This is a genomic window from Variovorax sp. GW822-FHT04E09 (assembly GCF_058800845.1).
This window is the reverse complement of sequence record NZ_JBXAMR010000006.1, coordinates 275,199-385,757: the sequence shown is the minus strand read 5'-3', so window position 1 is coordinate 385,757 and position 110,559 is coordinate 275,199. Positions and strand designations below refer to the sequence as shown.

The following is a 110,559-nucleotide window of genomic DNA, read 5'->3' as shown; positions in this document are numbered from 1 at the left end:
GCTTAGATTTATGTTTTGTTGAACAATTAATCGAATGATGCCCCACCATATTCGTCATGAAATTGGTGCAAACCCGCGAGATGAAGGACGCGCCCACCAACGCTGCACAGCGGCGCCTTGGTGATTCGTGGGGTGCGCGCGAGGGCAAACGAGCACCGCAGGCAGAGCGACGCGCCGCCCCGGACTGCTGAAATAATGGTCACCCCGCCACACCCACCGCCGGATGCGCCATGACCCTGTCCGCCTACCTGCTGTTCCTGCCCGCCTGCTTCGCCATCAACATGGCGTTCGGCCCCAACAACCTGCTGTCGGTCACCAACGGCGCCAAGCACGGCGTGTCGCCGGCGGTCATCGCGGCGAGCGGCCGGCTCGTGGCCTTCGCGGTCATGATCGCCATCGCGGGCCTGGGCATGGGCGCGGTGCTGGTCGCGTCGGAGCTGGCCTTCGATGTCATCAAGTACATCGGCGCCGCGTACCTCGTGTGGATCGGCGTCCGGCTGCTGCGCGCGCCGGCACCGACCGCGCAAGTGCAGGCGCACGAGGCCGCCCCGCCGTCGATGCCCGCGCTGGTGCGCCAGGAGTTCACGGTGGCGGCCGGCAACCCGAAGGCGATCCTGGTGTTCACCGCCTTCTTTCCGCAGTTCGTGGTGCCCGGTGCGTACGCCTCCAGCTACGTGCTGCTGGGCGTGACCTTCCTGGTGTTCGAGCTGGTGGCGATCGCGCTGTATGCACTGCTCGGCGCGCGCATGCGCCGGCTGGCCAACGGCAGCCGCGCGATGCGCTGGTTCAACCGCGTGAGCGGCAGCATGATGGTCGGCTTCGGGCTGATCCTCGCGTTCACGCGCCGGCCTGCAGGCTGAGAAGGTGTGACCGGCCGCGCGGCGGTCAGCACTCGACGATGTTCACGGCGAGGCCGCCGCGCGAGGTTTCCTTGTACTTGGTCTTCATGTCCGCGCCGGTCTGCATCATGGTGCGGATGACCTTGTCCAGCGACACGAAGTGCGAGCCGTCGCCGCGCAGAGCCATGCGCGCCGCATTGATGGCTTTCACCGCGCCCATCGCATTGCGCTCGATGCACGGGATCTGAACCAGCCCGCTGACCGGGTCGCAGGTCATGCCCAGGTTGTGCTCCATGCCGATCTCGGCGGCGTTCTCGACCTGGCCCGGCGTGCCGCCCATCACCGCGGCGAGCGCGCCCGCCGCCATCGAGCAGGCCACGCCGACCTCGCCCTGGCAGCCGACCTCGGCGCCTGAGAGCGAGCCGTTCTTCTTGTAGAGGATGCCGATGGCCGCCGCGGTGAGCAAAAACTCGACCACGGCTTCGTCGCCCGCGCCGGGAAAGAAGCGCTGGTGGTAGTGCAGCACCGCCGGGATCACGCCCGCCGCGCCGTTGGTGGGCGCGGTGACCACGCGCCCGCCGGCCGCGTTCTCTTCGTTCACGGCCATGGCGTACAGGTTGACCCAGTCCATCGCCGCGAGCGGGTCGGGCGCGGCCTGCGCGGTGCCGTCGCCCTGCAGCTGCCCGAACAGGTCGGCCGCGCGCCGCCGCACCTGCATGCGCCCGGGCAGGGTGCCGGTGCTCGCGCAGCCGCGCCGCACGGCGCCGGCCATGGCGTCCCACACCTGCAGCAATTCCGATCGCACCTCGGCCTGTGGCCGCCATTGCGTTTCGTTGGCCATCATCAGCGCGGCGATCGACAGGCCCTGCGCGCGGCATTGCGCCAGCAGTTCCGCGCCGGTGTCGAAGGCGAAGGGCAAGGCGGCCGGTGCCGGGCGCTGCACGCCGGCTTCGTTGCGCACGCTCTCGCCCTGCGCATCGACGACGAAGCCGCCGCCGACCGAAAAGTAATCCGCCTCGGCGAGGGCCTGGCCCTGCGCATCCAATGCGATGAAGCGCAGGCCGTTCGGGTGCCGGGGCAGGCTCTTGCGCAGGAAGAGCAGGTGCTCCTTCTCGTCGAATGCCACGGCGTGCGTGCCGAGCAGGTGCAGGCGCCGCTCGCGTCGGATGGCCGCGATGGCGGGCTCGATGGTGTCGGGATCGATGCGGTCCGGCCGGTGGCCTGCGAGCCCGAGCAGCACGGCGCGGTCGGTGCCGTGGCCGCGGCCGGTGGCGCTCAGCGAGCCGTACAGCTGCGTCACCAGCGCGGCCACCTGCGGCAGCAGGCCCCGCGCTTGCAGCAGGCAGGCGAACTGCCGCGCCGCGATCATCGGCCCGACCGTGTGCGAGCTCGAAGGGCCGATGCCGATCTTGAACAGATCGAAGGCGCTGACCGGCGTCGAAGGCGCTTTCGCCGTACTCGTCACCGCGCCTTCACCGCCAGATTCCACAGCGCCACGAGCTGCTCGTACTCCGCCGAGGCCGCTTCCTGGTCGAGCGGGAAGACCTTGATGGCGCTCAGGTCGGGCAGCGAGGTGAGCTTGGACACCGCGATGTCGCTGCGCACCGGACGGCGGAAGTTCTTCACCAGCAGCTCCTGCTGCGTCTCCTTGCTCAGCAGGCCGTTGTAGAGCGCGACGGCGGCGTCCATGTTCTTCGCGCCCTTCACGATGAACATGCCTTCGGGCGCCAGGTAACTGCCCTCGGTCGGGTAGACCAGCTTGATCTCCTTCTGACCGCCCGCCACGTACTCCTGCGCCGCGTACTCGATGGTCAGGCCCACCGGGTACTCGCCGGCGGCCACGCCCTTGTAGGTGCTGCCCGACGAGGCGGTGACGACCGCGTTGGCCGCCAGCTTGCCCAGGCCGTCGCGGCCGAACTGCTTGAGCAGGCCATACACCAGCATGTAGGCGGTGGCGCTCTTGCTCGGGTCGGTGATGGCGAACTTGCCCTTCCACTCGGGGCGCATCAGGTCCGACCAGGTCTTGGGCGCGGGCATGCCCTTGAGCTGGCGCTCGTTGACCATCATCACCATCACGTGCACGTTGGTGCCGACCCACAGGTCGTTCGGGCCGCGAAAGGCCGCGGGCACGGCCGCGAGGTCGGGCGACTTGTAGGGCGCCATCTGGTCCTTGTAGGCGCCCAGCGTGCCAAAGCCGCCGCTCCACAGCACGTCGCCGCGCGGGTTCTTGGCCTCGGCCTGGATGCGCTTCATCAGCGTGCCGGTGCCGCCCGTGACCTGCTGCACCGTGAGCCCGGGCGTCTTCTTCTTGACCACGGCCAGCGCGGTCTCGACGGTCTCGGTGTTGTTGGACGAATAGAGCACCACCGTCTGCGCACCCGCGACACCCGCCGTGAAGGCCAGGGTCGCGAACGCGCATTTCGCCAGGGACTTGAAGGACATGAAAACCTCGCAGGTTGAAGTGAATGGGTGGGTCATTTGCTGGAGAAGAGGTTGATGCGGAACACCTTGATCGCCACCACGATGGGCAGCAGGATCACGCTGACCAGCGCCGCGCCGTAGGCCGAGGCCAGGCCCAGGCGGCCGCCGTCGACCTGGCGGAAGATGGCGATCGGCATGGTCTCCAGGCCGCCCGTGTAGACCACGATGGAGGCCGACAGCTCCGAGATCGTGGTCACCCACATCAGGATGGCGGCCGAGATGATCGAGGCCTTCATGGCCGGCAGCAGCACCTTGAAGAAGGTCTTCAGCGGCGACACGCCCAGGCTGATCGAGGCCTCCTCGATGGAGTCCGAGATGTTGAACAGCGTCGACGACGCATTGCGCACCGCAAACGGCAGGCGGCGCACCGTGTAGCACAGCACCATGATCCCCGAGGTGCCCGCCAGCACCAGCCAGCCGGTGTTGAAGGTCTGCACCAGCGCAATGCCCAGCACCGTGCCCGAGATGGTCAGCGGCAGCACCACGATGTAGTCGAGCAGCTGCGTGAAGGGGTTGCGCTTCTTGATCGTCAGGTAGCTCACGAGCACCGCGAAGGCCACGCCCACCACGGTGGCCATCGAGGCGAACTTCAGCGAGTTGATGATCGGCTCGGGCGCGCCGCGCAGCGCGCGCTCCAGGCTGGACAGCGACCACTGGCCCCAGCGCATCACGGGCCCGCTGGTCTCGGTGAAGGCGCCCACGAAGACGATGAGCAGCGGCAGCATCGACAGCACGATGATCACGCCCACGCTGAGCGTGTAGAACACCGCCGCGCCCGAGCGCACGCGCACCACGGCGGGCGCGCGGCCCTGCGTCATCGTGTAGATCTTGCGTTCGACCACGCGCTTCTGGAAGAACAGCACGATGGCCACGATACCGATGGACACCACCGACATCGCGCTTTGCAGCGTGGGGCTGCCGCCCATCTCGCCGACGAAGGCGTTGTACGTCATGACCGACAGCAGCGGCACGCTGCTGCCCAGCACCACCGACAGCGCGAAGTTGCCCACCACCAGCGTGAACACCACCAGCGCATTGACCAGCACCGCGGGCAGGATCACCGGCACCAGCACGCGCAGCTTGGTCACCAGCGGCGAAGTGCCCAGGCTCAGGCCGGCTTCTTCGAGCTGGCCGTCGAAGCCGCGCAGCGCGGCCAGCACGCCCAGGTAGATGTAGGTGTAGTAGACCAGGGTCATGGAGAACACCATGCCGGTCCAGCCGTAGAAGGTCGGCAGCGTGATGCCCGCGCCCGCGAGCAGGTTGGTCACCAGCCCGTTGTTGCCCAGCAGCAGCAGCCACGACTGGCCGACGATGATCTCGGGGATCACGATGGTCATGATCGGCAGCACCGCCACCAGGTTCTTCAGCGGGAAGTCGTAGCGCGCCACCATGTAGGCGAAGGGCACGCCCACGGCCACGGTGCAGGCCGTGACCGACACGCCGAGCACCAGCGTGTTGCGGAACGCGAGCAGGTATTCGCTGTCCTGCAGCAGGGTGATGAAGCCGGACAGCGAGAACGCGCCCGACTCGTCGCGCACGCTGTTCACGAACAGCGTGCCCAGCGGGTAGAACACGAAGAACAGCAGCAGCACGAGGCTGAGCAGGGTCAGGAAACCCCAGGGCCACCAGTTGATTTTCATGGCGTGCGTGTCCGTTCAGGCAGCGACGACGCGGCTGTCGGCCGGCACCAGCACCTGCACCGCATCGCCGGCCTGGAAGTCGGCCACCATGTTGCCGGCGTGCAGCTCGACGCGGATCTCCGACTGGTCGTGCAGCCGGATGCGGTAGGCAGTCTTGAAGCCCAGGTACTGGCGGCGCAGCACCTCGCCCGCGATGGCGTTGGGCACGTGGGGCGCGGGCGCCATCAGCGACAGCGCCTCGGGGCGCGCGATGAGGATGCCCTGCGCGCCCAGCGCGGCGCCGCCCTGCTTGCCGTCGAGTTGCTGGCCGCACAGCTGGTAGCGCACGTGCGACGCGGCCCCGCCGGCGGACTCGGCCGGCACCGGGATCACGTTGGCCGAGCCGATGAAGTCCGCCACGTAGGCGTTCACCGGCGTGCCGTACAGCTCTTCGGGCGTGCCCAGCTGCGCGATGCTGCCGCGGTCCATGATGGCGATGCGGTCGGACATGGCCAGCGCCTCTTCCTGGTCGTGCGTGACGAACACGGTGGTGATGCCGGCCTCGCGCACGAGGTCCAGGATCACGTCGCGCATCTGCAGGCGCATCTTGGCGTCGAGGTTGGACAGCGGCTCGTCCATCAGCAGCACGCGCGGGCGGATCACCAGCGCACGCGCCAGCGCCACGCGCTGGCGCTGGCCGCCGCTCATCTGCGCCGGGTAGCGGTCGGCCAGTGCCAGCAGGCTCACCTTGTCCAGCGCCTCGTTGACGCGCCGGGCGATCTCGGCCTTGGGCACCTTGCGCGCGCGCAGGCCGTAGGCCACGTTATCGAAGGCCGTCTTGTCGGGGAACAGCGCGTAGTCCTGGAACACCATGCCGATGTCGCGGTGGTGGGTGGACACGCGCGTCACGTCGTCCTTGTCGAAAAGAATGCGGCCGCCGTCGGGCTCGTTGAAGCCCGCGATGCAGCGCAGCAGGGTCGTCTTGCCGCAGCCGCTGGGGCCCAGCAGGGTGTAGAAGGCGCCATCGGGCACATGCAGCGACAGGTTCTGCAGCACCGTCTGGTTGGCGAACTGCTTCACGACGTTGTCGATGGTGATGGAAGCCATGTCTCTTGTTCAGGGTGGAAGGAAGCGCGATGCTAGGTGCGCCCCCTGCACGCCACCAGCCGTATTTTTTAAGGCGGCCGGTTAGTTTTTCTGCAGGCTTCCCGGTCTACGATGCGCGCCGGCCTCCAACCCCGGGCGGCACGCAACCGAACACGAAAAGAACATGAGGAAGACAAGCCCGCTCGCCAAGGTACGCATGTGGTGACCCGACGCCTCCCCCCTTTGAAGGCGCTGCGCGCCTTCGAAGCGGCGGCGCGCCATGCCAACTTCACCGCGGCCGCCGACGAACTCAGCATCACGCACAGCGCCGTCAGCCAGCAGATCCGCCTGCTGGAGGACTACCTGGGCCAGCCGCTGTTCGCGCGCGAGGCCCGCGGCGCGACGCTGCTGCCCCATGCGCGCGACTACTTCGCCGAGGTGCAGGCCAGCCTGGACCGCATCGCCAGCGCCACGGCCGCGCTGAAGTCGCCCCACCAGCGCGCCAGCCTGCGCGTGTGCACCACGCCCTCGCTGGCGATGAAGTGGCTCATTCCGCGGCTGGCTGGCTTCCAGGCCCTGGCGCCGCAGACCGACGTGCAGCTGTCGACCCTGGGCCGGCAGTTCTTCGACCAGGCCGAGGCCGGCAGCGACGTGCTGATCCGCCGCATTCCCATGCAGCGCCCCGACCACACCTGCGTGCGCTGCCTGGACGACCACCTCGTGGCCGTGGCGTCGCCGCGCTTCATCGAGCGCCACCGCATCGCCAGCATGGCCGACTGCCTGGGCCACCCGCTGCTGCAGGCCGCCGGCGAAGTGGAGAACTGGCCGCGCTGGTTCGAGCTGGCCGGCGTGCGCGTGCCGCCCCAGCTGCCCGGCCCCGTGTTCGACCACCAGTTCCTGTGCATGCAGGCCGCCATGAACGACCTGGGGCTCGCGCTGGCGCCCTGGTGCCTGCTCGAGGAAGACATCCGCGCCGACCGGTTGCGCCTGGTGTTTCCCGAACCGCGCCTGCCGGCTTCGGGCGTCTACGCGCTGTACCGCACCGAAGGGCCGGTGGCCGCGCTGGCACGGCAGTTCGTCGACTGGCTCGGCACGCAGCACTGGAACGCGGGAAGCCCCACCCCATGACCACCACGCTCACTCTTCCTCCCCTGCGGCTGTCGGACTTCAGGCTGATCGCCTTCGACATGGACTCGACGCTGATCGACATCGAGACGGTCGACGAGATCGCCGACATCGCGGGCTGCGGCCCCGAGGTCGCGGCCATCACCGAGGCCACGATGCGCGGCGAGATCACCGACTACAAGGACAGCCTGCGCCGGCGCGTGGCCCTGCTGCGCGGCGTGCCGCTGTCGGCGCTGCAGGCCGTGTACGACCAGCGCCTGCACCTGAACCCCGGCGCCGAGACGTTGATCGACGCGTGCAAGCAAGCCGGCCTGCGCGTCGTGCTGCTGAGCGGCGGCTTCACCTTCTTCACCGACCGGCTGCGCGATCGATTGAAGCTGGACGACACGCGCTCCAACGTGCTGGAGATCGAAGACGGCCGGCTGACCGGTCGCATGCTGCCCCAGCCCTGGGGCGACATCTGCGACGGCGAGGCCAAGAAGGACAAGCTGCTCGAATGCTGCCGCGCGATGGGCATCCCGCCGGCCCGTGCCATTGCCGTGGGCGACGGCGCGAACGACCTGCCGATGATGCGCGTGGCCGGGCTGTCGGTGGCCTACCACGCCAAGCCGATGGTGCGCGGGGCGGCCATGCTGGCGATCGACGAGGGCGGGCTCGACCGGCTACTCGACCTGCTCAAGCCTTGAGGTATTCGGCCTTCGTGCCGAGCCAGCGGTCGATGTGCCGCTGCGCCAGCTCGGGGTGCTTCTGCAGCATCACCGGCGCAAGCTCACGCGCCCAGTCGAGCAGCAGCGTGTCGGTCGCGAGGTCGGCAAAACGCAGCAGCGGCGCGCCCGACTGGCGCGCGCCGAGGAACTCGCCGGGGCCGCGGATCTCCAGGTCGCGCCGCGCGATCTCGAAGCCGTCGCCGGTCTCGGCCATGGCCTTGAGCCGCGCGCGCGCCGCCTCGCCCACGCGGCCGCTGTCGCCCGGCGCATAGAGCAGCACGCAGGCCGAGGCCGCCGCGCCGCGCCCCACGCGCCCGCGCAGCTGGTGCAGCTGCGACAGGCCGAAGCGCTCGGCATGCTCGATCACCATCAGCGAGGCGTTGGGCACGTCCACGCCCACCTCGATCACCGTGGTGCTCACCAGCACCTGGATTTCGTTCGCGGTGAAAGCGGCCATCACCGCCTGCTTCTCGGCCGTGGGCATGCGCGAATGCAGCAGGCCGACCTGGATGTGGTCGCCCAGCGTGCCCGCGAGTTCGTCGCGCGTCTCGGTGGCGTTGCGCAGGTCGACCGCCTCGCTCTCCTCGATCAGCGGGCAGACCCAGTAGACCTGCCGGCCTTGCGAAATCTGCGCCTGGATGCGGTCGATGACCTCGTCGCGCCGGTGGTCGGCCACCAGCTTGGTGACGATGGGCGTGCGCCCGGGCGGCAGCTCGTCGAGCGTGGAGACGTCGAGGTCGGCGTAGTAGCTCATCGCGAGCGTGCGGGGGATGGGCGTGGCGCTCATCATCAAGAGATGGGGCTCGAGGTCGCTGCCCGCCTTGCCGCGCAGGGCCAGGCGCTGCGCGACGCCGAAGCGATGTTGCTCGTCGATGATGGCCAGCGCCAGGTTCTTGAAACGCACCTTCTCCGAGATGACCGCGTGCGTGCCGATGACCAGCGCGGCCTCGCCACTTTCGACAGCGGCCGACATCTCGTCGCGCTCCTTCTTCTTCTGGCTGCCCGTGAGCCAGGCCACGCGCAGGCCGCGCTCGGCCAGCAGCGGATCGAGCCAGCCGACCAGCTTGCCGAAGTGCTGGGCCGCGAGGATTTCGGTGGGCGCCATCAGCGCGCACTGGAAGCCCGCGTCGATGCAGCGCGCCGCGGCCAGCGCCGCGACCACGGTCTTGCCCGAGCCCACGTCGCCCTGCAGCAGGCGGTGCATCGGAATCTGGCGGTGCAGGTCGGCCGTGATCTCCTCGCCCACGCGCTGCTGCGCGCCGGTGAGGCCGAAGGGCAGCACGGCGAGCAACTGCGCATGCAGCGAACTCGCCGCCGCGTCGGTGGACGCAGGCAGCACGGGCGCGCGCTGCGCCGCGCGCTCCAGCCGCGCCTGCAGCTGCGAGAGCTGCTGCGCCAGCAGCTCCTCGGCCTTGATGCGCTGCCACGCCGGGTGGCTGTGGTCTTCGAGCGCAGCAATCGACACGTCGGGCGTCGGGTAGTGCAGAAAGCTCAGCGCGCTGCGCAGATCCCACGCGCCGCGCAGGCCGATCTGCACCGGGATCGTCTCGTCGAGCAGCGCGCGCGCCAGGCCCGAGCGCACCTCGCGCCGCAGCACCGGCTGCGCGAGCCCGGCCACGGTCGAGTACACCGGCGTGAGCGCATTGGGCAGCGCCGTGCCGGCCGCCTTGACGGTCGGGTGCATGATCTGCCGCCCCACGAAACCGCCGCGCATCTCGCCGCGCACGCGCACCTTGGCGCCCACCGCGAGCTGCTTCTGCTGCGAGGGATAGAAGTTGAAGAAGCGCAGCTGGCAGGTGTCGCTGCCGTCGTCGATGGTGGCGATGAGCTGGCGGCGCGGTCGGAACACCACCTCGCACTCGGTGACCACGCCCTCGACCTGCGCCATGTCGCCGTCGCGCGTGTCGACCAGGCGCACGATGCGGGTCTCGTCCTCGTAGCGCATCGGCAGGTAGAGCGCGAAGTCGATGTCGCGCACGAGGCCGAGCTTGCGCAGCGCGCGCTGCACGAGGCTCAGGCCGGTGCCGGGCGGTGACGCCGGCGCGGCGGGGGGAGTCGGTTCTTTCTTGGCGGGCACGGACAAGGCTTCTAGCGTGGACGGCAAAGGTCCGCCAAGGCGCTGCGGGCATCGGGGAACATGAACTGGAAGCCGCTGCGCAGCAGCTGCGCCGGCACCACGCGCTGGCCTTCGAGCAGCAGGTCGGCCTGCTCGCCGAGCAGCAGCTTCACGGGCGCGGCGGGCGTGGGCATCCAGCAGGGGCGGTGCAGCACACCGGCGGCGACGCGGGTGAAGGCCTCCTGGCTCACGGCACCGGGCGCGGTGACGTTGAAGGCCTGCGCGGTGGCCGGACCTGTGGCCGGCTCCGTCACGGTCCACACATGCGCGATGGCGCGGATCAGGTCATGCACATGCACCCACGACAGCCACTGCCGCCCGCTGCCCAGGCGCCCGCCCATGCCCAGCTGCACCGGCATCAGCAGCTGCGGCAGCGAGCCCTGGTGGCCCAGCACGAAGCCGAAGCGCAGGCAGGCCACGCGAACGCCGTCCGCCACGGCCGCGTGCGCGGCGCGCTCCCAGCGCTGGCACAGCGTCGACATGAAGATGTCCTGCGGCGGCGCGTCTTCGGTGAGTTCGGTGGCGTCGCCCTGCGGCTGCACGCCGTAGTAGCCGATGGCCGAGCCCGAGAGCAGCAGCCACGGCTTGCGCGGGCGCGTGGCGATCCAGGCGACGAGCTGCTGCGTCAGGCCTTCGCGGCTTTGCAGCAGCTGCCGCTGGCGCCGCGCGCTCCAGCGCTGGCCGAGGATGCGCGCGCCTGCGAGGTTGACGACCACGTCGATGGTGTCCGCGGCGGGAATCTGGTCGAGCGATTGCACGCAGCGCACCGCGCCGCCAAAGCCCCAGGCGGCGCCGCGCGCGTCGCGCGTCCACACCGTCACCGCATGGCCGTCGGCCAGCAGGTGGCGCACGAGGATCTGGCCGATGAAGCCGGTGCCGCCCGTCACCAGCACCTGCTGCGGCTTCGTGCCGAAGCGCACTGGGGCCTCGACGGCGCGTACCTGCGCCTGCTTCTGCTGCTTGAACAGCGCGCGCGCTGCGAAACCATCGCGCAGCCCCGAGAGGCCCACGCCCACGCCGCACAACGCCAGGAAGGCGCTGAGCCAGCCATGCGGCTGCCACACCATCGCCGTCGGTTGCGCTGCCCAGCCGACCGCGCTCATCGCCAGCAGCGCGATGAACGCGCCGGCGTTGATGGCCAGCACCGTGTGCGTCACGCGCTCGGTGGGCGGCAGCAGGCGGCTGCCGTCTTCGACCACGAAGTCCCACAGCGTGAGCACGATCTCGACGCCGAACACCGCGAGCAGCACCCACGCCCACGCACCGTGCCAGGCCCACGCCGACAGGCCGAGGAACAGCGCGCAGTAGATCGACGAACGCGTGGCGTGGATCGCCAGCTCGCGCCCCGCCGTGCCGCGGCGCGGCAGCGCCTCGGTGCCTTCGTGGTGGTAGAGCGTGTCGAAGGCGCCCAGCGCACCTTGCGCCGCCATGAGCTGCAGGGCCAGCAGGTGCGTGTCGATCATGCGGACACCGCCTGCGGCTCCGGCACTTCCTCGAACACGCCGACCTGCGTGAAGGTGGTGCCCATGAGGCAGTGGCGGATTTCGATGCGGATGTTGAAGCGCTCGGGCGTCTCGTTGTGGTGCCAGAGGAAGGTCTTGCCCGGCGTGACCAGGCCCGGCAGCGGAATGCGCCAGCCGAACACCTCCCAGAAATAGCCGTCGCTCTGGAAATGCAGGCTGCCGTTGGGCTCCACGCTCAGCACCAGCTTCATGCCCAGCCCCATGCCGACGTACTCGAGCACCTCGCCGCGCTCGCTCTCGCGCATGAAGCTGGTGAACTGGATCGGTGGGCGCCCATGCAGGCGGTAGATGCGCTGCTTGTAGATGGCCGGGTCGTCGGGCCGGGCGTAGACCTGGATCTCGACCGGGAAGTGGCTGTCGCTGTAGGGGATCAGCGCGCCCTGGATCATCGGCTGCGTGAGGTGCCCCAGCAGCTTGCCGAAGCGCGAGCAGCGCAGCTCGCTGAGCGCGCCCAGGTAGTGCAGCGCCTTGCCCGGGAGGGGGTTCTTGTCGAAGCGCCGGCGGATGTCGGGGTGCAGCCCCATCCAGGCGCCGCCCAGGATCTTCTTGAAGAGCTCGCCTTCGGAAGGAGGGGCAGGGGACGGCGTGACACGCGCGACGGAAGAATCGACCATGCGTCGATTCTGCCTCGGCAACCCCCGGCGGCGCCCGTGATTCCGGGCCATGGGACAATCGCCGCTCTCCGCCTTTTTCTCTTCCCATGCCTCCTTGGCACGGGCCCGTCCGGCCCTCAAGCACCATGCGCGCCTTCACGCTTTCCGATTTCGATTTCCATCTGCCGCCCGAGCTGGTGGCACAACACCCCGCCACCGAACGCACCGCCTCCCGTCTGCTCGACGGCACAGGCCCCGCCCCGGCCGACCGCATCTTCAAAGCGTTGCCCTCGCTGCTGCGCGCGGGCGACCTGCTGGTCTTCAACGACACGCGCGTGGTCAAGGCGCGCCTGTTCGGCGAGAAGCCGACCGGCGGCAAGCTCGAGCTGCTGGTCGAGCGCGTGCTGCAGGGCCACGAGGTGGTCGCGCACATGAAGGTCAGCAAGAAGCCGCCCGTGGGCACCACGCTGCAGATGGTGGGCGGCTTTCGCGCCACGCTGCTGGGCCGCTGGCCCGAGGAAGACGGCGCGCTGTTCCGCTTCGGCTTCGAAAGCGACGCCGGCGAAGACCCGTATGCGCTGATGCAGCGCTGCGGCCACGTGCCGCTGCCGCCCTACATCACGCACACCGACTCGGCCGACGACGAAAGCCGCTACCAGACCGTGTTCGCGCGCGTGCCCGGCGCCGTGGCCGCGCCCACGGCCGCATTGCACTTCGACGAAGGCCTGCTGGCCGAACTCGAAGCGCGCGGCGTGCAGCGCGCCAACGTCACGCTGCACGTGGGCGCCGGCACCTTCCAGCCGGTGAAGACCGAGAACATCGCCGAGCACACGATGCATGCCGAGCGCTACGAAGTGCCCGAGGCCACGCAGCGCGCCATTGCCGAATGCAAGGCACGCGGCGGGCGCGTGGTTGCCGTGGGCACGACCACCGTGCGCACGCTCGAGTCGTGGGCGAAAAGCGGCGAGGCCACGGGCGACACGCGCATCTTCATCACGCCGGGCTTCGCCTTCGCGCACGTCGACGTGCTGGTGACCAACTTCCATTTGCCCAAGAGCACGCTGATGATGCTGGTCTCGGCCTTCGCGGGCTACGAGCGCGTGATGGCGCTGTACGCCCACGCCATCGCCAACGGCTACCGCTTCTTCAGCTACGGCGATGCCATGCTGCTTGCACGCACCCAGGACTGAACGACATCATGCTGAACTTCGAACTCCTCAAGACCGACCCCGACAGCCACGCGCGCCGCGCCACGCTCACGCTCAACCACGGCAAGGTCCAGACGCCGATCTTCATGCCCGTGGGCACCTACGGCACCGTCAAGGGCGTGATGCCGCGCAGCCTCGAAGAGATGGGCGCGCAGATCATCCTGGGCAACACCTTCCACCTGTGGATGCGCCCGGGTCTGGACGTGATGGCGAGCTTCGGCGGGCTGCACCAGTTCGAGAAATGGGACAAGCCCATCCTCACCGACTCGGGCGGTTTCCAGGTGTGGTCGCTGGGCGCGATGCGCAAGATCAGCGAAGAGGGCGTGAAGTTCGCGTCGCCCGTCAACGGCGACAAGCTGTTCCTCACGCCCGAGGTCTCGATGCAGATCCAGACCATCCTGAACAGCGACATCGTGATGCAGTTCGACGAGTGCACGCCCTACGACACCAAGGGCCACATCACGACCGAGGCCGAGGCGCGCGTCTCGATGGAGCTGAGCCTGCGCTGGGCCAAGCGCTGCCAGGCCGAGTTCACGCGCCTTTCGAACCCGAACGCGCTGTTCGGCATCGTGCAGGGCGGCATGTTCGAGAACCTGCGCGAAGAGTCGCTGGCGGCGCTGGTCGACATGGACTTCCCCGGCTACGCCATCGGCGGCGTGAGCGTGGGCGAGCCCAAGGAAGAGATGCTGCACATCATGGGCCACACGCCGCACCGGCTGCCGGCGAACAAGCCGCGCTACCTGATGGGCGTGGGCACGCCCGAGGACCTGGTGCAGGGCGTGGCCGACGGCGTGGACATGTTCGACTGCGTGATGCCCACGCGCAATGCGCGCAACGGCACGATGTTCACGCGCTTCGGCGACCTGAAGATGCGCAACGCGCGCCACAAGAGCGACCCGCAACCGGTCGACCCGAGCTGCACCTGCCACGCCTGCGCCGGCACCTCGGGCGTGTCGTGGAACGACGGCGGGCGCGAAGGCTTCAGCCGCGCCTACCTGCACCACCTGGACCGCTGCGGCGAAATGCTCGGGCCGATGCTGTGCACCATCCACAACCTGCACTACTACCTGAACCTGATGACGGAGATCCGCGCGGCGCTCGACGCGGGCACGTTCACGGAATTCCGCGCGCAGTTCAAGGCCGACCGCGCACGCGGCGTCTAGGACTTCGCGGCGCCCGGGGGCTGGATGGCCAGCGGCGTCGCGTAGGGTTCGATGCGCAGCAGCTCGTTCCTGAAGATCACGACCTGCCTGAGCGGCGCCTGCACCAGCGCCCCGCTCGCGTCCTTGTGCGAGGCGTACTGCCAGAGCGTGAGCTGGCCCTTCTCGGCCAGCATGGCTGCAAGCCGCTGCACGGGCGGCGCCGTGCCGGCGCCCAGTTGGGCCGCCTCGATGCCCACCACGATGTCGTCTCGCGGCGAGACCACCTTGAAGAGCAGCACGGGCGCCGGTGCCTGCGCCTGTGCGCGGACGTGCCTCGCCGCGAAGGCGGCCGGAAGCAGCGCGAGGCCGAAGACGAAGCGGCGGTTGAAGGAGCTCATGGGCCGAAGCGTATGCCTGCAATGGCGCCCTGCCCACAGGCCGGAAGCCATACGCCGGGTGGAGGCCCGGCCGGCACCAGGGACGCCGTCATCCGGTACGCTTGCCCTGTCTTCACTGCGGTTGTCCTCACCCTCATGACCAACGCCTCCCCACCCACGGCCTATACCGCCCGCTACCCCTCGCTGGCCGGCCGCACCGTGTTCATCTCGGGCGGCGCCAGTGGCATCGGCGAATCGCTGGTGCGGGCCTTTCATGCCCAAGGCGCGAAGGTCGGCTTCTGCGACCTCGACACGGCCGCCGGCAGCGCGCTCGCCGCGCAGCTGCAAGGCGCGCACCCCGCGCTGTTCGTGCCCTGCGACGTGACCGACACCGCCGCCCTCGCCGCCGCCATCGACGCGGTGCGCCAGCGCTTCGGGCCGGTGTCGGTGCTGCTGAACAACGCGGCCAACGACCGGCGCCACGAGATGGCCGACGTGACCAGCGACGACTTCGACCGCCTCGTGGCCGTCAACCTCAAGCACCAGTTCTTTGCTGCGCAGGCGGTGGCCGACGACATGCGCGCGCTGGGCGGCGGCTCGATCGTCAACTTCGGCTCGATCAGCTGGCTCATGAAGGGCCGCGGCTACCCGGTCTACCAGGCCTGCAAGGCGGGCGTGAACGGCCTCACGCGCTCGCTGGCGCGCGACCTGGGCAAGCAGAACATCCGGGTCAACACGATCATGCCGGGCTGGGTGATGACCGAGCGGCAGATCAAGCTGTGGGTGAAGCCCGAGTCGGGCGCGGAGATCGATGCGGCCCAGTGCCTGCCGGGCCGCGTGATGGCGGAAGACATCGCCGCGATGGCGCTGTTCCTCGCGGCCGACGACTCGCGCATGTGCACCGCGCAGGACTACGTGGTGGACGCAGGCTGGACCTGAAGCGCTTCAACGGTCGCCCCAAGGAAAAAGCCCGGCATGCCGGGCTTTTTGCTGCGTGGGTGGCGGGACGATCAGTCGCGCAGTTCGGCTGGCAGCGTGCCGCCATTGGCGGCGATGCGGCTCATCACCTGCTTGTGCAGGCCGATGTTCCATTCGGCCGAACCCGGTTCGCCGTTGCTGTAGAGGATTTCGCTGGCCAGTTCCTTGCGCGCGGCGAGGCTGCTGTCCAGGCCCAGCAACTTGAGCAGGTCGACGATCGAGGTGCGCCAGTTCAGGCCGGCGGCACCGGGCATGGCGTCCAGGACGGCGGGCACGTCGCCCAGCGGGATCGCGGGCGGCGGTGCGGCAACGGCCGGCGCGCCGGGTGCAGCCGCCGGCGGTGCGGCGACGACTTCAGCGGCGTTGGCCGACGGGAAAATCTTGGAAAAAATCTTGCCGAAAATGCTCATGGGTGTGCTCCGTCAATGTGAATGGGAAAACCCGCGGCACGGCGTTGCGTGACGCAGCCCGGGGTTGTAGCACGACCGTGCGGCGCTTTCGCTACGTGGCCGGCTGAACCGGTGCGCCCGGCGTGACCGATTGCGCAGTGGCGGTCACAGGTGTATGCGGCGCCTGCGCAGCGGCCGAGGTACCGCAGGCATGGCAGAACTTGGAGAACGCGCTCTTGCGCGTGCTGCAGTGGCCGCAGTGGTCGAACAGGCCAATGCCGCAGTGCGGGCAGAAGTCGATCTCGTTGTTCTTCAGGTCGACCGGCCGCTCGCAGCCGGGGCACACGCTCTTGGCCAGGCGGGCCAGCGCGACGTCGTAGCTCAGCTCTTCGCGGCGCACCTGGTCGGGCTGCTGCTCGGCGAGCTTCTGGCGCGCCAGGTAGCGGTTGAGCGCCACGATGGCGTAGCGCCCCACCAGCACGGTGAGCACGATGCCCACCACGTAGCGCACGTAGCCGCCGTAGCTCGGCAGGTAGGGCACCAGCTCGACGAAGAAGGCAAACAGCGCAAAGAAGATGAAGCCCCACACGAAGGGCCAGTAGGTGCTCTTGCGCTTCTTCACGAACAGCCAGCCCGCCACCAGCAGCAGCGGCAGGGTCAGCGCGAGCCGGTAGCCGAACACGCGCAGTTCGACGCGGCGGTACTCGGCGTCCAGGCGCTGCTGCGCGTCGTGCTCCAGCACGCCCAATGCCGCGCGCGCACGCTGCTCGGCCTGGCGCGCGTCGAGCGCGATCTGGCGCTGCGCGTCGGCCTTGCGCTGCGCCGCGTCTTCCTTCTGCTTGAAGGCGTCGAGCGCCTTGGTGCGCGCGATGAGCTCGGTGTCCTGGTCGGGCTGCGCGGTGGCGCGGCGCGTGGCGATCCAGTTGCCGAAGGTCTCGCGCGCGTTGGCGCTGGCCTGCTGCGCGGTGTTGAGCTGCAGCTGCGCCTGGTCGAGGTCGCGCGCGGCCTGCAGCTCGGCGGCCTCCGAGGCCTTGATGGTGGCGCGCAGCGGCTCGGCCGCGGGCTTGTCGATGAAGTCGTCGAGCACGCGCACGCGCTCGACCTGCGGCAGGTCGCCCACGATCGTGCTGCCCAGCCCGATCAGGAAGCTCGCGAACACGAACGCCACCAGCCACAGGCCGCGGCGGAACCACTTCTCGGACAGGCGCAGGGATTTGCTCATGGTCTTTCCTTCGTTCTTTCTTTTCTTCGTTGCTTCTCTTCGCTCAGAGCTTGAGTGTGACCGGCGCCGCGCCTAAGCCCGCACGCGGCAGCCAGGCGAACACCGAGTCGACGGTCACGGTCTCGATGCGGTCCGAAAACCGCTTCTCGTTCGGATGATCGTCGAAAGCGATGTTGGCCGAGCCCACGCGCCCGCCCAGGCGGGTCAGCGGGCCGAGGTTCAGCGTGGTGGGCTCGTAGCCTTTGAACTGCAGCCAGGCCTGCGCCTGCGCGCGGGTGCCGATGGTGGCGGGCTCCATCGCCGCGGCCAGGGTCTCGATGGCCCACTGGTTCGACTGCTGGTACTTCTGGCCCCAGGCGTAGCTCACGATGCTGTAGGGCGCCACGTTCAGGCGCACGAGGCGCGCGTCGGGCTCGCGCAGCGCGGCCATCAGCTGCGCCTGCACCGCGGGCGTCGGCACGGACCAGGCGGCCTCGTAGCGCCACAGGTCGTCGAGGAAGAACTCGCCCAGCCCCTGCCGGTAGACCGCGGCCACCGCGGTGCCGCAGTGGTTGAGCTTGTGCACCACGCGCCACGGGCCCTCGTCGGTCTTGTAGGCGATGCCCAGGTGCGAATAGCGCAGGCCGTACTTGCTCAGGTCCTGTCCGGCGCGCGCCAGGATGACCACGCGCGCGCCACTCGCATCGAGCTGCTGCGAGGTGCGCTCGGCCAGCTGCATGCCCTTGACGATCAGCGCCGGCGTCGGCCTGACCTGTTCGCACGAGCGGCCGGCATTCGCCTGCAGCGGCAGCACCGCAGCGATGGCGAACGCCAGCAGCAGCGCGGGGCGCACGGCGGGTTTCACGACAGTCTTTCGTTGTGGAGCAGTGCGCGGCCGACCGCGTTGGGCACGAAGGCCAGCACCTCGCCCGCGGCCGAGAGCACGACGCCCGTGCCGATCACGCTGACGACCACGGCCGTGCCGGCGGCCGCCGACACGCCACGGGTGGCGCGCCCCATCACCTTGACGCTGGCGCGGGCGCCGTCCGAGGCGCGTTCGAGCAGGTAGACGGTGCCGTCGACCGAGGCCTCGACCGCGATCACCGTGAGCACCGAACCGCCCACCGACAGCGCCGCGGGCACAGCGACCACCGCGGTGGCCGACGCACCGACGACCGAAGCGGCGCCGACCACCGAGGCCACGGGCAGCAGCGACAGCGCGGCCGAGGCCTCGCTCTGGGCCCGTGCGGGCAGCGGCGTCGCGACACCCGCGAACGCGGCGCAGGCGGCGAAGGCCAGGGCGGCCATCGACCGCGCCAGGGCGGTCCTGCGCGAAGCCGGCAGGTCGCGCTGGGTGATCGAAACGGTGGAGGATGAGAGGGGTTGCATGAAGGCCTCGCGGCGCAGTGAAGGTGAGCGAATGATGGTTCGCCTTCACGCCGCGGGGCTCGAATACTTCAACCAGTTGCGATCCTGACATCCCGCAGTATCCCGAAGAGATACTTTGGGGCGAACGCCTCAGGAGGCCAGCAGGCCGGCCACGCGCTGGCGCAGCGTCTCGGGCTGCACTTCCTGCGGCGCCACGGGGTGGCCGACGCGCAGGCCCACGCGACTGAAGAAGCCGCGACGGAAAGGCTTGGCCATGGCGACCTGCTGGCCGCCGCGCAGCTCGATGCGGCTGAAGTACGAGCCCCAGAGGTTGGTCAGCGCCATCGGGACCACGGGCGGCTCGATGCCTTCGGCGCGTGCGCCCTCGAGGATCTTCATCACACCGCCCTTGAAGGGCTGCAGCTCGCCGTCGCGCGTGATCGCGCCTTCGGGGAAGATGCCCAGCAGGTCGCCCTCGCGCAGCACGCCGACGGCCTTGGCAAAGGCCGCCTCGTACGCGGCCGGGTCTTCCTTCTGCGGCGCGATCGGGATGGCCTTGGCCAGCTTGAACAGCCAGCCGAGCACCGGCACCTTGAAGATGCGGTGGTCCATGATGAAGCGGATCGGGCGCGGGCTCGCGGCCATCAGCAGCACCGCGTCGATGAAGCTCACGTGGTTGCACACCAGCACGGCGGCGCCCTCGGTGGGAATGTGCTGGTCGTCCTTGATGTCGAAGCGGTACACGAAGCGCGACAGCACCCAGGCCACGAAGCGCAGCAGGTACTCGGGCACCAGCATGAAGATGTAGAACGCCACCACCGCGTTGGCGATGCCGGTGAACAAAAAGATCTGCGGGATGGTGAAGCCCGCGCCCAGCAGCGCGCCGGCCAGCACCGAGCTGCCGATCATGAAGAGCGCGTTGAGGATGTTGTTCGCCGCGATGATCCGCGCGCGGTGCGTGGGCTGGCTGCGCAACTGGATCAGCGCGTACATCGGCACGCTGTACAGACCCGCGAAGAGCGACAGCAGCCCCAGGTCGGCCATCACGCGCCAGTGCGCCGGCTGCTGCATGAAGGCGCCCAGGCCCATGCCGGCCGAAGGCGGCAAGGCGCGCGAGGCAAAGTACAGGTCAATGGCGAACACACTCATGCCGATGGCGCCCAGCGGCACGAGGCCGATTTCCACCTGCCGGCGGCTCAGCGTCTCACACAGCAGCGAGCCCACGCCGATGCCCACCGAGAACACCACCAAGAGCAGCGACGCCACCTGCTCGTCGCCGTGCAGCACTTCCTTCGCGAAGCTGGGGAACTGGCTCAGGAACACCGCGCCGAAGAACCACATCCACGAGATGCCCAGCAGCGAGCGGAACACCACGATGTTCTCGCGCGCCAGCATCAGGTTGCGCCAGGTTTCGCTGAAGGGGTTCCAGTTGATGACCAGGCTGGGGTCGGTGGCCGGCGCGGGCGGAATGGCCTGCGCCACGCCGCGCCCCACCAGCGCCAGCAGCAGGCAGGCCACGGCCACCGTGGTGTGGCCGATCTGCGGCATCGCCACCAGCAGCCCGCCCGCCACCTGGCCCAGCAGGATGGCGACGAAGGTGCCCATCTCGACCATGCCGTTGCCGCCCGTGAGCTCGCGCGAGTCGAGCACCTGCGGCAGGTAGGCGAACTTGACCGGCCCGAACAAGGTGGAGTGCAGCCCCATGAGGAACACGCAGCCCAGCAGTACCACCGCGTCGGCGCGCACGAAACCCCAGGCGGCGATCACCATGATGGCGATCTCGAGGTTCTTGACGAAGCGGATCATCTTCGTCTTGTCGAACTTGTCGGTCAGCTGCCCGGCCGTGGCCGAGAACAGCAGGAAGGGCAGGATGAACAGCGCACCGATCACCAGCCCCGCCATCGCCGGCGGCATCCAGCTCAGTTGCAGCTGGTAGGTCACCATGACGGTGAAGGCGAACTTGAAGAGGTTGTCGTTCGCGGCCCCCGCGAACTGGGTCCAGAAGAAGGGCGCGAAGCGCCGCTGGCCGAGCAGGGCGAACTGGTTCGCGTGGGCGTTGGGCTCATGCACCACGGGCGCAGTCGCGGCGGCGGCGGGGGTTGTCATGCGATGCAATCTCCTCTTTGTCTTCTACCGCTGCGCCACGGGCGTTCCGTGGTCAGGCCGCGTCATGCCGCGATCGCGGCAGGGTCGGGATTGTGCCGCAGCAGGGTGGCGCGCCAGCCCTTTTCGAGGCGGTACAGCGCCATCAGCACGGGCAGGCCGGCCAGCGACGCCACCAGGTGCTTGAGCGTGTGGCCCGACACGAGGTGGCCGGTGGCTTCGTAGATGGCGTGGTCGCCCAGTTCGCAAATCTTGGCCAGCACGTAGAACGCGATCACCCAGCCCAGCTTGAGCCCGACGGCGCCGCGCATCGGCGTGGCCAGCGCCAGCGTGAGCACCACCGCCATGCCGCCGAACTGCACCAGCGCCCAGGGCAGCACGTTGCCGGTTTCCTGGCAGACCTCGGCCGCCAGCAGGCCGGCCGTGAGCACGAACCAGGCGGCCGGCCAGCCGGCGCGCTGGCTGACGCGTTCGCAGACGGCGATGCCGATCAGGCCCGCGAAGGCCACGGCCATGCCGGCGCGGTCGGCGGCGAGGCGGGGCGCGTCGGGCATCAGGTGATAGAAGGCCGAGCCGGCGGCGGTGGCGATCAGGCCGGCGAAGAACAGCCAGGCGCAGTCCAGCGTGTTGTCCGGCGGGTCGTTGGCGGGCGGCGCCAGCGGGAACCCGGCCAGTGCCTCCTGGTGCGAGCGGTCGATGCGGTTGAGCCGGTACAGCCCCAGGCAGCCGATCGCCAGGAACGGCAGGTTGCTCAGCACGTCCATCGCGTTGGGCAGGTGGAACAGCGGCCGGTTGTCGGCGAACACGGAGGCGATCGCCACGTCGGCGGCCGGCAGCGCCGGGCCGAAGAAGGCGATCAGCAAGAGCAGCGCGAAGGTGAACAACAGTCCGCGTTCGCGGCGTGTCAGGGTGGGCAGAAGCATGGCGTTCCTCGGTGGGGTGGTGGCTGGCGGGTGGAATCTAGTTGCCAGCCCTCCCCCAGGCATCGAGAATCGATACGAGGCACTATTTCACTCCCTTCGGTATCCTTTTTCTATACCTTCAACCCGTACCCTCCCTTCATGAGCACCACCGTCGACCTGGTCCAGGCCCTCAAGAACGAACTCAAAAGCGCCCGCATGACGTATGCCGACCTGGCCCGGTCGCTGGACATGGCGGAGTCCAGCGTCAAGCGCATGCTGGCCAAGAGCGACATGCCGCTGTCGCGCGTCGATGCGATCTGCCGCGCCCTGAAGATCGATTTCGCCGAGCTGGCGCGGCGCGTGGCCGACGCGCAGCCACTGCTGAAGGAGCTGACCCACGAGCAGGAAAAGGCCGTGGTCAAGGACAAGAAGCTGCTGCTGGTGGCGATCAGCGTGCTGAGCCAGTGGACGCTGGAGCAGATCGTGTCGTCGTACCGGATCACCGAGGCCGAGTGCATCGGCTGCCTGGCGCAGCTGGACCGCATCGGCATCATCGAGCTGCGCCCGCTCAACCGGTACCGCCTGAAGCTCGCCAAGACCTTCCGCTGGCGCCCGCACGGCCCGGTGATGGAGTTCTTCCGCGAGAACGTGGTGCTCGACTACTACAAGGGCGGTTTCGACGGCCCGGCCGAAGGGCTGCTGCTGGTGCACGGCTCGATCAGCCGGTCGCTGGCGCCCGCCTTCATGGAGCGGCTGCAGCGCGTGGCGCAAGACTTTGCGCAGCAGCACCAGACCGACCAGAAGCTGTCGGCCAAGGACCGCGAGGGCTACACCCTGCTGCTGGGCATGCGCAACTGGGAGTTCGAGCTCTTCACCCGCCTCCGCAGAAACTGAAGGCCCGTCAGGGCTTCGCTGCTTCCAATGCGTCGCGCGTGGTGCGCGCGGCGTTCTTCGCGGCGTCGGCGAAGTCTTCGCCCGACGAGGCGTAGATGATCGCCCGCGACGAGTTCACGATGATCGGCGCGTCGGCGCGCCAGCCGGCGCGCACGGTGGCGACCGCGTCGCCGCCCTGGGCACCGACGCCCGGGATCAGCAGCGGCACCGTCGGCGCGAGTTCGCGCACGCGCTCGATCTCGGCCGGGTAGGTCGCGCCCACCACGAGACCGAGCTGGCCGTTGAGGTTCCACGGGCCCTGCGCCAGGCGGGCGACGTGCTCGTACAGGAAGGGCTGGCCCTCGACGCTGGCCAGGCGCTGGCCCTGCAGGTCGGAACCGCCGGGGTTGCTGGTGCGGCACAGCAGAAAGGCGCCCTTGCCTTCGTACTGGAGATACGGCGCGACCGAGTCGAAGCCCATGAAGGGCGACAGGGTCACGGCGTCGGCGCCGTAGCGCTCGAAGGCTTCGAGCGCGTACTGCTCGGCGGTGGAGCCGATGTCGCCGCGCTTGGCGTCCAGGATGGTGGGCACGTGGGGCGCATTGCGGCGCATGTGCTCCATCAGGCGCTCGAGCTGGTCTTCGGCGCGGTGGGCCGCGAAGTAGGCGATCTGGGGCTTGAAGGCGATGACCAGGTCGGCCGTCGCGTCGACGATGCGCGCGCAGAAGTCATAGATGCGGCTGGCGTCGCCCTTGTACGCCCCCGGGAATTTGGCTGGCTCCGGGTCGAGGCCCACGCAGAGCAACGAACCGTTGGTTTGCTGTGCAGCGGCCAGCTTGTCGAGGAAAGTCATGGGGCCCGATTTTACGGACCCCGCCCGCCGGCCTCAGGCTGTGGGGGAGGCCTGCTCTGCGGCCAGGCACAGGTCGGCCCAGGCGCGGGCCTTGTCGGCCGGGTTGCGCAGCAGGTAGGCGGGGTGGTACGTCGCCACGACGGGCACGCCGTTCGCCGACGCCAGCGGGACCGCGCGACCGCGCAGCTTGCCCAGCGGATCGCGGCTTTGCATCAGGCTCTGCGCGGCCAGCGGGCCCATCGCCAGCACGACGCTCGGCGCCAGCGCCGCAGCGTGGGCGTCGAAGGCGGCGTCGATCGGCTGCGGGCTGCCGGGCTGGCCGGCGGCCACGCCGCGGTGCGTGCGCATCAGGTGCACGGGCGTGCGGCCGTCGTGCAGTTTCAGCGCGCGCAGCATGTTGTCGAGCAGGCGGCCGGCGTCGCCCGCGAAGGGCTCGCCGTGGCGACCGTCGGCCTCGGGCGGCATATCGGCCACGACCAGCCAACCGCCCTGCACCGGCGCCGTGGCATCGGCCTTGTCGGCGTACAGGCGGCAGGGTGCTTCGACCAGCACGGCGGCGCCTTGCGCGACAGGCGGCGCTGCGACAGGACGCGGTGCCGGGGCTGCCACGGGGCGGGCGACGGGTGCGGGTGCCGGGCGCGGCGGGGGCGGCGGGGGCGGCGGGGGCGGCGCGTCGTAAGACTGGTCGCGATCGTCGAGCTCCAGCGGCGGGCCTTCGGGCATGTCGGGCATGCCGGAATCAGCGGCCACGGGAGCCTCCGGCTCGGCTTCGACTTCGATCTCGGGCTCCGGCGGCACGGGCCACCAGACCTTCACGCCCATTTCGTCGAGCATGGCGCGCTGGCGCGCGTCCAGGCGCAGGGTGTGGACCGCGGTGTCCGTCATCGCAAAGCTCCCCAGGCGGAGCCTGTTTCGTTGAGGCGCATGCTCATGACGACCGCGTCTTCGCGCTTGCCGTCGAACGCCGGGTAGTAGCCCTTGCGCACGCCGACGCTGCGAAAGCCTTGCCGCAGGTAGATGTCGAGCGCACGCCGGTTGCTTTCGCGTACCTCGAGCCACAGCCACAGCGCGCCCTCGCCGCGCGACCAGCCGGCCAGCGCCTCGAGCATGAGCGGCGCCCAGCCCTGGCGCTGGAAGGCCGGCGCCACGGTGATGTTGAGCAGGTGCACCTCGTCCACGCCCTTCATGGCGACGAAGTAGCCGATCAGCGTTTCGCCCAGGCTGGTGCAGGGCGACTCGACACCCGGCGCCACGCCGGGCGCCAGCAGGCACTGGCAGTGGTAGCCCACGGCCATCGAATCGGTGAAGTTGGCGCGCGTCCAGGGGTGCGTGTAGGCCGTCTGCTCGACCGCGCACACGGCATCGATCCGCTCGACGGTGAGCGGTTCAAGACGGGCTTCGACGGACTGGAGGACGGCGCTCATGCGGGGTTCGGTGGAACGGCGGCCGCCGCCTTGATGGCGGCGCGTTCCTCGGTGGTTTGCGCCACTTTATCGCGAACATAGAGCGGCCAGGCCTGTGCGGCGGGCACGGTACGTCCGGCCGCGAGCAGCGCGGGCGCCAGCCGCAGCATGGCGGCGGCCGTGGGCAGCACCTCGTGGCGCGCCGTGGCGCTCGCCAGGCGCGGGCCGTAGGCGGTGAAGGCATTGCCGGCAAGCGCCCAGCCGGCCGGCACCTCGAGCGCATCGGGGGCCAGCAGCAGCGGCTCGGGGTCGCCGCCGAACGGGCCGGCGGAGGCGAAGTCGTAGTGCGCGGCGTAGAGCTGGTCCATGCGCGCGTCGAGCACGGCCACCACGCGCTGCGCGCCGAAGGCATGGCGCGCCTCGTCGGCCACGGCCAGCAGGGTGTCGACCGGCAGCAGCGGCACCTTGGCGCCGAAGGCCAGGCCCTGCGCCACCGAGCAGGCGGTGCGCAGGCCGGTGAAGGAGCCCGGGCCGCGCCCGAAGACGATGGCGTCGAGTTCGGCCAGCGCGAGCCCCGCGTCGGCGAGCAGCTCGCGAATCAATGGCAGCAGCGTGCTCGACGCCTGCGCGCCGCCCACGCCGCTGTGCGCCAGCACGCGGTCGCCGTGGCGCACCGCGACCGACAGGTGCTCGGTGCTCGTGTCGAAGGCCAGCAACTTGTCAGACATTGGGACGCCCCATTCCCGCCGGGCACGGCGTCGGGCAGACCGGCGCCGGCGCGGCGGCGCGCACGGCCGCTTTGCGCACGCCGAACAGGATGCCGGCCGTCACCAGCGCGAGGCCGGCGACCAGGCTCCAGTGCATCGGTTCGTCCAGCCACAGCACCGCGCCGAAGGCCGACAGGCCCGGCACCAGCGCCGTGATCATGGTGGTGCGCACGGGGCCGAAGTGCTGGATCATCTTCGTGAAGGTGATGCCCGAGATCACCACCGAGCCGACGCCCTGGAAGGCCATCTGGAACGCGACCTCGCCCCACGGCGCGCTGCCGATGTGGCTCACGACCGCGCCCGACGCCACCAGCAGCGTGTAGACCGGCACGTAGGTCATGAGCGCGAACACGGTGATGGCGATGGTCGCGCGCACGGCGTCCAGGCCGTGGCGGCGCGCCACCACGCTGTAGCAGGCCCAGCAGAAGGCGGCGCCCATGAACATCAGGTCGCCCTTCCAGACCTCGCCGCCCTCGAAGGCGTGCAGCAGGCTGCGCCCACCGACCACGAGGTCGCCCGCGACGATCATCGCCAGGCCGATCGCGCGCGTGGGCGTGATGCGGTCGCGCAGCACCAGCGCGGCCAGCAGCGTGGTCCACAGCGGCAGGCTGCCGGGCATCAGCACGGCGGCATGGCCGGCCGGTGCGAAGAAGAAGCCGCTGTAGGCGATGAGCGCGTAGGCCACGCCGCCGAAGATGCCGGCGGTGGCGGTCACGCGTAGCGACAGCGGCGACAGGCCGAAGAACGAGGACACGGCGCCGCGGTGCTTCGTCGCCAGCCACGCGCCCCAGGGCACCAGCACCAGGCTGGCGCCGCAGACGCGCGCAAAGGCCAGGTCGAAGGGCGTGAGCGAGCGCGCGGCCGAGGCGCGCGCGATGAGGATGAAGGCGGTCCAGACCACGACGGTGACCACGGCCGCGCCGATGCCGAGCATGCGGGGAGACAGGAGGGGCGGGGAGGTCTGCGGGGGCGCGGCGGGCATCCCGCCATTATCGAGGGCGGGCCCCGGCCGCGCAGGGGCGGGGCGAATCAGCCGGCCTCGTCGGCGCGCAGGATCGCCAGCCCCGCCGCGCGCAGCGGCGCCAGCGCCTGCTCGGGCGCCTGCGGCGCCACCAGCAGCTGCGTCGCGTCCGCCAGCGGACTGACCACCCAGGCCGACGCGGCCCCGAGCTTTTCGGACGAAGCCAGCACGACGGTCTCGGCCGCCGCGGCCATCAGCGCGCGCTTGATCTCGGCCTCTTCCGCGTCGCCCGTGGTCAGGCCCGCCTCGGCGTGCACCCCGGTGGCGCCCATGAAGTAGGTGTCGGCATGGATGCGCGAAATGGCCGCCATGGCCGCTGCGCCGACCGCCACCATCGAATGCCGGAAGAGGCGACCGCCGATCAGCACCACCTCGATGCCGGCGTGCGCCGCCAGCTCGACCGCCACCGACGGGCTGTGCGTGACCACCGTGGCCTGCAGCGCGAGCGGCAGGTGGCGCGCCAGCTGCACGGCCGTGGTGCCGCCGTCGATGAACACCACCTGCCCCGGCTTCACGAGGCGCGCGGCGGCGCGGCCGATGGCCACCTTTTCGTCGGGCGCGAGCTGCTGGCGCCCGCTGAAGTCGGCCTCGGCCGCCGCCACCGGCAGCGCGCCGCCGTGCACGCGCTGCAGCAGCCCTTCGGCCGCGAGCTCGCGCAGGTCGCGGCGGATGGTGTCTTCGGACAGGGCCAGTTCCTCGCTGAGCGCCTTGGCGACGACCTGGCCGTCGCGCCGCAGGACCGAGAGGATGTGTTGCTTGCGCGGTCGGGTGAGCATGGGCCGATGGTAACGGGTTTGCACGTTATTGCACGAATCTTCTTGATATTGCACGAATTCGGTTCTATGCTCGCCGGCATGACCATTCACGACCGCGTCCGGGTGCACGAAGTCACCCTCCTGTCCGACAACTGGTACACGCTGCGCACCACCGCCTTCGACTGGCGACGCAATGACGGCGAGTGGCAGCGCATGCACCGCGAGACCTACGACCGCGGCAACGGCGCCACGCTGCTGCCCTATCACCTGGGCCAGCGCACGGTGCTGCTCACGCGGCAGTTCCGCTACCCGGCCTTCGTCAACGGCCACGACGACCTGCTGATCGAGGCGGCTGCGGGCCTGCTGGACAACGCTGCGCCCGAGGAGCGCATCCGCGCCGAGGTGGAAGAAGAACTGGGCTACCGGCTCGGCACCGTGCAGAAGGTGTTCGAGAGCTTCATGAGCCCAGGCTCGGTGACCGAGAAGCTGCACTTCTTCGTCGCGCCCTACGAGGCCTCGATGCGCGTGGGCGCAGGCGGCGGGCTGGCGGAGGAGGGCGAGGACATCGAGGTGCTCGAGTTGGGCATCGACGAGGCGCTGGCCATGGTGGCCGACGGCCGCATCGCCGACGCCAAGACGATCATGCTGCTGTACCACGCGAAGCTGCACGTGTTCCCGCCGGGATAATCCGCGGATGCCTTTTGCCTCCCGCCGTGCGCAGACCTTCGCACTGACCCTCGCCCTGCTGGCCCCGGCCGGCGCCCTCGCCCAGCAAGCCCTTCCGCCCCAGGTCGATGCCGCCCTCGCGCGCGCCAAGGTGTCGCGCGAGGCCGTGACCCTGCTCGTGGCCGATGCCGACGCGGGCCGCGCGCCGCGCCTGGCCTGGCGCTCGCAGGTGCCGGTGAACCCGGCCTCGATCATGAAGCTGGTGACCACCTACGCGGCGCTCGACCTGCTCGGCCCGGCCTACAGCTGGAACACGCCGGTCTACGTCGAGGGCACGGTGGCCAACGGCGTGCTCAACGGCAACCTCTACATCAAGGGCCAGGGCGATCCCAAGCTGGTGCTGGAGCGCGTGTGGCTGCTGCTGCGCCACGTGCAGGGCCTGGGCATCACCACCGTGAGCGGCGACATCGTGATCGACCGCAGCGCCTTCGAGACCACGGTCGAGAACGACCCGGCCGCCTTCGACGGCGAGCCGCTGCGCCCCTACAACGCCTCACCCGATGCGCTGCTGGTGAACTTCAAGTCGGTGAACATGACCTTCGCGCCCGACCGCGCGGGCCAGTTCGCGCGCGTGAGCTACGAGCCCCCGCTGGCCAGCGTGGCGATGCCGCCCACCGTGCCGCTGGCGCCCGGCGAATGCGGCGACTGGCGCGGCGCGCTCAAGCCCGACTTCAGCGACGTGAACCGCATCCGCTTCAACGGCGGCTTTCCCACCGGCTGCGGCGAGAAGAGCTGGGCCGTGGCCTACGCCGACCCGCGCACCTACAGCCTGCGCGCCATCGGCGGCATGTGGGCCGAGATGGGCGGGCGCGTGGGCGGCCAGATGCGCGAGGGCCGCGTGCCCGCGGGCCTGAAGCCGGCCTTCGACTTCGAATCGCCGCCGCTGGCCGAGGTGGTGCGCGACATCAACAAGTACAGCAACAACGTGATGGCGCAGCAGGTGTTCCTCACGCTGGGCCTCACGCAGAAGCAGCGCGGCACCTTCGAGGCCTCGCGCAGCGCGCTGGGCCAGTGGTGGCGCGAGCGCATCGGCACCGGCGAGGCCTCGCCGGTGTTCGAGAACGGCTCGGGCCTGTCGCGCGACGAGCGCATCAGCGCCGCCGCGCTCGGCAAGATGCTGCAGGTGGCGTGGCGCTCGCCCGTGATGCCCGAGCTGATGGCCTCGCTGCCCGCGATGGGCGTGGACGGCACGCTGAAGCGGCGCACGCTGCGCTCGGGCGGCGCGGCCCACCTGAAGACCGGCACGCTGCGCGACGCCTCGGGCGTGGCCGGCTACGTGCACGGCGCGAGCGGCCGGCGCTACGTGCTGGTGGCCATCGCCAACGGCGAGAACGCCGGCGCCGCGCGCGCCGCCTTCGATGCGCTGATCGACTGGACCGCGCAGGACCAGTGACTCGGACGGGGCCGAGCCGCCCCGCTACTGAATAGGTTCTGCTCGCAAACGCTGCTTGCGCGCGGCCATGGCGCTGCCCAGAATCGGACGCTCGTTCGTTTTCGATACCTATCCAGGAGACGCGTCTTGACCTTGCAGCACCCACGGCATTCACAGCCCTCGTCCTTCCCGGTCCGCCGGGTCACCGCCACGGCGACGCTCGCCGGCGCCACGTTGCTGCTCGCCGCCTGCGGCGGGGGCGGCGGTGGGGGCGGCGTCGGCATCGGCTTTCCGCCGCCGGGCGGCGGCAGCGACACCGGGCGCGGCTCGGTCGTCACCAGCCCGCCCGAGCAGGGCACCAAGCTCACGGCCGACCAGTTCAGGGCCAGCCTGCAGGCCTCCGACCAGGGCAAGGCGCTGCTGCAGGTCACCGGCGCGCCCAAGTGCGGCGTCGACATGCGCTACCTCGAATACCGCACCGTCGGCGGCAAGAACGAAGCCACCAACGCCACCGCCGCGATCATGGTGCCCTCGGGTTCCGACGTCGCCTGCAGCGGCGCGCGCCCGGTGGTGCTGTACGCGCACGGCACCACGCCGGCGCGCAACTACAACCTCGCCAAGTGGACCGACACCACCCAGCCGGCCGCCGGCGAGGGCCTGATGGTGGCCGCCATGTTCGCGGCGCAGGGCTACATCGTGGTGGCGCCCAACTACGCGGGCTACGACAAGTCGACGCTGCCCTACCACCCCTACCTCAACGGCGAGCAGCAGGGCAAGGACATGGTCGATGCGCTCACCGCGGCGCGCAAGACCTTCTCGGACATCGGCGCGAACGACGCCGGTTCACTGTTCATCACCGGCTACTCGCAGGGCGGCTACGTGGCGATGGCCGCGCACCGCGAGATGCAGGCCACCGGCAAGACCGTGACGGCCTCGGCCCCGCTGGCCGCGCCCTCGGCCATCAGCCTCCTGACCGACTACACCTACCTGGGCTGGCCGGCACTGGGCGCCACGCTGTTCGTGCCGCTGCTGTCGACCAGCTGGCAGCAGCAGTTCGGCAACGTCTACAACAGCACCAGCGACGTCTACGAGGCGCAGTACGCCACCGGCATCGACACCCTGCTGCCCACCCTCACGCCGGGCACGCTGTTCTCCAGCGGCAAGCTGCCGCAGCTGGCGCTGTTCCCGGCCGACGGCAAGCCGGGCCCGGTGAGCCCCGAGCTGGCGATCTTCTATGGGGCCAACAACCTCATCAAGCAGAGCTTCCTCACGCAGGCGGCCACCGACATCCAGTCGAACCCCTGCCCCGGCAACGCGCTGCCGGCCACGGCCGCGTCGCTCGGCTCGGCCTCGCCGCTGGACTGCAAGCCGTCCACGGGCTTCCGCAAGGCGGCCATCGCCAACGACCTGCGCAACTGGGTGCCGACCAAGCCGATGCTGCTGTGCAGCGGCGCGAACGACCCGACCGTGAACTTCCTGAGCACGCGCGCCACGGCCGGCTACTTCCGTGCCAAGGGCATGCCGGCCGCCGCGCTCGCGGTGGTCGACCTGGAAGACCGCGGCACCACCGACAGCTACTCGGCGGCACGCGCCGGCTTCGCGCAGGCCAAGGACCTGCTGACGCAGAGCACGCCGGGCAGCGCCGCCGACAAGGCGCGCGCCGTGACCGCGGCCTACCACGGCACGCTGGCGCCGCCGTTCTGCCTGGCGGCAGCACGCGGGTTCTTCCAGGGTGTGTTGGCGGCGGGAGGCTAAACCCCCGCGGCCTGAGAGGCGTTGATCAGGCCGCTGCAGCGCGCTGCAAGCGGTCCTTGACGCCTTCCCACTCGGGCGTGTCGGGCGGCGTCTCGACCCAGATCAGCTTCACGCCCTGCGCGTCGAACTCGCGCAGCACCGCGAACAGCTGCTGCGCGGTGGCCGCCGCGTCATCGGGCATGCGCCGCAGCAGCACGCGCTGCGAGCGGCTGCGCACGTTGCTGCGCGTCCACACGGCGATGTGCGCGGCGTTGGCACCGAGCACATCGAGGCCGGTCTGGATGGCCTTGGGGTCCATCAGCCGCACCTTGGCGTCGGGCGCGTAGTGCGCCTCCAGCGTGCCCGAGGCGCGCGGGTCGGGCGTGTCGAGCACCTCGCGGTCGCGCAGCGGCTCGCCGACGGCGGCCTCGATCTGGTCGCGCGTGATGAGGCCCGGGCGCAGCAGCACGGGCGCGCCGCGGCTGCAGTCGACGATGGTCGATTCGATGCCCACTTCGCAGGCGCCGCCGTCGACGACGAGCAGCGCGTCGCCGAACTCGTCGTGCACGTGCTGCGCCGTGGTCGGGCTCACGCGGCCGAAGCGGTTGGCGCTGGGCCCCGCCAGGCCGGGCACGCCTTGCTCGGCGCAGGCTTCGAGCAGCGCCTGCGCCACCGGGTGCGCGGGGCAGCGCAGGCCGATGGTGTCCTGCCCGCCGGCCGCCGCCGTGCCCACGCCGGGCTGGCGCGTGACGATCAGCGTCAGCGGGCCGGGCCAGAAGGCCTGCACGAGTTTCTGCGCAAAAGGCGGCAGCGGCTGGGCGAAGCGCGACAGCGCCTGCGCGCCCTTGGCGCCCGCCGCCACGTGGACGATCAACGGATGGTCGGCCGGCCGGCCCTTGGCCGCGAAGATGCCGGCGACGGCGGTGTCGCTGCTGGCATCGGCGCCCAGGCCGTAGACGGTCTCGGTCGGGAAGGCGACCAGCCCGCCCGCGCGCAGCACGCGCGCGGCTTCGGCGATGGCGTCGGGAGCGCGGCCGTCGAGGATCATGCGAGCGCCGGCAGGCCCAGCAGCAGCGCGGCCTGCGAGGCATTGGCGCGCACGCTCTCGAGCGTGGCGCCGGTGAGGGTCAGGTGACCCATCTTGCGGCCGCGGCGCGGTGCCAGCTTGCCGTACAGGTGCAGATGGGTGCCGGGCAGGGCCAGCACCTCGCTCCAGCGCGGCGCGACCGGCTTGGCGCCGTCGCCTTCGCCGCCCGGGAACCACAGGTCGCCCAGCAGGTTGAGCATGACGGCGGGGCTGTGCTGGCGCGGTGCGGTCAGCGGCAGGCCGGCGAGGGTGCGCACCTGCAGCTCGAACTGCGACACGTCGCAAGCCTCCATGGTGTAGTGGCCGCTGTTGTGCGGGCGTGGCGCCATTTCGTTCACCACCAGCGAGCCGTCGGCCAGCGCGAAGAACTCGACGCACAGCACGCCCACGTAATCGAGGCCGCTGGCGATGCTCTTGGCGGAATTGACCGCGCCCTGCGCCACGGTCTTGGGCATGTTCTGCGGGTGCACTTCGGTCACGGCGAGGATGCCGTCGCGGTGCAGGTTGCGCTGCGGCGGGAAGTGCACGATCTGGCCGTCGCGGCCGCGCGCCAGGATCACCGAGCACTCGAACTCGAGCGGCAGCATCTTCTCGAGCACGCAGGGCACGCAGCCGGCGGCCTGCCAGGCCTCGACCAGCTCGGCGCGCGTCTTCACGCGCTGCTGGCCCTTGCCGTCGTAGCCCAGGCGGGCGGTCTTGAGGATGCCGGGCAGCAGCTGGTCATCAACAGCGGCCAGTTGCTCCGCGGTCTCGATGACGGCGTAGGGCGCGCAGGGCACGCCGCAGCGCGTGAAGTGCGCCTTCTCCGCGATGCGGTCCTGCGCGATGGCGATGGCCGAGGCGGCGGGCGACACCGGCCGCGCCACCGCCAGGTGCTCCAGCGAGGGCGCGGGCACGTTCTCGAACTCGGTCGTCACCGCGTCGGCCAGGCCGGCCAGGCGGGCCAGGCCGTCGACGTCGGCGTAGTCGGTGTGGATGTGGTGGTGGCTCACGCGGCCGGCGGGGCTGTCGGCGTCGGGGTCGAGCACCGCGGTGAAGTAGCCCATGCGCTGGGCCGCGTGCGCGAACATGCGCCCGAGCTGGCCGCCGCCGAGCACGCCGAGCGTGGCGCCCGGGAGGATGGGCAGGTCGCCCGAATGGCCGGTGCTCACAGTGCCCCCCCGCCTTGCGGCGAGAAGGGCGACACCGCCGCACCCGCTTCGGGCGGCGGCAGCGCCATGGCCTCCGCTGCGGCGGTCTGGGCCGTGCGGAAGGCGTCGAGCTTGGCGCGCAGCGCCGGGTTGTTCACCGCCAGCATGGCCACGGCGAACAGCGCCGCGTTGGCCGCGCCAGCCGTGCCGATGGCAAAGGTGGCCACGGGCACGCCCTTGGGCATCTGCACGATGCTGTAGAGGGAATCGACGCCCTGCAGGTGGCGGCTGGCCACCGGCACGCCGAGCACCGGCACCGTGGTTTTCGACGCCAGCATGCCCGGCAGGTGGGCCGCGCCGCCCGCCCCGGCGATGATCGCCGTGAGCCCGCGCCCGGCGGCGCTTTCGGCGTACGCGAACAGCGCATCGGGCATCCGGTGGGCCGAGACCACCTTCGCTTCGTGGCTGATTCCGAATTGCTGGAGAATCTCGACCGCGTGGCGCATCGTCTCCCAATCGGAGTTCGAGCCCATCACTACACCGACCTGAATGGTTTCGTTCATGGTTTCAATTTTACGTTTCACCCCCAGCTGTTCCCGATGATCGACATCACTCTCGAAAATTTCCAGGCCGAGCTGATCGAAGGCTCGGTCGCCACGCCGGTGCTGCTGGACATCTGGGCCGAATGGTGCGGCCCCTGCAAACAGCTCGGCCCGGTGCTCGAAAAGCTCGAAACCGAGTACGCCGGCCGCTTCACGCTGGCCAAGCTGGACGCCGACAAGGTGCCGCAGATTTCCTCGCAGCTGTCCGAGATGTTCGGCGTGCGCAGCATCCCGTTCTGCGTGATGTTCAAGGACGGCCAGCCGGTGGACGGCTTCGTGGGCGCCATTCCGGCCGAGAAGATCCGTGAGTTCCTCGACAAGCACGTGCCGGGCGCGGAGGAAGCCGAGGCGGCTTCGGAAGGCGCCGCCGCGCAGGAAGCGCTGGCCGAGGGCGACACCCTGGGCGCGCTCGAGAAGCTGCAGCACGCGGTGGCCACCGACCCGGCCAACGACGATGCGCGCTTCGACTACATCAAGCTGCTGCTGCAGGAAGGCCGCACCGACGACGCCAAGGTCGCCTTTGCGCCGGTGATCGCCAAGACCACGCTGGTGCGCCGCTTCGATTCGCTGCAGCGCTGGATGGACGCCATCGATTTCGCCGCACCCGTCACCGGCTCGGCGCCGACGCTGGGCGACTTCGACGACAAGATCGCGGCCAACAAGCGCGACTTCGACGCCCGCTTCGGCCGCGCCCGCCTGCTGATGGCCGCCCAGCGCTGGACCGACGCGATGGACGAGCTGCTCGACATCCTCATGCGCGACAAGAGTTGGAGCGAAGACCTCGCGCGCAAGACCTACATCGCGATCCTCGACGTGATCGAGCCCCCAAAGGTGAAGGTCGCCGACGGGCAGATTCCGCCGGACGATCCGGTCGTTGCCACGTACCGTCGCCGCCTGAGCAGCGTGGTGTTGAGCTGAACGGCTGAACGACGCATTGCGCCTTTCGGTGCGCAATTGAACAAGAAAGCGACCTGTGGGTCGCTTTTTTATTGCCGCCACCGCCCCATATAGATAACATTGCTACTCAATTTCCGATAAAAGCGCATTGCAATGATCCAACTGACCGAAGAACTCGAAAAAGCCCGCAAGGCCGGCGGCCTGAGCCAGGAGGCGCTGGCCACGCGCGCCGGGCTGTCGCGCATGACGGTGCAGCGCATCGAAAGCGGGCAGATCGATCCGCGACTGTCGACGCTGCTCGAAATGGCGCGCGTGCTGGGGCTCGAGCTGATGCCCGTGCCCGCCAGCCTGCGCCCGCAGCTCGAAGACTTCGTGCGCTCGGGCGGCCGTCTGCTCGGCCAGCCGGCGGGCGTGGGCGCGCCGCCGTCCATCGCGCAAAGCCTGGCCGAAGAGAACCGGTGAGGCGGTGAGCACGCGCGCCGTCTTCAACACGGGCATCCGCTACCTGCGGATGCACCTGCACCTGCCCGGTGGCGGGCGGCGCGCCATCGGTTACCTCTCGCAGTACGGCGACATCCTGCGCGTGTCCTTCGACGAGGCCTACATCGCCGATGCGGGCCGGCCCACGCTGTCCCTCGCGTACCGCGGTGCCGACGAGGCCGCGACCCGCGCCATCCTGGCCTCGGCGCGCGACGCCCGCGTGTCGCGCAGCGACGGCCGCTGGCCCAGCTACTTCCAGAACCTGCTGCCCGAGGGCCACAACCGCGAGCGCCTCGCGCAGCAGCGTGGCTGCGCAGCCGACGACGAGTTCGAGTTGCTGGCCGCCGCCGGCCACGACCTCATGGGCGCGCTCGAGGTCGAGCCCGTGCCCACGTCCGAGGGCATTCCCGACACCGTGCGCCACTGGCACACGGCGCTGGGGCTCGACGTGCTCGAACCCGGCTTCGTCGAGATGCCGGTGGAAGACGCCGCCGCCATCCCCGGCGTGGTGACCAAGTTCTCGGCGGTGCAGGACGGACGCCGCTACGTGGTCAAGCGCCACGGCGCGGCGGGCTCGTTCATCCTCAAGCTGCCGAGCACGCGCCACCCCGACCTGGTCGCCAACGAATACACCGGCTACCGCCTGTGCGGCGCGCTCGGCCTCGACTGCGCGCAGGCCCACGTGATCGACCGCGCCGACGCCGACCTGCCCGAGCAGGTGCCCTTCGCGCAGATCCTGGCGGTGCGCCGCTTCGACCGCACGCCAGAGGGCGGGCGCATCCACATGGAAGAGTTCGCGCAGGTGCTGCAGTACGAGCCGCGCCAGAAGTACGGCCGTGGCCTGGCCACCGACTGGCCCGCCATGCTGCGCGTGCTCGACCGCCTGTCGCCGAACCCGGTGGCCGACGTGCGCGAGTGCGTGCGCCGCCTGGTCGCCTTCATCCTGCTGGGCAACAGCGACGCGCACCTGAAGAACTGGGCGCTGCGCTACCCCGACGGCGTGGCGCCGGTGCTCGCGCCGCTGTACGACCCGGTCTGCGTGGCCGCCTTCTTCGAGGACGTGCCGGCGCGCGACTACGGCGTCAACCGCGCCATCGACGCCACGCTGCGCGCCTTCGACGGGCCGGCGCTGGAGGCGCTGCTGCGCGCGGCCGGGCTGCTGCGGCCGGCGCGTCTGATGGCCATCGCGCGCGACACCGTGCGCCAGGCCCAGGCCGAGTGGCCTGCGCTGCTGGCGCAGGACGGCACGCCCGCCAGCGTGCGCCGCTGCGTCGAGGCGCGCCTCGCGGGCGGCGTGGCCCTGGCGGTCTGAAGAAGCCCGGATGCGCCATCGGGCCTGTCTTCGCACCGGCCACGGCGTCGCATACGATGGCGCCGGTTTTAACTTGTTGCAGATTGAAAAGGAAAATTGGCCATGCGTTCCTTCGCCCGCCGTACCGCGCTCCCCGCCATTGCCTCGGCCGCGCTGCTGCTGACCGCCCTGACCGGTTGCGGCAGCGGCATCAGCCTCGACGAGCCGATCGAAGGGCCGGTGTGGCGCCTGGTGCAGCTGGGCGACGAGCCCATCGCGCCGGGCGGCGATGCGCAGCTGCAGTTCGACCGCAACAGCGGACGGGTGAGCGGGTCGGGCGGCTGCAACCGCGTCACGGGATCGTTCACGCGCGCGGGCGTGTCGCTCAAGCTCGGCCAGATGGCCGCGACCCGCATGGCCTGCGCCGACCCGGTGCGCGGCGCCAACGAGGCGCAGTTCCTGTCGGCGCTGCAGAACACGGCCAGCTACCGGCTGGCGCCGGGGCGGCTCGCGCTGCTCGATGCGAGCGGCCGCACCGTGGCGCTGCTCAGCAACGGCACGACACGCTAAAAACGAAAAGCCGGATCAGCCGTGGGTGAGGCGGTCCAGCGCCTCGCGGTACTTGGCGGCCGTCTTCTCGATGACTTCGGCCGGCAGGCGCGGCGCCGGGGGCGTCTTGTCCCAGGGCTTGCCGTTGATCTTGGTGGCCTCGAGCCAGTCGCGCACGAACTGCTTGTCGTAGCTCGGCGGGTTGGTGCCGGCGGCCAGCGCGGCCTCGTAGCCCTCGACCGGCCAGTAGCGCGAGCTGTCGGGCGTGAGCACTTCGTCCATCAGCACCAGCGTGTCGTTCTCGTCCAGGCCGAACTCGAACTTGGTGTCGGCAATGATCATCCCCTTGGCGAGCGCGATCTGGGCCGCCGCCTCGTAGATGGCGATGCTGACCTCACGGATCTGCTGCGCCAGCTTGGGGCCGACGACCTCGACCACGCGCTCGTAGCTGATGTTCTCGTCGTGCTCGCCGGCCGCGGCCTTGGCGGCGGGCGTGAAGATCGGGCGCGGCAGCTTGCTCGCGTTGGTCAGGCCCTCGGGCAGCGGCACGCCGCAGACCGCGCGGTTGTCCTGGTATTCCTTCCAGCCGCTGCCGGCCAGGTAGCCGCGCACCACGGCCTCGACGGGAATCGGACGCAGGCGCTTGACCAGCATCGAGCGGCCCGTGACCTGCGCCACCTCGTCGGGTTGCACCACGCTCTCGGGCGCCTCGCCCGTCAGGTGGTTGGGGCACAGCGCGCCCAGGCGGTCGAACCACCACAGCGCCATCTTGGTGAGGATCTCGCCCTTGCCCGGGATGGGCTCGCCCATGATCACGTCGAAGGCGCTGAGCCGGTCGCTCGCGACCATCAGGATGCGGTCTTCGCCGACGGCGTAGTTGTCGCGCACCTTGCCGCGCGCAAGCAGGGGCAGGCTCTGGATGGAAGAGGTGTGAACGGTGGTCATGGACGGATGCTCGGCTGGGAAACGGTGACGGGAAAAGCGGATTGTGCGCGCAGAAAAAAGCCACCGCGAGCGGTGGCCTGCGGCGCGCAGTCTGTCTTCGTTAGATGACTTGCTGCGCCAGGTCGCCCTTGGCGTACTTGGCGGCAACGACCTGCAGCGTGTCGCCCTTGATCTTGGCGCCCTGGCCTTCGCAGCCGAACTCGATGTAGCGCTGCTTGCAGATCTGCTTGGCGGCTTCGCGCGCGGGCTTGAGCCACTCGCGGGCGTCGAACTTCTCGGGGTTCTCGGCCAGGAACTTGCGCACGGCGCCGGTCATCGCCAGGCGGATGTCGGTGTCGATGTTGATCTTGCGCACGCCGTACTTGATGGCTTCCTGGATTTCCTCGACGGGCACGCCGTAGGTTTCCTTCATGTTGCCGCCGTATTTACGGATGATTTCCAGCAGGTCTTGGGGCACCGACGACGAGCCGTGCATCACCAGGTGGGTGTTGGGCAGGCGGGCGTGGATTTCCTTCACGCGCTGGATCGACAGGATGTCGCCCGTGGGCTTGCGCGTGAACTTGTAGGCGCCGTGGCTGGTGCCGATGGCGATGGCCAGCGCGTCCAGCTGCGTGGCCTTCACGAACTGGGCGGCTTCCTCGGGGTCGGTGAGCAGCGACGCGTGGTCGAGCACGCCTTCGGCGCCGATGCCGTCTTCTTCACCGGCCATGCCGGTTTCGAGCGAGCCCAGGCAGCCCAGTTCGCCTTCGACCGTGACGCCGACCTTGTGGGCCAGTTCGACCACCTTGCGGGTCACGTCGACGTTGTAGTCGAACGAAGCGGGCGTCTTGCCGTCTTCGTGCAGCGAGCCGTCCATCATCACGGACGAGAAGCCCAGGTCGATCGCGCCCTGGCAGATGGCCGGGCTCTGGCCGTGGTCCTGGTGCATCACCAGCGGGATGTTCGGGTACTGCTCGATGGCGGCCTGGATCAGGTGCTTGATGAAGGCTTCACCCGCGTATTTGCGGGCGCCGGCGCTGGCCTGCAGGATGACGGGCGCGCCGGTTTCCTTGGCGGCCTCCATGACGGCCTGGACCTGTTCGAGGTTGTTGACGTTGAAGGCCGGAATGCCGTAGCCGTTGGCGGCGGCGTGGTCCAGCAGTTCGCGCATCGAGACGAGTGCCATGGGAAATACCTCGTGGGAATAGAAAAAGACGGGAAAAAGAGAAGGCGGAAAGTCGGGAGAAAACTACCCCGATTCTACCGAGCCCCCTTGTGGGACAGGGCCGACGCCACCCCGGGCGCCACGGGTACTGGCGCGCAGCTCTTTTTCAACTTTTTCAGATCGGCAACTGCGTGGTCGACAGCACCTGCTTGAGCACCACGAAGGTCCGGATCTGCCGCACGCCCGGCAGGTACAGCAGCTGCTCGGCATGCAGGCGGTTGAAACTGTCGTTGTCGCGGGTGCGCACGAGCATGAAGTAGTCGAATTCGCCCGTGACGACGTGGCATTCGAGGCAGCCCGACACCTTCTGCGCCGCTTTCTCGAAATCGGCGAAGGAGTCGGGCGTGGAGCGGTCGAGCACCACGCCGATCATCACGAGCATGCCAACCTCGAGCGCGTCGGGGTCCAGCAGGGCGACCACGCCCTTGATGAAGCCCGCGGCCCGGAGCCGCTCGACCCGCCGCAGGCAGGCCGGCGCGCTGAGGTTCACCTTGGCAGCCAGCGCCACGTTCGACACCGAGGCGTCGCGCTGCAGGGCGCGCAGGATGGCGCGGTCGGTGCGGTCGAGCTCCGTCGGGGCACGCAACTTTGTTGTGCTCATGGCTTCCTTTCCGGATGAAAATCCTTCTGTATGGCGATCCTGCCTTCTTTTGAGCGACGAAGCCAGCCAACTTCGCAAGCACATTGCAAAGCCTTCTTCCTACGATCGACAGCTTCAACCCTCACCGCTTTTGGAGCTGCGTCGATGAACCTGAAGAAATTCCCCCGCCACGCCCTGACCTTCGGCCCCACGCCGATCCAGCCGCTGAAGCGCCTGAGCGCCCACCTGGGCGGCAAGGTCGAGCTCTACGCCAAGCGCGAGGACTGCAACAGCGGGCTGGCCTTCGGCGGCAACAAGACGCGCAAGCTGGAGTACCTGATCCCCGAGGCGCTTGAAGGCGGCTACGACACGCTGGTGTCGATCGGCGGCATCCAGTCGAACCAGACGCGCCAGGTGGCCGCGGTGGCCGCGCACCTGGGCCTGAAGTGCGTGCTGGTGCAGGAGAACTGGGTCAACTACTCCGACGCGGTGTACGACCGGGTCGGCAACATCGAGATGTCGCGCATCCTCGGCGCCGACGTGCGGCTGGACGCGGCGGGCTTCGACATCGGCATCCGCCAGAGCTGGGAACAGGCGATGGCCGACGTGCGTGCGGCCGGCGGCAAGCCCTTCCCGATCCCCGCGGGCTGCTCGGAGCACCCGCGCGGCGGCCTGGGCTTCGTGGGCTTTGCCGAGGAAGTGCGCCAGCAGGAGGCCGAGCTCGGATTCAAGTTCGACTACATCGTGGTCTGCTCGGTCACGGGCAGCACGCAGGCCGGCATGGTGGTGGGCTTCGCGGCCGACGGGCGCGCCGACCGCGTGATCGGCATCGACGCCTCGGCCAAGCCCCAGCAGACCTACGAGCAGATCCTGCGCATCGCGAAGAACACGGCCGAACTGGTCGAGTTGGGCCGCGACATCACGGAGAAGGACGTGGTGCTCGACCGCCGCTTCGGCGGGCCCGAGTACGGGCTGCCGAACGAGGGCACGCTGGAGGCGATCCGTTTGAGCGCGCGCTTCGAGGGCATGCTGACCGACCCGGTGTACGAGGGCAAGTCGATGCACGGGATGATCGAGAAGGTGCGCCTGGGCGAATTCCCGGCGGGCTCGAAGGTGCTGTATGCGCACCTGGGCGGGGTGCCCGCGCTCAACGCCTACAGCTTCCTGTTCCGCAACGGCTGAACCAGACGGCGCCATGAAAAAGGCCGGCATGTGCCGGCCTTTGCTTTGCTGCGAACGATCTCAGCTCGCTCTGCAGATCTTCAGCATGTTGGTGCCGCCGGGCGCGCCCATCGGCTCGCCGCAGGTGATGGCGTACACGTCGCCGCTTTGCACGATGCCGCGCTTCTTCAGATGGCTCTCGGCCTGGCGCAGCGCGGTGTCGCGGTCGCTTTCCGAATCCATGAGCAGCGGGCGCACGTTGCGGTACAGCGCCAGCTTGCGCTGCGTGGCCAGGCGCGAGGTCAGGGCGTACATGGGGATGTGCGCGCGGTGGCGGCTCATCCACAGGATGGTCGAGCCCGATTCGGTCAGCGCCACGATGGCCTTGGCGCCCAGGTGGTGCGCCGTGAACAGCGCGCCCATGGCGATCGACTGGTCGATGCGGCTGTAGGTCTTGCCGCTGAAGTCGGCGTCGAGCGTCTTGTCTTCGGCGGCCTCGGCGGCTTCGCAGATGCGGCTCATTTCCTGGACGGTCTCGAGCGGGTAGCGGCCCGAGGCGGTTTCGGCGGAGAGCATCACGGCGTCGGTGCCGTCGAGCACGGCGTTGGCCACGTCGCTGACCTCGGCGCGGGTAGGCACGGGGTTGGTGATCATCGACTCCATCATCTGGGTCGCGGTGATGACCACCTTGTCCATGTCGCGCGCCATGCGGATCATCTTTTTCTGCAGCGCCGGCACGGCGGCGTTGCCCACTTCCACGGCCAGGTCGCCACGGGCGACCATGATGCCGTCGCTGGCGCGCAGGATTTCTTCCAGCTTCGGAATGGCCTCGGCGCGCTCGATCTTGGCGATCATGCCGGGCTTGTGGCCGTACTCGGCGGCCGCCACGTTGCACAGCTGGCGCGCCATTTCCATGTCGGTGGCGTTCTTGGGGAAGCTCACGGCCACGTAGTCGGCCTGGAAGCTCATCGCGGTCTTGATGTCTTCCATGTCCTTGGCCGTCAGCGCGGGCGCCGTGAGGCCGCCGCCCTGCTTGTTGATGCCCTTGTTGTTCGACAGCTCGCCGCCCAGCTTGACGGTGGTGTGCACCGCTTCGCCCTTGACGCCGTCGACCGTGAGCACGATCAGGCCGTCGTTCAGCAGCAGCTTGTCGCCGGGCTTCACGTCGCGCGGCAGGTCCTTGTAGTCCAGGCCGACGGCATCGACGTCGCCCAGCTCGGTGCGCGAGGCGTCGAGCACGAACTTGGCGCCCGGCTCCAGCCAGATCTTGCCCTGCGCGAACTTGCCGACGCGGATCTTCGGGCCCTGCAGGTCGGCCATGATGGCCACTTCGCGGCCGGCCTTGCGGGCCGCCTCGCGCACCATGGTGGCGCGGTCGATGTGGTCCTGCGCCGTGCCGTGGCTGAAGTTCAGCCGCACCACGCTGACCTTGGCCAGGATCATCTGTTCCAGCAATTCCGGCGTGCTGGAGGCGGGGCCGAGGGTGGCGACGATCTTGGTGGCGTGGCGGGGGATGCGGTCCGAGCTCATGAAGGGGGTCTCCGTTTTGTATTCGCTACTGTATACACTTTGTGTGTCGAACGGAAGTCAGTCGCCACGGGGGATTTCCCTCCCGTGGCCGGACCGCCGCCGGAATCAGCCCGCCGCGCGCTTGGCCAGGATCTCGAAGGCCGGCAGGGTCTTGCCCTCCAGCACCTCGAGGAAGGCACCGCCGCCGGTCGAGATGTAACCGACCTGCTTTTCGATGCCGTACTTGGCGATGGCCGCCAGGGTGTCGCCGCCGCCGGCGATCGAGAAGGCGCTGCTTTCGGCAATGGCTTGCGCGATGGCCTTCGTGCCGCCCGCGAAGGCGTCGAACTCGAACACGCCCACGGGGCCGTTCCAGACGATGGTGCCGGCTTCGCGCAGCTGCGCGGCCAGGATGGCCGAGGTCTTCGGGCCGATGTCCAGGATCAGGTCGTCCTCGGCCACGTCGGTGGCGGCCTTGACGGTGGCGGGCGCGTCGGCCGCGAAGGTCTTGGCCGTGACCACGTCGACCGGGATCGGCACGTCGGCGCCGCGCGCGCGCATGGCGTCGATCACGGCCTTGGCCTGGTCGAGCAGGTCGGGCTCGGCCAGCGACTTGCCGATCTTCAGGCCCGCGGCCAGCATGAAGGTGTTGGCGATGCCGCCGCCGACGATCAGCTGGTCGACGTTGGCCGACAGGCTCTTGAGGATGGTGAGCTTGGTGCTGACCTTCGAGCCCGCCACGATGGCGACCAGCGGGCGCTTGGGCTGGGCCAGCGCCTTGGTGATGGCGTCGATCTCGGCCGCCAGCAGCGGGCCGGCCGCGGCCACCTTGGCGAACTGGGCGATGCCGTAGGTGGTGGCTTCGGCGCGGTGGGCGGTGCCGAAGGCGTCGTTCACGTAGATGTCGGTGAGCGCGGCGAGCTTGCGGGCCAGCGCTTCGTCGTTCTTCTTCTCGCCCTTGTTGACGCGGCAGTTCTCCAGCAGCACGACCTGGCCGGGCTTGACGTCGACGCCGTCGACCCAGTTGGCCACCAGCGGCACTTCACGGCCGAGCAGCTCGCCCAGGCGCTGGGCCACGGGCGCCAGCGAGTCTTCGGGCTTGAACTCGCCTTCGGTCGGGCGGCCCAGGTGCGAGGTGACCATCACGGCCGCGCCGGCGTCGAGCGCCAGCTGGATGCAGGGCACCGAAGCGCGGATGCGCGTGTCTTCGGTGATGCGGCCGGCGTCGTCTTGCGGCACGTTGAGGTCGGCACGGATGAAGACGCGCTGGCCGGCGGCCTTGCCTTGCGCACAGAGGTCGGTGAATCGAATGACGTTCATGGGTCTGAGGATGGTGAAAGACGGGACTGCCCGCATTGTAGTTTTCGCCCTCCGGCACCCCTGCGCGTCTCTTGCGGGGCGGTGATGCTTTTTCAGGCCTTCGACTGCGCGGCCGCGAACTGCTCCAGGATGCCGACGAAGCTCGCCGCCGCGGGCGACAGCGAACGCCGCGCCGCGCTGTACACGCAGACCTCGCGGTGGAAGTCGGGCGACTCGAGCCGCACCATCTGCAGCCCGTGCGCGCGCACCAGCGACGCCGAATAGGTCGGGCACACGGTCAGCCCCAGCCCCGAGGCCACCATGCCCAGCGCGGTGGTCATGTACGACACCTCCTGCGTGCCCGGCCGCATCAGGAAGGCGCGCTCCTCGGGGCCCAGCTCGGGCAGCACGCGCTGGCGGAAGTCGCGCGTGGGCGCGATGAAGGTGTAGGGCCCCAGCTCGTGCCAGCGCACCTTGCGGCGCTTGGCAAAGGCGTGGCCGGGCGGGCAGATCAGCCAGTGGCGGTCGCGGAACAGCGTGCGGCGCTCGATGGCGGCGGCGTCCACCGCCACGTCCTGGCCCACGGCCAGCTCGACGTCGCCGGCCGCCACGCCCAGCAGCAGGTGCTCGGGCAGCGTGTCGGCCAGGCGCACGTCCACGTCGGGGTACGCCTCGCGGTAGGCGGAGATCACGCGCGGCATCAGCGTGCAGGCCATGAGTTGCGGCGCTGCGAGCCGCAACAGCCCTTTCTTCTTGTCACGCAAATCGGTCACGCCCGCGACCGCGCTCGTGAGGTCGCCGAGCAGCCGGTGCACCGACGGCAGGAACTCGCGCCCCGCCTCCGACAGCTGCACGCGCCGCGTGTTGCGGTCGAGCAGCTGCACGCCCATCTCGCGCTCGAGTTCGCGCACCAGCACGCTGAGCGCCGACTGCGTGAGGTGCAGCTGCCCGGCGGCGGTGGTGAAGCTGCCGGTTTCGGCCACGGCGGCGAAGGCGCGCAGCTGGCGCAGGGTGAGGTTCATATATATGGTTATTTCATCAATCGATGAATTAATTTCGATTGCATCATAAGACGCGGCATTGCCCAATCGCGGCCTCAACGGAGACACGACATGCCGACGACCGCCACCCCCACGGCGCCCCCACCCATTCGCGGGCTGCACCACTTCGCCTGGCGCTGCCGCGACAGCGAGGAAACCCGCCACTTCTACGAAGACCTGCTGGGCCTGCCGCTGGCCCACGTCATCAAGAACGACCACGTGCCGAGCACGGGCGAGTACTGCCCCTATGTGCACATCTTTTTCCAGATGCGCGACGGCGCGTACATCGCCTTCTTCGACCTGGGCGACGACACCGCCGCGCTGCCCTCGCCCAACACGCCTTCGTGGGTGAACCACATCGCGCTGCGCGTCGACTCGGGGGCCGACCTGCTCGCCGCCAAGGCGCGGCTCGAAGGCGCGGGCATCGAGGTGCTGGGCGTGACCGACCACCACATCATCGAGTCGATCTACTTCTTCGACCCCAACGGCATCCGCGTGGAACTCACCACGCCGACCGTGCCGCAAACCGAGATGGACGCGCACGCGCGCCATGCCCATGCCGACCTCGACGCGTGGACCGCGCGCAAGGCGGCGCTTCGCGCAGCGAAAGGCGCGTCGCATGTCTGAGCTGCAACTCGCCGTCATCGACGTGAAGCCCGGCGCGGCCATGGACAGCCAGTCGGGCCTGCAGCTGCTGCGCCCGCGCATCTACGGCGCCTTCCGCGCGCCGCCGGGGCCGAAGAAGATCGCGGCCATCGTGATGCACCCGACCAGCAACTTCATGGGCCACTACCTCATCGGCCCGCTGGCCGAGCGCGGCATCTGCTGCATGGGCCTGAACTCGCGCTTCGTCGGCAACGACACGGTGCTGCTGATGGAGCGCGCAATTCAAGACCTGGGCGCCGGCGTGCAGTACCTGCGCGCGGCCGGCTACGAGAAGGTGTTCCTGGTCGGCAACTCGGGCGGCGCGGCGCTCTCGGCCTTCTACCAGGCGCAGGCCGAGCAGCTCACGGCCACGCACCTGCCCGACGGCGACCCGACGCACCTGCACCCCAGCGACCTGCCACCCGTGGACGGCCTCGCGCTGTGCGCCGCGCACCTGGGCCGCACGCGGCTCATGCGCGACTGGATCGACCCTTCGGTGACCGACGAGCACGACCCGCTCTCGGTCGACCCCGAGCTCGACATGTACGACCCGCGCCACCGCGTGCCCTACGAGGCCGACTTTCTCGCGCGCTTCAGCGCGGCGCAGAAGGCGCGGATGGACCGCATCGAGCAGTGGTGCCTCGAGCGCCTCGCGCTGCTGCGCGGCACGCCCGGCGCGCCGCGCGACCAGACCTTCGTCGTCTACCGCACGCATGCCGATCCGCGCTGCGTCGACCTGTCGCTCGATGCCAATGCCCGCCTGCCCGGCAGCGTCTGGGGCGATGCGCGGCAGGTGAACTATTCGGCCAACGCGATGGGCCGCACCACCTCGCTCACCGCGTTCCTCTCGCAGTGGTCGTCGCGCTCGCAGGCCGACGGGCCCACCAACCTCGCGCGCACCACGGTGCCCCAACTGCTGCTGACCTACACCGGCGACCAGTCGACCTTCCCGAGCACGCGCGACGCCTGGATGGCCGCGGGCGGCGCGCGCATCCGCAACGTCGACATCGTCGGCGGCAACCACTACCTGGCGGGCCAGCCCGAGCTGATCCCGCAGGCGGCCGATGCCATCGCCGAGTTCGCGCACGCGCTGTAGAAGAGCCATGGAAAACTTTGCATTCGCACCGGCCTACGAGTTGCCGGTCTGGCCCTTTACGCCACCGCCCGAACTCGGCAGTGCGCAGGTGGTGCGCCACCCGGTCGTGATCGTCGGCGCCGGCCCCTCGGGCCTCACGCTGGCCTGCGACCTCGCGCAACGCGGCGTGCGCGCCGTGCTGCTCGACGAGGACGACACCGTGGGCGTGCGCGGCGCTTCGTCGCGCGGCATCTGCTATGCGCAAAAGAGCCTGGAGATCTTCGAGCGCCTGGGCATCTACGAACGCATCGCGGCCAAGGGCGTCACCTGGTCGTTCGGGCGCACCTTCTCGGGCAACGAGGAGGTCTACAACTTCAACCTGCAGGCCACGAGCGTCTCGACGCAGCCGCCTTTCGTGAACCTGCAGCAGTTCTACATCGAGTGGTTCCTGGTCGATCGCATTCTCGAACTCGGCGTGACCGACCTGCGCTGGAAGAGCCGCGTGACGCACGTCGAGCCGCTGGCCGACGGCGTGCGCATCGACGTCGAGACGCCCGCCGGCAGCTACACGATCGAGGCCGACCACCTGATCGACGCGACGGGCGCGAACAGCCCGATCCGCACGCAGCTCGGCGTGGCATCGCATGCCTCGCGCAGCACCGACCGCTGGTGCATCAGCGACGTGCGCTTCGAGAAGCCGTTGCCCACCGAGCGCTGGACCTGGGTCGACGCGCCCTTCAACGAAGGCCGCGGCGTGTGGCAGCACCTGATGGCCGACGGCGTGTGGCGCATCGACTACCAGATGCCCGAAGACTGCGACCCGGCCGAGATCAGCCGCCCCGAGGTGGCCGGTGCGCGGCTGCGCGAACAGCTCGGGCCCGACGTGGCGTTCGAGTTCGTGTGGATCGGCCCGTACGGCTACCGCGACCACCTGCTCGAGCGCTTCCGCCACGGCCGCGTGTGCTTCATCGGCGATGCCGCGCACGTGGTGAGCCCCTTCGGCGCGCGCGGTGGCAACACCGGCATCCAGGACGCGGCCAACCTCGGCTGGAAGCTCGCGCTGGTCGCGCAGGGCCAAGCCGGCGACGCGCTGCTCGACAGCTACGACGCCGAGCGCCGACCGGCCGCGCAGCAGAACCTGACGGTCACGAGCCGCTCCGCGCGCTTTCTCGCGCCGCGCTCGCCGGCCGAGCACACGCTGCGCCGCGCCGTGGTGGCGCTGGCCAAGCGCCACACCTTCGCGCGCGCGCTCGTCAACACGGGCCGCATGTCGGTCGCCAACGACTACCCCGCCGCGCCGCTGCTGCCCGAGGGCGCGCGCACGGTGCAGAACCTGCCGCTGCGCTGGGCCGACGGGCGCCAGACCACGCTGATGCAGCTGCTGGCCGAGGGCACGCAGTGCCTGGGCCTGTGGTTCGCGCCGACGCGCGCACAGGCGCAGGCCGCGAGCGATGCCACGGCCGCACTGCCGCTGCGCCTGCTGGCCGTGGGTGGCGACAGCGGCCTGCCGACCTTGCAGGCTGACGAAACGCTGGCGCGCCACCTCGGCATCGACCCCAGTGCAGCGGGCGGCTTCGTGCTCGTGCGCCCCGATGCCTACCGCGCCGCGCTCCTTGCGCAAGCCACCCCCGACACGGTCACCGCCGCCGTCCGCACGGCGCTCGCACTCCCCGCTTCGTCCTCATGATCACCGAGCCCCGCATCCCCGACCCCGACGGCTTCTACGCCGCGCTGCTGGCCGCGCACGAAGGCCGCACCGAGGCGCAGAGCGCCGACCTCAACGCCCGCCTCGTGCTGCTGCTGGCCAACCAGTGCGCCGACCAGGCCGTGCTGCTCGCCTGCATCCGCGCGGCAGCCGAGGCCGACGACGACATCCCCACGACCACGACAACACCTCCATGACCGCCACTGTCTCTTTCGCTTCCGCCTCCGACACCCGCGAGCAGAAGCCCCGGCTGCAGGAACTCGCCCCTGGCGCCTACGGCTACATCAGCGACTTCGATCCCAACTGCGGCTTCGTCGTCGGCGACGAGCAGGTGGTGCTGATCGACACCCGCCCCACGCCGCGCATGGCGCGCGACTTTCTCGCGGCGATCCGCAGCGTGACCGACAAGCCGATCCGCACCATCGTGCTCACGCACTACCACGCGGTGCGCGTGATGGGCGCCAGCGCCTTCGACGAGGTGCAGGAGATCGTCGCCAGCAACGGCACGCTCGACTGGATCCGCACGCGCGGCCAGGCCGACTTCGAATCGGAAGTGGGCCGCTTCCCGCGCCTGTTCGCGGGCGTGGAAGAGATTCCGGGCCTGACCTTCCCGACCACGGTCTTCGAGCGCGAGATGACGCTGCCACTGGGCGGTGGCAGCGAACTGCGGCTCATGGCGTTGGGGCGCGGCCATTCGAGCGGCGACACCGTGGCCTGGCTGCCCGACAGCGGCGTGCTGTTTGCGGGCGACGTGGTCGAGAACCACTGCGGCGTGTACGCGGGCGACGCCTACATCGGCGACTGGGCCGGCACGCTCGACGCCGTGCGCGCACTCAAGCCACGCGTGCTGGTGCCCGGACGCGGCGCGGTGCTGCAAGGCGAAGCCGCCTGCGCCGAGGCGATCGGGCTCACGAAGGACTTTCTCTCGACGCTGCTCGACAGCGTGCGCGCGGGCATTGCCGCGGGCGAGACGCTCAAGGGCTGCTTCGCGCGCGCCGAGGCGGCCATGACGCCGCGCTTCGGCAGCTGGCCGGTGTTCCAGCACGTGCTGCCCTTCGACGTCTCGCGCGCGTACGACGAGCTGCGCGGCATCGAGCATCCGGTCGTGTGGACCGCCGAGCGCGACCGCGAGCTCTGGCAGGTCCTGCGCGGCACCTGAGCCGCCCCTCACCAATTTTCAACAAAGCAACGGAGACAAAAACGATGAAACGCCTTCTTCCCCTGCTGGCCGCGACCCTCGCGCTCGCCACCGCGCCCTTCGCGTCGGCGCAGCCTGCGGCCTACCCCAGCCAGCCCGTGAAATGGATCGTGCCCTACGTGGCCGGCGGCGGCACCGACAACCTCGCGCGTTCGCTGGCCGAGGCCATGCAGCCGTCGCTCGGCCAGCCGCTGATCATCGACAACCGCCCCGGCGCGTCGACCAACATCGGCGTGTCGGTGATGATGCAGGCCAAGCCCGACGGCTACACGATCATGCAGGCCGAGAACGCGGCGCTGCTGTTCAACGAGCACATGTTCGCCAAGCTGCCCTACAAGCCGGCGACCGACTTCACCTACATCGGCACCATCGGGCGCTTCCCGGTGGCGCTGGTGGTGCACCCCGACTTCCCCGCGAAGAACGTGGCCGAGTTCGTGCGCTACGTGAAGGCCAACCCCGACAAGGTGAGCTACGCCTCGCCCGGCAACGGCTCGCCGCACCACATGGCGATGGAGCTGTTCAAGCAGAAGGCGGGCCTCACGATCACCCATGTGCCGTACAAGGGCGCCGCGCCCGCCATGACCGACGTGATGGGCGGCCAGGTGCCGACGATGATGCTCGACCTGGCCTCGGGCCTGCCGATCATCAAGTCGGGCAAGGTGCGCGTGCTGGCCATCGCGCTGCCGCAGCGCGCCAGTGCGTTGCCCGAGGTTCCGACCTTCGTCGAGGCCGGCTTCAGCGACGTCAACGCCTACGCCTTCCACGGCCTGATCGGCCCGGCCGGCATGCCGCCCGAGGCCGTGGCGCGCATCAACACCGAGCTGCACAAGGCGATGAAGGCACCGAAGGTGGTGAAGCTGTTTGCGGAGTTCGGTTTCGAGGCGCTGCCTGGCACGCCGCAGGACTTCTACAAGCTCTCGCGCGCGGAGAGCGAGCGCTGGGGCAACATCATCAAGACCGCCGGCGTGAAGCTCGACTAGTCTGAGCCGATCACCAGCCCAGGCCGAGGTGCAGGGGCAGGTAGACGGCCATGCCGGCCAGCATCGTGCCGAGCACGCCGCGCCGCCAGAAGTAGTAGGCGCCGCCGACGACCGCCGCGTAGAGGCGGGCGTCGTGCAGCGTGGTGATCAGGTGGCCCTGCGTCATCACGATCTCGGGCGCGATCACGCCGGCCAGCGCGGCGGCCGGCGCGTAGTGCAGCGCGCGGTGCGCCCACTCGGGCAGGCCCCAGGGCCGGTCGAGGATGAAGAAGAAGCAGCGCGTGAGCACGGTAACGCCGGCGAGGCCGGCGATCACGGCCAGGGACCACCAGTCGGTGCCGCCGCCGCTCACTTGTCGTCCTCCGCGTCGGGGTCGAGCCCGAACTGCTTTTCGAGCCAGAAGCACAGCAGCACCGCCACGCCGATCGCGACCACGATGTTGAGCTTGAGCGGCAGCGCGTAGGCCGCGACCGCCGTGGCGCCCGCGATGAGCGCGGCCAGCACGCGCAGCCGCGTCGTCGCCATCGAGCAGACGATGGCCACCAGGCTCAGCACGCCGGCAAAGCCCAGGCCCCAGGTCTGTGGAATGAAATTGGCCAGCGCGATGCCCAGCAGGCTCATGCCCATCCACGCGCACCAGGTCACGAAGTAGTTGCCGGTGAGGTAGGCCTCTTGCGCCAGCCGCTCGGCGGCCGTGGTCGGCGGGGCCGTGTACTGCTTCGTGAAGAGCGCATAGCTCAGGTCGGCCGTCAGGTAGCCGTGCAGCAGGCGGCGCCAGCGCGGCATGTGCATGAGGTAGGGCCGCAGGTGCAGGCTGAACACCACGAAGCGCAGGTTCACGCAGAAGCCCGTCGCCAGGATCACCCAGGCCGGCGCGCCCGCGGCCAGCAGCGGGATGGCGGCCAGCTGCGAACTGCCGGCGTAGACGAACAGGGTCATCGCCACGGCCTCGAGCACGCTCATGTCCGACTTGACCATGGCCACGCCGGTCATCAGGCCCCAGGCGCCGATGCCGAGCGCGGCCGAGGCCATGTCGCGCATGCCGGCGCGGAACTCGGGCTGGCGGCGCAGCGTGGGCGAGAGGAACATCAGCCGAAGACCTGGCCGGCCTTCAGGTCGAAGCCGCGCAGGAAATCGGCCGCGGGCAGGCGCTTGCCGCCCGGGCGTTGCAGTTCGGTGAGCACCACGGTGGCGTCCGACGCCGCCACGGCGACGCCGGTGGCGTCGGCCGAGACGATGGTGCCGGGCGCGGCGCCTGCAGGGCCGGGCGCCACGTGCGCGGCCCAGAGCTTGACGGTTTCGCCGCCGAGCGGGCTGTTGGCGCCGGGGAACGGATCGAAGGCCAGCACGCGGCTCACGATGGCCGCGGCCGGCTGCGTCCAGTCGATCAGCGCTTCGTGCTTCTCGACCTTGTGGGCGTAGGTGATGCCTTCGGTGGGCTGCGGCGTGCGAACCAGCTGGCCGATCTGCGCCAGTGCCTCGACCACCATGCGCCCGCCGAGCGCGGCCAGCCGGTCGTGCAGGCGGGCGGTGTTCTCGCCGGGCGCGATGTCGAGCGCCTCGCGCAGCAGCATGTCGCCGGTGTCCAGGCCGGCGTCCATCTGCATGATGGTGATGCCGGTCTGTGCGTCGCCGGCCTCGATGGCGCGGTGGATCGGCGCCGCGCCGCGCCAGCGCGGCAGCAGGCTGGCGTGGATGTTGAGGCAGCCGTGCACCGGCAGGTCGAGCACCCACTGCGGCAGGATCAGCCCGTAGGCCGCGACCACCATCACGTCGGGCTGCCACGCGAGCAGCGTGTCGCGCGCGGCGGTGGCCTCGTCGGGGTACTTGCCGTCCAGCCGCAGGCTGCGCGGCTGCGCCACGGGCCAGTTGTGGGCCACGGCGCACTGCTTGACGGGCGACGCCTGCAGCTTCATGCCGCGGCCGGCGGGCCGGTCGGGCTGGCTCATCACGCCGACGATGTCATGGCCGGCGGCGGCGATGGCCTCGAGGGCGACGCGCGCGAACTCGGGCGTGCCCGCAAAAACGACTTTCAACGCGCTCAATCCCGGATCCGTTCGAATTCGAGGTCATCCCCCGTGTGGTACCGGCGCACCACGCCGGTGGGGTCGATGTAGATATAGAGCATGCGGCGCTCGTTGATGGCCTTGTAGCGCCAGGTCCAGACGGTGCCGTCGAAGGAGCTGACGCGGCTGATTTCGTAGGGCTTGCCGTAGAAGGCCAGCACCTCGTTCTGGCGCCAGCGGTCGACCTGGATGTCGTGGTCGAAGCGCGCCTCGGTGAGCACCTGGGTCACCGAGACGACCTTGCCGGACGCGTCGAGGTCGATGTCGACCACCTCGAAGCCGGCCGGCATGCGCGAATATTGCAGGCGCTCGCCGCCGCCGTTGAGCGGGTAGCGGCCGGTGGGCGCGCCCAGGCGCTGCAGAGTCTCGGCGGCCGAGGTGCCGGGCTGGATGCGCGTGGGTTCGCTGACGCAACCCGCCAGGAACAGCAGTCCGGCGGCGGCCAGCGAGGACCACGCAGCCCGGTGGCTCATGCCCGTGCTTCTTTCATGTCCTCGCGCTGCTGCTTGAGGAGCTTGCTCTTGATGCGGTTGCGCTTCAGGGGCGACAGGTATTCGACGAACACCTTGCCCATGAGATGGTCGAGCTCGTGCTGGATGCACACGGCCAGCAGGCCGTCGGCCTCGATGGTGTGGGTGTTGCCGTCGGCGTCGAGCGCCTGGACCTTCACCGAGGTGGAACGCATCACGCCGTCGTAGATGCCGGGCACCGAGAGGCAGCCCTCTTCATTCAGCACCTTTTCGTCGCTGGCCCAGGTGATTTCCGGGTTGATGAGCACGATCGGCTCGTTGCGCTCTTCGGAGACGTCGATCACGACCACGCGCTCGTGCACGTCGATCTGGGTCGCGGCCAGGCCGATGCCGCTCGCGTCGTACATGGTTTCCAACATGTCGGCGACCAGCGTCTTGATGCGCGCGTCCACGCCCTGCACCGGCTTGGCCACCGTGTGCAGGCGCTTGTCGGGGTAACTCAGAATGATTCGTTTGGCCATGAAATCGGGGGGAAGTTGTGGCTATTTTCGCCAATTCCGCGACGCGTCGCGGCGCATTGACGCGAAAACGTTGCCCTTGCAAGGGCTTCGGGCGCAGAATTCGTAGCAAATTGTGAGATTCGTATGCGCCACGATACTTCGTGCGCTCACCCATCCAGACATGACACAGCCCAGCTCCACCGAACACCAGCGCCCGACCCTTTTTGCCTTCTGGACGGCCGCCTTGGCAGTGGCCGGCAGTTGCGGCGCCACGGCGGCCTGGGCGCAGACGACCTACCCGGTCACGCCCCAGCAGCGCGCCACCGCCCAGCAGACCGCCCAGGCCGGCGTGCCGTTGAGCGAGCTGTCGCCGAAGGCGCCCGACGAGTACACCGTCAAGCCCGGTGACACGCTCTGGGCCATCTCGCGCCTGTACCTGCTGCGCCCCTGGCGCTGGCCGGAGCTGTGGGGCATGAACATCAACGAGATCCAGGACCCGCACCGCATCTACCCGGGGCAGGTGCTGTACCTGGACAAGAGCGGCGGCCGCGCGCGCCTGACCACGCGCCGCGGCGTCTCTGGCGGCGACGGCGGCACCATCAAGCTGTCGCCGCGCACGCGCTTCGACTCGCTCGCCGGCATGGCCCTGCCCACGCTCAACCCGAGCCTGATCGAGCCCTTCCTCAGTGAACCCATCGTGGTCGACGCCAACACGCTCGACGCCGCGCCGCGCATCGTGGCCGGCAACGACAGCCGCGTGCTGCTGTCGCGCGGCGACCGCGCCTATGCGCGCGGCAACGCCGAGTCGCCGCTGGTCGAAAAGCCGGGCCCGGTGCAGCACTACCGCATCTTCCGCAGCGCCACGCCGCTGAAAGACCCCGGCACCGGCGAAATCCTCGGCTACGAGGCGCAGTACCTGGGCAAGGCCCAGCTGCAGCGCGGCGAATCGACCACCATCGAGACGACCGGCGACAAGGACGTCATCACCGTCGTGCCGGCCAGCATCGACATCATTGCGTCGCGCGAGGAAATGCGCGCCGGCGACCGCCTGCTGCCCGAGCCGCCGCGCCAGCTGCTGAGCTACGCACCGCGCGCGCCCTCCACCCAGGTGGACGGCCGCATCGTGTCGGTCTACGGCAATGCCGTGCAGTACGCGGCGCAGAACCAGGTCGTGGCCATCAACAAGGGCACGCGCGACGGCGTCGACAACGGCCACGTGCTGGCCATCTTGAAGAACGGCGAGACCATCCTCGACCGCACCGGCGCCCGCAAGGAAACGATCAAGCTGCCGAACGAACGCATCGGCCTGCTGATGGTGTTCCGCACCTTCGAGAAAGTCTCGTACGCACTGGTGCTCGAAATCAACGACACTCCCCGCGCCGGCGACTTCCTCGTCAATCCCTGACACGCGCCTGAGGCTTCTTTCTCGCACACTCGTTTGGAACGCGCAGAACTCGCAGGCTGGCTGCGACTTTCACTGACACCAGGCGTCGGCGACGGCGCCGCACGCCGCCTGCTCGCGGCCTTCGGGCTGCCTGACGCGATCTTCGCGCAGCCCGAGGCAACGCTGTGCGAAGTCGTCAGCACCGCCCAGGCCGCCGCGCTCAAGCAGCCGCCCTCCGGCCTGCAGGCGCAGGTCGACCAGACCTGGCAATGGCTGCACCCCGCGGACGACCCCACTGGCGGCGCCATCACGCGCCGCGTCGTGACGCTCGGCGACGCCGGCTACCCGGGCTCGCTGCTCGAGATGGTCGACCCGCCGCTGATGCTTTACGTGCTCGGCGCCGCCGCCTTCGACCTCACGCAACTCGGCCGCAGCCTTGCCGTGGTCGGCAGCCGCAACCCGACACCACAGGGCGCCAGCCATGCGCGCGCCTTTGCGCGGGCGCTGGGCGAAGCGGGCCTGCCCGTGGTCTCGGGACTGGCGCTCGGTATCGACGGTGCGGCGCACCTCGGCGCGCTCGACGCGGCCGGCGACGCCCCGGTGCTCGCCACGGTGGCCGTGGTCGGCACCGGCCTGGACCGCGTGTACCCCGCGCGGCACCGCGACCTCGCGCACCGCATCACGCTGCAGGGGCTGATCGTGAGCGAGCTGCCGTTGGGCACGCCGCCGCTCACGCAGAACTTTCCCAAGCGCAACCGCCTCATCGCGGGCCTGGCGCGCGGCACGCTGGTGGTCGAGGCGGCGCTGGCATCGGGCTCGCTCATCACCGCGCGCCTCACGTCGGAGCAGGGCAAGGAAGTGTTCGCGATCCCGGGCTCGATCCACTCGCCGCAATCGCGCGGCTGCCATGCGCTGATCCGGCAGGGCGCGAAGCTGGTCGAGTCGGTGAACGACATCCTCGAAGAACTGCCGCCGCTCGCACCGGCCGCTCACACGGTTGCCAGCGACACGCCCTCGTCGGCCCCGGAACATCCGCTACTCGATGCCCTCGGCTTCGATCCCGTGAGCCTCGATGCGCTGAGCGCACGCACCGGCTGGAGCGCGGCTCAACTGCAGGCGAAGATGCTCGAGCTTGAACTCGACGGGCATGTCTCGCGGCTGCCCGGCGGCCTGTTTCAAAGAGCAGCCGTCGGCTGACGCACGAAGTGCACGAAAGCCTGGGGACACACGACAGATTCCTCGGCTATATTGGGCCCATGTTCGAAGTGCTCGTGTTTGTGTATGAAAACTACTGGCGCGGCGATGCCTGCCCCGAACCCGAACAGCTGGGCCGCAAGCTCAGTGCGCACGGTTTCGAGGCGGACGAAATACGCGACGCCCTGCAGTGGCTCGATGGCCTGAGTCTTGCCACGCAAGGCCTGCAGTTTGAACACCAAGCCAGCGAAGGCGATGACGACAACGCCATCACCACTGCCCGCGTCACGCTGGGCGGTGCGCCCGATGCGGCGCTGCCCCAGTCGAGCCAGTCGATGCGCGTGTACTCGCCGTCGGAGCAGGAACACCTCGGCGCCGAGTGCCTCGGCTTCATCCGTTTTCTCGAACTGTCGAACGTGCTGCCCTGCGGCCTGCGCGAGATCGTCGTCGAACGCGCGATGGCCGCGCCGGGCGACCCGGTGGCATTGGACGAACTCAAGATCATCGTGCTGATGGTGCACTGGAGCACCGGCATCGAGCCCGATGCCCTCGTGCTCGACGAACTCTGCGAGAGCCGCGAAGGCCGCACGGCGCACTGAACTCGCCCCCAGGCAGTTCAAGCGCTCCCCGGCACAGACGAAACAGCCGCGCGGCTGACTAGTTCAGCAGCCGCTCGGGATTCGCATCGAGCTTCGCCAGCGCCTCTCGCGTGGCGCGCGCGGTGAGCGTCTCTTCCTCGGCCGGCACCAGCAGGCCGGCCTGCAGGTACATCGCCAGCCGTCCGGCCTGGATGAGGAAGCTGCGGCCGTCGGCCGAGGCGAACAGGTGCAGCTGCTTGCGGTCGCTGCGCCAGACGAACTGGACCTGGGTCACGCGGTCGTTGTGGTCCAGCATGAACCAGTTGCCCACCTGCAGCTCGTGCGTCCACGCGAGCATGTCCTCGGCCACCCTGACGCCGGCGGTGTCGGAAATGACCTCGATCGCGGTCGCGTCCACGCCGAGCAGCAACTCGATGCTCTGGGCGTCCAGCGGCAGGCTGGAAGCGCTGCCGTCGTCGGTCACGAAGTCTTCCAGGTGCGCCAGCCGCTCGGCCATGGCCTCGATCTTGGCCTGGGGAATGGCCTCGGTCTTCGACATGAAGGCGTCGGTGAGCGTGGCGCCGATGGTCTTGATGTGGCCCTCTTGCGGCTCACCGACGATGCCCAGCAGGTCCATGCCCTGGCGCAGGCGCTGCAACAGCTGCGGCAGGTCCTGGATCACGCGGGCGCGGTCGGCGCGGTTGGGCTTGGCGCTGGCGGCCCAGACCAGCTCGGAGGCCACCCGCTTGAGCATCACGGTGTGCTCGCCCTGCGCGCCGTAGCGCAGCGCGGCGATGGCCAGCACCTCGGCCCAGACCTTGAACAGGAACTCGCGGATCTCGTCGCGCACCGGCATGTCGTTGAGCATCTTGCGCAACTCGATGGTGTACTGGATCGCCATCGTCTCCTTCTGCTCGACCTGCTGCGCCACGCTCATGACGCGCTGCGTGGCGTCGCTCTGCGTGAGATAGCGGCTGAGAAAAGCGACGAACTCGTCGAACACCAGCTTGAACACGCGCTGGCCGGTTTCGGGGTACTGCTCGATCACCTGCACCACGCGCTTGATCTCGTTCTCGAGCGCGCTGCCGGTGATGGCGGCGGCGTCGAAGCCCATCACGCAGGAACCCATGCGGTCGATCAGCATGCGCGCGGGGTGCTGCAGGGTGCCGAAGAATTCGGGCTCGGCGATGGCCACGCGCAGCACGGGCATCTGCAACCGCGCGAACCAGACGCGCGCGGAGAACGGAATGCGCTCTTCCGCGAGGATGGCCTGGAACATCAGCGCCACGATCTCGACCGTGGCCTTGTCGGCCGTGGTGGGCGCGCGCTTCTTGAGCTCGGCGGTGCGCCGGCGCAGGTCGACGGCGGTCTGCTGGATCAGCGTGGCCTGCTCGCCGCCGCCGTCGATGTACTGCGTGGCCGCCATGCGGTAGGCGACCTCGGCATCGGCGATGGCGCCGGCAAAGGTGCGTGAAAACACGCGGGGCGCGGCCACACCGCCACTGGTGCCGGTCGTGCCACCGCCCGGTTGCGAGGCGCCGGCCTCGCCGCCGATGCGCGCGGCGACAAAACGCTTGAGGCTCAGCAGCGCAGTCTGTGCGCGCTGCCGCGCGAACGCGAGCGGCGAGCTGCCCATCATCGAACTGGAGGCCGGCCCCGACGACGGCACGGACGCCGCATGCGAGGCCTGGAAAGCGAAGCCTGGACGCTGCGGCTGCGATGGCTGTTGCTGGCCGTGCGGCACGGCTGCACCTGTCGGCGAGCCCTGCCCCATCGGCATGCTCGACGACACCGGCATGCCCATGGACGACGGGCCGCCGCCCGAATCGCCCGTGCGGCGCACGAAGCTCTTGAGGTCGATTTCGGGCATCACGCCCTGTGCGATCAGGAAGGCGTTGGCGCTTTCGTAGGCCTTCACGACCACATCCGCCAGCGCCTGCTGCGCCGTGCCCTGCACGCGGCCCCAGGCCTCGCGGCTCAGGCCGGCGGCCAGCCACTGCTCCACCAGCAGCTTGGCCAGGGTCTCGGGTTTCAGCACGTCCCGGGCGTCGAACTCGTGCGTGCCTTCGAGGTGCTGGATGCGCAGGCGCAGGTCGCTGAGCTCGAAGCTGGCCTTGTCGTGGATGGTCTGTGCGAGGCGCGAGGCGAGGATGTTGCTCTCGACCACCTCATCGCCGATGAGCTCCAGCCGCAGCGCCGCGGGGGCCGACGAAGTGGCACCCGCCGGGCCCGTGCCCAGCGCCTTGCGCCAGCCGGTCTGCGCCAGCGACACCCACTGCGAGGCATGGCCCTGGAACGCCACGAGGTCGTCGCGGCTTTCCTGCATGGTGCGCGCGCTGCCGACATCGGAGGCCACCGCGGTCAGCCGGTCGCGAATGGCCTGGGCCAGCGGAGCGATCGCACCTTCCGTGGCCGCCACGAAACGCTCACGCGCCTCGCGTGCGAGCTGCAGGGAAGAAGCGGACCGCGCAGTGCTCATTGATGGATCGGAAAGGCCGGAGAGAACGGTTCATCGGCGACAGCCCCGAGCTTGCATCGGGATGCGCCACCGCACAAGTGCGGGTGACGCGAAGCTGGCGCCGAAGTATCCCTCAGACGACGGCGCCGGCGTTCGGGTCGTCGCCGCCGGAGTCGCCGTCGCGCTTGACCGGCGGGCCCTTGATCAGGTCCTCGCGCTTCACGCCCAGCCACATCGCGATCGCGGCGGCCACGAAGCACGACGAGTAGATGCCGAAGCAGATGCCGATGGTCAGCGCCAGCGCAAAGTAGTGCAGCGTGGGGCCGCCGAAGAAGAACATCGACAGCACCACGAGCTGCGTGGAGCCGTGGGTGATGATCGTACGGCTGATGGTCGAGGTGATCGCGTTGTCGATGACTTCGGTGGTCGTCATCTTGCGGTAACGCCGGAAGTTCTCGCGCACGCGGTCGAAGATCACGACCGACTCGTTCACCGAGTAGCCCAGCACCGCCAGCACCGCCGCCAGCACCGCCAGCGAGAACTCCCACTGGAAGAAGGCGAAGAAGCCCAGGATGATCACCACGTCGTGCAGGTTGGCCAGCACGGTGGACAGCGCGAACTTCCATTCGAAGCGGAACGCCAGGTAGATCATGATGCCGATCACCACCATGGCCAGCGCCTTGATGCCGTTGGAGGTCAGCTCGTCGCCGACCTGCGGCCCGACGACCTCGATGCCGCGCTGCGTGGCCGACGGGTCGACCGACTTCAGCGCCTGCATGACCTGCGCGCTCTGCTGGTCGGAGCTCATGCCCTTCTGGGTGGGCAGGCGGATCTGCACGTCGCGCGAGGTGCCGTAGTTCTGCACCTGCACTTCGGGATAGCCGAGCTTGGTGACGGCCTCGCGCACCTTGCCGATGTCGGCCGATTGCTCGTAGGCCACTTCCATCACCGTGCCGCCGGTGAACTCCACCGACAGATGCAGCCCGCGGTGGAACAGGAAGAACAGCGCCAGCGCAAAGGTTGCGAAGGAAATGATGTTCAGCACCAGGGCATGGCGCATGAACGGGATGGTCTTGTGGATGCGGAAGAATTCCATGGCGATGGTCCTCGGCCGTTACTTGGTGTCGACCACGGCCGTGCCGTCGGTCTTGGGCCGCCAGACGGTGCCGATCGACACAGACTTGAGCTTCTTCTTCTGGCCATACCAGAAGTTCACGAGGCCACGCGAGAAGAACACGGCGGAGAACATCGAGGTGACGATGCCGATGCAGTGCACCACCGCGAAGCCGCGCACCGGGCCCGAGCCGAAGGCCAGGAGCGCAATGCCCGCGATCAGCGTGGTCACGTTGGAGTCGAGAATCGTGCCCCAGGCGCGGTCGTAGCCCGCGTGGATGGCGGCCTGCGGCGAGGCGCCGTTGCGCAGCTCTTCGCGCACGCGCTCGTTGATCAGCACGTTGGAGTCGATGGCCACGCCGATGGCCAGCGCCATGGCCGCGATGCCGGGCAGCGTGAGCGTGGCCTGCAGCATCGAGAGAATGGCGACCAGCAGCATCAGGTTCACGGCCAGCGCGATCGACGAGAACAGGCCGAACAGCGCGTAGTAGGCACACATGAAGACCATGATGGCCAGGAAGCCGTACATCACGCTCTTGAAGCCTTTTTCGATGTTGTCGGCGCCGAGCGTCGGGCCGATGGTGCGCTCCTGGATGATCTCCATGGGCGCGGCCAGCGAGCCGGCGCGCAGCAGCAGGGCCAGGTCGCTGGCTTCGGCCACCGTCATCGAGCCCGAGACCTGGAAGCGGTTGCCCAGCTCGCCGTTGATCGACGGGGCCGTGAGCACTTCGCCCTTGCCCTTCTCGAAGATCAGCATGGCCATGCGCTTCTTGTAGTTCTCGCGGCTGACGTCCCGCATGATGCGGCCGCCCTTGGCGTCCATGGTCAGGTCGACCTTGGGCTGGTTGCTCTGCTGGTCGAAGCCGGGCTGGGCGTCGGTGAGGTTCTCGCCGGTGACGAGCACCTGCTTCTTCACGATCACCGGGCGACCACCGCGGTCGAGGAATTTCTCGGAGCCGAAGGGCACCGGCGCGCCGCTCAGCTCGGCCGCGCGGCCTTCGGCGCTTTCGTCGACCATGCGCATTTCGAGCGTGGCGGTGCGGCCCAGGATTTCCTTGGCCTTGGCCGTGTCCTGCACGCCGGGCAGCTGCACGACGATGCGGTCCAGGCCCTGCTGCTGGATCACCGGCTCGGCCACGCCGAGTTCGTTGATCCGGTTGTGCAGGGTCGTGATGTTCTGCTTGAGCGCGGCGTCCTGCAGGCGGCGGGCCGCCTCGGGCTTGATGGTGGCGGTCAGGCGCCAGTTGGTGCCGTCCTGCGTGTCGGTGGTGCTGAGGTCGGGGAACTGGTCCACGATCAGGCGCTTGGCGGTCTCCAGCGAGGCCGCGTCGCGGAAGGTCACCTCGACGGTCTGGCCGTTGCGGCTGACCTGGGTGCCGCGGATGCTCTTGTCGCGGAAGGTGGTGCGCAGGTCGCTCGCGAACGATTCGGCCTTCTTGTCGATGGCGCCCTTCATGTCGACCTGCAGCAGGAAGTCGACGCCGCCGCGCAGGTCCAGGCCCAGGTACATCGGGAACGCATGCAGCGACGTGAGCCACTTGGGCGAACGCGACAGCAGGTTCAGCGCCACCGTGTAGGGCGGGTCGCTGGCGTCGGGCACCAGGGCGCGCTGCACGACGTCGCGCGCCTTGAGCTGGTCGTCGGTGGTGGTGAAGCGGGCGCGCAGCGAGCCGGCGTCCAGCGTCACCAGGTCGGGCGTCAGGCCGGCCGCCTTCAGCGCCTCCTCGACCCGGGTCTGGGTGGCGGCATCGACCTTGACGGTCGTCTTGGCCGCGGACACCTGCACCGCGGGTGCCTCGCCGAAGAAATTGGGCAGGGCGTAGATGAGCCCCACGAGCAGCACGATCACGATGATCGTGTACTTCCAGACCGGGTAACGGTTCATGAGAAGGCGCTTTTCACAAGCGTTTCAGAAATGGAACACGGCGTGACTTGGGGCCCTGCGCCCTGAAGCGCAAGGTTCAGCTCACGCTTTTATTGCTTGACGGCGCCCTTGGGCAGCACCTGGACCACCGCGCTGCGCTGGATCTTGATCTCGACGCCGTTGGCGATTTCCAGGCCGAGGTACTGGTCGTTCAGCGAGGTGATCTTGCCGAGCACGCCGCCGGCCGTGGCGACTTCGTCACCCTTGGCCAGGGCTTCGATCATGGCGCGGGCCTCTTTCTGGCGCTTCATTTGCGGGCGGATCATGACGAAATACAGCACCACGAACATCAGCACCAGCGGCAGCATGCTGCCCAGCGAAGACAACATGTCGCCACCACCGGCGGCTGCGGGCGCGGTTTGAGCGAAAGCAGAGGAAATGAACAAGAGAGTCTCCAGCAGAGGGAAGAGAGAAGAAAAAGACTTCAGATGCGCGGGCCGGGCCCGCGGTTCCGCGCCCACGAGGGATGCGGGCCGCAAGTCAAAGGCTCGGCGGGGGAGGCCGCGCGCAGTCGGGCATTGTATTCGGCGCGGATGGCCGTTTCGCGCCCTTATCCGGCGCACCCCCGAGGGCTTTCAGCTATCGTTTAAATAGCAAAGAGCGCCGCAGGGGCGCTCTTTGTCAGGGGAAACGGGCCTGGCGGATCAGGCCGCTGCGCGCTGCGCCTGGGGGTTGCGCCACTTGCCCATCAGCTCGGTCCAGCGGGTGCGGGCCGCCGCCAGGTTGCGCTCCTTGACGTGGCCGTAGCCGCGGATCTGCTCGGGCAGGCTCGCGATCTCCAGCGCCAGCGCGTGGTTGTCGGCGCGCAGGCCCTTGAGCACTTCCTCGATGCTGGCGCGGTACTCGCCGATGAGGGCGCGCTCGGTCTTGCGTTCCTCGGTGCGGCCGAAGACGTCGAGCGCCGTGCCGCGCAGGCCCTTGAGCTTCGCCAGGAAGCGGAAGCCCGTGAGCATCCAGGGGCCGAACTTCTGCTTCTGCAGCTGGCCCTTGGTGTTCTTCTTGGCCATGAGCGGCGGCGCCAGGTGGTAGTTGAGCTTGTAGTCGCCTTCGAACATGCCCTCGACGCGGTCGAGGAAGGTGCGGTCGGTGTGCAGGCGGGCGACTTCGTACTCGTCCTTGTAGGCCATGAGCTTGAACAGGTAGCGCGCCACCGTTTCGGCCAGGCCCGTGCTCTTGCCGACGGCCGACTCGACCTGCTGCACGCGGCCGACGAAGGCCTTGTATTCCTCGGCGTAGGCGGCGTTCTGGTAGCCGGTCAGGAACTCGGCGCGGCGAGCGACGAGCGCCTCGACCGTCTCGCGCTTCTTGAACTCGATGACCTGGCCCGGGCGCACGCGCTTTTGCAGCTCGTCCGGGCGCACGGCGGCCTGGCGGCCCCACTCGAAGGCGGTCTTGTTGTTCTCGACGGCCACGGCGTTCAGCTCGATGGCGCGCATCAGCGACTCGTGCGCCAGCGGCACCCAGCCCTTTTGCCAGGCGTAGCCCAGGATCATCGGGTTGACGTAGATGGTGTCGCCCATCAGCGCGGTGGCGGCGGCATCGGCGTCGAAAGCGCCCAAGCCCTCGATGCCCACGGCGCGCGCAATTTCAGCGGCGCAGGCGTCTTCGGGGTTCTGCCAGTTGGCGTTGCGCACGAAGGCGGCCGTGGGCGCGCTGTGGCTGTTGAGCGCCACGTGCGTGCGCCCTTCGCGCATGCGCGCCATGGTCTCGGCGTTGATCGTGACGAGCGGGTCGCAGGCCAGGATCAGGTCGGCCGCCGCGGTGCCCACGCGGGTGGTGCGGATGTCGTCCTGCGTGTCGCCGATGAGCACGTGGCTCCAGGTGGCGCCGCCCTTTTGCGCCAGGCCCGCCGCGTCCTGCGTGACGATGCCCTTGGCCTCGATGTGCGCGGCCATGCCCAGCAGCTGGCCGATGGTGATCACGCCGGTGCCGCCGACGCCGGCCACCACCACGCCCCAGACCTTGCCGCCCGCGAGCGACGGAATGGCGGGCTCGGCCAGCAGGCCGAACTCGGCCGGCGTGGCCGCCTTGTTCTTGCCCTTCTTCTTGAGCTGGCCGCCTTCGACCGTCACGAAGCTCGGGCAGAAGCCCTTCAGGCAGCTCATGTCCTTGTTGCAGCTGCTCTGGTTGATGGTGCGCTTGCGGCCGAATTCGGTTTCCAGCGGTTCCACCGAGAGGCAGTTGCTCTGCACGCTGCAGTCGCCGCAGCCTTCGCAGACCAGCTCGTTGATGACCACGCGCTTGGCCGGATCGACGGCCGTGCCGCGCTTGCGGCGGCGGCGCTTCTCGGTGGCGCAGGTCTGGTCGTAGATGATGGCCGTGGTGCCGGCGATGACGCGGAACTCGCGCTGGATGTCGTCGAGCAGGTCGCGGTGCTTCACCTGCACGTGGTCGCCGGGGATGTTCACGCCCTCGTACTTCTCGGGCTCGTCGGTGACGATGACGACCTTCTTCGTGCCCTCGGCGTGCAGGCTCTCGGCGATCTGCAGCACCGAGTGGCCCTCGGGGCGTTCGCCCACGGTCTGGCCGCCGGTCATGGCGACCGCGTCGTTGTAGAGGATCTTGTAGGTGATGTTCACACCCGCCGCGATGCTCTGGCGAATCGCGAGCAGGCCGCTGTGGAAGTACGTGCCGTCGCCCAGGTTGGCGAAGATGTGCTGGTCGGTCGTGAAGGGCTGCTGGCCGACCCATGGCACGCCCTCGCCGCCCATCTGCGTGAAGCCGATGGTGGAGCGGTCCATCCAGGTCGCCATGAAGTGGCAGCCGATGCCGCCCATCGCGCGCGAGCCTTCGGGCACGACGGTGCTGGTGTTGTGCGGGCAGCCCGAGCAGAACCAGGGCTGGCGCGTGGCGTCGGCCACGCTGGTGGAGGCCTGCTGCACCACCATCGCGCGCTCCTTGGCCTCGAGGATGGCGAGTTGCGCGTCGATGCGGGCGGCCATGTCGGCGCCGGCGGCGGCCAGCAGGCCGGTCTTCTTGAGGCGCGCGGCGATGGCCTTGGCGATGAGCGCCGGGTTCAGGTCGGCGTTGGCGCGCAGCAGCGTGTGCGAGGTCGGGTTGGGCATCGACCATTCACCGCCGGAGTAACCGTCGTCCGTGGAGCTGGCGCCTTCGTCGAACTTGCCGACCACGTTGGGGCGCACGTCGGAGCGCCAGTTGTAGAGCTCTTCCTTGAGCTGGTATTCGATGACCTGGCGCTTCTCCTCGACCACCAGGATTTCCTGCAGGCCGGTGGCGAATTCGCGCGTGAGCTGCGCCTCCAGCGGCCACACCACGCCCACCTTGTGCAGGCGGATGCCCAGCTGGCGGCAGGCCGCGTCGTCCAGGCCCAGGTCGATGAGCGCCTGGCGCGTGTCGTTGTAGGCCTTGCCGCTGGCCATGATGCCGAAGCGGTCGTTCGGGCCTTCGATCACGTTGTGGTTCAGGCGGTTGGCGCGGATGTAGGCCAGCGCGGCGTACCACTTGTAGTGCATGAGCCGGGCTTCCTGCTCCAGCGCATGGTCGGGCCAGCGGATGTGCAGGCCGCCGGGCGGCATCTCGAAGTCGGTGGGAATGACGATGTCGACGCGCTCGGGGTCGATCATGGCCGTGGCGCTGGACTCGACGATCTCCTGGATCGTCTTCATGCCCGACCACACGCCCGAGAAGCGGCTCAGCGCGAAGGCGTGGATGCCCAGGTCCAGGATTTCCTGCACGTTGGCCGGGAAGAACACCGGCGTGCCGCAGGCCTTGAAGATGTGGTCGCTCTGGTGCGCGGCCGTGCTGCTCTTGGAGATGTGGTCGTCGCCGGCCACAGCGATCACACCGCCCCAGGCGGTGGTGCCGGCCATGTTGGCGTGCTTGAAGACGTCGGAGCAGCGGTCCACGCCCGGGCCCTTGCCGTACCAGATGCCGAAGACGCCGTCGAACTTGTTGGTGCCCTGCGGCGAGAAGCCCAGCTGCTGCGTGCCCCACAGCGCCGTGGCCGCGAGCTCTTCGTTCACGCCGGGCTGGAAGACGATGTTCTGTTCCTTGAGGAACTTGCTGGCCTTCCACAGCGCCTGGTCGTAGCCACCGAGCGGGGAGCCGCGGTAGCCGCTGATGAAGCCGGCGGTGTTCTTGCCGACCTGCTTGTCACGCAGGCGCTGCAGCATCGGCAGCTTGACCAGGGCCTGCACGCCACTCATGAAGGCGCGGCCGTAATCGAGGCTGTATTTGTCGTCGAGCGTGACGGTTTCTAGCGCGCGGCGAATGTGCTCGGGCAGCGGGGCGTTCATGTTCTCTGTCTCCGTATTGGCAGGGCTTTGTGGGCCTGGCTGAGGGGTGTGGGTCTGTGCCCGGTAGGGCGCAAGCCCATGGTGACGCAAAGTGTATGCCGGGGTCTGCGACAGGTGTTTGCGTTTTTTGCCTCGAAAAAACGACTTTCAGAAAGAATCTTGCTTAACATCCACCCCTATGGAAAGCATTGACAAGTTCGACCTCGCTATCCTGCAAGAACTGCAGACCGATGGCCGCCTCACGAACGCCGAGTTGGCGCAGCGCGTGGGCCTGTCGGCGGCGCCCTGCTGGCGCCGCGTGCGGGCGCTGGAAGACGCCGGCTTCATCAAGGGCTACCGCGCCGAGATCGACCGCCACAAGATCGGGCTGGGCGTGCTCGCTTTCGTGCGCGTGGACACCGAGCGCGTCACCCACGAGGCCACGCGCAAGCTGGAGGACGCGATCCGCAAGATGCCCGAGGTGGTGGCCTGCCACTACATCAGCGGCACCGGCACCTTCGAGCTGCAGGTGGTGGCGCAGGACCTGAACGGCTTCTCGGCCTTCGCGCGGCAGAACCTCATGAACCTGCCGAACGTGAAAGACCTGCACACCAGCTTCTCGCTGGGCGAGGTGAAGGCCAACAGCGCGCTGCCGCTGGGGCACCTGGCGAAGTAGCCGCCCCTCCAGAAAAGAAAAAGGGCCGCCTCCCGCGAGGGAGCCGGCCCGACGGCGATGCGCCTTGGCGGATCAATTAGAAGGTGATGTCCTTCTCGACGTCCTGCAGCTTGCGGCGGGCCAGCGCCAGGTTCGACTTCGCCTTGTCGAGCACGAAGTAGATGAACACGCCTTCCTTCTGCGCCATCGGGCGCAACAGGTGGTACTGCTTGCCCAGCGTGATCAGGATGTCTTCGATGGTGTCGCTCAGGCCCAGCGCGCGCATCGTCTTGAGCTTGGCACGCATCACTTCGGTGTTGCCGGCAGCGGCCACTTCGAGGTCCACGCCGGAGCCGGCGGCGCCCAGCATCATGCCGCTGGCGGAATCGACCACGGCAGCGCACAGGGCGCCGTCGGCGGTCAGGAGGGTGTCGAGGCTGGTCTGGATCGAGGCCATGTCAGTAAGTCCTGTGAGTGAAATTCATGCGAATGAAAAAAGAGGGTGGAGACGTCGCATGCCAATCCGTCCCCGCCCGTGAATTCGTAGCCAGAACCTAGAGCTGCGGCGCCTCGAGCGCCCGCACGCAGGCCGCCGTGCGGTACATCGCCTGTGCGAGCACCGCATCGGCGTCGGCGATCACGTTCACGACCAGCGAGGTCTCGCCGCTGTGCACCGGGCTGACGAGCGCAAAGCCGTTATCGGTCGCGACCGTGATGCAGGTGCAGCGGCCCAGGCGCGCCTCCTGCGACACCACGGCGCCGATGGCGGCGATCGAGCTGGCCATGGCGGCGATGCGTGCGGGCTCGACGTCGCGCCGCGCGACGCTGGCGATCTCGAAGCCATCGGGCGTGGCGATCACCACCGAGGCGATGCCCGTGACCTCGTCGAGCACGCGGCGGGCCTCGACTGCGGCGCGCAGCTTCAGGGCGTGGGGGATCTTCATGGCGCGGCCTCCTCGTCGAGCACTTCGATCTGCATCAGCAGCGTCTCGATCAGCGCGACCACGTCGTCCTTGCGGCGCGGGTCGACCGCCAGCAACGGCAGCACCAGCCCGCGCGCCGCCAGCGCCTGCGCGTAGTCGTCCAGCGTGGGGGTGGGGTGCGACGGCAGGCGGCTCACGCCCACGGCGCAGGGCATGCGCTCGAGCGCGCCGGCGAAACCGTCCAGGTACTGGGCCAGGTCGGCCAGCGGGTCGGGCCGGCTGTTGTCCAGCAGGATCGCCAGGCCCAGCGCGTCGCGCACCAGGATCTTCCACATGAAGTCGAAGCGGCTCTGGCCCGGCGTGCCGTACAGGCGCAGCCGGTCGCCGTTGTCCAGCGTCACCTGGCCGAAGTCGAGCCCCACCGTGGTGGTGGCCTTGGCGACCGAGGTGTCGGCGTTGGCGACCTCGGTGGCGATCGGCGCGGTCTCGCTGATGGCCGCGATGGCCGTGGTCTTGCCCACGCCCATCGGGCCCGTGAAGACGAGCTTGAAGTCCCTCATGCCGGCGCCCTGCTCAGGCCAGCCCGAGGCGTCGGCGGATGCGCGACAGCAGGCCCCGCTTGTGCTGCGCGGCCTCGCCGCCGGCGCTGGCGCCCGACGGGCGCGGCGCGCGGGCTTCCTCCGACCAGGTCAGCGCGCCTTCTTCCTCCAGCAGGCCGAGGAAGGTGCTGCACTCCTGCACGTCGATGCGCCCCAGCACGCTCAGGCTTTCGGCCGATTGAGCGCTCTTCGACAAGGCCGCCGCCAGCCGCACGTAGATCGGATGGCGCTGCAGGGTCACCTGCGAGGGCCAGCGGATCAGCGAAGCGCGTGCACGGATCGAGCGCACCATGGCGCGCGCCGCGTCGCCCGAGGCCCCGCTGGGCGCGACCTGGTTGAGCAGCGCGACCAGCTCTTCCGCGTAGATGGGGCGCGCCAGCGTGCGGCGCGCGGGCGCGGCGGCCACGGCCTCGCCGCGCGCCACCATCGGCACCACGAAGCGCGCGGCCGGCGTCTGCCGCTCGGCGGCCGGCGCATCGCCGTCCACCAGCAACAGGTCGCAGGGCTGCGACTCGCTGACCGTCCACAACGACCGGAGATTGGAGCTGAGGCGAACGATGATCCGCAGGAGCTCGACCTCGACCTGAGGGAGCCCCATGACGCCCAAAACCAATGGCATACCTTCTTCCCTGAGCAATTGCTTTTAATAGTTCCTTATTGTTATATGTGTTAACTAATTGATGCGTTGTGTATCGAGTCGATGCCCAAATTTGGACGCGCACCGAGAAGTAACGCACACGCTGGGAGCGCCGGGCCGGCGGCGCGGCCCTTCGCGAGACCTCTGGGACACTGGGGCCCATGAATTCCGAAGAAGCTGGCCCACGGGCCCTGTCGCACCTGCACACCCTGGGCCTGCTGACCGACGCCGAACACGCGCAGGCGCTCGCGCACCCCGACCTGCCCAACACGCCGCTGCGCACCCCGAGCGAAGCGCTGGGCTGGGCGGCCGCCAAGGGCATCGTCGCGGCGCAGGCCCTGCCCGGCCTGCGCAGCCGCGCCACCCCCGACGCGCAAGACGAGGCGCACCGCACCGTGGCGAACGCCGTGGCCATGGTCAGCGGCCAGGCGCCGGCCTGGGTGCTGCTCGAGATCAGCCTCATGGCGAACCGCCTGGAAGACGGCGTGACCGATGACGCGCTCGATCGGCTCCAAGCGCTGCAGCTGATCGACCCCGCGCAGCACGCACAGGCCCTCAGCCTGCTGCCCGCACAGGAACCCGAATGGGCAGCGCCCGCCTCGCCGGCCGCCACGCTGGCCTGGGCCGTGCGCACCGGCGTGCTGACGCCTGTGCAGCTGCAGATGCTCGCCACGCCGATGTTCGCGGTCTCGCCGGAAGGCCGGCAGGTCGTGGCCGATGCGCTCGTCCGCACGGAACGCAGCAGCGGCGGGCGCACGAAGACCGTGCGCACCCACAGCGTGACGTGGAGTTCCACTGGCGCCTCCGGCTCGCCCCGCGCGGGCAAGGTGATCGCTGTCGTGGCCGTGGTGGCCGTCGCGCTCTACCTCCTGTTCGCCCGGTAGGCGGCAAGGGGGCCCGATAGCGACCGCCTAAAATGCTCGCCCACCGCTTCCCGCCGGGCGGCAAAGACACAAGGACCCCGAATGAACTCTCTACGCCGTGCCCTGGCCCTCGGCCTCGCTGCCGCCACGCTCGCCTTCGGTGCCCAGGCCCAGAACCGCGAACTCACCGTGGCCTCCAGCGCCACCTACGCGCCGTTTGCCTTCGAGAACAAGGACAAGCAGATCGTCGGCTTCGACATCGACATCATCAACGCCATCGCCAAGCAGCAGGGCCTGAAGATCAAGATCGTCAACACGCCCTTCACCGGCATCTTCGGCGCGCTGAACAACGGCGACGTCGACCTCGTGATCTCGGGCGTCACCATCAACGAGAAGCGCAAGCAGAGCTACGACTTCACGCCGCCGTACTTCGCGGCCCGCCAGCTCATCGCGCTGCCGAAGAACAGCACCGTGGCCTCGCTGAAGGACCTCACGGGCAAGAAGATCGCCGTGGTCAGCGCCTCCACCGCCGACGACATCGCCTCGCGCGAGTTCGGCAAGACCAGCCCCAACATCCGCCGCTTCGAGAGCACGCCGCTCATCATTTCCGAGCTGGCCGGCGGCGGCGTCGATGCCGCCATGGGTGACAACGGCGTGATCGCCTACCGCGTGGCGCAGCACCCCGAGCTGAAGACGCTGGACGACAAGTCCTTCCCCGAAGAGGGCTTCGGCATCGTCGTGAAGAAGGGCGACAAGGCGCTGCTGGACAAGCTCAGCGCCGGCCTGGCGGCCATCCGCGCCGACGGCAGCTACGTGACGATCTACAAGAAGTGGTTCAACAAGGACCCCAACGTGCGCTGAGCCGCACGGCAATTTCCTGAACACGGCCGCCCTCACGCGGCCGTTTCGTTTTTCCGCTGACCGACAGATAGACAGAGAGTTGAGGACGCAAGCATGGAACAACCAGTGCTGCTTTTCGGATGGTTCCGCTGGGACATCCTCGTGGAATACAAGGACCTGTTCTGGCAGGGCGCCTGGATGACGCTGCGCATGACCGTGGTCTGCGTGCTGCTGGGCGCGAGCTGGGGCCTGTGCCTGGCGCTGGCGCGGCTGGCGCAGGCGCGCCATGCGCCGTGGACCTGGGTCACGCGCGTGTTCCTGCGCTGGCCCGCCACGGTGTACGTGAGCTTCTTCCGGGGCACGCCGCTGTTCGTGCAGATCCTGCTCATCCACTTCGCGGTGATGCCGGTGTTCATCCACCCGAGCACGGGCATCCTGATCGACGGCGAGCTGGCGCGCACGCTCAAGCAGGAGCACGGCGCCCTCATCTCCGGCGTGGTCGCGCTCACGCTGAACTCGGCGGCCTACATCTCCGAAGTGTTCCGCGCCGGCATCCAGTCGATCTCGCGCGGGCAGTTCGACGCCGGCCGCTCGCTGGGCCTGAGCCCCGCGCAGGTGATGCGCTACGTGGTGCTGCCGCAGGCCTTTCGCCGCATGCTGCCGCCGCTGGGCAACAACGCGATCGCGCTGCTCAAGGACACCTCGCTGGTGTCGGCCATCGGCCTGGCCGAACTGGCCTACGCCGCGCGCACCGTGGCCGGCGCCTATGCGCGCTACTGGGAGCCGTACCTGGCGATCTCGGTGGTGTACTGGGTGATGACGCTGGTGCTGACCACGCTGCTGCGCCGGCTGGAACACCGTCTCGCGCGCAGCGACCGGGGCTAGGCGCGCCGCCTCGCGCCACAATAGCGCGACATGCCGCCCATATCCCCCGAAGAGACACCCCTCCCGCCGGCCCGGCCGCAGCCCTCGAACTTCGCGGCGCTCGAGCCCCTGAAGCTCCCCGTGTTCCGCATGCTGTGGAGCACCTGGCTCATCGCCAACATCTGCATGTGGATGAACGATGTGGCGGCGGCGTGGATGATGACCTCGCTGACCACCTCGCCGATCTGGGTCGCGCTGGTGCAGTCGGCCTCCACCCTGCCGGTGTTCCTGCTCGGTCTTCCGAGCGGCGCGCTGGCCGACATCCTCGATCGCCGGCGCTGGCTGGTGGCCACGCAGTTCTGGCTGGCCGGCACCGCCGTGGTGCTGTGCGCCGCCATCGCGCTCGACGTGATGACCGCGCCGCTGCTGCTGGCGCTCACCTTCGCCAACGGCATCGGGCTGGCGCTGCGCTGGCCGGTGTTCTCGGCCATCGTGCCCGAGCTGGTGCCGCGCCAACAGCTGCCGGCGGCGCTGGGCCTGAACGGCATCGCCATGAACGCCTCGCGCATCGTCGGCCCGCTCACGGCCGGCATGCTGATCGCGAGCGCGGGCAGCGTCTGGGTGTTCGCGCTCAACGCGGTGCTGTCGGTGGCCTCGGGCTTCGTGGTGCTGCGCTGGCGCCGCGAGCACACGCCCAACCCGCTGGGCCGCGAGAAGCTCATCAGCGCGATGCGCGTGGGCGTGCAGTTCGTGCGCCAGTCGCAGCGCATGCGGGCGGTGCTCACGCGCGTGTCGCTGTTCTTCTTCCACTCGACGGCGCTGCTGGCGCTGCTGCCGCTCCTGGCGCGCAACCTCCAGGGCGGCGGCGCCGGCACCTTCACGCTGCTGCTGGCCGCCATGGGCACGGGCGCGATCATCGCGGTGCTCTTCCTGCCGCGGCTGCGCCAGGCGCTCGGGCGCGACCAGCTGGTGCTGCGCGGCGCCATGCTGCAGTCGGCCGCCACCGCCGTGATGGCCGTGGCGCCCAACGCCTGGGTCGCGGTGCCGGCGATGTTCTTCGGCGGCATGGCGTGGATCACGGTGGCCAACTCGCTGTCGGTGTCGGCCCAGCTGGCGCTGCCCGACTGGGTGCGCGCGCGCGGCATGTCGACCTACCAGATGGCGATCATGGGCGCGAGCGCAATCGGCGCGGCGCTGTGGGGCCAGGTGGCCACCGTCACGTCGCTGAAGCTGAGCCTGGCCATCGCCGCCGTGAGCGGCACGCTGCTGATGCTCGCGGCCATGCGCTGGGTGACCGACGTGAGCGGCGAAGACGACGTGCGCCCCGCCCAGGCCGGTTGGGCCACGGGCCCGCCGGCCGAGGCGCCGCAGGAAGACGGCCGCGTGGTGATCACGGTCGAGTACCTGATCGACCCGTCGCGCGCCGCGGCCTTCCACCTCGTGATGCAGCAGACCCGGCGCGCGCGCCTGGGCCAGGGCGCGATCGGCTGGGAGCTGCTGCACGACATCGCGCAGCCCGAACGCTACGTGGAGCAGATCGTGGACGAGTCGTGGACCGACCACCTGCGCCGCTTCAACCGCGCCACCGCCGCCGACATGGCGCTGCGCGAACGCCGGCTGGCGTTTCACCTGGGCGAGTCGCCGCCGGTGATCACGCGCTTCGTGGTGCGGCGCTGAGCAGGCCCGTCAGCGGAAGAACGCCAGCCGCGCGAGGAAGGTGTGGTCGGCCTCCGCCGCCATCAGCCCGACCAGCACCAAAAGGCACAGCGGCGGCAGCAGGATCGCGTAGACCAGCGCCATCCGCTCCCAGGCCATGTGCATGAAGACCGCGACGATGAGCCCGGCCTTCAGCAGCATGAAGACGATGATCAGGCCCCAGCGCAGGTAGCCCTGCACATGGAAGTAGTCGACCATGTACGACATCGCGCTGAGCACGAACAGGATCCCCCAGATCTTCAGGTACAGGCCGATCGGGTGCTGCTGGCCGGTGGTGGCGTGGGTGGTGTTCATGATGATGGTCCTCACCAGAGATAGAACAGCGCGAAGATGAAGACCCAGACCAGGTCCACGAAGTGCCAGTACAGGCCCACGATCTCGACCACCTGGTAGTTGCCGGCCTTGTCGTAGTCGCCGCGGATGAGCTTGAAGGCCACCGCGAACAGCAGCACCACGCCGGCCGACACGTGCAGCCCGTGGAAGCCCGTGATCATGAAGAAGGCCGCGCCGAACTGCGCCGCGCCCATCGGGTTGCCCCAGGGCCGCACGCCCTCCTCGAGGATCAGCTTGGACCACTCGAAGGCCTGCATGCCCACGAAGAGCTCGCCGAAGGTGGCGGTCACGAGCATCAGCGTGGCGGCGTTCACGCGGTCGCCGCGGTAGGCGAAGTTGACCGCCATCGCCATCGTGCCGCTGCTGCTGATGAGCACGAAGGTCATGATCGCGATCAGCAAAAGCGGCACGTCGGCCCCACCCACGTGCAGCGCGAACACCTCGCTCGGATTCGGCCAGGCCACGGTGGTCGAGACGCGCACCGTCATGTAGCCCGTGAGGAAGCAGCTGAAGATGAAGATGTCGCTCAGCAGGAAGATCCACATCATGGCCTTGCCCCACGAGACGTGGAAGGCCTGGCGGTCGGACGACCAGTCGGCCACCAGCCCGCGCCAGCCGCTCGCGGCGACGGCAGTGGAGCCGGTGAGGGTTGCGGTGGTGGAGTTCATGCGAAGCCTCCTCACGCCGTGCCGCAGAGGACGCGCGCCACCTCCGGCGTCACCCACCCCAGCAGCGCGAACAGCGCCAGCCACACGGCCAGCATGAAGTGCCAGTAGCGCGCGCACAGCGCGATGCGCCATCCGGCCCGGGCGGGGTCGGCCCACGCGACGCGCGCCGCCATCGCCCACCCGACCAGGCCGCCCGCCAGGTGCAGCCCGTGCATGGCGGTCAGCAGGTAGAAGAAGCTGCCCGACGGGTTGCCGGCCGGCAGCACCTGCGCCTGCGCCATCGCGCCCCAGGCCCACAGCTGCACGCCGAGGAAACCCACCGCGCACAGGCCGCCGGCCAGCAGCAGGCGGCGCATGCGCGCCGGGTCCACGCGGCGCGAGGCGGCTTCCAGCGCCACGCTGCCCGCCACCAGCAGCGCCGAGCTGAGCCACAGCTGCCACGGCAGCGCGAGCGCGACCGCGTCGCCGCTGCTCATGCGCATCACGTAGGCCACGGTGAACAGGGAGAACAGCGCGGTGATCACGCCCATGAAGACCCACAGGCCGATGCCCGCGGCGCTCGCGTGCGCGTCGCGCAGCCGCACGTCGCGGGGCAGGCCGCGCAGGCGCAGGGCGGCATCCGCGTTCATGCCGGGGCTCCGCGCGCGCCGCTCACCGGCACGTCGTCCTTGTCGTCGCTCGCCTGCGGCGGTGCGTTCTGCGCGATGAAGTCTTCCGCCGCGCCCGGCACGCCGTAGGCGTAGGCCCAGCGGTAGGCCACGGGCAGCCGCGGCCCCCAGTTGCCGTGGCCGGGCGGCGTCTCGGGTGTCTGCCATTCGAGCGAAGCGGCGCGCCACGGGTTGGCGCCGGCCGGCCGGCCGCGCCACGCGCTCCAGGCCAGGTTGACGATGAAGAGCAGCTGCGCCGCGCCGACCACCAGCGCCACCACGGTGATGAACTCGTTCAGGCTGAAAGCCGACGGCGGAATGAACTTGTAGCCGTCGAAGTTGTAGTAACGCCTGGGCATGCCCAGCACGCCCAGGTAGTGCATCGGGAAATAGATCGCGTAGGTGCCCAGGAAGGTGATCCAGAAATGCAGCCGGCCGAGCCGGTCGTCCAGCATGCGCCCGGTGATCTTGGGGAACCAGTGGTAGATGCCGCCGAACACCACCAGCAGCGGCGCCACGCCCATCACCATGTGGAAGTGCGCCACCACGAAGTAGGTGCCCGACAGCGGAATGTCCACGCTCACGTTGCCCAGGAAGAGGCCCGTGAGCCCGCCGATGACGAAGGTGCACACGAAGGCCAGCGCGAACAGCATCGGCACCGACAGGTGGATGTCGCCGCGCCACAGCGTGAGCAGCCAGTTGTAGACCTTGATCGCGGTGGGCACCGCGATGACCAGCGTGGTGGTGGCAAAGAAGAAGCCGAAGTACGGGTTCATGCCGCTCACGAACATGTGGTGCGCCCACACCACCACGCTGAGCCCGCCGATGGCCACGATGGCCCACACCATCGTGCGGTAGCCGAAGATGCGCTTGCGCGCGTGCACGCTGATGAGGTCCGACACGATGCCGAAGGCCGGCAGCGCCACGATGTAGACCTCGGGGTGGCCGAAGAACCAGAACAGGTGCTGGAACAGCAGCGGGCTGCCGCCCTTGTGGCCCGACAGCTGCCCCATCGACACCAGCGCCGGCATGAAGAAGCTGGTGCCCACCGTGCGGTCCAGCAGCAGCATCACGCCGCTGACGAACAGCGCCGGAAAACCCAGCAGCGCCAGCACCGTGGCCACGAAGATGCCCCACACCGTGAGCGGCATGCGCAGCAGCGTCATGCCCCGGCAGCGCGCCTGCAGCACGGTGGTCGCGTAGTTCAGGCCGCCCATGGTGGTGGCCACGATGAAGATCAGCAGCGACACCAGCATCAGCACGATGCCGCCGCCATGGCCCGGCGTGCCGGGCAGGATCGACTGCGGCGGGTACAGCGTCCAGCCCGCGCCCGTGGGGCCGCCCGCGACGAAGAAGCTGGCCATCAGCACCACCACCGACAGCAGGTAGACCCAGAAGCTCAGCATGTTGAGGTAGGGGAACACCATGTCGCGCGCCCCCACCATGAGCGGGATCAGGTAGTTGCCGAAGCCGCCCAGGAACAGCGCCGTGAGCAGGTAGATCACCATGATCATCCCGTGCATGGTCACGAACTGGTAGTAGCGCTCGGCGTTGATGAACTCGAACTGGCCCGGAAACCCCAGCTGCAGCCGCATGAGGTTGGACAGCACCAGCCCGACCACGCCCACCGCGATGGCGGTGCAGGCGTACTGCACGGCGATCACCTTGTGGTCCTGGCTCCAGACGTAGCGGCGCAGGAAGCCCTGCGGCGCCGCGTGGCCGGCGTCGTCGTCATGGTCATCGGCATGGGTGAGCACAGCAGCGTCGGTCATCGCGCGGCCTTCTGTTCGGTGGCAGCCTGCGCCGGCGGGCTGCCCAGACTCTGGATGTAGGCCACCAGCGCGGCCAGTTCCTCGTCGCTCAGGTCGATCTTCGGCATCACCGGCGGGAAGCCCTTCACGTGGCGGGCCTGCGGGTCGCGGATGAAGCTGCGCAGATAAGCCTCGTCGACCAGCGCGGTGCTGCCGTCGGCCATCGACTCGTTCTTGCCGTACAGGCCCTTCCAGGTCGGCCCCACGCGTGTGCTGCCGTCGATGGTGTGGCAGGCCACGCAGCCCTTGGCGTCGGCCAGCGCGCGGCCCTGGTCGACGCGGCCGCCACCGCCGACCGGTGCCTGGGCAGCCTGTGCCGCCTTGGCCGCCTGTGCCAGCTGCATCGCGCCGAAGGTCGGCAGCGCCGTGCGCCAAGCGTCGTAGGCCGCCGCGTCCTCCACCACCACGAAGCCTCGCATGTTCGGATGCCCCACGCCGCACAGCTGCGCGCACAGCGCCTCGTAGCGGCCCGCGACGGTGGGCGTGAACCAGAAGCGGCTCACCTGCCCCGGCACGATGTTCATGCGGGCGCGGATGGGCGGCACGAAGAAGTCGTGCAGCACGTCGTGCGAGCGCATCAGCACCAGCACCGGCTGGCCGATCGGCAGGTGCACCTCGTCGCCGGGAACCAGCAGGTCGTCCCGCCCCGCCGCGTCGGCCGGGTCGAGCCCGAAGGGGTTGGCGGCGCTGACGAAGCGCGCGTCGGTCGCGCCCAACTTGCCGTCCGCGCCCGGCAGGCGAAAGCGCCACTGCCACTGCTGGCCCAGCACCTCGAGCACGAGCGCGTCATGCGGCGTGCGCACGTAGTTCGCGTACACCACGAGGCCGGGCGCCAACAGCGCCATGATGCCGACGGTGGTGCCGCCGATGAGCCAGCGCTCCAGCGTGCGGCTCTCGGGCGCATGCGGCGCCACGCGGCGCCCCTCGCGGTGGCGAAAGCGCACCACGGTGTAGGCGAGGAACAGGTTGATGACGACGAAGAACAGGCCCGTGATGAGCAGCGTGATGGTCAGCGTGTCGTCCATGCGCTGCCAGTTGGAGGCCAGCGGCGTCGTCCACCACGGGTTGACGGCGTGGAACGCCACCGAGGCCACCACGATGAGCAACAGGACGACGGCGATGGTCATGTGCTGCGCTCCCTGGGGTGGCCATCGTGGGTTCCGGGAGTCGCATGCGCGGCGGCTTCAGCGGATCGCCGGGATCCGCGGCTCTTCGCCCTCGAAGCGGGCCTCGGGGTGCGTGGCCTCCAGCATCGCCTCGACCTCGCGCACGCGCGCGGGCGGCAGGTCGACCATCAACAGGACCTGGCCCTGCGCGATGGCGCTCTCGAAGCGCGCCAGCCGCGGGCTCGGGATCGACACGCCGACCATGGTGGCCGACCATGCGCCCACCACGCCGCCCAGCAGCGCCAGGCCCACGGCCACGGCCCATTCGGGCTCGTCGCCGAACACGGGGAACAGCAGCGCGGCCAGCAGCCCGACGACCACGCCGCAGGCGGTGCCGAGCACCCAGCCGGTCTTGGCGGCGTGAACGAGGTCGGAGGTCTGCCAGACGTTGGCCGCATGGAGCCCGGCCATGTCCTGGCCTTCGCGTGCGGCGAAATGCAGGTGCGCGATGTCGACACGCGCCTGCAGCAGATCGTGCATCGCCTGCCTGGCACTCGCCAGGTCCGGCAACAGCCAATAGATGCGTCTTTTCACGGCGCCTCCTTTCCGTCTTGCGACGAGCAAGAGACCATGCTTGAGTTATAGGCTCAACAAGGGCCGCATTCAAGTCGGCGCGCCATCGGGACCGACCCGGTGAGTACGGAAGTTCGTCGGTTTCCAGAAGGGCAATTGCACTGAATAATCCGCCGCTCCAGGCCCCCACGGCCTCATGAAAAACAAGAAGGAGCAAACGACATGCGCATGGAGCGAGGCCCCCGGTTTTCCCACCTTTCTCGGTTTTCTTTTCCCCGCCGTCATCCGGCATCCCCCCTTCCCTGGCTCGCGGCCGCCCTTGCAGGGCTCGCAGGCGGCGCCGCGCACGCGGCCTGCGGCCCCACCGCCACGCCGGTCACCGGCGACACGGTGGTCTGCGACGGCACCACGACCGTATCGCCCAGCGTGATCGCCACGCCGGGCAGCACCGGCGTCACCATCACCGTGAACAGCGGCGCCACGCTGACCACCAACGCCACGCAGGCGCTGCTGGTGCGCGATGCGAGCACCATCACCAACAACGGCACCATCACGGTGTCGGGCGGCTCGGGCTCGGCGCGCGCGGCGATGGTCGCCACGGGCAACGACAACACGCTGACCAACAACGGCAGCCTGCGCACCACGAGCAGCGGCACCTCCGGCATCCTGGTGACGTCGAACAGCAGCACGCGCACCCTCATCACCAACAACGGCAGCATCGTCACCACGGGCGGCAGCTCGCACGGTATCTCTTTGCTGGGCCCGGGCAACACGGTGATCAACAACGGCAGCATCTCGGCCATCGGCAGCTCGGCCAAGGGCGTGTACCTGCAGGGCGGCAACCTCGTGGCCAACCTGCTGGTGAACACCGGCAGCATCGCCACCACGGGCGCCAACTCGCCGGCGGGCGGCGCCGACGCGGTGCATGCGAACACGCTCGGCGGCACCTTCTTCTCGCGCGTGGAGAACCGGGCCGGCGCCTCGTTCTCGAGCGCCAACGGCTACGGCTACCGCGGCCAGAACGGCAACGACGTGCTGGTCAACGCCGGCACCATCGAAGGCCACGGCGGCACCGCCAGCACCGACGCGATCTACATGGGCGCGCTCGGCAACGGCACGCTGATATTGCAGACCGGCTCGGTCATCAAGGGTGGCGCCGACGGCGGCGTCGGCAAGACGGCCAGCACCTTTCTCGAAGGCAGCGGCACGGTCGACAACGCCTTCCGCAACTTCCAGCACCTGACGATGCGCGGCACCGCGTGGTCGTGGCAGACCGACGCGAGCTTCTCGGATTCGATCCGCGTCGAGTCCGGCCGCTTCACCCTGCCCGCCACGCTGACCAGCCCGGTCATCGCGGTGTTGCCCGGCACCACCGTGGCTGGCACCGGCACCTTCGCGGGCAACGTCACCAACCAAGGCACGCTGCTGCCCGGCCCGAACGACGGCGTCGGTTTCGGCGCCTTCACGGTGCGCGGCAACTACGTGGGCGGCAGCGGCGCGCTGCTGCAGGTCAACACCGTGCTGGCGGGCGACAACGCACCCTCGGACAAGCTGGTGATCGACGGCGGCGCGGCCACGGGGTCCACCGGCCTGCGCGTGGTGAACCGCGGCGGCCTGGGCGCGCCCACGCTGGCCGACGGCATCCTGGTGGTGCAGTCCGTCAACGGCGGCACCACGGCCGACCACGCGTTCTCGCTGACCCATGCGGTGGAGGCCGGCGCCTACAACTACCGGCTGTTCCGCGGCGGCGCGACGGGCAATAACCGCGACAACTGGTACCTGCGCAACAACGGCTACCTCGTGGGCGGCACCGTGGTGGGCTCGCTGGAAGAAGCCGCCGAGGTGATCGCCGAGTCGGGCTCGCCGGCGACGGTGGAGCAGGTCAAGCTCTACCGGCCCGAGGTGCCGCTGTACAGCGCCCTGCCGATCGCCGTGCGCCGCCTCGGGCTGGCGCAGCTGGGCACCTTCCACGACCGGCAGGGCGACCCGCAGTTGCTTGCGGACGGTGAAGGCCGGCAGGCCTCGTGGGGCCGTGTGTTCGGCGAAAGCACGCGGCAGCGCCTGCGCGGCGATGCCAATCCGCAATTCGACGGCAGCGTGAGCGGCCTGCAGCTGGGCCACGACTTCCTGGCGGCCACCGACGGCGCGGGCGGGCGCCACCGCGTCGGCGTGCTGGGCGGCTACACGCGGGCCAGCGGCCACGCGAGCGGCGTCGCCGGCGGCGCCACCAACGAGGCGGCCGGCCGGCTCACCGTCGAGGGCTACAGCCTGGGCGCCTACTGGACCCGCATCGCGAGCAGCGGCTGGTACAGCGACGCCGTGCTGCTGGCCACGCGCTACAAGGCCGACGCACGCTCCACCCTGGGGCGCGGCGGCCGCCCGCATGGCACCAATGTGACCGCATCGCTCGAGGCCGGCTACCCGCTGGCGCTGAGCGACACCGTCACGCTGCAGCCGCAGGTGCAGCTGATCTGGCAGCGCAACTCGCTCGACGACTTCGACGACGGCCTCTCGACCGTGCGCTTCCAGCGCGACAACGCCATCACCGGCCGGCTGGGCGCACGGCTCGAAGGCCGCTTCGAGGCGGGTGGCGGTGTCTGGAAGCCCTACCTGAAGCTCAACCTGTGGCACACCTTCAGCGGCAGCAACGCCCTCTACTTCGGGCCGAGCGACCGGGTCGCCAACCGCCGCAACGCGAGCGCACTCGAAGTGGGCGGCGGCATCGTCGGGCAGGTGAACAAGACGCTGTCGGTCTACGGCGGCCTGGCCTACACCAGCGCCATCGGCATCACCGAGCAGACCGGCGTACAGGGCCAGCTGGGGCTGCGCATGCGCTGGTGACCCCGGGGCGCCGGGCGCCCGGACGGCTCGACTTTTGACCGTCCGTGCAAATTTGATGGCATGCGGTTTGCTTGATAAAGATCAACGGGTATCCACGGATAGCCAGTCTTTTTTGACCGTATGGATAATTTAGCCCATCATCCCGTCCGCCCGCCACGAGGTACACCCCGATGAATCACCCCCCCTTGCGCAGCCGCTTCTGGTCCGACCTGACCAGTGAAGAGTTCTCCCGCCTCGACCGCGAACGGCTGATCGCCGTGCTGCCGGTGGGGGCGACCGAACAGCACGGCCCCCATTTGCCGATGTCGACCGACACCGCCACCATCGACGGCATGGTGCGCGCCAGCCTGCCCTACCTGCCCGACGACCTGCCGGTGCTGTTCCTGCCCACCGTGCCCTACGGCAAGAGCAACGAGCACTCGCGCTACCCGGGCACGCTCACGGTGTCGGCCAACACCCTGATCTCGCTGTGGAAGGACGTCGGCGCCTGCGTGGCCAAGGCCGGCGTGCGCAAGCTGGTGCTCTACAACAGCCACGGCGGCCAGATGAGCGTCATGGACATCGTGGCGCGCGACCTGCGCGAAGAGCACGACATGATGGTCGTGGCCGCCAACTGGTACACCCTGGGCCTGCCCGAGGGCCTGTTCACCGCGCACGAAGGCAAGCACGGCATCCACGCCGGCGACCTCGAGAGCTCGGTGATGCTGCACCTCACGCCCGATTACGTGCGCAAGGATCAGTTCCAGAACTTCGGCTCCATGACCGAACAGCTGGCCGCCGAGAACAAGTTCCTGTCGATCACGCCCAGCGGCAAGCTCGGCTGGCAGATGCACGACATCAACCCGGCCGGCGCCGCCGGCGACGCCACCCGCGCCAGCGCCGAGAAGGGCGCCGCGGTGCTCGACCACGTGGGCCAACGCTTCGTCGAGCTGCTGCACGAGATCGACCGCTTCCCGCTCTCGCGCCTGGCCAACGTTCCGGCCTGGCGCTGACGCCAAGGAGTCCCATGGAAAGCACCACGCCATCCACGCCGCCCCTGGTCCGCCTGCGCAACGTCGGCAAGCGTTTTGCCAACGGCACGCTCGCCCTGCAGGGCATGACGCTCGACATCGGCGAGCACGACTTCGTCAGCTTCCTGGGCCCCTCGGGCTGCGGCAAGAGCACCGCGCTGCGGCTGATCGCCGGGCTCACGCGCATCAGCTCGGGCGACATGCAATGGTCGGGCGCCAACACCGGCAGCGCCAAGGACAGCAAGAGCGACCGCGACCTGGGCTTCGTGTTCCAGGAGCCCACGCTCATGCCCTGGACCAAGGTGTTCGACAACGTCTGGCTGCCACTCAAGCTCGCGGGCATGAGCCGCGACGAAGCCGCGCCGGTGGTGCAGCACGTGCTGGAACTGGTCGGCCTCTCGCGCTTTGCCGACGTGTACCCGCGCGAGCTCTCGGGCGGCATGAAGATGCGCGTGTCGATCGCGCGCGCGCTGGTCACGCACCCGCGCCTGCTGCTCATGGACGAGCCCTTTGCCGCGCTCGACGAAATGACGCGCATCAAGCTCAACAACGACCTCCTGGCCATCTGGCGCGAGCACCGCTTCTCGATCGTGTTCGTCACGCACAGCGTGTACGAATCGGTCTACCTGTCGAACCGCATCGTCGTGATGGCGGCGCGCCCGGGCCGCGTGATCGACGAGATCGCCATCGACGAGCCCTACCCGCGCGGTGAAGCCTTCCGCACCTCCAGCCGCTACAACGCGCACTGCACGGCTGTTTCGCAATCTCTGCACGGAGCGCTCCATGGCCTCGACATCGACCATTGAAACCGTGATGCCCCTCGACACCACCAACGAAGCCACGCCGTCCGCCGAGACGCTGCGCGCGCACGAAGACAAGCTGCGCCGGCGCGAGGCCACGCTGCGCATCGTCGTGCCGGTCGTCATCGTCGCGGCGCTGCTGCTGGTGTGGGAATGGATGGTGCGTGCCAACGACATCCCGCACTACATCCTGCCGGCGCCCTCGCTGATCCTGCGCACGCTGTTCGACAACTGGGGCTCGCTCTCGGGCGCGCTGTGGTTCACGGTGAAGCTCACGCTGCTGGCGCTGGGCGCCGCCATCGTCGGCGGCGTGCTGCTGGCGATTGCCTTCGCGCTGTTCAAGTGGGTGGAGATCGGCCTGTTCCCGATCGCCGTGATCCTGCAGGTGACGCCGATCATCGCGATCGCGCCGCTGATCCTGATCTACGTGTCGAGCACCACCGCGGCGCTGCTGCTGTGCGCATGGATCGTGGCCTTCTTCCCCATCCTGTCGAACACCGTCATCGGCCTGAAGAGCGCCGACAGCAACCTGCGCGACCTGTTCCAGCTGTACAAGGCCTCGCCCTGGCAGACCTTCCGCTATCTGCTGGCGCCCAGCGCGCTGCCGTACTTCATGGCGGGCCTGAAGATCGCCGGCGGCCTGAGCCTGATCGGCGCGGTGGTGGCCGAGTTCACGGCCGGTACGGCGGGCAAGGAAACGGGGCTGGCCTCGCGCATCCTCGAATCGAGCTTCCGCACCGAGATCCCGATGATGTTCGCGGCGCTGCTGCTGGTGTCGCTGCTGGGCATCGTGATCTTCATCGTGTTCGCCGCCCTGTCGCGCCTCGTGCTCGGCCACTGGCATGAAAGCGAAATGCGCCGTGAACGCTAGAACCCCGCTGTCCACCGTCGACTGGGATGCCGTGCGCGAGGACCTGCGCGGCCTGAACGTGATCGCCACGCCCAGCCAGCGCAAGCAGCTGTCGAAGGACTTCTACTGGTACAGCCCCATCCTCACGGCGCAGCTCGCGGGCTGCGTGGCCGACCTCGTGGTCAAGGTCAGCACCGAGGACGACGTGCGCCAGGCCGCGGCCGTGGCCGCCAAGTGGAAGCTGCCGCTCACCGTGCGCGCCGGCGGCACCGGCAACTACGGCCAGTGCGTGCCGCTTGAAGGCGGGCTCGTGCTCGACGTGACGCAGATGTGCCGCGTGCTCGACCTGGCCGACGGCCGCATCCGCGTCGAGGCCGGTGCGCGCATGCACGACATCGACCTGGCCGCGCGCGAGACCGGGCAGGCGCTGCGCATGTGGCCCTCGACCTGGCACGTGGCCAGCATCGGTGGCTTCATCGCGGGCGGCTTCGGCGGCATCGGCTCGTTTCGCCACGGCATCCTGCGCGACCCCGGCAACCTGCTGCGCGCGCGCGTGATGACGGTGGAGCGCGAGCCGCGCGTCATCGAGCTGGTGGGCGACGAGATCCAGCAGGTGCACCACGCCTACGGCACCAACGGCGTGATCCTCGACGTGGAAGTGGCGCTGAGCCCGGCGGTCGACTGGGTGCACTGCACGGCGCTGTTCGACACCTACCGCGGCGCGCTCGACTTCGGCATTGCCGCGCAGGCGCCCTCGCTGGACATCTTCCTGCTGTCGACCGTGGAGGCGCGCTTCTCGCCCTACTACACGGCCATGGGCGATCGCTTTCCGCCCGACCGGCACGCGGTGTTCACCATGGTCTCGCCCGACTCCATGGCCGAGTTCCGCGCGCTCGCGGCGGCGCACGGCGGCACCCTGTCGGTGGCCGGCACCGAGGCCGAATTGCAGGCCGAAGGCCTGCCACCGGCCTACGAGTGCGCCTTCAACCACACGACGCTGCAGGCGCTGAAGGCCGACCGCAGCTGGACCTACCTGCAGGTGGCCTACGCCCAGCCCTTCGACCCGGCCGTGGTCGAGCGCCACATGCAGATCTTCGGCGACGACGTGCTGCAGCACCAGGACTTCGCGCGCGCCAACGGCGAGTGCGGCACCTTCGGCATCCTGCTCGTGCGCTGGAAGGGCGAGGCCCACCAGTACGAGGTGATGCGCGAGATCGAGTCGCAGGGCGGCGCGCAGATCTTCAACCCGCACGTCTTCACCATCGAGGACGGCGGCATGAAGACCATCGACACGCAGCAGATCGAGTTCAAGAAGCGCAGCGACCCGATGGGCCTGATGAACCCCGGCAAGACGCGCGGCTGGACGCCCGACATGGCCGTCGAGCGCTGAAAATACCGAGCCTTCGCATTCCGTCCCCACCCCAACCTCCACAGGAGTCCGTCCCCATGCGCATCCCCGCTTTCTCTCTTCGGCCGCTGGCCTTCGGCCTGGCCCTCGCAGGCGCCGCCCTCGCCGCACAGGCCCAGGACAAAGTGGTGTTCGCCACCAACTGGAAGGCGCAGGCCGGCCACGGCGGCTTCTACCAGGCGCTGGTGGACGGCACCTACAAGAAGTACGGCCTGGACGTGGAAATCATGCAGGGCGGCCCGATGGTCAACAACCGGCCCATGCTGCCGGCCGGCAAGGTCGACTTCCTCATGACCGGCAACCTGCTGCAGTCCTTCGACAACGTGAAGAACGGCGTGCCCACCGTGGTGGTCGCCGCCATCTTCCAGAAAGACCCGCAGGCCATGTTCGCCCACCCGGGCCAGGGCTACGACACCTTCAAGGACATGACCAAGGCGCCCGTGGCCTTCATCGGCAAGGACGGCCAGTTCAGCTTCTGGCAATGGATGAAGTCGGAGCACGGCTTCAAGGACGCGCAGCTCAAGCCCTACACCTTCAACGTGGGCCCGTTCCTGGCCGACAAGAAATCCATTCAACAGGGCTACGCCATCTCGGAGCCGCTGTCGATCAAGGCGCAGGCCGGCTTCGACCCGGTGGTGCACCTGCTGGCCGACCACGGCTTCTCGACCTACGCCACCACCATCGAGACCCGCGCCGACCTCATCAAGACCAAGCCCGAGACGGTGCGCAAGTTCATCGAGGCCTCGATCGTCGGCTGGAACAACTACCTCTACGGCGACAACAAGGCCGCCAACGAGCTCATCGCCAAGACCAACCCCGACGCCACGCCGGCCGCGCTGCAGGGCTCCATCGACCTCATCAAGAAGATGGGCATCATCGACAGCGGCGACTCGCTCACCAAGGGCATCGGCGCCATGGACGAAGCCCGCGTGAAGGACTTCTACGACAAGATGGTCAAGGCCGGCCTGTACAAGCCGGGCGAGATCGACCTGTCGAAGGTCGCGACCACGCAGTTCGTCAACAAGGGCGTCGGTGTCGACATCCGCAAGAAGCTCACCGGCAAGTAATTCGCTTCGTTTTTTCCCGTGGGTCGCGCGGGGCTTGCGCCGGGGTCAGATGCCGGCGCCTGGGTTGCCATAAGGCACGCGCGGCCTTTTATCCCTGGGCTCTGACCCCGTCTCGCCGAACAGGCGAACCGGCCCGAACCATGAAAACGCTCGTCGTCCATTGCCATCCGAACCCTGACAGCTTCAACCACGCGCTGTACCGCACCGCCCTCGAGGCCCTCACGCCGCGACACCCCGTCAAGGCCATCGACCTGTACGCCGAGGGCTTCGACCCGACGCTGACACGCGAAGAGCGCATCGCCTACCTCGACAACCCCGAACTGATCCGCGAACGCGTGAAACCCCACGTCGAAGCGCTGCTGTGGGCCGAGCACCTCGTGTTCGTCTACCCCACCTGGTTCCATGGACCACCGTCCATGCTCAAGGGCTGGCTCGAGCGCGTGTGGCTGCCGGGCGTGGCCTTCCTGCCCGCGGAGCGCAAGGGGCAGCTCGCGAAGTCGGGCATGCGGCACATCCGCCGGCTGACGGTGGTGACCACCGGCGGCTCGCCGCGCTGGTTCGTGATGGCCATCGGCGATCCGGGGCGGCGGCTGTTCACGCGCGCGCTGCGGGCGCTGTTCGCGTGGCGCTGCAAGGTGACGTGGCTGCAGCTGCACGACATGAACGCCGTCACCGACCGCGACCGCACCCATTTCATCGCGCGCGTGGCGCGCACGCTGCACAACATCCAGTAGACAAGCAGGGAGACACACACCATGAGCCTCGAACGCACGCTGACCGTCCGTGTCGAACGCATCTCGCGCCAGACGCCGGAAATCCTGGCCTTCGAGCTGACGCACCCGTGGGGCCGCGCACTGCCCGGCTACGAGGCCGGCGCGCACATCGACGTGCACATGCCCGGCGGCTTCTCGCGCCAGTACTCGCTGGCGCGTGCGCCCTCGGGCAGCGGCGGCTACGTGATCGGCGTGAAGCGCGAGCACGCGAGCCGCGGCGGCTCGGCCTCGATGCACGAGCGCGTGCGCGAGGGCGACCTGATCGCGATCAGCGCACCGCGCAACACCTTCCCGCTGCGCGCCGAAGCCCGCCGCCACCTGCTGCTGGCCGGCGGCATCGGCATGACGCCGCTGCTGGCCATGGCGCAGGCGCTGGCCGCGCGCGGTGCCGACTTCACGCTGTGCGTGTTTGCGCGCAGCGAGGAGCACCTGGCCTTCGCCGAGGCGCTGCACGCGCCCGCGCTGGCGCCGCACCTGAAGCTGCACCTGGACCAGGGCGATGCGACGCAACGCATCGACCTGCGCGCCCTGCTGGCCGAGCGCACGCCCGACACGCACCTGTACGTGTGCGGCCCCGGCGGCTTCATGCAGGCGGTGCGCGAGGCCGCCGCGCACTGGCCCGAGGACGCGCTGCACACCGAATACTTCGCCGCGCCCACCGGCACGGCCGCCGCCACCACCACGGGCCTGCCCTTCACGCTGAAGCTGGCGCGGCGCGGCATCGAGGTGCCGGTGGCGGCCGACCAGACCGCGGTCGATGCGCTGCACGAAGTGGGTATCGACATTCCCGTGTCGTGCCAGCAGGGCCTGTGCGGCACCTGCGTGGTCGAGGGCGACGGCGAAGGCGCCGAGCACCGCGACTTCTGCCTCACGGGCACCGAGCGGCGCACCAAGGTGGCGCTGTGCTGCTCGCGCGCCAAGGGCCCCGACCTGGTGCTGCAGCTGTGAGCGTGACGGACACCGACAGCGAAGCCCCCGCCACGCGCGGGCGTTCGCGCAAGTACACGCAGGTGCTGGGCCTCATCAACCAGGCCGCCATCGAGGTGTTCGCCAGCGAGGGCCTGGCCGGCGCCTCGACGCAGGCCATCGCCGACAAGGCGGGCCTGTCGAAGGCGCAGCTGCACTACTACATCGAGAGCAAGGAGGCGCTGTACCGCCAGGTATTGCAGGACATCCTGACCGACTGGATCGTGGTGTTCGGCTTCAGCGACGAAGCCTTCGGCCCGCGCAAGGTGCTGGGCGACCTCATTCAGCGCAAGATGATGTTCTCGTTCGAGCATCCGCTGCGTTCGCGCATCTTCACCGCCGAGATGATGCGCGGCGCGCCCGTCATCAACAGCATGATGGACACCAGCAAGCAGCGCACCGACCAGGCCGCCGCCGTGATCCAGAACTGGATGAACCAGGGCCTGATGGACACCGCCGACCCGATGCTGGTGCTGTTCCACATCTGGGCCGTGACGCAGTTCTACGCCGACCACGCCACGCAGGCCGCCTACTACCGCAACACGGCGCAGCAGGGCGAGGACAAGGACCGCCGCTACCTGATCGAGCAGGTGACGGAGTTTCTTTTGAAAGGCGCGGGCGTCAAGTAGCCGCGCGCTGCGGCAGGTACATGGTGGCTTCCACCTCGACGAGCACCTCGTCGCCCGGCAGGAAGCGCGACACCTCGACCACCGTGCTCACCGGCGGCTCGCCCGGATAGAACAGGCCGCGCACGCGGTTGTAGAAGGCGTAGTGCGGCAGGTGGCGGAAGTACTGCACCAGCTTCACCACGTCTTCCATGGTGCCGCCGTGCTCGGCGGCGATCTGGCGGATGCGCTCCAGCACGAACCAGCTCTGCGCCACGATGGGCGCCTCGAAGATGTCGACCGACATCTGGCCCGTGGCATAGCCCACGCCCTGCAGCGCGGTGCGGGCTTCTTCCGGGATGGCGTCGTAGCCGGCCACCGCGCGGCGCGTGGCCGGGTCGACGGCGACCACGCCGCTCATGAAGACGAAATCGCCGACGCGCTTGGCGGCGGCATAGTTGGCCATCGGCTTGCCCATGCTCATGGTGTTGTCGGCTCCAGAAGTTGACCCGCGCGGTAGACGCTGCGCAGGCGGCCGCGCGGGCCGATGAGTTCGTGTTCGTCGGTGGCGGCCAGCACCACCAGGTCGGCCGGGCAGCCCGGCGCGATGCGGCCGTCCCATGCGAGGCCCAGCGCTTTCGCGGGGTTCACGGTGATGGTGTCGAGCCAGTCGGCGGCGGGCGCCAGGTGCGCCATCTGCACGCCCAGGCCGAAGGTCTCGAGCAGGTCGTAGCTGCCGTAAGGATAGAAGGCGTCCTGCACGTTGTCGGTGGCCAGGCTGGCGCGCAGGCCGTGCGCCGCGGCCTCGCGGATGCGCGTGATGCCGCGCGCCACGGGCGTGCGGTCCCACGCGCCCTGCAGGTAGAGGTTGGTGGTCGGCAGCGCGACCAGGTGCAGCCCGGCGCCGGCGCACAGCGTGAGCGTTTCGGCCGCCACCGCGTCGTCCTGCACCGAGAGCGAGCAGGCGTGGCCGCAGACCACGCGGCCCTTGAAGTCGCGCGCGCGCACCAGCTGCGCGATGCTGCGCAGGCCGCTGGCGTCGGTGTCCAGGCCTTCGTCGACGTGGAAGTCCAGCCCCAGCCCGTGCTGCTGCGCGAGGTCGAACACGCGGCCCAGCTTGGCGAAGAGGCCGTCGTTGCGGTAGATGAACGCGCCCAGCGAACCGCCCGCGCGCTTCACGTCGCGCGCGATGCGCTCGCCGGCGGCAAGGTCGGCGAACACGTCGAGCGGCACGAGCGCGACGAACTGCAGCTCGATGCGGCCGGCCCACTCTTCGCGCAGCGCCTCGAACACGGCCAGCGCGGCCGGCGGCTCGGGCTCGACCCAGTCGAGGTGCGTGCGCAGCGCGCGCGTGCCGGTGCGCCAGGCCTCGTGCAGCGCGCGCTCCATGCGCAGGCGCAGCGAGGCGCCGGTCCAGCTCGCGCGGTGGCGGCCCATGCGTTCGATGGCGGTGAACAGGTCGCCCTGCGCGGCGCCGACGTCCTGCACGGTGAAGTTCTTGTCGATGTGCGCGTGCGCCTCGACGAGCGCGCTCAGCAGCGTGCCGCGCGCCTGCGTCTGCGAGGCGCTGGGTTCGATGGCCGCGACCTTGTCGCCGTCGATCGTGACGTCGAAGACCTGCGCATCGCCCGCCGCTGCGAAGCCCCGCAGCGGCGCCGGAATGCGCAGCGCTTCGAGCCGCGTCGTCGTCATGCGCGCTGGCGCCAGTCGCGCAGCCAGCCCAGGCCGGCCGAGGTGCCGCCGGGTTCCATGCCGCGGCGCGGGCGGTACTCGCAACCGACCCAGCCCTGCCAGCCACACTGCGCCGACACCTCGTCGATCACGCCGAAGAGGTAGTCGTAGTTCTGCTCGCCCACATCGGGCTCGTGGCGCTCGGGCACGCCCGCGATCTGCAGGTGGCCGACACGGCCGGTCGGCAGGTACTGGCGCAGCTTCATCGCCACGTCGCCTTCGACGATCTGGCAGTGGTACAGGTCCATCTGCACCTTGAGGTTGGTGGCGCCCACGGTCTCGACGATCTGGTGTGCGTGGTCCTGCCGGTTGAGAAAGAAGCGCGGAATGTCGCGCGTGTTGATCGGCTCGATCAGCACGTCACGCCCGGCCTTCGCGGCCTCGGCCGCGGCCCAGCGCAGGTTCTCGACATAGACGGCCTCTGCCGCCTCGCGCGCGAGGCCTTCGGGCACCAGGCCGGCCATGACGTGGATGCGCGGGCAGTCGAGTGCCACGGCGTAGTCGATGGCCTTGGCAATGCCTTCGCGAAACTCGCCCTCGCGCCCCGGCAGGCAGGCCAGGCCGCGTTCGCCGCCGGCCCAGTCGCCGGGCGGGCCGTTGAACAACACCTGCTGCAGGCCGTTGTGCTTCAGGCGCGCGACGATCTCTTCCTTGCTGAAGTCGTAGGGAAAGAGGTATTCGACGGCCTGGAAGCCGTCTTTCGCGGCGGCGTCGAAGCGGTCGAGAAAAGCGAGCTCCGGATAGAGCATCGAGAGGTTGGCGGCGAATTGGGGCATGGGGTGTTTGTACTACCAGCGCGCACCGAAAGTGCGGCGCAGTTCATCGATCTGGTCGGGGGTGAGCGGTGCGGGCCGGGTGGCCTGCGTGAGCACCTGCAGGCGGGCGGTTTCTTCGAGCTCTTCGAGCACGGCCATGGCCGCGGCCGGCGTCTCGTGCCAGACATTGGGGCCCAGGCGCGCGAGCATCGCCGCGCGGATCGGCGTGCCGGCCGCGCCGTAGCGCGCGATGGTTTGCGCCACCTGCTCGGCCGCCTCGGGTGCGCCGGGGCGGTGGTACGGGATGACCGGCACATGGCCGACCTTCATCACGAAGTAGGGCGTGAGCGCGGGCAGCAGTTCGGCCTGCGGGTTGCCCAGGGTCAGGGCGACGCAGTGCGTGCTGTGCGTGTGGATCACGCAGGCCGTGCCCGCATCGAAGCCGCGCGCGGCGGCGTAGATGCGCGTGTGCAGCGCGATGGTCTTGCTGGCGCGGTCGCCGCCGGTCTGCACGCCCTGCGCATCGAGCCGTGCGAGCCGCGCGGGGTCGAGAAAGCCCAGGCAGGCGTCGGTCGGCGTGATGAGAAAGCCGTCGTCCAGCCGCACGCTGATGTTGCCGGCCGTGGCATGCACGTAGCCGCGCTCGAACAGGCTGCGGCCGACGCGGCAGATTTCGTCGCGGGCTTCGTTCTCGGTCATGCGAGCACTGTAAAAGCTTTGGTGAAGAAATCGTCGCTGCCGAAGTTGCCCGACTTCAGCGTGATGTGCAGCCCGGCTTCGGGCGCGGCGTCGCAGCGCGCATGGCACCACGGCACGCCGGGATCGATCTGCGGGCCGATCTGCATCTGCGCGATGCCCAGCGCCTGCACGCAGGCACCCGAGGTTTCGCCGCCGGCCACCACCAGCTGGTGCACACCGCGCTCGACCAGGCCGCGCGCAATGGCGGCGATGGTGCGCTCGACCATGGCGCCGGCTTCTTCCACGCCGAGCCGCCCCTGCACCGACTTCACGGCGCCGGCTTCGGCGGTCGAGTAGACGAGCACGGGGCCCTGGTCGATCAGCGGTGCGGCCCAGGCCAGCACTTCGGCCGTCACGTCCACGCCCGCCGCGATGCGCAGCGGGTCGATGGCCATCGCCGCGCCGCCGCGCTGGATGAAGTCGAGCACCTGCCGGTTGGTGGCCAGCGAGCAGCTGCCCGACACCACCGCGGTCTTGCCGCCGGCCTTCGGCAACGCGCTGGCCTGCGACGACGGTGCGAGGCCGAAGTTGGCCGGCAGGCCGATGGCCACGCCCGAGCCCGCCGTGAGCAGCGGCAGCTTCGCGAGGGCCGGGCCCATGCGCAGCAGGTCGTCGTTCGAGACCGCATCGACGATGGCGATCGACACGCCCTCGGCCTTCAGCTGCGCGATGCGTGCGTCGATGGCGTCCGCGCCGCGTGCGACCACCGCGTGGTCGATCAGGCCCACCTTGCGCGTGCACTGCGCCTGCAGCACGCGCACGAGGTTCGGGTCGGTCATCGGCGTGAGCGGATGGTTCTGCATGCCGCTCTCGTTGAGCAGCACGTCGCCCGCGAACAGGTAGCCCTTGAAGACGGTGCGCTTGTTGTCGGGGAAGGCGGGCGTGGCGATGGTGAAGTCGCAGCCCAGCGCGTCCATCAGCGCCTCGGTCACGGGGCCGATGTTGCCCCTGACCTCGCCGGTGAAGGTGCTGTCGAAGGTGGAGCAGTACTTGAAGTAGATCTGCTGCGCGCCCTGCGCCTGCAGCCAGCGCAACGCATCGAGCGATTGCGCGATGGCCTCGGCCGGCGCGATGGTGCGCGACTTGAGCGCGACCACGACCGCATCCACGTCGGCATCGAGCGGGCCTTCGGGCACGCCGATGGTCTGCACCACGCGCATGCCGGCGCGCACGAGGTTGTTGGCCAGGTCGGTGGCGCCGGTGAAGTCGTCGGCGATGCAGCCGAGCACGAGCTTCGCCATCGCTCAGCCCTTCAGCGCCAGCGTGACCGCCTGCGCGTTCTCGCGCACGTAGTCGCGCAGGATGGCGTCGAAGCTGGCGTCGGCCTTCAGGCCCAGCGCCTCGGCGCGCGCGGCGTGGATGCGGCTGGGCCAGCTGGTGACGATCTTCGCGATGGCGGCGTCGGGCTCCCAGTCGATGAGGGCGGTGGCCTCGGTGCCGGCGATGCGCTCGAGCGCCTGCGCCATTTCGCGCACGGTGGTGGTCAGCGCGGGCAGGTTGACGGCGGTGCGCGCGCCCCATTCGGCGGCGCTGGCGGTGGCCGCGCGCACGATGCCGGCGACGGTGTTGCCGGGCGAGGCCAGCGCGACCGGCGTCTCGGGCGCCACGGGGCAGCGTGCGCGCACGCCGGCCAGCGGCTCGCGCAGCATGCCGCTCAGGAAGCTGGAGGCAGCGCCGTTCGGACGGCCCGGGCGCACCGACACCGTCATGAGCCGCACGTTGCGGCCCTGCACGAAGCCCTTGCGCGTGTAGTCGGCCACCAGCTGCTCGCCGATGAACTTCTGGATGCCGTAGCTGTTCTGCGGCGTGGGCAGCGTGGTGTCTTCGATCACCGCGGGCAGGCGCTGCTCGGGCGAATCGCCGAACACGGCGACGGAGCTGGAGAACACGAACACGGGCGCATGGCCCGCGCTGCGGCAGGCGTCGAGCAGGGCGCGCGTGGTGTCCAGGTTGCTGCGCATGCCGAGGTCGAAGTCGGCCTCGCACTCGCCGCTCACGGCGGCGGCGAGGTGGAACACGGCGTCGGTGTCGGCCAGCGGCAATGCGCCGTTGGCAGCCTGTTCGTACAGGTCGCCCTGCACGAACTGGATGCGCGCGTCGGCCGCGAGGTCGGCGGGCGGCGGCACGCGGTCGGCGAGCGTGATGCGTGCGATGTCCTGGGGCTGGCCGCCGGCCAGTGCGAGCGGGCCGCCGGCGAGCAGGGTGCGGGCGAGGCGGGCGCCGAGGAAGCCGCAGCCGCCGGTGATGAGAACGTTCATGGTGTGTGTCTTTCCTGGGTCGGTGGAGCGCTCGCGCTCGATGTTATTTTTTCGATTCTTTCGCAACGGGCAGCTCGATGCCCGGGAAGATCTTGATGACCGCGCTGTCATCTTCGCGCGCGAAGCCGGCCGTGGAGGCCTGCATGAACATCTGGTGCGCGGTGGACGACAGCGGCAGCGGAAACTTGCTGGCGCGCGCCACGTCGAGCACCAGGCCCAGGTCCTTCACGAAGATGTCGACGGCCGACAGCGGCGTGTAGTCGCCCGCCAGCACGTGGGCCATGCGGTTCTCGAACATCCAGCTGTTGCCGGCGCTGTGGGTGATGACCTCGTACAGCGCGTCGGGGTTCACGCCTTCGCGCAGGCCCAGTGCCATGGCTTCGGCCGCGGCGGCGATGTGCACGCCGGCCAGCAGCTGGTTGATGACCTTCACCTTGCTGCCCGCGCCGGCCGAATCGCCCAGGCGGTAGACCTTGGCGGCCATCGCGTCGAGCATGGCGCCGGCCTTCTCGTAGGCGGCGGGCGTGCCGGCGGTCATCATCGTCATCTGGCCGCTCGCGGCCTTGGCGGCGCCACCGGAAATGGGCGCGTCGAGGTACAGGATGCCCTGCTGCGCGAGGCGCGCCTCGAGCGCCACCGACCAGTTCGGGTCGACGGTGGAGCACATCACGAACAGGCTGCCGGGCTTCATCGATGCCGCGCAGCCGGGCGTGGTGCCGTCGCCGAACAGCACCGACTCGGTCTGCGCCGCGTTGACGACCACGCTGACCACGATGTCACATTGCGCGCCGAGCGCGGCCAGCGTGTCGCAGGCGGTGCCGCCTTCGCGCGCGAAGGCTTCGGCCACGCCGGGGCGCACGTCGAACACATGCGGCGCATGGCCCGCGCGGCGCAGCGATTGCGCCATGCCGCTGCCCATGGCGCCCAGGCCCACGAGGCCGACGACGGGGGTGGTGTTGGAAGAAGAAGTCATGTCGTGCGTCCTTCGATCAGCGGTTGACCAACTGCTTGGGCGTGAGCCACACGCCGATGGCACCGAGCACCAGCGCGCCGGCCAGCACGTACATGCCGATCTGCGTGCTGCCCGTGAGGTCCTTCAGGTAGCCGATGAGGTACGGGCTCACGAAGCCCGCGAGGTTGCCCACCGAGTTGATGACCGCGATGCCGGCGGCCGCCGCCGTGCCCGAGAGGAAGGCGGTGGGCAGCGACCAGAACAGCGGCGCGCAGGTGAGCACGCCGGCGGCCGCGAGCGACAGGAAGGTCAGCGACACGACCGTGTTCTGCGTGTACGAAGCGGCCACGGTGAAGCCCACCGCACCCATCATCGCGGGGATGATCAGGTGCCAGCGGCGCTCGCGGCGCGCGTCGGCGCTGCGGCCGAACAGGTTCATCGCGACGATCGCGCACAGGAACGGAATGGCGCTGAGCAGGCCGATGTTGAAGTTGCCCTGCACGCCCGTGGCCTTCACCAGCGTGGGCAGCCAGAAGGTCAGCGCGTACTGGCCCATCACGAAGGCGAAGTAGATGAGCGCCATCCACCACACGCGCGCGTCGCGGAACATCGCGCCCACCGAATGCGGGCCCTTGGCGCCGTGCGCCTGGTCGCGGTCGACCTCGCGCTGCAGCAGGTTCTTCTCTTCAGGCGAGAGCCAGCGTGCGTGCTTGATGCCGTTGTCCAGGTAGAACAGCACCATCACGCCCACCAGCACGGCGGGAATGGCTTCGATGATGAACATCCACTGCCAGCCGTGCATGGCCGACACGCCGTGGAAGGCGTCCATGATCCAGCCCGACAGCGGGTTGCCGAAGATGCCCGCCACGGGAATCGCCGACATGAACACCGCAATGATCCGCGCGCGCCGGTGCGACGGGTACCAGTGCGTCAGGTACAGGATCACGCCGGGGTAGAAGCCCGCCTCGGCCACGCCGAGCAGGAAGCGCAGGATGTAGAAGCTGGTCGGCGTTTCCACGAACACGAAACAGGCCGACAGCAGGCCCCAGGTGATCATGATCCGCGCGATCCACACGCGCGCGCCCACGCGATTGAGCAGCAAGTTGCTGGGCACTTCGAACAGGAAGTAGCCCAGGAAGAAGATGCCGGCGCCCAGGCCGAACACGGTTTCGCTGAAGCCGAGGTCCGCGCCCATCTGCAGCTTGGCGAAGCCGACGTTCACGCGGTCGAGGTACGCGACCACGTAGCACAGCATCAGGAAGGGCACGAGGCGCCAGAACACCTTGGCGTAGGCGCGTTTTTCGAGCGCGGCGTCGGGCGCGTCAGCCGCGAGGGGCGCGCCGGCCTGGAGGGTGGAAGTCATTGGGAGGGAGTCCGCTGGATGAAAAAACGGGGTCGTCCCGTCACCCTGCGGCGCGGTCGCCCCTTACTTGTCAGGTCATCATACAAATTTAAGACAAGCTCCCGGATACGGGATAACCCGCACATTTTGCCCTGCCGAAAAGTTGTGAGCGTGGGCTTACTTGCCCGCCGGCCAGCCTTCGACCAAGGGTCGGGCGAGCTGGGCGCCTTCCTGCTGCCAGAAGGCCGGGTCGGCCTGCTCGATGCGGCGGATGGCGTTGTCCATGTGGGCCTTGGCGGCTTCGCGCGCGGCCAGCGGGTCGCCGGCGTCGATGGCCTCGACGATGCGCGCGTGTTCCTGCGCCACCTCGCGCACGAAGTCGGCGCGGCGCGCCTCGTTGGCACGCGTGACGCGGGTGGCGCCATGCAGGAACTGCCGCAGGTACTGCAGCGTCCCGATGAGGAAGGGGTTGCGCGCGGCCTCGGCGATGGCGCGGTGAAAGCGCACGTCCTCGTCGGCCCCGTTGCCGCCCATCGACACCGCCGCGTGCAACGCATCGATGGCGTCGCGGATGCGCAGCATGTCCTCGGGCGTGCGGCGCTCGGCCGCGAGCGCGGCCACCTCGGCCTCGAGCGCGCGGCGCAGCTCGACCATCTGCACCACCGCTTCGCGCGACGCCACGTGCGGCATCTCGAAGCGAAGCGGCTCCACGCCCGCGGCGCGCACGTACACGCCGCTGCCCTGTCGCGAATCGACCAGCCCGAGCGACTTCAGCCGCGACACCGCCTCGCGCACCACCGTGCGGCTCACGCCGAACTGGGTGGCCAAGGCGGTCTCGGCGGGCAGCCGGTCGCCTTCCGACAGGCGCCCGCTGCGCACCTCGGCCACGAGCGCTTCCGCCACCTGGTCGGCCAGGCGGACGGCGGGAGCAAGGGACTGGAAGCGGGCGGTCATGGGCGCGGGAAGGCGGTGGGGCCTGCGACTCTAACGCAGGCACCGCACCGTCACGCCGCATGGCCGCGCTGGCGTCAGGCGCCGAGCGCGTGCCGCGCGGCCCGCGCGATGCTCGCCGCGTCCACGCCGAAGAAACCGCGCAGCGCGGCGCGCGTGTCGCTGCGACCGAAGCCGTCGGTGCCCAGCGTGAGGTAGCGGCGGCCTTCGGGCAGGAAGGCGCGCACGCTCTCGGGCAGGGCGCGCACGTAGTCGGTGGCGGCGACGATCGGGGCCTTGCTGCCTTTGCCGAGCTGCTGCGCGACGAAGGGCGTGCCGGCGTCCTTTTCGCCGGCCAGGGCGCGCTGCTCGCAGGCCTGGCCGTCGCGCGCGAGTTCGCTCCAGCTCGTGACGCTGAACACCTCGGCCGCGATGCCTTCGTCGGCCAGTTGCTGCGCGGCCTTGATGACCTCGGTGAGGATCGCGCCCGAGCCCAGCAGCGTGACGCTCTGCTTCGCCTTGCCCGATGCCGGTGCATACGTGCCGAAGCGGTAGCAGCCGCGCAGGATGTCGGCCTCGGCGCCGGCCGGCAGGTCGGGTTGCGCGTAGTTCTCGTTCATGAGCGTGACGTAATAGAACACGTCCTGCTGCTCGACCATCATCTCGCGGATGCCCGCGTCGACGATGACCGCCATCTCGCCCGCGAAGGCCGGGTCGTAGGCCTTGCAGTTGGGAATCGTCGCGGCCACGAGGTGGCTGCTGCCGTCCTGGTGCTGCAGGCCTTCGCCGCCGAGCGTGGTGCGCCCCGACGTGGCGCCCAGCAGGAAGCCGCGTGCGCGCTGGTCGGCGGCAGCCCAGATGGCGTCGCCCACGCGCTGGAAGCCGAACATCGAGTAGTAGATGTAGAACGGCAGCATCGCCAGGCCGTGCACGCTGTAGCTGGTGGCGGCGGCCGTCCAGCTCGCGATGGCGCCGGCCTCGCTGATGCCTTCTTCAAGAATTTGCCCGTCGGTGGCTTCGCGATAACTCAGCACCGAGCCGATGTCTTCCGGCGCATAGCGCTGGCCCACGCTCGAATAGATGCCCACCTGCTTGAACAGGTTGGCCATGCCGAAGGTGCGCGCCTCGTCGGCCACGATGGGCACGATGCGCGGGCCCAGGGCCTTGTCCTTCATGAGGTTGCCCAGCATGCGCACGAAGGCCATGGTGGTGCTCATCTCCTTGCCCGCGGCGGCCGTGGCGAACTGCGCGTAGGCCGCGATGTCGGGCTTGGGCACGACGTCGCAGGCGGTCTCGCGGCGCGGCATGGCGCCGCCGAGCGCTTCGCGGTGCTGGCGCAGGTAGCGCATCTCGGCGCTGTCTTCGGCCGGGCGGTAGAAGTCCATCGCGGTGGCCTGCGCGTCGGTGAGCGGCAGGTTGAAGCGGTCGCGGAACTCGATGAGGTCGACGTCGCCCATCTTCTTGTGCGAGTGCGTGGTCATCTTGCCCTGCGCGGCGCTGCCCATGCCGTAGCCCTTCTTCGTGTGGGCCAGGATGACGGTGGGCTGGCCCTTGTGGGCGGCAGCGGCGGCGTACGCGGCATGGATCTTCACGAGGTCGTGGCCGCCGCGCTTCAGGCGGTCGATCTGCTCGTCGGTCATGCCTTCGGCCAGCCGCGCGAGCTCGGGGTTCTGGCCGAAGAAGTTGTCGCGGTTGAAGCGGCCGTCCTTCGCGGCGAAGGTCTGCATCTGGCCGTCGACGGTTTCGGCGAACACGCGCGCGAGTGCGCCGCTCACGTCCTGCGCGAACAGGCCGTCCCAGTCGCTGCCCCACACGAGCTTGACGACGTTCCAGCCGGCGCCGGCAAAGAGCTTTTCGAGCTCGTCGATGATGCGGCCGTTGCCGCGCACCGGGCCGTCCAGGCGCTGCAGGTTGCAGTTGACGACCCACACGAGGTTGTCGAGCTTTTCGCGCGCGGCGAGCGTCAGGGCGCTCATCGATTCGGGCTCGTCCATCTCGCCGTCGCCGAACACGCCCCAGACCTTGCGGCCTTCGCAGTTCAAGAGGTTGCGGTGCGTGAGGTAGCGCATGAAGCGCGCGTGGTAGATCGAGCTGATCGGGCCGATGCCCATCGAGCCGGTGGGGAACTGCCAGAAGTCCGGCATCAGGTACGGGTGCGGGTAGCTGCACAGGCCGCGCGCGCCGCTGCCGTCGGTGAAGGCCGGGGCGGTGAGTTCCTGGCGGTAGTGGTTCAGGTCTTCTTCGCTCAGGCGGCCTTCGAGGTAGGCCCGCGCATACACGCCGGGCGCGCTGTGCGGCTGGAAGAACACGAGGTCGCCGCGGTGCGCCGGGCTGCGTGCGTGGAAGAAGTGGTTGAAGCCGGTTTCGAACAGATCGGCCGCGCTCGCGTAGCTGGCGATGTGGCCGCCGAGTTCGCCGTACGCCTGGTTGGCCTTGGCCACCATGGCGAGCGCGTTCCAGCGCATGAGCGAAGCGAGCTTTTCTTCCACCGCGAGGTCACCCGGGAACGGCGGCTGGTCGGCCGCGGCGATGGTGTTGACGTACGGCGTGGCCAGCTCGGGCTGCCAGCCGATGCGCTGCTGCCGCGCCAGGCGCGCCAGCTCGGCCAGCATCTGGCGCGCGCGCTGCGGACCTTGCGTCTGCGCCAGCGCCAGGAAGGCGTCGCGCCATTCGGCGGTCTCTTCAGGGTCGGGGTCGTGCGACGGCGGCGTGTCGAGCAACAGGGCGCGCATCTGGTCGGCGGAGATCGGGGCGTTCATGCCAGCACTTTAAGCCGCCTTGCGGAAAATTAGCTACCGGCACCTGCGACTTCATGGCTATTCGCAAGCATAAAATGCCGCGACCCAAGCGCTTCACGGAATTTCATGGAACTCGACGCCATCGACCTGCGCATTCTCGACGAGCTGCAACGCGACGGCGCCCTGTCGAACGTCGAACTGGCGCGCCGCGTGCACCTGTCGCCCTCGCCCTGCCTGGCGCGCGTGAAGGTGCTGGAGACCAGCGGCGTGATCGACCGCTATGTGGCACTGGCGAACGCCAAGGCGCTGGGCCTGGGGCTCAACGTGTTCATCTCGATCAGCCTGACGACGCAGAGCAAGCAGTCGCTGGCCGACTTCGAGCAGCGCATCGCCGAGCACGACGAGGTGATGGAGTGCTACCTGATGACCGGCGACAGCGACTACCTGATCCGCATCGCCGTGGCCGACATGGCGGCGCTGGAGCGCTTCATCATGGAGCAGCTCACGCCGATTCCGGGGATCGAGAAGATCCGCTCGAGCTTTGCGCTCAAGCAGGTGAGATACAAAACGGCGCTGCCGTTGCCAGCAGCGCCGTCCTGAAGCAAGCGCAAGCCGCCGCAGCGGCAGCCTCGCCTTACTTCGCCAGCTTGATCTGGATCGGGTCGGCCGTGAGGTAGCCGACGGCCGCGGCGTAGCGGTCCTTGTAGTTGGCGCGCACCAGCGGGTCGAGCGTGGCCTGCACCTTCGAGTGGATGCCGCCCCAGTCACCCGCGTGCTGGAAATTGCTCATGATGTAGGTCCAGCCGTTGATCTCGTCCACGGCATGCAGGCCGGTCGATTCGCCGCCCGCGGGGATCGACATGAGGCGCGAGAGCTTCTTGGTGTCGATGTTGTAGGCCCACAGGAAGTTGTTGACGTGGCTGCTGCTGTCCTCGCCGATGAACAGCGTGCGCAGCTTTTCCGAGAACTTGATGTTGTCGGGGTTGCCGATCTTGTCGGGGCTGGAGGTGTTGCCCAGCGCGTCGGGCGTGGGGAGGTCTTCGCCCACGATCAGCGCGCGGGTCTGCGTCGGCACCCAGTCGCTGTTGATGGACTTGCCGTCGGTGTCCTTCTGGCCGCCCGCAAGGTTGTGCGCCATCACGCCGCCGGCGCTGAGCTTCTTGGGCAGCGCGATGTTGTTGGCCGCCGACCAGCCCTTGCCGCCGCTGACCATCGAGTCCTGGATGTTCTGCAGCGCGGAGTAGGCCACCTTGTCCTTGATGTTGACGGTGGTGCCTTCCATCTTGGTGAAGGCCATGCTGGCGCCCTTCACGTTGGCGTAGCGGTGGGTTTCCAGGAAGGCCGCGGCCTTTTCCATGCCGGGCTTTACGCGGCCCCAGCTTTCCTTGCCGTCCAGGAACATGTGGGTGTACGTGGGGTCGGCGGGGTTGGTGGTGGTCACGTCCATGATGTCGGTGGCCTTGAGCGAACCGGCCAGTGCTTCGATCTCGGCGCTGGTGGCATGACCCAGGTTGATCCACGTCATCTTGGTGGTGGATGCGGCGGCAGGGTCGATCGAGTAGCCGGCCTCGTAGCGGGCCACGTAGAGCGTGCCGGCCGACAGGTCTTTTTCCTTGTCGGCGACGAACATGAAGAAGCCGCCGTTGGTGTAGTCGTCGCCCATGATGGCGGTGCGGTTGTCGGGCATGACCTGGATCAGCTCGTGCGAGATGCGGCCCATGCAGTAGTGCTTCTTCACGCTGCCGGTGCCGTCGGGGTTCACGGTGACCTCGGGCAGGTGGCCGTAGTGGTACGGGTTGGCCTTGGTCTCGTCGCCGAACACGTTCTTGCTGTAGGCCTTGAACATGTCGGTGCCGGCGGCGGTGGTCGCGTCGGGCTCGTACTCTTCGCTGGACAGGTGGGTGTTCCACGGCGACAGGCTGGCGCCGCAGGTGATCCACAGGCCGTGGGCGCTCGACATGTCGACGTTGTGGTACTTGACCAGGCTCAGCTTGCCGGTGGTCTGGTCCTGGTCGAGCGTGAGCACCGCGATGGGCGAAGGCAGCGTGCCGTAGGTGTTGTCGCCCTTCAGGTTGCGACTGGTGTATTCGAACTGCACAACGGCGAACACCGCCTTGCCCTTGACGCCGGGCACGTTGGCGTTGGGCAGCGAGATCAGCGAGGTGCCGTCCGGGCTGTCCGAGAAGAACTGGCGCTCCTTGCCCGCCACCGAGGCGTCGATGATCGGCTGGTTCTTGATGTCGACGTAGCCGCCCGCGAGGATCTTGCCGCCCTTGCCGTCCGGCACCATGTCGCCGGTCAGGAAGAAGGGCTGGTAGGCCAGGCGGTATTCGGTAGAGCTGCCGTTGTCGAACGACACCTTGAGCGTGGAGCCGACCGTGTTCGTGGCCATGGCGGCCGGGTCGGCCAGCGTGGGCGCGGCCATGCCGTTGAATTCGGCCGACACGAACTGCGCAGCCGGTGCGGGTGCCGGCGCGGGGGCCGGCGGCGGCACCACGAAGGGCGGGAAGGCCTGGCCACCGCCGCCGCCACCGCCGCAGGCGGTGAGGAAGGCGACGCCGCCCAGCGGGAGCATCGGGGCGGCGCCCAGCAGTTTCAGGGCGTGACGGCGGGAGGCGCCGGGCGCCTTGGCTTGATCAGTCATTTGTTTTCCAGGGATCGTGGGTGGTTCGGCATGAGGCCGAAAGTCGACCTCTGTCAGGGCGCAGACCTTAAAAGGCGCCCATGACGAAGGCATGCATCGCGCATGACAGAACGATGACGACCGCCACGACCACACCCCGCCCACGCACCGGCCGGCGGCATGCAAAACGGCGCGGGATCACCGCGCCGTCGTGTCGTTCAAGAACGAGAAATGGCCCTCAGGGCGCCGGCAACTGCCTCGGCCACAACGCCCACAGCCGCAGCGGCTGGTTCACGCTCGCGGCCAGCCGTCCGGCCTCGGCGCCGGTGCCGGCGAAGTAGTCGGCGCGCACGGCGCCCAGGATGGCGCTGCCGGTGTCCTGCGCCACCACCAGCTTCTGCAGCTGCGCGGTCGGGCCGTTCGAGGCGAGCCACACCGGCGTGCCGTAGGGAATGCTCTCGCGGTCGACCGCGATGGAGCGCCCCGCCGTCAGCGGCACGCCCTGCGCGCCGCGCGGGCCGAAGGCGGCGTCGAGTTCGCTCATGGTCTCTTCGCGGAAGAACACGTAGCGCGGGTTGCTCCACAGCAGCTGCGACACGCGCTGCGGGTTCTGCGCCACCCAGGCCTTGGTGTCGTCGGGCCACTTGCCGACCTTGGCCACGCCCTGGCTCATCAACCACTGCTGCACGCTGCGGTACGGCTGCTCGTTGGTGGCCGCGTAGGCCACGCGCACGGTGTGCTGGTAGCCGTTGGCCTCGGTGATGCGCAAGCGGCCCGAGCCTTGGATGTGCAGCATCAGCGCGTCGATGGGGTCGGCCATCCAGGCGATCTCGCGACCGCGCAGCGCGGCCTGGGCCTCGGGCAGGGTCTCGATCTCCTGGCGCGTGAACCAGGGGCGCTTGGGCACGAGGCCGTCGGGCGCCTGGTACAGCGGCACGCTGAAGCCGGCCGAGGGCACGCGCGAGGCTTCGTACACGGGCTCGTAGTAGCTGGTGAGCTTGCCTTCGCTCTGCCCCGCGAGCGATTCGACGCGGTAGGGCTGCAGCCGGTCGGTCATCCAGCGGCGCTGCGCCTCGGGCGTGGCGATGGCGAGCTGGCGCACCTCGCGGCACAGCGGCGCGAAGGCGGCGTTGGGGCGTGCGCAGTTGGCCAGCAGCGCGATCCACGCCTCATGCAGCGGGTCTTCGCTGAAGCCCGGCAGTTCGGACCAGCCCACGGGCACCCAGCGGCTTTTCGGATGCGCGAGCGATCCGGTCAGCGGACCGAGGTCGCGCGGCGGGGTGACGGTGGGTCGGGTGGGGGTGTCGGGGGCGCGGGGGCCGAGGGAACAGCCGGCAAGCGTTGCTACGATCGCAAGCCCGACCAGCCACTGGAGTCCATTTCTCATGGGTTTGATTCTGCTTGAAGCCCTCGCCGCGGGACTCGTCCTGATCTTGATCATCTGGTGGACCATGTTTTCCGGGCGCAACAAGGGTGAATTGCATGACGACCCCGACGCCGAGCGTGAGGACACCGATCCGCCGCCCAAAGTGTGAATTGCTCGTGTAGCCACACGGCGCGGCCCACTGTCGGACAAGCACCCCATTGCTACAACTTTAGTAGCAATCATCGCAGCATTCACGGGCGATGGCGAAAGTTTTCTTATTTTCCGTAGGGCTTTGAGCACGTACCATCGCATACCCGCCGGGGGCTAAGCTGTGGCCCGCTTGATTCAACCTTGAAAGGGATCGCCATGAAAAAGTTCGTTCTTGCAACCACCGCAGCTGCCCTCGTCCTGTCCGGCTGTGCCGGCGGAATGACCGACACCCAGCGCAACACCGGCATCGGTGCCGGCATCGGCGCGCTCGGCGGCGCCGCCATCGGCTCGGCCACCGGCGGCAACCGCGGTGCCATCGGCACGGGCGCGGTGGTCGGTGCGGCGGCCGGCGCACTCGGCGGCTACCTGTGGTCGCAGCGCATGGAAAACCAGAAGCGCCAGATGGAAGCCGCCACCCAGGGCACCGGCGTGGCCGTGACGCAGACGGCCAACAACGAGCTCAAGCTCGCCATTCCGAGCGACGTGTCGTTCGACGTGGGCCGCTCCAACATCAAGTCGAACTTCGCGCCCGTGCTCGACCAGTTCGCCAACGGCCTGCGCAACAACCCGAACGCCGAGGTGCGCATCATCGGCCACACCGACAGCACCGGCTCCGACGCCATCAACAACCCGCTGTCGGTGGACCGCGCTGCCAGCACGCGCGACTACCTGGTGGCACGCGGCGTGAGCGCCGCGGCATTCCGCATCGAAGGCCGTGGCTCGCATGAGCCGGTGGCCGACAACAACAGCGACGCCGGCCGGGCACAGAACCGCCGCGTCGAGATCTACGTGGGCGAGCGCGCACAGCGCGGCTGATCGCCGTCCCACCGGGAAACCGGCCGCCCTATCGAACGGCCGGTTCCCGCTTCAGTTTTCATTGGTCCAAGCAGAGGGAAAATTCATGAGGAAGTTTGTTGTGTCTAGCGCGGCCCTGGCCGCTGTGTTGTTCATCGCGGGGTGCGCATCGTCGACCCCGCCGGCCGAAGCACCGGCCGCACAGCAGGCCGCACCGGCCAACAGCTGGACCGCCCGACTGGACGCGTTGAAGGCCGAGCTCGAAAGCTCCACCAAGGGCACCGGCGTGGTGATCTCGCAGACCGCCGACAACCAGCTTCACGTCGTGATTCCGAATGAACTCTCGTTCGACACGGGCCGCGCCAACGTCAAGCGCAACCTGGCGCAGGTGCTGGACAAGGTCGCCGAAGGCCTGAAGAGCGCCACCACCGCCAGCCTGCGCGTGGTCGGCCACACCGACAGCACGGGCAGCGAGGAAGGCAACGAGCGCCTCTCGGTGAGCCGCGCCGACAGCGTGCGCAACCACCTGGTGGGCCGCGGCGTGTCGACCACCGTGATCACCACCGACGGCCGCGGCTCGCGCGAGCCGCTGGCGGACAACGGCACGGCCGCCGGCCGCGCGCAGAACCGCCGCGTCGAAATCTTCGTCGCCGAGAAGATCTGAGCCCAGGTGCTGCGCGCACGTCGCGCGGCACCGTCAGGAAATCCCGCATGAGGGCACGGCACCGCCGGCCCTAACATCGCGCGGCCTGCACGCGGCGCGCGCACCGCGTGCCGGGCGGACACGAGAGGAAACTCCGATGAACGCCATCGCGCCGGCCCCATCGAGCGTCGCATCCCACGTCGCATCCCGTTTCGCCCCGGACATCATCGCCGCGGGCACCGGTGCGCAACCCCAGTACCTCGTGACCGGCGGCGACCAGCTGTTCGCCGCCCGCTGGCAGCAGGACGCGTGCTGGCTGCCCTTCCACGGCGCGGCGCATCACGTGCTGGTGCTGCACGAGAACGGCAGCACGGCGGTGCGCAAGTACGAACGCGGCAAGCTCGTCGCCTCGCGTTCGCGGCTGGGCAGCGTGAGCTTCATCCCCTGCGACGGCACCGAATGGGAAATCGGCGGGCGCTGCGGCGTGGTGCACCTGTACATCGGCCAGGCGCTGATCGCGCGCGTCGCCGCCGAGGAAGGCCTCGGGCCGGCGGTGGAGATCGACCCCTTCTTCGCGATCCGCGACCCGTGGCTGCAAGGCTTCTTCCAGATGCTGGTGAGCGAGGTGGAGCTGTACGGCAGCGTGCCCGCGAGCCCCGATTCGCTGCTGCTCTCGCAGAGCCAGCACCTGCTGGCCCATCACCTCGTGCGGCGCCACTGCGCACCGGGGCGCGGTGCGCTGCCGCGCACGGAGGGCGCGCGCCGGCAGCCGGTCCTGACGCCGCGGCAGCTGCGCCACGTGACCGAGCACATCGACGCGCACCTGGCCACGCCCCTGGGGCTGGCCGACCTGGCAGGGCTGGTGCACCTGTCGCAGGACCACTTCATCCGCAGCTTCAAGGCGGCCAGCGGCATGGCGCCCTACCAGTACCTGCTGCGCCGCCGCCTGGAAGGCGCCGCCGAACTGCTGCGCACCAGCGACCTGCCCGTCGAGGCCGTGGCCGCGCGCATGGGCTTTGGCAGCGCCGCGTACTTCTCGACGCGCTTCCGTGCATTCGTCGGCGTGGCGCCAAGCACCTACCGCCGCATGCGCTGAACGGCGCTGCAACTTGCGCAAAAGCGCGCCGCTTTCGACATCCCGTGCTTCGTTCGGGCCAACATGCCATGGCGTGGGAAGCTGCTCCTAGACTGGCTTGGCAGGCCGATTCCGGCCGCGTCACCCACGGAGACACCATGACCCTGACCGCCCTGAAAGCCACGCCGCCCGCCAGCGCCGCCCATGCGCGCATCACGCTGCCGTACCCGCATTTCCAGAAGCTCGAGAGCTATCCATGGAAGCCGTGGGTCATGCCCGGCGTGGCCTACAAGCTGCTGAGCATCAACCGGCGCAGCGGCGGCTTCACCTGCCTGCTGAAGGTCGATCCCGGCACCGAGGCGCCGGTCCATCACCACCTGGGCGCCATCGAGGTGATCGTGCTCGAAGGCGACATCTACTACGAGCGCAACGACATCGGCCGCCCAGGCGACTACATGCACGAGCCCGCCGGCGACATCCACCAGCCACGCTCCGACGGCGGTTGCGTGCTGTTCTGCGTGTTCGAGGGCGCGATTGCCGGGCTGGGCGAGGACGGCAACGTCGTCGGCATCGTCGACGGCCGCAGCATGCTGGAGATGGCCACGCGCGACGGCGCGGCGCAGCACGTGCACAGCTGAGGTCCGGCCTGCGGGCTAGAGGTCGCGCAGGCGGTTGGCCAGCTCCACCGCCGACTTCACTTCCATCTTCTCGAACACGCGCGCCCGGTGGACCTCCACCGTGCGCACGCTGATCGCGAGCTGGTCGGCGATGAGCTTGTTCGGCAGGCCCTCGACCACGAGGCGCATCACGTCGCGCTCGCGGTCGGTCAGCTCGGCGATGCGGTCGGCCAGGCCGCGGCGCACGCGCTGCACCTCGAGCGCGCGCTGCGACATGCCCAGCGCCTGCTCGATGCGGTCGACCAGCGCGTTGTCCGAGAACGGCTTCTCGCAGAAGTCGAAGGCCCCGCGCTTGACCGCCTCGACGGCGGTGGGCACGTCGGCATGGCCGGTCAGGAAGATCACGGGCATCTCGGCCAGCAGGCCGCGTTCGGCCAGCCGGTCGAACAGCACCAGCCCGCTCATGCCGGGCATGCGCACGTCCAGCAGCAGGCAGCGCGGCTGGTCGGGCAGCGGCGCTTCGTCCAAGTACTGCTCGAAGGCCTCGGCGCTGCCGAAGTGCTCGCTGGCCAGGCGGCGCGAACGCAGCAGCCAGGCCAGCGCCTCGCGCACGCTGGCGTCGTCGTCCACGATAAAGATCAAGCCATCGATCAGCGGTTGCATGCCATGAGGTCCAGCGGAACAGAGAAAACGAAGAAGAAGAAAAAGGCGGCTATCCCGCAGTCGGGAGCGTAAACCTGAAGACAGTGCCCCGGGGGCGGTTGGGCTCGAACATCAGTGCGCCGCCGTGCTGCTCCACCACGGTGCGGCACAGGCTCAGGCCCAGGCCCATGCCGTCGGGGCGCGTGGTGAAGAAGGGCGTGAACAGGCGCGCCGCCACCTCCTCGCTGATGCCGCAGCCCAGGTCGGCCACGGAGAACTCGAGCCAGCGGCGGCCGTCGGCCGGCACGGTGGCGCCCACCGGCAGGGCGCGCGCCACGCGCAGGCGCAGCACGCGGCTGCCGGGCGTGTGGTCGGCGCCGTCCATGGCCTGCATGGCGTTGCGCGCCAGGTTCAGCAGCACCTGCTCGACCAGCGTGCGGTCGCACACCACGGCGGGCAGGCGCTCTTCGCACACGATCTCGATCGTCACGTCGAGCTTGCGCGCCTGCAGCCGCACCAGCGGCAGCACGGCGTCGATGAGCGCCTGCGGCGCCACGGCCTCGCGCATGCGGTCGCGCCGGCGCACGAAGTCGTGCACGCTGCGGATCACCTGGCCCGCGCGGTCGGCCTGCTCGGCGATGCGCCTCACGGCCATGGCCACCTCGGCCTGCTCGCCGCGCGCCTCGGGCCCGATCAGGTTGAGCGAGCCGGTGGCGTAGCTGGCGATGGCGGCCAGCGGCTGGGTGAGCTCGTGGCTCAGCAGCGAGGCCATCTCGCCCACGGTGGCCAGGCGCGCGCTGGCCTGCAGGCGCTCCTGGCTGGCGCGCGAGAGTTCCTCGACGCGGCGCTGCTCGCTCACGTCGATGAAGGCGCTCATCCAGCCGGTCTGCACCTTGTGCGCGTTGATCAGCGGCGCCTCGAAGATGAGCACCGGAAAGCGCGTGCCGTCCTTGCGCATGAAGACCGACTCGAAGCCCTCGCGCGGCGGCAGGCCGCCGGCGAAGCGGCGCGTCTGGCGCAGGTGGTACTCGTGCGCCAGCTCGGTCGGCCAGTACGGCGCCTCGACGCTGTCGGCCATGAGCTCTTCGGGCGTGAAGCCGACCATCTCGCAGAAGGCCGGGTTGACGTAGGTGATGCGCCCCTGCAGGTCGCGCGCGCGCAGGCCGGTGATGACCGAGTCTTCCATCGCCTTGCGAAAGGCCAGCGCGTCGGCCAGGTCACGCTCGGCGCGCAGGCGGCGGCGGGTGTCGCGCGCCAGCAGCACGAGCACCGACACGAGCGCGATCGAGATCGCCGTGACCAGCGCCGTGAGCATGTTCGGGAACAGGTCGGGCGCGGCGCGCCAGCCGTCCACGCGCAGCATGAGCGAGGCGCCCGGCAGGTCGATGCGCTGCTGCGAGGTGAACACGCGCGTGCCGATGCGCCGCGAGGTGCCCAGCGCCACCAGCCGCGTGCCGTCGGCCTCGGTGAAGGCGACCTCCTGCCCGCGCGTGAGCGTGGGGCCGACCAGCTCGACCAGCGTGTCGCGCAGCGAATAGCTGGCCACCAGGTAGTCACCGGCGTCCATCGGCAGGCACAGCTCCATCACCTCGACGCCGCCGCCGCCGGCCACGGGCACGTAGTGGCTGGGCGAATAGGCGGGCGCACCGGCCTTGCGCGCGGTGGCGCAGGCCTGCGCCACGTCGGCCTGCGCGGGACCGCGGTTGCTCTCTTCGAGGATGCGCGTGCGGTAGGGCGTGTTCACGGCCTCGATGGGTTGCAGCTGCGCATCGCGCCACTCGAGCCGCAGCCATTCGCGGTGCTCGCGCAGCTGCGCCGCCGCGCGGTCGGCCCAGTGCGTGCGCTCCATGCCCGGCGCGAGCGTGGCGCGCAGGCTCTGGGCGTTGCGCTGCAGGCCGCTGCGCAGGTCGACGACGGCGTCGGCGGTGTCGCGCTCCAATGCCGCCTGCACCTGCTCGACCTCATGCCGGCCGGCCAGCCACACGACGGTGACCAGCAGCGCCGACACCAGCACCGCCAGCAGCAGCCA

At 69.3% G+C, this 110,559-nt stretch carries 107 protein-coding genes (1 of these 107 cut by a window edge); 44 read left to right on the top strand and 63 right to left on the bottom strand.

Annotation, left to right across the window (positions count from 1 at the left end):
• The first annotated feature begins 230 nt into the window (after window positions 1-230).
• Window positions 231-860 (top strand): LysE family translocator, encoded by a 630-nt coding sequence (locus AC1RL8_RS24550; protein WP_492686993.1) that lies wholly within the window; start codon window positions 231-233, stop codon window positions 858-860.
• Window positions 861-885: 25 nt separating this feature from the next.
• Here the strand turns inward: AC1RL8_RS24550 and AC1RL8_RS24545 are convergent, their stop codons facing one another.
• Genes AC1RL8_RS24545 through AC1RL8_RS24530 form a run of 4 tightly spaced genes read right to left on the bottom strand, consistent with a single transcriptional unit; the run spans window position 886 to window position 6,046 of the window.
• Window positions 886-2,304 (bottom strand): L-serine ammonia-lyase, encoded by a 1,419-nt coding sequence (locus AC1RL8_RS24545; RefSeq protein ID WP_492686994.1) that lies wholly within the window; start codon window positions 2,302-2,304, stop codon window positions 886-888.
• Entirely contained in the window at window positions 2,301-3,281 is a 981-nt protein-coding gene (locus AC1RL8_RS24540; RefSeq protein WP_070063193.1) for an ABC transporter substrate-binding protein, read from the bottom strand. The genes AC1RL8_RS24545 and AC1RL8_RS24540 overlap by 4 nt, the downstream gene beginning before the upstream one ends.
• 32 nt (window positions 3,282-3,313) lie before the next feature.
• Complete coding sequence (locus AC1RL8_RS24535; protein WP_062477436.1) at window positions 3,314-4,960, bottom strand: ABC transporter permease; 1,647 nt, start codon at window positions 4,958-4,960, stop codon at window positions 3,314-3,316.
• Between the two features lie 15 nt (window positions 4,961-4,975).
• Complete coding sequence (locus AC1RL8_RS24530) at window positions 4,976-6,046, bottom strand: ABC transporter ATP-binding protein (protein ID WP_062477439.1); 1,071 nt, start codon at window positions 6,044-6,046, stop codon at window positions 4,976-4,978.
• Window positions 6,047-6,244: 198 nt separating this feature from the next.
• On the opposite strand from AC1RL8_RS24530, the gene AC1RL8_RS24525 reads away from it, so the two are divergent.
• Together AC1RL8_RS24525 and serB are read left to right on the top strand one after the other, a co-directional pair.
• Window positions 6,245-7,153: a LysR substrate-binding domain-containing protein gene (locus tag AC1RL8_RS24525; RefSeq protein ID WP_223301447.1), complete on the top strand. Its 909-nt coding sequence runs from the start codon at window positions 6,245-6,247 to the stop codon at window positions 7,151-7,153.
• Entirely contained in the window at window positions 7,150-7,836 is a 687-nt protein-coding gene (gene serB / locus AC1RL8_RS24520; RefSeq protein WP_492686995.1) for a phosphoserine phosphatase SerB, read from the top strand. Before AC1RL8_RS24525 ends, serB begins: the two co-directional genes overlap by 4 nt.
• Here serB and recG read toward each other — a convergent pair.
• Genes recG through AC1RL8_RS24505 form a run of 3 tightly spaced genes read right to left on the bottom strand, consistent with a single transcriptional unit; the run spans window position 7,826 to window position 12,110 of the window.
• Window positions 7,826-9,934 (bottom strand): ATP-dependent DNA helicase RecG, encoded by a 2,109-nt coding sequence (gene recG / locus AC1RL8_RS24515; RefSeq protein WP_492686996.1) that lies wholly within the window; start codon window positions 9,932-9,934, stop codon window positions 7,826-7,828. The genes serB and recG overlap by 11 nt on opposite strands.
• A gap of 11 nt (window positions 9,935-9,945) precedes the next feature.
• Window positions 9,946-11,436, bottom strand: a complete 1,491-nt coding sequence (locus AC1RL8_RS24510) for a TIGR01777 family oxidoreductase (RefSeq protein WP_492686997.1) — start codon at window positions 11,434-11,436, stop codon at window positions 9,946-9,948.
• A complete protein-coding gene (locus AC1RL8_RS24505; protein WP_492686998.1) occupies window positions 11,433-12,110 on the bottom strand; it encodes a DUF4166 domain-containing protein in 678 nt (225 codons plus the stop codon). Before AC1RL8_RS24505 ends, AC1RL8_RS24510 begins: the two co-directional genes overlap by 4 nt.
• A 125-nt stretch (window positions 12,111-12,235) precedes the next feature.
• Here AC1RL8_RS24505 and queA point away from each other — a divergent pair, with 125 nt between their 5' ends.
• Both queA and tgt read left to right on the top strand, forming a co-directional pair.
• Window positions 12,236-13,279, top strand: coding sequence for a tRNA preQ1(34) S-adenosylmethionine ribosyltransferase-isomerase QueA (queA, locus tag AC1RL8_RS24500; protein WP_492686999.1), 1,044 nt, complete (start codon window positions 12,236-12,238; stop codon window positions 13,277-13,279).
• Window positions 13,280-13,287: 8 nt separating this feature from the next.
• Window positions 13,288-14,460, top strand: a complete 1,173-nt coding sequence (gene tgt, locus AC1RL8_RS24495; protein ID WP_095950350.1) for a tRNA guanosine(34) transglycosylase Tgt — start codon at window positions 13,288-13,290, stop codon at window positions 14,458-14,460.
• Here tgt and AC1RL8_RS24490 read toward each other — a convergent pair.
• Entirely contained in the window at window positions 14,457-14,837 is a 381-nt protein-coding gene (locus AC1RL8_RS24490; RefSeq protein WP_492687000.1) for a hypothetical protein, read from the bottom strand. The two genes, tgt and AC1RL8_RS24490, sit on opposite strands and share 4 nt — an antisense overlap.
• 135 nt (window positions 14,838-14,972) lie before the next feature.
• Here AC1RL8_RS24490 and AC1RL8_RS24485 point away from each other — a divergent pair, with 135 nt between their 5' ends.
• Window positions 14,973-15,755, top strand: a complete 783-nt coding sequence (locus tag AC1RL8_RS24485; RefSeq protein ID WP_492687001.1) for an SDR family NAD(P)-dependent oxidoreductase — start codon at window positions 14,973-14,975, stop codon at window positions 15,753-15,755.
• Between the two features lie 71 nt (window positions 15,756-15,826).
• Here AC1RL8_RS24485 and AC1RL8_RS24480 read toward each other — a convergent pair whose 3' ends face one another.
• From AC1RL8_RS24480 to AC1RL8_RS24455, 6 genes are all read right to left on the bottom strand, one after another.
• Complete coding sequence (locus tag AC1RL8_RS24480) at window positions 15,827-16,204, bottom strand: DUF3597 domain-containing protein (RefSeq protein WP_070063202.1); 378 nt, start codon at window positions 16,202-16,204, stop codon at window positions 15,827-15,829.
• A gap of 91 nt (window positions 16,205-16,295) precedes the next feature.
• Window positions 16,296-17,405 (bottom strand): serine endopeptidase, encoded by a 1,110-nt coding sequence (locus AC1RL8_RS24475; protein WP_492687002.1) that lies wholly within the window; start codon window positions 17,403-17,405, stop codon window positions 16,296-16,298.
• 43 nt (window positions 17,406-17,448) lie between these two features.
• On the bottom strand, window positions 17,449-18,249 hold the full coding sequence (locus AC1RL8_RS24470; RefSeq protein WP_307582134.1) for a DUF2145 domain-containing protein: 801 nt from the start codon (window positions 18,247-18,249) through the stop codon (window positions 17,449-17,451).
• Window positions 18,246-18,692 (bottom strand): hypothetical protein, encoded by a 447-nt coding sequence (locus AC1RL8_RS24465; RefSeq protein ID WP_062477469.1) that lies wholly within the window; start codon window positions 18,690-18,692, stop codon window positions 18,246-18,248. Before AC1RL8_RS24465 ends, AC1RL8_RS24470 begins: the two co-directional genes overlap by 4 nt.
• Window positions 18,693-18,902: 210 nt before the next feature.
• Window positions 18,903-20,858 (bottom strand): MFS transporter, encoded by a 1,956-nt coding sequence (locus tag AC1RL8_RS24460; protein ID WP_492687003.1) that lies wholly within the window; start codon window positions 20,856-20,858, stop codon window positions 18,903-18,905.
• 62 nt (window positions 20,859-20,920) lie between these two features.
• Entirely contained in the window at window positions 20,921-21,778 is an 858-nt protein-coding gene (locus AC1RL8_RS24455; RefSeq protein ID WP_492687004.1) for a hypothetical protein, read from the bottom strand.
• 138 nt (window positions 21,779-21,916) lie between these two features.
• Here AC1RL8_RS24455 and AC1RL8_RS24450 point away from each other — a divergent pair, with 138 nt between their 5' ends.
• Complete coding sequence (locus AC1RL8_RS24450) at window positions 21,917-22,651, top strand: helix-turn-helix domain-containing protein (RefSeq protein WP_062477478.1); 735 nt, start codon at window positions 21,917-21,919, stop codon at window positions 22,649-22,651.
• Between the two features lie 7 nt (window positions 22,652-22,658).
• Here AC1RL8_RS24450 and pyrF read toward each other — a convergent pair whose 3' ends face one another.
• From pyrF to AC1RL8_RS24420, 6 genes are read right to left on the bottom strand one after another with little or no spacing between them, the layout of a single operon-like run.
• Complete coding sequence (pyrF, locus tag AC1RL8_RS24445; protein WP_062477481.1) at window positions 22,659-23,483, bottom strand: orotidine-5'-phosphate decarboxylase; 825 nt, start codon at window positions 23,481-23,483, stop codon at window positions 22,659-22,661.
• A gap of 33 nt (window positions 23,484-23,516) precedes the next feature.
• On the bottom strand, window positions 23,517-24,368 hold the full coding sequence (locus AC1RL8_RS24440) for a uracil-DNA glycosylase family protein (RefSeq protein WP_492687005.1): 852 nt from the start codon (window positions 24,366-24,368) through the stop codon (window positions 23,517-23,519).
• Window positions 24,365-24,907, bottom strand: coding sequence for a ribosomal protein S18-alanine N-acetyltransferase (gene rimI / locus AC1RL8_RS24435; protein WP_062483095.1), 543 nt, complete (start codon window positions 24,905-24,907; stop codon window positions 24,365-24,367). The genes AC1RL8_RS24440 and rimI overlap by 4 nt, the downstream gene beginning before the upstream one ends.
• Window positions 24,904-25,614: a tRNA (adenosine(37)-N6)-threonylcarbamoyltransferase complex dimerization subunit type 1 TsaB gene (gene tsaB / locus AC1RL8_RS24430; RefSeq protein ID WP_492687006.1), complete on the bottom strand. Its 711-nt coding sequence runs from the start codon at window positions 25,612-25,614 to the stop codon at window positions 24,904-24,906. Before tsaB ends, rimI begins: the two co-directional genes overlap by 4 nt.
• Entirely contained in the window at window positions 25,607-26,635 is a 1,029-nt protein-coding gene (locus AC1RL8_RS24425) for a DMT family transporter (RefSeq protein ID WP_492687007.1), read from the bottom strand. Before AC1RL8_RS24425 ends, tsaB begins: the two co-directional genes overlap by 8 nt.
• A gap of 47 nt (window positions 26,636-26,682) precedes the next feature.
• A complete protein-coding gene (locus tag AC1RL8_RS24420; RefSeq protein ID WP_070063211.1) occupies window positions 26,683-27,450 on the bottom strand; it encodes a DeoR/GlpR family DNA-binding transcription regulator in 768 nt (255 codons plus the stop codon).
• Window positions 27,451-27,528: 78 nt separating this feature from the next.
• Between AC1RL8_RS24420 and AC1RL8_RS24415 the strand changes: the two genes are divergently transcribed.
• From AC1RL8_RS24415 to AC1RL8_RS24405, 3 genes are all read left to right on the top strand, one after another.
• Entirely contained in the window at window positions 27,529-28,116 is a 588-nt protein-coding gene (locus tag AC1RL8_RS24415; RefSeq protein WP_070063371.1) for an NUDIX hydrolase, read from the top strand.
• Between the two features lie 7 nt (window positions 28,117-28,123).
• Window positions 28,124-29,548, top strand: a complete 1,425-nt coding sequence (dacB, locus tag AC1RL8_RS24410) for a D-alanyl-D-alanine carboxypeptidase/D-alanyl-D-alanine endopeptidase (protein ID WP_492687008.1) — start codon at window positions 28,124-28,126, stop codon at window positions 29,546-29,548.
• A 132-nt stretch (window positions 29,549-29,680) separates the two neighbouring features.
• Window positions 29,681-31,282 carry an alpha/beta hydrolase family protein gene (locus AC1RL8_RS24405; RefSeq protein WP_492687094.1) on the top strand — a complete coding sequence of 534 codons (1,602 nt, stop codon included), beginning with the start codon at window positions 29,681-29,683 and terminating at the stop codon, window positions 31,280-31,282.
• A 25-nt stretch (window positions 31,283-31,307) separates the two neighbouring features.
• Here AC1RL8_RS24405 and AC1RL8_RS24400 read toward each other — a convergent pair whose 3' ends face one another.
• From AC1RL8_RS24400 to purE, 3 genes are read right to left on the bottom strand one after another with little or no spacing between them, the layout of a single operon-like run.
• Window positions 31,308-32,309, bottom strand: coding sequence for an L-threonylcarbamoyladenylate synthase (locus tag AC1RL8_RS24400; RefSeq protein ID WP_492687009.1), 1,002 nt, complete (start codon window positions 32,307-32,309; stop codon window positions 31,308-31,310).
• On the bottom strand, window positions 32,306-33,499 hold the full coding sequence (locus AC1RL8_RS24395) for a 5-(carboxyamino)imidazole ribonucleotide synthase (RefSeq protein WP_062481925.1): 1,194 nt from the start codon (window positions 33,497-33,499) through the stop codon (window positions 32,306-32,308). The genes AC1RL8_RS24400 and AC1RL8_RS24395 overlap by 4 nt, the downstream gene beginning before the upstream one ends.
• Window positions 33,496-34,041 carry a 5-(carboxyamino)imidazole ribonucleotide mutase gene (gene purE, locus AC1RL8_RS24390; protein WP_492687010.1) on the bottom strand — a complete coding sequence of 182 codons (546 nt, stop codon included), beginning with the start codon at window positions 34,039-34,041 and terminating at the stop codon, window positions 33,496-33,498. Before purE ends, AC1RL8_RS24395 begins: the two co-directional genes overlap by 4 nt.
• A gap of 36 nt (window positions 34,042-34,077) precedes the next feature.
• Between purE and AC1RL8_RS24385 the strand changes: the two genes are divergently transcribed.
• From AC1RL8_RS24385 to AC1RL8_RS24370, 4 genes are all read left to right on the top strand, one after another.
• On the top strand, window positions 34,078-34,998 hold the full coding sequence (locus AC1RL8_RS24385; RefSeq protein ID WP_492687011.1) for a tetratricopeptide repeat protein: 921 nt from the start codon (window positions 34,078-34,080) through the stop codon (window positions 34,996-34,998).
• A gap of 132 nt (window positions 34,999-35,130) precedes the next feature.
• Window positions 35,131-35,439, top strand: coding sequence for a helix-turn-helix domain-containing protein (locus AC1RL8_RS24380; protein WP_492687012.1), 309 nt, complete (start codon window positions 35,131-35,133; stop codon window positions 35,437-35,439).
• A gap of 49 nt (window positions 35,440-35,488) precedes the next feature.
• Entirely contained in the window at window positions 35,489-36,769 is a 1,281-nt protein-coding gene (locus AC1RL8_RS24375; protein ID WP_492687095.1) for a type II toxin-antitoxin system HipA family toxin, read from the top strand.
• 102 nt (window positions 36,770-36,871) lie between these two features.
• A complete protein-coding gene (locus AC1RL8_RS24370; protein ID WP_095950501.1) occupies window positions 36,872-37,318 on the top strand; it encodes an META domain-containing protein in 447 nt (148 codons plus the stop codon).
• Window positions 37,319-37,333: 15 nt separating this feature from the next.
• Here the strand turns inward: AC1RL8_RS24370 and AC1RL8_RS24365 are convergent, their stop codons facing one another.
• The 3 genes from AC1RL8_RS24365 to AC1RL8_RS24355 form a co-directional block, all read right to left on the bottom strand.
• Window positions 37,334-38,242 carry a phosphoribosylaminoimidazolesuccinocarboxamide synthase gene (locus AC1RL8_RS24365; RefSeq protein ID WP_062478299.1) on the bottom strand — a complete coding sequence of 303 codons (909 nt, stop codon included), beginning with the start codon at window positions 38,240-38,242 and terminating at the stop codon, window positions 37,334-37,336.
• 100 nt (window positions 38,243-38,342) lie between these two features.
• Complete coding sequence (gene fba, locus AC1RL8_RS24360; protein WP_062478296.1) at window positions 38,343-39,407, bottom strand: class II fructose-bisphosphate aldolase; 1,065 nt, start codon at window positions 39,405-39,407, stop codon at window positions 38,343-38,345.
• 154 nt (window positions 39,408-39,561) lie between these two features.
• Window positions 39,562-40,047 carry an Lrp/AsnC family transcriptional regulator gene (locus AC1RL8_RS24355; protein WP_070063218.1) on the bottom strand — a complete coding sequence of 162 codons (486 nt, stop codon included), beginning with the start codon at window positions 40,045-40,047 and terminating at the stop codon, window positions 39,562-39,564.
• 144 nt (window positions 40,048-40,191) lie between these two features.
• Between AC1RL8_RS24355 and AC1RL8_RS24350 the strand changes: the two genes are divergently transcribed.
• On the top strand, window positions 40,192-41,208 hold the full coding sequence (locus AC1RL8_RS24350; protein ID WP_070063219.1) for a 1-aminocyclopropane-1-carboxylate deaminase: 1,017 nt from the start codon (window positions 40,192-40,194) through the stop codon (window positions 41,206-41,208).
• A 60-nt stretch (window positions 41,209-41,268) separates the two neighbouring features.
• Here the strand turns inward: AC1RL8_RS24350 and pyk are convergent, their stop codons facing one another.
• From pyk to AC1RL8_RS24335, 3 genes are all read right to left on the bottom strand, one after another.
• The gene (gene pyk, locus AC1RL8_RS24345) at window positions 41,269-42,717 is read right to left on the bottom strand and encodes a pyruvate kinase (RefSeq protein WP_062478290.1); all 1,449 of its coding nucleotides are present in this window, start codon (window positions 42,715-42,717) and stop codon (window positions 41,269-41,271) included.
• Window positions 42,718-42,822: 105 nt separating this feature from the next.
• Complete coding sequence (locus AC1RL8_RS24340) at window positions 42,823-44,016, bottom strand: phosphoglycerate kinase (protein ID WP_492687013.1); 1,194 nt, start codon at window positions 44,014-44,016, stop codon at window positions 42,823-42,825.
• 92 nt (window positions 44,017-44,108) lie between these two features.
• A complete protein-coding gene (locus AC1RL8_RS24335; RefSeq protein WP_492687014.1) occupies window positions 44,109-45,017 on the bottom strand; it encodes a LysR family transcriptional regulator in 909 nt (302 codons plus the stop codon).
• Between the two features lie 90 nt (window positions 45,018-45,107).
• Between AC1RL8_RS24335 and AC1RL8_RS24330 the strand changes: the two genes are divergently transcribed.
• From AC1RL8_RS24330 to AC1RL8_RS24305, 6 genes are read left to right on the top strand one after another with little or no spacing between them, the layout of a single operon-like run.
• A complete protein-coding gene (locus AC1RL8_RS24330; protein ID WP_492687015.1) occupies window positions 45,108-45,662 on the top strand; it encodes a VOC family protein in 555 nt (184 codons plus the stop codon).
• Complete coding sequence (locus tag AC1RL8_RS24325) at window positions 45,655-46,776, top strand: alpha/beta hydrolase family protein (protein ID WP_492687016.1); 1,122 nt, start codon at window positions 45,655-45,657, stop codon at window positions 46,774-46,776. The genes AC1RL8_RS24330 and AC1RL8_RS24325 overlap by 8 nt, the downstream gene beginning before the upstream one ends.
• Window positions 46,777-46,783: 7 nt before the next feature.
• Window positions 46,784-48,442: an FAD-dependent oxidoreductase gene (locus AC1RL8_RS24320; protein WP_492687017.1), complete on the top strand. Its 1,659-nt coding sequence runs from the start codon at window positions 46,784-46,786 to the stop codon at window positions 48,440-48,442.
• Window positions 48,439-48,657: a DUF2783 domain-containing protein gene (locus tag AC1RL8_RS24315; protein ID WP_139700740.1), complete on the top strand. Its 219-nt coding sequence runs from the start codon at window positions 48,439-48,441 to the stop codon at window positions 48,655-48,657. Before AC1RL8_RS24320 ends, AC1RL8_RS24315 begins: the two co-directional genes overlap by 4 nt.
• Window positions 48,654-49,619 carry an MBL fold metallo-hydrolase gene (locus AC1RL8_RS24310; protein WP_492687018.1) on the top strand — a complete coding sequence of 322 codons (966 nt, stop codon included), beginning with the start codon at window positions 48,654-48,656 and terminating at the stop codon, window positions 49,617-49,619. The genes AC1RL8_RS24315 and AC1RL8_RS24310 overlap by 4 nt, the downstream gene beginning before the upstream one ends.
• A gap of 44 nt (window positions 49,620-49,663) precedes the next feature.
• Window positions 49,664-50,638, top strand: coding sequence for a Bug family tripartite tricarboxylate transporter substrate binding protein (locus tag AC1RL8_RS24305; RefSeq protein ID WP_492687019.1), 975 nt, complete (start codon window positions 49,664-49,666; stop codon window positions 50,636-50,638).
• 10 nt (window positions 50,639-50,648) lie between these two features.
• Here the strand turns inward: AC1RL8_RS24305 and AC1RL8_RS24300 are convergent, their stop codons facing one another.
• From AC1RL8_RS24300 to def, 5 genes are read right to left on the bottom strand one after another with little or no spacing between them, the layout of a single operon-like run.
• Complete coding sequence (locus tag AC1RL8_RS24300; protein ID WP_095747259.1) at window positions 50,649-50,990, bottom strand: AzlD domain-containing protein; 342 nt, start codon at window positions 50,988-50,990, stop codon at window positions 50,649-50,651.
• Window positions 50,987-51,727 (bottom strand): AzlC family ABC transporter permease, encoded by a 741-nt coding sequence (locus tag AC1RL8_RS24295; RefSeq protein ID WP_492687020.1) that lies wholly within the window; start codon window positions 51,725-51,727, stop codon window positions 50,987-50,989. Before AC1RL8_RS24295 ends, AC1RL8_RS24300 begins: the two co-directional genes overlap by 4 nt.
• A complete protein-coding gene (fmt, locus tag AC1RL8_RS24290; RefSeq protein WP_492687021.1) occupies window positions 51,727-52,683 on the bottom strand; it encodes a methionyl-tRNA formyltransferase in 957 nt (318 codons plus the stop codon). Before fmt ends, AC1RL8_RS24295 begins: the two co-directional genes overlap by 1 nt.
• Complete coding sequence (locus tag AC1RL8_RS24285) at window positions 52,680-53,177, bottom strand: hypothetical protein (RefSeq protein ID WP_095950492.1); 498 nt, start codon at window positions 53,175-53,177, stop codon at window positions 52,680-52,682. The genes fmt and AC1RL8_RS24285 overlap by 4 nt, the downstream gene beginning before the upstream one ends.
• Window positions 53,174-53,695, bottom strand: coding sequence for a peptide deformylase (def, locus tag AC1RL8_RS24280; protein ID WP_070063231.1), 522 nt, complete (start codon window positions 53,693-53,695; stop codon window positions 53,174-53,176). The genes AC1RL8_RS24285 and def overlap by 4 nt, the downstream gene beginning before the upstream one ends.
• A gap of 160 nt (window positions 53,696-53,855) precedes the next feature.
• On the opposite strand from def, the gene AC1RL8_RS24275 reads away from it, so the two are divergent.
• The 3 genes from AC1RL8_RS24275 to AC1RL8_RS24265 are packed head-to-tail and all read left to right on the top strand — an operon-like array spanning window position 53,856 to window position 56,851.
• Window positions 53,856-55,079, top strand: coding sequence for a LysM peptidoglycan-binding domain-containing protein (locus AC1RL8_RS24275; RefSeq protein WP_095950491.1), 1,224 nt, complete (start codon window positions 53,856-53,858; stop codon window positions 55,077-55,079).
• Window positions 55,080-55,112: 33 nt separating this feature from the next.
• Window positions 55,113-56,255 carry a DNA-processing protein DprA gene (gene dprA / locus AC1RL8_RS24270; RefSeq protein WP_492687022.1) on the top strand — a complete coding sequence of 381 codons (1,143 nt, stop codon included), beginning with the start codon at window positions 55,113-55,115 and terminating at the stop codon, window positions 56,253-56,255.
• 59 nt (window positions 56,256-56,314) lie between these two features.
• Window positions 56,315-56,851 (top strand): Smg family protein, encoded by a 537-nt coding sequence (locus AC1RL8_RS24265; RefSeq protein ID WP_139700756.1) that lies wholly within the window; start codon window positions 56,315-56,317, stop codon window positions 56,849-56,851.
• A 58-nt stretch (window positions 56,852-56,909) separates the two neighbouring features.
• Here the strand turns inward: AC1RL8_RS24265 and AC1RL8_RS24260 are convergent, their stop codons facing one another.
• From AC1RL8_RS24260 to AC1RL8_RS24240, 5 genes are all read right to left on the bottom strand, one after another.
• Window positions 56,910-59,309 (bottom strand): DUF1631 family protein, encoded by a 2,400-nt coding sequence (locus AC1RL8_RS24260; RefSeq protein ID WP_492687023.1) that lies wholly within the window; start codon window positions 59,307-59,309, stop codon window positions 56,910-56,912.
• A gap of 112 nt (window positions 59,310-59,421) precedes the next feature.
• Complete coding sequence (gene secF, locus AC1RL8_RS24255; RefSeq protein ID WP_062478240.1) at window positions 59,422-60,384, bottom strand: protein translocase subunit SecF; 963 nt, start codon at window positions 60,382-60,384, stop codon at window positions 59,422-59,424.
• Between the two features lie 18 nt (window positions 60,385-60,402).
• Window positions 60,403-62,286, bottom strand: coding sequence for a protein translocase subunit SecD (gene secD / locus AC1RL8_RS24250; RefSeq protein WP_062478237.1), 1,884 nt, complete (start codon window positions 62,284-62,286; stop codon window positions 60,403-60,405).
• An 89-nt stretch (window positions 62,287-62,375) separates the two neighbouring features.
• Window positions 62,376-62,711, bottom strand: coding sequence for a preprotein translocase subunit YajC (gene yajC, locus AC1RL8_RS24245; protein ID WP_062478234.1), 336 nt, complete (start codon window positions 62,709-62,711; stop codon window positions 62,376-62,378).
• 258 nt (window positions 62,712-62,969) lie between these two features.
• Window positions 62,970-66,581 (bottom strand): indolepyruvate ferredoxin oxidoreductase family protein, encoded by a 3,612-nt coding sequence (locus AC1RL8_RS24240; protein WP_492687024.1) that lies wholly within the window; start codon window positions 66,579-66,581, stop codon window positions 62,970-62,972.
• Between the two features lie 178 nt (window positions 66,582-66,759).
• Here AC1RL8_RS24240 and AC1RL8_RS24235 point away from each other — a divergent pair, with 178 nt between their 5' ends.
• Window positions 66,760-67,236, top strand: coding sequence for an Lrp/AsnC family transcriptional regulator (locus tag AC1RL8_RS24235; RefSeq protein WP_062478228.1), 477 nt, complete (start codon window positions 66,760-66,762; stop codon window positions 67,234-67,236).
• Between the two features lie 76 nt (window positions 67,237-67,312).
• On the opposite strand, the gene AC1RL8_RS24230 is transcribed toward AC1RL8_RS24235, so the two are convergent.
• The 4 genes from AC1RL8_RS24230 to AC1RL8_RS24215 all read right to left on the bottom strand — a co-directional run bounded on the left by AC1RL8_RS24230 (window position 67,313) and on the right by AC1RL8_RS24215 (window position 69,356).
• Window positions 67,313-67,672, bottom strand: coding sequence for a hypothetical protein (locus tag AC1RL8_RS24230; protein ID WP_062478225.1), 360 nt, complete (start codon window positions 67,670-67,672; stop codon window positions 67,313-67,315).
• A gap of 97 nt (window positions 67,673-67,769) precedes the next feature.
• Complete coding sequence (locus AC1RL8_RS24225) at window positions 67,770-68,159, bottom strand: roadblock/LC7 domain-containing protein (RefSeq protein ID WP_307582181.1); 390 nt, start codon at window positions 68,157-68,159, stop codon at window positions 67,770-67,772.
• Window positions 68,156-68,698 (bottom strand): GTP-binding protein, encoded by a 543-nt coding sequence (locus tag AC1RL8_RS24220; RefSeq protein WP_447748221.1) that lies wholly within the window; start codon window positions 68,696-68,698, stop codon window positions 68,156-68,158. The genes AC1RL8_RS24225 and AC1RL8_RS24220 overlap by 4 nt, the downstream gene beginning before the upstream one ends.
• A 13-nt stretch (window positions 68,699-68,711) precedes the next feature.
• Window positions 68,712-69,356 carry a hypothetical protein gene (locus AC1RL8_RS24215; protein WP_307582184.1) on the bottom strand — a complete coding sequence of 215 codons (645 nt, stop codon included), beginning with the start codon at window positions 69,354-69,356 and terminating at the stop codon, window positions 68,712-68,714.
• A gap of 179 nt (window positions 69,357-69,535) precedes the next feature.
• On the opposite strand from AC1RL8_RS24215, the gene AC1RL8_RS24210 reads away from it, so the two are divergent.
• The 4 genes from AC1RL8_RS24210 (at window position 69,536) to AC1RL8_RS24195 (ending at window position 73,618) form a co-directional block, all read left to right on the top strand.
• Window positions 69,536-70,258 carry a hypothetical protein gene (locus AC1RL8_RS24210; protein WP_492687025.1) on the top strand — a complete coding sequence of 241 codons (723 nt, stop codon included), beginning with the start codon at window positions 69,536-69,538 and terminating at the stop codon, window positions 70,256-70,258.
• Between the two features lie 81 nt (window positions 70,259-70,339).
• Window positions 70,340-71,098, top strand: coding sequence for a basic amino acid ABC transporter substrate-binding protein (locus tag AC1RL8_RS24205; RefSeq protein WP_062479619.1), 759 nt, complete (start codon window positions 70,340-70,342; stop codon window positions 71,096-71,098).
• Between the two features lie 93 nt (window positions 71,099-71,191).
• A complete protein-coding gene (locus tag AC1RL8_RS24200) occupies window positions 71,192-71,962 on the top strand; it encodes an amino acid ABC transporter permease (protein WP_492687026.1) in 771 nt (256 codons plus the stop codon).
• Between the two features lie 30 nt (window positions 71,963-71,992).
• Entirely contained in the window at window positions 71,993-73,618 is a 1,626-nt protein-coding gene (locus AC1RL8_RS24195; RefSeq protein ID WP_492687027.1) for an MFS transporter, read from the top strand.
• 9 nt (window positions 73,619-73,627) lie between these two features.
• Here the strand turns inward: AC1RL8_RS24195 and AC1RL8_RS24190 are convergent, their stop codons facing one another.
• From AC1RL8_RS24190 to AC1RL8_RS24165, 6 genes are read right to left on the bottom strand one after another with little or no spacing between them, the layout of a single operon-like run.
• Window positions 73,628-73,951 carry a cytochrome C oxidase subunit IV family protein gene (locus AC1RL8_RS24190; protein ID WP_492687028.1) on the bottom strand — a complete coding sequence of 108 codons (324 nt, stop codon included), beginning with the start codon at window positions 73,949-73,951 and terminating at the stop codon, window positions 73,628-73,630.
• An 11-nt stretch (window positions 73,952-73,962) separates the two neighbouring features.
• The gene (locus tag AC1RL8_RS24185; RefSeq protein ID WP_492687029.1) at window positions 73,963-74,658 is read right to left on the bottom strand and encodes a heme-copper oxidase subunit III family protein; all 696 of its coding nucleotides are present in this window, start codon (window positions 74,656-74,658) and stop codon (window positions 73,963-73,965) included.
• Between the two features lie 11 nt (window positions 74,659-74,669).
• Window positions 74,670-75,287: a cytochrome c oxidase subunit 3 family protein gene (locus AC1RL8_RS24180; protein ID WP_492687030.1), complete on the bottom strand. Its 618-nt coding sequence runs from the start codon at window positions 75,285-75,287 to the stop codon at window positions 74,670-74,672.
• The gene (ctaD, locus tag AC1RL8_RS24175; RefSeq protein WP_492687031.1) at window positions 75,284-77,077 is read right to left on the bottom strand and encodes a cytochrome c oxidase subunit I; all 1,794 of its coding nucleotides are present in this window, start codon (window positions 77,075-77,077) and stop codon (window positions 75,284-75,286) included. Before ctaD ends, AC1RL8_RS24180 begins: the two co-directional genes overlap by 4 nt.
• The gene (locus AC1RL8_RS24170; protein WP_492687032.1) at window positions 77,074-78,243 is read right to left on the bottom strand and encodes a c-type cytochrome; all 1,170 of its coding nucleotides are present in this window, start codon (window positions 78,241-78,243) and stop codon (window positions 77,074-77,076) included. Before AC1RL8_RS24170 ends, ctaD begins: the two co-directional genes overlap by 4 nt.
• A gap of 57 nt (window positions 78,244-78,300) precedes the next feature.
• Complete coding sequence (locus tag AC1RL8_RS24165) at window positions 78,301-78,816, bottom strand: DUF1269 domain-containing protein (protein WP_095950478.1); 516 nt, start codon at window positions 78,814-78,816, stop codon at window positions 78,301-78,303.
• A gap of 201 nt (window positions 78,817-79,017) precedes the next feature.
• On the opposite strand from AC1RL8_RS24165, the gene AC1RL8_RS24160 reads away from it, so the two are divergent.
• The 9 genes from AC1RL8_RS24160 (at window position 79,018) to AC1RL8_RS24120 (ending at window position 89,139) form a co-directional block, all read left to right on the top strand.
• Window positions 79,018-81,636, top strand: a complete 2,619-nt coding sequence (locus tag AC1RL8_RS24160) for an autotransporter family protein (RefSeq protein ID WP_492687033.1) — start codon at window positions 79,018-79,020, stop codon at window positions 81,634-81,636.
• A gap of 170 nt (window positions 81,637-81,806) precedes the next feature.
• Window positions 81,807-82,628: a creatininase family protein gene (locus AC1RL8_RS24155; protein WP_062479637.1), complete on the top strand. Its 822-nt coding sequence runs from the start codon at window positions 81,807-81,809 to the stop codon at window positions 82,626-82,628.
• Between the two features lie 14 nt (window positions 82,629-82,642).
• Window positions 82,643-83,452 (top strand): ABC transporter ATP-binding protein, encoded by an 810-nt coding sequence (locus AC1RL8_RS24150; RefSeq protein ID WP_062479639.1) that lies wholly within the window; start codon window positions 82,643-82,645, stop codon window positions 83,450-83,452.
• Window positions 83,430-84,317, top strand: coding sequence for an ABC transporter permease (locus AC1RL8_RS24145; protein WP_174250296.1), 888 nt, complete (start codon window positions 83,430-83,432; stop codon window positions 84,315-84,317). Before AC1RL8_RS24150 ends, AC1RL8_RS24145 begins: the two co-directional genes overlap by 23 nt.
• Window positions 84,289-85,686, top strand: coding sequence for an FAD-binding oxidoreductase (locus AC1RL8_RS24140; RefSeq protein ID WP_095950476.1), 1,398 nt, complete (start codon window positions 84,289-84,291; stop codon window positions 85,684-85,686). The genes AC1RL8_RS24145 and AC1RL8_RS24140 overlap by 29 nt, the downstream gene beginning before the upstream one ends.
• A 56-nt stretch (window positions 85,687-85,742) precedes the next feature.
• A complete protein-coding gene (locus AC1RL8_RS24135; RefSeq protein ID WP_492687034.1) occupies window positions 85,743-86,771 on the top strand; it encodes an ABC transporter substrate-binding protein in 1,029 nt (342 codons plus the stop codon).
• A 140-nt stretch (window positions 86,772-86,911) separates the two neighbouring features.
• On the top strand, window positions 86,912-87,505 hold the full coding sequence (locus tag AC1RL8_RS24130; protein WP_062479647.1) for an NAD(P)H-dependent oxidoreductase: 594 nt from the start codon (window positions 86,912-86,914) through the stop codon (window positions 87,503-87,505).
• Between the two features lie 21 nt (window positions 87,506-87,526).
• Window positions 87,527-88,492 (top strand): PDR/VanB family oxidoreductase, encoded by a 966-nt coding sequence (locus tag AC1RL8_RS24125; RefSeq protein ID WP_492687035.1) that lies wholly within the window; start codon window positions 87,527-87,529, stop codon window positions 88,490-88,492.
• The gene (locus AC1RL8_RS24120; protein ID WP_489060683.1) at window positions 88,489-89,139 is read left to right on the top strand and encodes a TetR family transcriptional regulator C-terminal domain-containing protein; all 651 of its coding nucleotides are present in this window, start codon (window positions 88,489-88,491) and stop codon (window positions 89,137-89,139) included. Before AC1RL8_RS24125 ends, AC1RL8_RS24120 begins: the two co-directional genes overlap by 4 nt.
• On the opposite strand, the gene AC1RL8_RS24115 is transcribed toward AC1RL8_RS24120, so the two are convergent.
• The 10 genes from AC1RL8_RS24115 to mdeB form a co-directional block, all read right to left on the bottom strand.
• Window positions 89,132-89,599, bottom strand: a complete 468-nt coding sequence (locus AC1RL8_RS24115; RefSeq protein WP_062479653.1) for a RidA family protein — start codon at window positions 89,597-89,599, stop codon at window positions 89,132-89,134. The two genes, AC1RL8_RS24120 and AC1RL8_RS24115, sit on opposite strands and share 8 nt — an antisense overlap.
• The gene (locus AC1RL8_RS24110) at window positions 89,596-90,807 is read right to left on the bottom strand and encodes an amidohydrolase family protein (protein WP_492687036.1); all 1,212 of its coding nucleotides are present in this window, start codon (window positions 90,805-90,807) and stop codon (window positions 89,596-89,598) included. Before AC1RL8_RS24110 ends, AC1RL8_RS24115 begins: the two co-directional genes overlap by 4 nt.
• Entirely contained in the window at window positions 90,804-91,622 is an 819-nt protein-coding gene (otnI, locus tag AC1RL8_RS24105; RefSeq protein WP_492687037.1) for a 2-oxo-tetronate isomerase, read from the bottom strand. Before otnI ends, AC1RL8_RS24110 begins: the two co-directional genes overlap by 4 nt.
• Before the next feature lie 12 nt (window positions 91,623-91,634).
• Window positions 91,635-92,300 (bottom strand): class II aldolase/adducin family protein, encoded by a 666-nt coding sequence (locus tag AC1RL8_RS24100; protein WP_492687038.1) that lies wholly within the window; start codon window positions 92,298-92,300, stop codon window positions 91,635-91,637.
• Entirely contained in the window at window positions 92,297-93,580 is a 1,284-nt protein-coding gene (gene otnK, locus AC1RL8_RS24095; protein WP_492687039.1) for a 3-oxo-tetronate kinase, read from the bottom strand. The genes AC1RL8_RS24100 and otnK overlap by 4 nt, the downstream gene beginning before the upstream one ends.
• Window positions 93,581-93,583: 3 nt before the next feature.
• Window positions 93,584-94,597 (bottom strand): D-erythronate dehydrogenase, encoded by a 1,014-nt coding sequence (denD, locus tag AC1RL8_RS24090; RefSeq protein ID WP_492687040.1) that lies wholly within the window; start codon window positions 94,595-94,597, stop codon window positions 93,584-93,586.
• 43 nt (window positions 94,598-94,640) lie between these two features.
• Window positions 94,641-95,633, bottom strand: coding sequence for an L-threonate dehydrogenase (ltnD, locus tag AC1RL8_RS24085; protein WP_492687041.1), 993 nt, complete (start codon window positions 95,631-95,633; stop codon window positions 94,641-94,643).
• Window positions 95,587-96,912, bottom strand: a complete 1,326-nt coding sequence (locus AC1RL8_RS24080) for an MFS transporter (RefSeq protein WP_070063259.1) — start codon at window positions 96,910-96,912, stop codon at window positions 95,587-95,589. The genes ltnD and AC1RL8_RS24080 overlap by 47 nt, the downstream gene beginning before the upstream one ends.
• A 156-nt stretch (window positions 96,913-97,068) precedes the next feature.
• Window positions 97,069-97,845: a FadR/GntR family transcriptional regulator gene (locus tag AC1RL8_RS24075; RefSeq protein ID WP_492687042.1), complete on the bottom strand. Its 777-nt coding sequence runs from the start codon at window positions 97,843-97,845 to the stop codon at window positions 97,069-97,071.
• Between the two features lie 74 nt (window positions 97,846-97,919).
• Entirely contained in the window at window positions 97,920-100,580 is a 2,661-nt protein-coding gene (mdeB, locus tag AC1RL8_RS24070; RefSeq protein WP_159279183.1) for an alpha-ketoglutarate dehydrogenase, read from the bottom strand.
• A 105-nt stretch (window positions 100,581-100,685) separates the two neighbouring features.
• Between mdeB and AC1RL8_RS24065 the strand changes: the two genes are divergently transcribed.
• Entirely contained in the window at window positions 100,686-101,159 is a 474-nt protein-coding gene (locus AC1RL8_RS24065; RefSeq protein WP_159279182.1) for an Lrp/AsnC family transcriptional regulator, read from the top strand.
• A gap of 34 nt (window positions 101,160-101,193) precedes the next feature.
• Here the strand turns inward: AC1RL8_RS24065 and AC1RL8_RS24060 are convergent, their stop codons facing one another.
• Window positions 101,194-103,203: a PhoX family protein gene (locus AC1RL8_RS24060; RefSeq protein WP_492687043.1), complete on the bottom strand. Its 2,010-nt coding sequence runs from the start codon at window positions 103,201-103,203 to the stop codon at window positions 101,194-101,196.
• A gap of 217 nt (window positions 103,204-103,420) precedes the next feature.
• On the bottom strand, window positions 103,421-104,569 hold the full coding sequence (gene mltA, locus AC1RL8_RS24055) for a murein transglycosylase A (protein ID WP_492687044.1): 1,149 nt from the start codon (window positions 104,567-104,569) through the stop codon (window positions 103,421-103,423).
• On the opposite strand from mltA, the gene AC1RL8_RS24050 reads away from it, so the two are divergent.
• From AC1RL8_RS24050 to AC1RL8_RS24030, 5 genes are all read left to right on the top strand, one after another.
• Window positions 104,568-104,717: a hypothetical protein gene (locus AC1RL8_RS24050; protein ID WP_369645632.1), complete on the top strand. Its 150-nt coding sequence runs from the start codon at window positions 104,568-104,570 to the stop codon at window positions 104,715-104,717. The genes mltA and AC1RL8_RS24050 overlap by 2 nt on opposite strands.
• A 197-nt stretch (window positions 104,718-104,914) precedes the next feature.
• Window positions 104,915-105,574 (top strand): YiaD family glycine zipper/OmpA-like lipoprotein, encoded by a 660-nt coding sequence (locus AC1RL8_RS24045; protein ID WP_062480790.1) that lies wholly within the window; start codon window positions 104,915-104,917, stop codon window positions 105,572-105,574.
• Between the two features lie 85 nt (window positions 105,575-105,659).
• The gene (locus tag AC1RL8_RS24040; protein WP_062480792.1) at window positions 105,660-106,217 is read left to right on the top strand and encodes an OmpA family protein; all 558 of its coding nucleotides are present in this window, start codon (window positions 105,660-105,662) and stop codon (window positions 106,215-106,217) included.
• A 136-nt stretch (window positions 106,218-106,353) separates the two neighbouring features.
• Entirely contained in the window at window positions 106,354-107,292 is a 939-nt protein-coding gene (locus AC1RL8_RS24035) for a helix-turn-helix domain-containing protein (protein WP_492687045.1), read from the top strand.
• A 137-nt stretch (window positions 107,293-107,429) separates the two neighbouring features.
• Window positions 107,430-107,909, top strand: coding sequence for a 2,4'-dihydroxyacetophenone dioxygenase family protein (locus AC1RL8_RS24030; protein WP_159274136.1), 480 nt, complete (start codon window positions 107,430-107,432; stop codon window positions 107,907-107,909).
• 15 nt (window positions 107,910-107,924) lie between these two features.
• On the opposite strand, the gene AC1RL8_RS24025 is transcribed toward AC1RL8_RS24030, so the two are convergent.
• Both AC1RL8_RS24025 and AC1RL8_RS24020 read right to left on the bottom strand, forming a co-directional pair.
• Complete coding sequence (locus AC1RL8_RS24025; RefSeq protein ID WP_062480799.1) at window positions 107,925-108,551, bottom strand: response regulator transcription factor; 627 nt, start codon at window positions 108,549-108,551, stop codon at window positions 107,925-107,927.
• A 49-nt stretch (window positions 108,552-108,600) separates the two neighbouring features.
• Window positions 108,601-110,559, bottom strand: the 3' portion of a protein-coding gene (locus AC1RL8_RS24020; protein WP_492687046.1) for a sensor histidine kinase. Its footprint extends 99 nt past the window's final position; 1,959 of the gene's 2,058 nt are visible here — the last part of the coding sequence; its start codon lies off the right edge, out of view; it ends in the stop codon at window positions 108,601-108,603.

Excerpts from the sequence above, each read along its gene's own strand:
- AC1RL8_RS24110 (WP_492687036.1), bottom strand. The coding sequence starts at position 90,807 with ATGACGACGACGCGGCTCGAAGCGCTGCGCATTCCGGCGCCGCTGCGG.
- AC1RL8_RS24315 (WP_139700740.1), top strand. The coding sequence starts at position 48,439 with ATGATCACCGAGCCCCGCATCCCCGACCCCGACGGCTTCTACGCCGCG.
- AC1RL8_RS24200 (WP_492687026.1), top strand. The coding sequence starts at position 71,192 with ATGGAACAACCAGTGCTGCTTTTCGGATGGTTCCGCTGGGACATCCTC.
- AC1RL8_RS24485 (WP_492687001.1), top strand. The coding sequence starts at position 14,973 with ATGACCAACGCCTCCCCACCCACGGCCTATACCGCCCGCTACCCCTCG.
- AC1RL8_RS24310 (WP_492687018.1), top strand. The coding sequence starts at position 48,654 with ATGACCGCCACTGTCTCTTTCGCTTCCGCCTCCGACACCCGCGAGCAG.
- AC1RL8_RS24185 (WP_492687029.1), bottom strand. The coding sequence starts at position 74,658 with ATGAACTCCACCACCGCAACCCTCACCGGCTCCACTGCCGTCGCCGCG.
- fba (WP_062478296.1), bottom strand. The coding sequence starts at position 39,407 with ATGGCACTCGTCTCGATGCGCGAACTGCTGGACCACGCCGCCGCCAAC.
- AC1RL8_RS24535 (WP_062477436.1), bottom strand. The coding sequence starts at position 4,960 with ATGAAAATCAACTGGTGGCCCTGGGGTTTCCTGACCCTGCTCAGCCTC.
- AC1RL8_RS24305 (WP_492687019.1), top strand. The coding sequence starts at position 49,664 with ATGAAACGCCTTCTTCCCCTGCTGGCCGCGACCCTCGCGCTCGCCACC.
- AC1RL8_RS24230 (WP_062478225.1), bottom strand. The coding sequence starts at position 67,672 with ATGGCCTCGATCCAGACCAGCCTCGACACCCTCCTGACCGCCGACGGC.
- serB (WP_492686995.1), top strand. The coding sequence starts at position 7,150 with ATGACCACCACGCTCACTCTTCCTCCCCTGCGGCTGTCGGACTTCAGG.
- AC1RL8_RS24195 (WP_492687027.1), top strand. The coding sequence starts at position 71,993 with ATGCCGCCCATATCCCCCGAAGAGACACCCCTCCCGCCGGCCCGGCCG.
- secD (WP_062478237.1), bottom strand. The coding sequence starts at position 62,286 with ATGAACCGTTACCCGGTCTGGAAGTACACGATCATCGTGATCGTGCTG.
- AC1RL8_RS24415 (WP_070063371.1), top strand. The coding sequence starts at position 27,529 with ATGACCATTCACGACCGCGTCCGGGTGCACGAAGTCACCCTCCTGTCC.
- AC1RL8_RS24350 (WP_070063219.1), top strand. The coding sequence starts at position 40,192 with ATGAACCTGAAGAAATTCCCCCGCCACGCCCTGACCTTCGGCCCCACG.
- AC1RL8_RS24145 (WP_174250296.1), top strand. The coding sequence starts at position 83,430 with ATGGCCTCGACATCGACCATTGAAACCGTGATGCCCCTCGACACCACC.
- mltA (WP_492687044.1), bottom strand. The coding sequence starts at position 104,569 with ATGAGAAATGGACTCCAGTGGCTGGTCGGGCTTGCGATCGTAGCAACG.
- AC1RL8_RS24235 (WP_062478228.1), top strand. The coding sequence starts at position 66,760 with ATGGAAAGCATTGACAAGTTCGACCTCGCTATCCTGCAAGAACTGCAG.
- AC1RL8_RS24440 (WP_492687005.1), bottom strand. The coding sequence starts at position 24,368 with ATGACGGACACCGCGGTCCACACCCTGCGCCTGGACGCGCGCCAGCGC.
- AC1RL8_RS24340 (WP_492687013.1), bottom strand. The coding sequence starts at position 44,016 with ATGAACGTCATTCGATTCACCGACCTCTGTGCGCAAGGCAAGGCCGCC.
- AC1RL8_RS24530 (WP_062477439.1), bottom strand. The coding sequence starts at position 6,046 with ATGGCTTCCATCACCATCGACAACGTCGTGAAGCAGTTCGCCAACCAG.
- rimI (WP_062483095.1), bottom strand. The coding sequence starts at position 24,907 with ATGAGCGCCGTCCTCCAGTCCGTCGAAGCCCGTCTTGAACCGCTCACC.
- AC1RL8_RS24180 (WP_492687030.1), bottom strand. The coding sequence starts at position 75,287 with ATGAACGCGGATGCCGCCCTGCGCCTGCGCGGCCTGCCCCGCGACGTG.
- AC1RL8_RS24050 (WP_369645632.1), top strand. The coding sequence starts at position 104,568 with ATGGGTTTGATTCTGCTTGAAGCCCTCGCCGCGGGACTCGTCCTGATC.
- secF (WP_062478240.1), bottom strand. The coding sequence starts at position 60,384 with ATGGAATTCTTCCGCATCCACAAGACCATCCCGTTCATGCGCCATGCC.
- AC1RL8_RS24260 (WP_492687023.1), bottom strand. The coding sequence starts at position 59,309 with ATGAGCACTGCGCGGTCCGCTTCTTCCCTGCAGCTCGCACGCGAGGCG.
- AC1RL8_RS24065 (WP_159279182.1), top strand. The coding sequence starts at position 100,686 with ATGGAACTCGACGCCATCGACCTGCGCATTCTCGACGAGCTGCAACGC.
- mdeB (WP_159279183.1), bottom strand. The coding sequence starts at position 100,580 with ATGAACGCCCCGATCTCCGCCGACCAGATGCGCGCCCTGTTGCTCGAC.
- AC1RL8_RS24460 (WP_492687003.1), bottom strand. The coding sequence starts at position 20,858 with ATGACAACCCCCGCCGCCGCCGCGACTGCGCCCGTGGTGCATGAGCCC.
- AC1RL8_RS24240 (WP_492687024.1), bottom strand. The coding sequence starts at position 66,581 with ATGAACGCCCCGCTGCCCGAGCACATTCGCCGCGCGCTAGAAACCGTC.
- otnK (WP_492687039.1), bottom strand. The coding sequence starts at position 93,580 with ATGGCGAAGCTCGTGCTCGGCTGCATCGCCGACGACTTCACCGGCGCC.
- AC1RL8_RS24325 (WP_492687016.1), top strand. The coding sequence starts at position 45,655 with ATGTCTGAGCTGCAACTCGCCGTCATCGACGTGAAGCCCGGCGCGGCC.
- AC1RL8_RS24295 (WP_492687020.1), bottom strand. The coding sequence starts at position 51,727 with ATGTTCCTCTCGCCCACGCTGCGCCGCCAGCCCGAGTTCCGCGCCGGC.
- AC1RL8_RS24320 (WP_492687017.1), top strand. The coding sequence starts at position 46,784 with ATGGAAAACTTTGCATTCGCACCGGCCTACGAGTTGCCGGTCTGGCCC.
- AC1RL8_RS24335 (WP_492687014.1), bottom strand. The coding sequence starts at position 45,017 with ATGAACCTCACCCTGCGCCAGCTGCGCGCCTTCGCCGCCGTGGCCGAA.
- AC1RL8_RS24125 (WP_492687035.1), top strand. The coding sequence starts at position 87,527 with ATGAGCCTCGAACGCACGCTGACCGTCCGTGTCGAACGCATCTCGCGC.
- AC1RL8_RS24030 (WP_159274136.1), top strand. The coding sequence starts at position 107,430 with ATGACCCTGACCGCCCTGAAAGCCACGCCGCCCGCCAGCGCCGCCCAT.
- purE (WP_492687010.1), bottom strand. The coding sequence starts at position 34,041 with ATGAACGAAACCATTCAGGTCGGTGTAGTGATGGGCTCGAACTCCGAT.
- AC1RL8_RS24475 (WP_492687002.1), bottom strand. The coding sequence starts at position 17,405 with ATGAGCAAATCCCTGCGCCTGTCCGAGAAGTGGTTCCGCCGCGGCCTG.
- ctaD (WP_492687031.1), bottom strand. The coding sequence starts at position 77,077 with ATGACCGACGCTGCTGTGCTCACCCATGCCGATGACCATGACGACGAC.
- AC1RL8_RS24150 (WP_062479639.1), top strand. The coding sequence starts at position 82,643 with ATGGAAAGCACCACGCCATCCACGCCGCCCCTGGTCCGCCTGCGCAAC.
- AC1RL8_RS24140 (WP_095950476.1), top strand. The coding sequence starts at position 84,289 with ATGAAAGCGAAATGCGCCGTGAACGCTAGAACCCCGCTGTCCACCGTC.
- AC1RL8_RS24170 (WP_492687032.1), bottom strand. The coding sequence starts at position 78,243 with ATGACCATCGCCGTCGTCCTGTTGCTCATCGTGGTGGCCTCGGTGGCG.
- AC1RL8_RS24480 (WP_070063202.1), bottom strand. The coding sequence starts at position 16,204 with ATGAGCATTTTCGGCAAGATTTTTTCCAAGATTTTCCCGTCGGCCAAC.
- AC1RL8_RS24385 (WP_492687011.1), top strand. The coding sequence starts at position 34,078 with ATGATCGACATCACTCTCGAAAATTTCCAGGCCGAGCTGATCGAAGGC.
- AC1RL8_RS24465 (WP_062477469.1), bottom strand. The coding sequence starts at position 18,692 with ATGGCCGCCCTGGCCTTCGCCGCCTGCGCCGCGTTCGCGGGTGTCGCG.
- AC1RL8_RS24265 (WP_139700756.1), top strand. The coding sequence starts at position 56,315 with ATGTTCGAAGTGCTCGTGTTTGTGTATGAAAACTACTGGCGCGGCGAT.
- AC1RL8_RS24490 (WP_492687000.1), bottom strand. The coding sequence starts at position 14,837 with ATGAGCTCCTTCAACCGCCGCTTCGTCTTCGGCCTCGCGCTGCTTCCG.
- AC1RL8_RS24060 (WP_492687043.1), bottom strand. The coding sequence starts at position 103,203 with ATGACTGATCAAGCCAAGGCGCCCGGCGCCTCCCGCCGTCACGCCCTG.
- AC1RL8_RS24425 (WP_492687007.1), bottom strand. The coding sequence starts at position 26,635 with ATGCCCGCCGCGCCCCCGCAGACCTCCCCGCCCCTCCTGTCTCCCCGC.
- AC1RL8_RS24100 (WP_492687038.1), bottom strand. The coding sequence starts at position 92,300 with ATGACCGAGAACGAAGCCCGCGACGAAATCTGCCGCGTCGGCCGCAGC.
- AC1RL8_RS24190 (WP_492687028.1), bottom strand. The coding sequence starts at position 73,951 with ATGAACACCACCCACGCCACCACCGGCCAGCAGCACCCGATCGGCCTG.
- AC1RL8_RS24365 (WP_062478299.1), bottom strand. The coding sequence starts at position 38,242 with ATGACCACCGTTCACACCTCTTCCATCCAGAGCCTGCCCCTGCTTGCG.
- pyk (WP_062478290.1), bottom strand. The coding sequence starts at position 42,717 with ATGAGCTCGGACCGCATCCCCCGCCACGCCACCAAGATCGTCGCCACC.
- AC1RL8_RS24380 (WP_492687012.1), top strand. The coding sequence starts at position 35,131 with ATGATCCAACTGACCGAAGAACTCGAAAAAGCCCGCAAGGCCGGCGGC.
- pyrF (WP_062477481.1), bottom strand. The coding sequence starts at position 23,483 with ATGACTTTCCTCGACAAGCTGGCCGCTGCACAGCAAACCAACGGTTCG.
- AC1RL8_RS24420 (WP_070063211.1), bottom strand. The coding sequence starts at position 27,450 with ATGCTCACCCGACCGCGCAAGCAACACATCCTCTCGGTCCTGCGGCGC.
- AC1RL8_RS24355 (WP_070063218.1), bottom strand. The coding sequence starts at position 40,047 with ATGAGCACAACAAAGTTGCGTGCCCCGACGGAGCTCGACCGCACCGAC.
- AC1RL8_RS24400 (WP_492687009.1), bottom strand. The coding sequence starts at position 32,309 with ATGATCCTCGACGGCCGCGCTCCCGACGCCATCGCCGAAGCCGCGCGC.
- AC1RL8_RS24450 (WP_062477478.1), top strand. The coding sequence starts at position 21,917 with ATGAGCACCACCGTCGACCTGGTCCAGGCCCTCAAGAACGAACTCAAA.
- AC1RL8_RS24155 (WP_062479637.1), top strand. The coding sequence starts at position 81,807 with ATGAATCACCCCCCCTTGCGCAGCCGCTTCTGGTCCGACCTGACCAGT.
- AC1RL8_RS24115 (WP_062479653.1), bottom strand. The coding sequence starts at position 89,599 with ATGAGCATGGGCAAGCCGATGGCCAACTATGCCGCCGCCAAGCGCGTC.
- AC1RL8_RS24160 (WP_492687033.1), top strand. The coding sequence starts at position 79,018 with ATGCGCATGGAGCGAGGCCCCCGGTTTTCCCACCTTTCTCGGTTTTCT.
- AC1RL8_RS24215 (WP_307582184.1), bottom strand. The coding sequence starts at position 69,356 with ATGCCATTGGTTTTGGGCGTCATGGGGCTCCCTCAGGTCGAGGTCGAG.
- otnI (WP_492687037.1), bottom strand. The coding sequence starts at position 91,622 with ATGCCCCAATTCGCCGCCAACCTCTCGATGCTCTATCCGGAGCTCGCT.
- AC1RL8_RS24455 (WP_492687004.1), bottom strand. The coding sequence starts at position 21,778 with ATGCTTCTGCCCACCCTGACACGCCGCGAACGCGGACTGTTGTTCACC.
- tgt (WP_095950350.1), top strand. The coding sequence starts at position 13,288 with ATGCTGAACTTCGAACTCCTCAAGACCGACCCCGACAGCCACGCGCGC.
- AC1RL8_RS24040 (WP_062480792.1), top strand. The coding sequence starts at position 105,660 with ATGAGGAAGTTTGTTGTGTCTAGCGCGGCCCTGGCCGCTGTGTTGTTC.
- AC1RL8_RS24075 (WP_492687042.1), bottom strand. The coding sequence starts at position 97,845 with ATGACCGCCCGCTTCCAGTCCCTTGCTCCCGCCGTCCGCCTGGCCGAC.
- AC1RL8_RS24330 (WP_492687015.1), top strand. The coding sequence starts at position 45,108 with ATGCCGACGACCGCCACCCCCACGGCGCCCCCACCCATTCGCGGGCTG.
- AC1RL8_RS24130 (WP_062479647.1), top strand. The coding sequence starts at position 86,912 with ATGAAAACGCTCGTCGTCCATTGCCATCCGAACCCTGACAGCTTCAAC.
- AC1RL8_RS24045 (WP_062480790.1), top strand. The coding sequence starts at position 104,915 with ATGAAAAAGTTCGTTCTTGCAACCACCGCAGCTGCCCTCGTCCTGTCC.
- AC1RL8_RS24035 (WP_492687045.1), top strand. The coding sequence starts at position 106,354 with ATGAACGCCATCGCGCCGGCCCCATCGAGCGTCGCATCCCACGTCGCA.
- AC1RL8_RS24220 (WP_447748221.1), bottom strand. The coding sequence starts at position 68,698 with ATGAGGGACTTCAAGCTCGTCTTCACGGGCCCGATGGGCGTGGGCAAG.
- AC1RL8_RS24080 (WP_070063259.1), bottom strand. The coding sequence starts at position 96,912 with ATGACTTCCACCCTCCAGGCCGGCGCGCCCCTCGCGGCTGACGCGCCC.
- AC1RL8_RS24025 (WP_062480799.1), bottom strand. The coding sequence starts at position 108,551 with ATGCAACCGCTGATCGATGGCTTGATCTTTATCGTGGACGACGACGCC.
- tsaB (WP_492687006.1), bottom strand. The coding sequence starts at position 25,614 with ATGTCTGACAAGTTGCTGGCCTTCGACACGAGCACCGAGCACCTGTCG.
- AC1RL8_RS24205 (WP_062479619.1), top strand. The coding sequence starts at position 70,340 with ATGAACTCTCTACGCCGTGCCCTGGCCCTCGGCCTCGCTGCCGCCACG.
- denD (WP_492687040.1), bottom strand. The coding sequence starts at position 94,597 with ATGAACGTTCTCATCACCGGCGGCTGCGGCTTCCTCGGCGCCCGCCTC.
- AC1RL8_RS24505 (WP_492686998.1), bottom strand. The coding sequence starts at position 12,110 with ATGGTCGATTCTTCCGTCGCGCGTGTCACGCCGTCCCCTGCCCCTCCT.
- queA (WP_492686999.1), top strand. The coding sequence starts at position 12,236 with ATGCGCGCCTTCACGCTTTCCGATTTCGATTTCCATCTGCCGCCCGAG.
- AC1RL8_RS24375 (WP_492687095.1), top strand. The coding sequence starts at position 35,489 with ATGCACCTGCACCTGCCCGGTGGCGGGCGGCGCGCCATCGGTTACCTC.
- AC1RL8_RS24510 (WP_492686997.1), bottom strand. The coding sequence starts at position 11,436 with ATGATCGACACGCACCTGCTGGCCCTGCAGCTCATGGCGGCGCAAGGT.
- dacB (WP_492687008.1), top strand. The coding sequence starts at position 28,124 with ATGCCTTTTGCCTCCCGCCGTGCGCAGACCTTCGCACTGACCCTCGCC.
- AC1RL8_RS24135 (WP_492687034.1), top strand. The coding sequence starts at position 85,743 with ATGCGCATCCCCGCTTTCTCTCTTCGGCCGCTGGCCTTCGGCCTGGCC.
- AC1RL8_RS24225 (WP_307582181.1), bottom strand. The coding sequence starts at position 68,159 with ATGAAGATCCCCCACGCCCTGAAGCTGCGCGCCGCAGTCGAGGCCCGC.
- AC1RL8_RS24210 (WP_492687025.1), top strand. The coding sequence starts at position 69,536 with ATGAATTCCGAAGAAGCTGGCCCACGGGCCCTGTCGCACCTGCACACC.
- AC1RL8_RS24550 (WP_492686993.1), top strand. The coding sequence starts at position 231 with ATGACCCTGTCCGCCTACCTGCTGTTCCTGCCCGCCTGCTTCGCCATC.
- AC1RL8_RS24285 (WP_095950492.1), bottom strand. The coding sequence starts at position 53,177 with ATGAGCCACCGGGCTGCGTGGTCCTCGCTGGCCGCCGCCGGACTGCTG.
- AC1RL8_RS24370 (WP_095950501.1), top strand. The coding sequence starts at position 36,872 with ATGCGTTCCTTCGCCCGCCGTACCGCGCTCCCCGCCATTGCCTCGGCC.
- AC1RL8_RS24275 (WP_095950491.1), top strand. The coding sequence starts at position 53,856 with ATGACACAGCCCAGCTCCACCGAACACCAGCGCCCGACCCTTTTTGCC.
- def (WP_070063231.1), bottom strand. The coding sequence starts at position 53,695 with ATGGCCAAACGAATCATTCTGAGTTACCCCGACAAGCGCCTGCACACG.
- AC1RL8_RS24540 (WP_070063193.1), bottom strand. The coding sequence starts at position 3,281 with ATGTCCTTCAAGTCCCTGGCGAAATGCGCGTTCGCGACCCTGGCCTTC.